This is a genomic window from Bradyrhizobium sp. 930_D9_N1_4, assembly GCF_052076015.1.
Taxonomy (GTDB): Bacteria; Pseudomonadota; Alphaproteobacteria; order Rhizobiales; family Xanthobacteraceae; genus Bradyrhizobium.
Genome location: NZ_CP197236.1, coordinates 5274656 through 5389998 on the forward strand (window position 1 = coordinate 5274656; position 115343 = coordinate 5389998).

At 64.5% G+C, this 115343-nt stretch carries 100 protein-coding genes and 2 pseudogenes (2 of these 102 running past the window's edge); 39 read left to right on the forward strand and 63 right to left on the reverse strand.

Annotated elements, in window-relative coordinates; genetic code table 11:
• The 3 genes in view from AB7532_RS25125 to AB7532_RS25135 are tightly spaced (at most 42 nt apart) and all read left to right on the forward strand, a layout consistent with a single transcriptional unit that may run on beyond the window.
• Positions 1–52, forward strand: the end of a protein-coding gene (locus AB7532_RS25125; RefSeq protein WP_441237374.1) for a UDP-glucuronic acid decarboxylase family protein. Its footprint begins 911 nt before the window's first position; the window shows 52 of its 963 coding nt (coding positions 912–963); its start codon lies beyond the left edge, outside the window; the stop codon is at positions 50–52.
• A 42-nt stretch (positions 53–94) separates the two neighbouring features.
• Positions 95–1399 carry a hypothetical protein gene (locus AB7532_RS25130; protein ID WP_441237375.1) on the forward strand — a complete coding sequence of 435 codons (1305 nt, stop codon included), beginning with the start codon at positions 95–97 and terminating at the stop codon, positions 1397–1399.
• Positions 1400–1403: 4 nt separating this feature from the next.
• Positions 1404–2582, forward strand: coding sequence for a glycosyltransferase family protein (locus AB7532_RS25135; protein ID WP_441237376.1), 1179 nt, complete (start codon positions 1404–1406; stop codon positions 2580–2582).
• Between the two features lie 63 nt (positions 2583–2645).
• Here AB7532_RS25135 and AB7532_RS25140 read toward each other — a convergent pair whose 3' ends face one another.
• Positions 2646–3575, reverse strand: a complete 930-nt coding sequence (locus AB7532_RS25140; RefSeq protein ID WP_441237377.1) for a LysR family transcriptional regulator — start codon at positions 3573–3575, stop codon at positions 2646–2648.
• 99 nt (positions 3576–3674) lie between these two features.
• Here AB7532_RS25140 and AB7532_RS25145 point away from each other — a divergent pair.
• The 6 genes and pseudogenes from AB7532_RS25145 to AB7532_RS25170 form a co-directional block, all read left to right on the forward strand.
• A pseudogene (locus AB7532_RS25145) lies at positions 3675–4622 on the forward strand (alpha/beta fold hydrolase); the annotation flags it as partial.
• Between the two features lie 505 nt (positions 4623–5127).
• Positions 5128–5643 (forward strand): alpha/beta fold hydrolase, encoded by a 516-nt coding sequence (locus AB7532_RS25150; RefSeq protein ID WP_441237378.1) that lies wholly within the window; start codon positions 5128–5130, stop codon positions 5641–5643.
• A 240-nt stretch (positions 5644–5883) separates the two neighbouring features.
• Positions 5884–6330 carry a hypothetical protein gene (locus AB7532_RS25155; RefSeq protein ID WP_441237379.1) on the forward strand — a complete coding sequence of 149 codons (447 nt, stop codon included), beginning with the start codon at positions 5884–5886 and terminating at the stop codon, positions 6328–6330.
• A complete protein-coding gene (locus AB7532_RS25160) occupies positions 6327–7448 on the forward strand; it encodes a DegT/DnrJ/EryC1/StrS family aminotransferase (RefSeq protein WP_441237380.1) in 1122 nt (373 codons plus the stop codon). The genes AB7532_RS25155 and AB7532_RS25160 overlap by 4 nt, the downstream gene beginning before the upstream one ends.
• Positions 7445–8212 carry a class I SAM-dependent DNA methyltransferase gene (locus AB7532_RS25165; RefSeq protein WP_441237381.1) on the forward strand — a complete coding sequence of 256 codons (768 nt, stop codon included), beginning with the start codon at positions 7445–7447 and terminating at the stop codon, positions 8210–8212. The genes AB7532_RS25160 and AB7532_RS25165 overlap by 4 nt, the downstream gene beginning before the upstream one ends.
• Positions 8209–9417 (forward strand): glycosyltransferase, encoded by a 1209-nt coding sequence (locus AB7532_RS25170; RefSeq protein WP_441237382.1) that lies wholly within the window; start codon positions 8209–8211, stop codon positions 9415–9417. Before AB7532_RS25165 ends, AB7532_RS25170 begins: the two co-directional genes overlap by 4 nt.
• Before the next feature lie 6 nt (positions 9418–9423).
• Here the strand turns inward: AB7532_RS25170 and AB7532_RS25175 are convergent, their stop codons facing one another.
• Positions 9424–11004: a lipopolysaccharide biosynthesis protein gene (locus tag AB7532_RS25175; protein ID WP_441237383.1), complete on the reverse strand. Its 1581-nt coding sequence runs from the start codon at positions 11002–11004 to the stop codon at positions 9424–9426.
• A gap of 135 nt (positions 11005–11139) precedes the next feature.
• On the opposite strand from AB7532_RS25175, the gene rffA reads away from it, so the two are divergent.
• On the forward strand, positions 11140–12282 hold the full coding sequence (rffA, locus tag AB7532_RS25180; protein WP_441237384.1) for a dTDP-4-amino-4,6-dideoxygalactose transaminase: 1143 nt from the start codon (positions 11140–11142) through the stop codon (positions 12280–12282).
• A gap of 2 nt (positions 12283–12284) precedes the next feature.
• On the opposite strand, the gene AB7532_RS25185 is transcribed toward rffA, so the two are convergent.
• On the reverse strand, positions 12285–12995 hold the full coding sequence (locus AB7532_RS25185) for a hypothetical protein (RefSeq protein ID WP_441237385.1): 711 nt from the start codon (positions 12993–12995) through the stop codon (positions 12285–12287).
• Positions 12996–13301: 306 nt separating this feature from the next.
• Between AB7532_RS25185 and AB7532_RS25190 the strand changes: the two genes are divergently transcribed.
• The 3 genes from AB7532_RS25190 to AB7532_RS25200 all read left to right on the forward strand — a co-directional run bounded on the left by AB7532_RS25190 (position 13302) and on the right by AB7532_RS25200 (position 17578).
• A complete protein-coding gene (locus AB7532_RS25190) occupies positions 13302–16907 on the forward strand; it encodes an autotransporter domain-containing protein (protein WP_441237386.1) in 3606 nt (1201 codons plus the stop codon).
• 67 nt (positions 16908–16974) lie between these two features.
• Positions 16975–17265, forward strand: coding sequence for a type II toxin-antitoxin system RelE/ParE family toxin (locus tag AB7532_RS25195; RefSeq protein WP_441237387.1), 291 nt, complete (start codon positions 16975–16977; stop codon positions 17263–17265).
• Positions 17237–17578 (forward strand): addiction module antidote protein, encoded by a 342-nt coding sequence (locus tag AB7532_RS25200; RefSeq protein WP_441237388.1) that lies wholly within the window; start codon positions 17237–17239, stop codon positions 17576–17578. Before AB7532_RS25195 ends, AB7532_RS25200 begins: the two co-directional genes overlap by 29 nt.
• 10 nt (positions 17579–17588) lie before the next feature.
• Here the strand turns inward: AB7532_RS25200 and gspM are convergent, their stop codons facing one another.
• The 9 genes from gspM to AB7532_RS25245 are packed head-to-tail and all read right to left on the reverse strand — an operon-like array spanning position 17589 to position 25059.
• Positions 17589–18170, reverse strand: a complete 582-nt coding sequence (gspM, locus tag AB7532_RS25205; RefSeq protein ID WP_441237389.1) for a type II secretion system protein GspM — start codon at positions 18168–18170, stop codon at positions 17589–17591.
• The gene (locus AB7532_RS25210) at positions 18167–19216 is read right to left on the reverse strand and encodes a PilN domain-containing protein (protein WP_441237390.1); all 1050 of its coding nucleotides are present in this window, start codon (positions 19214–19216) and stop codon (positions 18167–18169) included. The genes gspM and AB7532_RS25210 overlap by 4 nt, the downstream gene beginning before the upstream one ends.
• Before the next feature lies 1 nt (position 19217).
• Positions 19218–20132 carry a general secretion pathway protein GspK gene (locus AB7532_RS25215; RefSeq protein WP_441237391.1) on the reverse strand — a complete coding sequence of 305 codons (915 nt, stop codon included), beginning with the start codon at positions 20130–20132 and terminating at the stop codon, positions 19218–19220.
• Positions 20129–20848, reverse strand: a complete 720-nt coding sequence (locus AB7532_RS25220; RefSeq protein ID WP_441237392.1) for a hypothetical protein — start codon at positions 20846–20848, stop codon at positions 20129–20131. The genes AB7532_RS25215 and AB7532_RS25220 overlap by 4 nt, the downstream gene beginning before the upstream one ends.
• Entirely contained in the window at positions 20845–21240 is a 396-nt protein-coding gene (locus tag AB7532_RS25225; protein ID WP_441237393.1) for a type IV pilus modification PilV family protein, read from the reverse strand. The genes AB7532_RS25220 and AB7532_RS25225 overlap by 4 nt, the downstream gene beginning before the upstream one ends.
• Entirely contained in the window at positions 21218–21712 is a 495-nt protein-coding gene (locus AB7532_RS25230; RefSeq protein WP_441237394.1) for a pilus assembly FimT family protein, read from the reverse strand. Before AB7532_RS25230 ends, AB7532_RS25225 begins: the two co-directional genes overlap by 23 nt.
• Positions 21675–22130: a type II secretion system major pseudopilin GspG gene (gene gspG / locus AB7532_RS25235; RefSeq protein ID WP_441237395.1), complete on the reverse strand. Its 456-nt coding sequence runs from the start codon at positions 22128–22130 to the stop codon at positions 21675–21677. The genes AB7532_RS25230 and gspG overlap by 38 nt, the downstream gene beginning before the upstream one ends.
• 25 nt (positions 22131–22155) lie before the next feature.
• The gene (locus tag AB7532_RS25240; protein ID WP_441237396.1) at positions 22156–23367 is read right to left on the reverse strand and encodes a type II secretion system F family protein; all 1212 of its coding nucleotides are present in this window, start codon (positions 23365–23367) and stop codon (positions 22156–22158) included.
• Positions 23368–23370: 3 nt separating this feature from the next.
• Positions 23371–25059, reverse strand: coding sequence for a GspE/PulE family protein (locus AB7532_RS25245; protein WP_441237397.1), 1689 nt, complete (start codon positions 25057–25059; stop codon positions 23371–23373).
• Positions 25060–25194: 135 nt separating this feature from the next.
• Here AB7532_RS25245 and gspD point away from each other — a divergent pair, with 135 nt between their 5' ends.
• Together gspD and AB7532_RS25255 are read left to right on the forward strand one after the other, a co-directional pair.
• A complete protein-coding gene (gspD, locus tag AB7532_RS25250) occupies positions 25195–27570 on the forward strand; it encodes a type II secretion system secretin GspD (protein WP_441237398.1) in 2376 nt (791 codons plus the stop codon).
• Between the two features lie 19 nt (positions 27571–27589).
• Positions 27590–28171, forward strand: a complete 582-nt coding sequence (locus tag AB7532_RS25255) for a prepilin peptidase (protein ID WP_441237399.1) — start codon at positions 27590–27592, stop codon at positions 28169–28171.
• 112 nt (positions 28172–28283) lie between these two features.
• Here the strand turns inward: AB7532_RS25255 and AB7532_RS25260 are convergent, their stop codons facing one another.
• From AB7532_RS25260 to AB7532_RS25270, 3 genes are all read right to left on the reverse strand, one after another.
• Positions 28284–30419, reverse strand: a complete 2136-nt coding sequence (locus tag AB7532_RS25260; protein WP_441237400.1) for a beta strand repeat-containing protein — start codon at positions 30417–30419, stop codon at positions 28284–28286.
• A 302-nt stretch (positions 30420–30721) separates the two neighbouring features.
• Positions 30722–32782, reverse strand: coding sequence for a LamG-like jellyroll fold domain-containing protein (locus tag AB7532_RS25265; RefSeq protein WP_441237401.1), 2061 nt, complete (start codon positions 32780–32782; stop codon positions 30722–30724).
• A 388-nt stretch (positions 32783–33170) separates the two neighbouring features.
• Complete coding sequence (locus AB7532_RS25270; protein ID WP_441237402.1) at positions 33171–33710, reverse strand: tetratricopeptide repeat protein; 540 nt, start codon at positions 33708–33710, stop codon at positions 33171–33173.
• A gap of 203 nt (positions 33711–33913) precedes the next feature.
• Here AB7532_RS25270 and AB7532_RS25275 point away from each other — a divergent pair, with 203 nt between their 5' ends.
• Positions 33914–34603: a WbqC family protein gene (locus AB7532_RS25275; protein WP_441237403.1), complete on the forward strand. Its 690-nt coding sequence runs from the start codon at positions 33914–33916 to the stop codon at positions 34601–34603.
• Between the two features lie 71 nt (positions 34604–34674).
• Here the strand turns inward: AB7532_RS25275 and AB7532_RS25280 are convergent, their stop codons facing one another.
• Positions 34675–35595, reverse strand: coding sequence for a right-handed parallel beta-helix repeat-containing protein (locus tag AB7532_RS25280; RefSeq protein WP_441237404.1), 921 nt, complete (start codon positions 35593–35595; stop codon positions 34675–34677).
• 516 nt (positions 35596–36111) lie between these two features.
• Positions 36112–38469, reverse strand: a complete 2358-nt coding sequence (locus AB7532_RS25285; protein ID WP_441237405.1) for an FG-GAP-like repeat-containing protein — start codon at positions 38467–38469, stop codon at positions 36112–36114.
• Positions 38470–38744: 275 nt separating this feature from the next.
• Here AB7532_RS25285 and AB7532_RS25290 point away from each other — a divergent pair, with 275 nt between their 5' ends.
• Positions 38745–38957: a hypothetical protein gene (locus AB7532_RS25290; RefSeq protein ID WP_441237406.1), complete on the forward strand. Its 213-nt coding sequence runs from the start codon at positions 38745–38747 to the stop codon at positions 38955–38957.
• Between the two features lie 6 nt (positions 38958–38963).
• Here AB7532_RS25290 and AB7532_RS25295 read toward each other — a convergent pair whose 3' ends face one another.
• A complete protein-coding gene (locus AB7532_RS25295) occupies positions 38964–39818 on the reverse strand; it encodes a class I SAM-dependent methyltransferase (RefSeq protein WP_441237407.1) in 855 nt (284 codons plus the stop codon).
• A gap of 241 nt (positions 39819–40059) precedes the next feature.
• Here AB7532_RS25295 and AB7532_RS25300 point away from each other — a divergent pair, with 241 nt between their 5' ends.
• The gene (locus AB7532_RS25300; protein WP_441237408.1) at positions 40060–41022 is read left to right on the forward strand and encodes a methyltransferase domain-containing protein; all 963 of its coding nucleotides are present in this window, start codon (positions 40060–40062) and stop codon (positions 41020–41022) included.
• Between the two features lie 21 nt (positions 41023–41043).
• Positions 41044–41709, forward strand: coding sequence for an acetyltransferase (locus AB7532_RS25305; protein ID WP_441237409.1), 666 nt, complete (start codon positions 41044–41046; stop codon positions 41707–41709).
• On the opposite strand, the gene AB7532_RS25310 is transcribed toward AB7532_RS25305, so the two are convergent.
• Both AB7532_RS25310 and AB7532_RS25315 read right to left on the reverse strand, forming a co-directional pair.
• Entirely contained in the window at positions 41706–42611 is a 906-nt protein-coding gene (locus AB7532_RS25310; RefSeq protein ID WP_441237410.1) for a hypothetical protein, read from the reverse strand. The genes AB7532_RS25305 and AB7532_RS25310 overlap by 4 nt on opposite strands.
• A 19-nt stretch (positions 42612–42630) precedes the next feature.
• Entirely contained in the window at positions 42631–43623 is a 993-nt protein-coding gene (locus AB7532_RS25315) for a glycosyltransferase family 2 protein (protein WP_441237411.1), read from the reverse strand.
• Positions 43624–43844: 221 nt separating this feature from the next.
• Between AB7532_RS25315 and AB7532_RS25320 the strand changes: the two genes are divergently transcribed.
• On the forward strand, positions 43845–45038 hold the full coding sequence (locus tag AB7532_RS25320) for a CaiB/BaiF CoA transferase family protein (RefSeq protein WP_441237412.1): 1194 nt from the start codon (positions 43845–43847) through the stop codon (positions 45036–45038).
• Positions 45039–45112: 74 nt separating this feature from the next.
• Here AB7532_RS25320 and AB7532_RS25325 read toward each other — a convergent pair whose 3' ends face one another.
• From AB7532_RS25325 to AB7532_RS25370, 10 genes are all read right to left on the reverse strand, one after another.
• Positions 45113–46003, reverse strand: coding sequence for an outer membrane protein (locus AB7532_RS25325; RefSeq protein WP_441237413.1), 891 nt, complete (start codon positions 46001–46003; stop codon positions 45113–45115).
• A 243-nt stretch (positions 46004–46246) separates the two neighbouring features.
• Positions 46247–47128, reverse strand: a complete 882-nt coding sequence (locus AB7532_RS25330; protein WP_441237414.1) for an outer membrane protein — start codon at positions 47126–47128, stop codon at positions 46247–46249.
• Positions 47129–47287: 159 nt separating this feature from the next.
• Positions 47288–48805: a tripartite tricarboxylate transporter permease gene (locus AB7532_RS25335; protein ID WP_441237415.1), complete on the reverse strand. Its 1518-nt coding sequence runs from the start codon at positions 48803–48805 to the stop codon at positions 47288–47290.
• 11 nt (positions 48806–48816) lie between these two features.
• Positions 48817–49359: a tripartite tricarboxylate transporter TctB family protein gene (locus AB7532_RS25340; protein WP_441237416.1), complete on the reverse strand. Its 543-nt coding sequence runs from the start codon at positions 49357–49359 to the stop codon at positions 48817–48819.
• Between the two features lie 164 nt (positions 49360–49523).
• Positions 49524–50498: a Bug family tripartite tricarboxylate transporter substrate binding protein gene (locus tag AB7532_RS25345; protein WP_441237417.1), complete on the reverse strand. Its 975-nt coding sequence runs from the start codon at positions 50496–50498 to the stop codon at positions 49524–49526.
• Positions 50499–50720: 222 nt separating this feature from the next.
• Positions 50721–54635, reverse strand: a complete 3915-nt coding sequence (locus AB7532_RS25350; RefSeq protein ID WP_441237418.1) for a beta strand repeat-containing protein — start codon at positions 54633–54635, stop codon at positions 50721–50723.
• 597 nt (positions 54636–55232) lie between these two features.
• On the reverse strand, positions 55233–56030 hold the full coding sequence (locus tag AB7532_RS25355; protein ID WP_441237419.1) for an enoyl-CoA hydratase/isomerase family protein: 798 nt from the start codon (positions 56028–56030) through the stop codon (positions 55233–55235).
• 46 nt (positions 56031–56076) lie between these two features.
• Positions 56077–57276: a pyridoxal-phosphate-dependent aminotransferase family protein gene (locus AB7532_RS25360; RefSeq protein WP_441237420.1), complete on the reverse strand. Its 1200-nt coding sequence runs from the start codon at positions 57274–57276 to the stop codon at positions 56077–56079.
• Between the two features lie 114 nt (positions 57277–57390).
• Positions 57391–58674, reverse strand: a complete 1284-nt coding sequence (locus AB7532_RS25365) for an MFS transporter (protein WP_441237421.1) — start codon at positions 58672–58674, stop codon at positions 57391–57393.
• Positions 58675–58728: 54 nt separating this feature from the next.
• Entirely contained in the window at positions 58729–59931 is a 1203-nt protein-coding gene (locus AB7532_RS25370) for a pyridoxal-phosphate-dependent aminotransferase family protein (RefSeq protein WP_441237422.1), read from the reverse strand.
• 132 nt (positions 59932–60063) lie between these two features.
• On the opposite strand from AB7532_RS25370, the gene AB7532_RS25375 reads away from it, so the two are divergent.
• From AB7532_RS25375 to AB7532_RS25385, 3 genes are all read left to right on the forward strand, one after another.
• On the forward strand, positions 60064–60813 hold the full coding sequence (locus AB7532_RS25375) for a GntR family transcriptional regulator (protein WP_441237423.1): 750 nt from the start codon (positions 60064–60066) through the stop codon (positions 60811–60813).
• A 103-nt stretch (positions 60814–60916) separates the two neighbouring features.
• Positions 60917–63895 carry an FAD-binding and (Fe-S)-binding domain-containing protein gene (locus AB7532_RS25380; RefSeq protein ID WP_441237424.1) on the forward strand — a complete coding sequence of 993 codons (2979 nt, stop codon included), beginning with the start codon at positions 60917–60919 and terminating at the stop codon, positions 63893–63895.
• Entirely contained in the window at positions 63888–64316 is a 429-nt protein-coding gene (locus AB7532_RS25385) for a GlcG/HbpS family heme-binding protein (protein WP_441237425.1), read from the forward strand. The genes AB7532_RS25380 and AB7532_RS25385 overlap by 8 nt, the downstream gene beginning before the upstream one ends.
• 132 nt (positions 64317–64448) lie before the next feature.
• Here AB7532_RS25385 and AB7532_RS25390 read toward each other — a convergent pair whose 3' ends face one another.
• Positions 64449–65231, reverse strand: a complete 783-nt coding sequence (locus AB7532_RS25390; protein ID WP_441237426.1) for an enoyl-CoA hydratase/isomerase family protein — start codon at positions 65229–65231, stop codon at positions 64449–64451.
• A 125-nt stretch (positions 65232–65356) separates the two neighbouring features.
• On the reverse strand, positions 65357–67447 hold the full coding sequence (locus tag AB7532_RS25395) for a molybdopterin-dependent oxidoreductase (protein WP_441237427.1): 2091 nt from the start codon (positions 67445–67447) through the stop codon (positions 65357–65359).
• Positions 67448–67681: 234 nt separating this feature from the next.
• Between AB7532_RS25395 and AB7532_RS25400 the strand changes: the two genes are divergently transcribed.
• From AB7532_RS25400 to AB7532_RS25415, 4 genes are read left to right on the forward strand one after another with little or no spacing between them, the layout of a single operon-like run.
• The gene (locus AB7532_RS25400) at positions 67682–68653 is read left to right on the forward strand and encodes a tripartite tricarboxylate transporter substrate binding protein (RefSeq protein WP_441237428.1); all 972 of its coding nucleotides are present in this window, start codon (positions 67682–67684) and stop codon (positions 68651–68653) included.
• 14 nt (positions 68654–68667) lie between these two features.
• Complete coding sequence (locus AB7532_RS25405; protein WP_441237429.1) at positions 68668–69138, forward strand: (2Fe-2S)-binding protein; 471 nt, start codon at positions 68668–68670, stop codon at positions 69136–69138.
• Positions 69135–71261, forward strand: coding sequence for a molybdopterin cofactor-binding domain-containing protein (locus AB7532_RS25410; RefSeq protein ID WP_441237430.1), 2127 nt, complete (start codon positions 69135–69137; stop codon positions 71259–71261). Before AB7532_RS25405 ends, AB7532_RS25410 begins: the two co-directional genes overlap by 4 nt.
• Positions 71258–71956, forward strand: a complete 699-nt coding sequence (locus tag AB7532_RS25415; protein ID WP_441237431.1) for a molybdate ABC transporter substrate-binding protein — start codon at positions 71258–71260, stop codon at positions 71954–71956. Before AB7532_RS25410 ends, AB7532_RS25415 begins: the two co-directional genes overlap by 4 nt.
• Positions 71957–71971: 15 nt before the next feature.
• Here the strand turns inward: AB7532_RS25415 and AB7532_RS25420 are convergent, their stop codons facing one another.
• The 4 genes from AB7532_RS25420 to AB7532_RS25435 form a co-directional block, all read right to left on the reverse strand.
• Positions 71972–72778: an SDR family NAD(P)-dependent oxidoreductase gene (locus AB7532_RS25420; RefSeq protein ID WP_441237432.1), complete on the reverse strand. Its 807-nt coding sequence runs from the start codon at positions 72776–72778 to the stop codon at positions 71972–71974.
• 24 nt (positions 72779–72802) lie between these two features.
• Complete coding sequence (locus AB7532_RS25425) at positions 72803–74095, reverse strand: TRAP transporter large permease (RefSeq protein WP_441237433.1); 1293 nt, start codon at positions 74093–74095, stop codon at positions 72803–72805.
• The gene (locus tag AB7532_RS25430) at positions 74086–74634 is read right to left on the reverse strand and encodes a TRAP transporter small permease (RefSeq protein WP_441237434.1); all 549 of its coding nucleotides are present in this window, start codon (positions 74632–74634) and stop codon (positions 74086–74088) included. The genes AB7532_RS25425 and AB7532_RS25430 overlap by 10 nt, the downstream gene beginning before the upstream one ends.
• A gap of 75 nt (positions 74635–74709) precedes the next feature.
• Positions 74710–75681: a TRAP transporter substrate-binding protein gene (locus tag AB7532_RS25435; RefSeq protein ID WP_441237435.1), complete on the reverse strand. Its 972-nt coding sequence runs from the start codon at positions 75679–75681 to the stop codon at positions 74710–74712.
• Between the two features lie 587 nt (positions 75682–76268).
• Here AB7532_RS25435 and AB7532_RS25440 point away from each other — a divergent pair.
• Positions 76269–77045: a cyclase family protein gene (locus tag AB7532_RS25440; protein WP_441237436.1), complete on the forward strand. Its 777-nt coding sequence runs from the start codon at positions 76269–76271 to the stop codon at positions 77043–77045.
• Positions 77046–77055: 10 nt separating this feature from the next.
• On the opposite strand, the gene AB7532_RS25445 is transcribed toward AB7532_RS25440, so the two are convergent.
• From AB7532_RS25445 to AB7532_RS25475, 7 genes are all read right to left on the reverse strand, one after another.
• Positions 77056–77781 carry a Crp/Fnr family transcriptional regulator gene (locus AB7532_RS25445; RefSeq protein ID WP_441237437.1) on the reverse strand — a complete coding sequence of 242 codons (726 nt, stop codon included), beginning with the start codon at positions 77779–77781 and terminating at the stop codon, positions 77056–77058.
• A 280-nt stretch (positions 77782–78061) separates the two neighbouring features.
• Positions 78062–78775 carry a helix-turn-helix domain-containing protein gene (locus tag AB7532_RS25450; RefSeq protein ID WP_441237438.1) on the reverse strand — a complete coding sequence of 238 codons (714 nt, stop codon included), beginning with the start codon at positions 78773–78775 and terminating at the stop codon, positions 78062–78064.
• Positions 78776–78903: 128 nt separating this feature from the next.
• Positions 78904–80007 carry an ABC-type transport auxiliary lipoprotein family protein gene (locus tag AB7532_RS25455; RefSeq protein ID WP_441237439.1) on the reverse strand — a complete coding sequence of 368 codons (1104 nt, stop codon included), beginning with the start codon at positions 80005–80007 and terminating at the stop codon, positions 78904–78906.
• 3 nt (positions 80008–80010) lie between these two features.
• Positions 80011–80778 carry an ABC transporter ATP-binding protein gene (locus AB7532_RS25460; RefSeq protein ID WP_441237440.1) on the reverse strand — a complete coding sequence of 256 codons (768 nt, stop codon included), beginning with the start codon at positions 80776–80778 and terminating at the stop codon, positions 80011–80013.
• Between the two features lie 2 nt (positions 80779–80780).
• Positions 80781–81917 carry an ABC transporter permease gene (locus AB7532_RS25465; protein WP_441237441.1) on the reverse strand — a complete coding sequence of 379 codons (1137 nt, stop codon included), beginning with the start codon at positions 81915–81917 and terminating at the stop codon, positions 80781–80783.
• 206 nt (positions 81918–82123) lie between these two features.
• The gene (locus AB7532_RS25470; RefSeq protein ID WP_441237442.1) at positions 82124–84817 is read right to left on the reverse strand and encodes a bifunctional acetate--CoA ligase family protein/GNAT family N-acetyltransferase; all 2694 of its coding nucleotides are present in this window, start codon (positions 84815–84817) and stop codon (positions 82124–82126) included.
• A gap of 70 nt (positions 84818–84887) precedes the next feature.
• Complete coding sequence (locus AB7532_RS25475; protein ID WP_441237443.1) at positions 84888–85727, reverse strand: universal stress protein; 840 nt, start codon at positions 85725–85727, stop codon at positions 84888–84890.
• A 183-nt stretch (positions 85728–85910) separates the two neighbouring features.
• Between AB7532_RS25475 and AB7532_RS25480 the strand changes: the two are divergent.
• The 3 genes and pseudogenes from AB7532_RS25480 to AB7532_RS25490 form a co-directional block, all read left to right on the forward strand.
• Positions 85911–87421 (forward strand): annotated as a pseudogene (locus AB7532_RS25480) (AAA family ATPase); the annotation flags it as partial.
• 38 nt (positions 87422–87459) lie between these two features.
• Positions 87460–88428: a CHAD domain-containing protein gene (locus tag AB7532_RS25485; protein ID WP_441237444.1), complete on the forward strand. Its 969-nt coding sequence runs from the start codon at positions 87460–87462 to the stop codon at positions 88426–88428.
• Positions 88429–88524: 96 nt separating this feature from the next.
• Positions 88525–89253 carry a CBS domain-containing protein gene (locus AB7532_RS25490; protein WP_441237445.1) on the forward strand — a complete coding sequence of 243 codons (729 nt, stop codon included), beginning with the start codon at positions 88525–88527 and terminating at the stop codon, positions 89251–89253.
• Positions 89254–89260: 7 nt separating this feature from the next.
• Here AB7532_RS25490 and AB7532_RS25495 read toward each other — a convergent pair whose 3' ends face one another.
• The 3 genes from AB7532_RS25495 to AB7532_RS25505 all read right to left on the reverse strand — a co-directional run bounded on the left by AB7532_RS25495 (position 89261) and on the right by AB7532_RS25505 (position 92073).
• Positions 89261–89719, reverse strand: coding sequence for a RidA family protein (locus AB7532_RS25495; RefSeq protein ID WP_441237446.1), 459 nt, complete (start codon positions 89717–89719; stop codon positions 89261–89263).
• 10 nt (positions 89720–89729) lie between these two features.
• The gene (locus tag AB7532_RS25500) at positions 89730–91430 is read right to left on the reverse strand and encodes a benzoate-CoA ligase family protein (protein WP_441237447.1); all 1701 of its coding nucleotides are present in this window, start codon (positions 91428–91430) and stop codon (positions 89730–89732) included.
• Between the two features lie 151 nt (positions 91431–91581).
• Complete coding sequence (locus AB7532_RS25505; protein WP_441237448.1) at positions 91582–92073, reverse strand: MarR family winged helix-turn-helix transcriptional regulator; 492 nt, start codon at positions 92071–92073, stop codon at positions 91582–91584.
• A gap of 276 nt (positions 92074–92349) precedes the next feature.
• On the opposite strand from AB7532_RS25505, the gene AB7532_RS25510 reads away from it, so the two are divergent.
• Both AB7532_RS25510 and AB7532_RS25515 read left to right on the forward strand, forming a co-directional pair.
• Complete coding sequence (locus AB7532_RS25510) at positions 92350–93525, forward strand: ABC transporter substrate-binding protein (RefSeq protein ID WP_441237449.1); 1176 nt, start codon at positions 92350–92352, stop codon at positions 93523–93525.
• A 29-nt stretch (positions 93526–93554) separates the two neighbouring features.
• Complete coding sequence (locus tag AB7532_RS25515; RefSeq protein WP_441237450.1) at positions 93555–94010, forward strand: cupin domain-containing protein; 456 nt, start codon at positions 93555–93557, stop codon at positions 94008–94010.
• 7 nt (positions 94011–94017) lie between these two features.
• Here the strand turns inward: AB7532_RS25515 and AB7532_RS25520 are convergent, their stop codons facing one another.
• The 3 genes from AB7532_RS25520 to AB7532_RS25530 all read right to left on the reverse strand — a co-directional run bounded on the left by AB7532_RS25520 (position 94018) and on the right by AB7532_RS25530 (position 97044).
• A complete protein-coding gene (locus AB7532_RS25520; protein WP_441237451.1) occupies positions 94018–95268 on the reverse strand; it encodes a flavin-dependent oxidoreductase in 1251 nt (416 codons plus the stop codon).
• Between the two features lie 143 nt (positions 95269–95411).
• The gene (locus AB7532_RS25525; RefSeq protein ID WP_441237452.1) at positions 95412–96248 is read right to left on the reverse strand and encodes an enoyl-CoA hydratase family protein; all 837 of its coding nucleotides are present in this window, start codon (positions 96246–96248) and stop codon (positions 95412–95414) included.
• 34 nt (positions 96249–96282) lie between these two features.
• Positions 96283–97044, reverse strand: a complete 762-nt coding sequence (locus tag AB7532_RS25530) for an SDR family NAD(P)-dependent oxidoreductase (protein WP_441237453.1) — start codon at positions 97042–97044, stop codon at positions 96283–96285.
• 197 nt (positions 97045–97241) lie between these two features.
• Between AB7532_RS25530 and AB7532_RS25535 the strand changes: the two genes are divergently transcribed.
• From AB7532_RS25535 to AB7532_RS25555, 5 genes are read left to right on the forward strand one after another with little or no spacing between them, the layout of a single operon-like run.
• On the forward strand, positions 97242–98060 hold the full coding sequence (locus AB7532_RS25535) for an alpha/beta fold hydrolase (protein WP_441237454.1): 819 nt from the start codon (positions 97242–97244) through the stop codon (positions 98058–98060).
• A gap of 7 nt (positions 98061–98067) precedes the next feature.
• Complete coding sequence (locus AB7532_RS25540; protein WP_441237455.1) at positions 98068–99357, forward strand: acyl-CoA dehydrogenase family protein; 1290 nt, start codon at positions 98068–98070, stop codon at positions 99355–99357.
• A gap of 2 nt (positions 99358–99359) precedes the next feature.
• Complete coding sequence (locus AB7532_RS25545; protein ID WP_441237456.1) at positions 99360–100886, forward strand: class I adenylate-forming enzyme family protein; 1527 nt, start codon at positions 99360–99362, stop codon at positions 100884–100886.
• On the forward strand, positions 100883–101971 hold the full coding sequence (locus tag AB7532_RS25550; protein ID WP_441237457.1) for an NAD/NADP octopine/nopaline dehydrogenase family protein: 1089 nt from the start codon (positions 100883–100885) through the stop codon (positions 101969–101971). Before AB7532_RS25545 ends, AB7532_RS25550 begins: the two co-directional genes overlap by 4 nt.
• A gap of 3 nt (positions 101972–101974) precedes the next feature.
• Entirely contained in the window at positions 101975–102967 is a 993-nt protein-coding gene (locus AB7532_RS25555; RefSeq protein ID WP_441237458.1) for a 3-hydroxybutyryl-CoA dehydrogenase, read from the forward strand.
• Here AB7532_RS25555 and AB7532_RS25560 read toward each other — a convergent pair.
• The 6 genes from AB7532_RS25560 to AB7532_RS25585 all read right to left on the reverse strand — a co-directional run bounded on the left by AB7532_RS25560 (position 102964) and on the right by AB7532_RS25585 (position 109302).
• Positions 102964–104010, reverse strand: a complete 1047-nt coding sequence (locus AB7532_RS25560; protein WP_441237459.1) for a peptidase M29 — start codon at positions 104008–104010, stop codon at positions 102964–102966. The two genes, AB7532_RS25555 and AB7532_RS25560, sit on opposite strands and share 4 nt — an antisense overlap.
• 37 nt (positions 104011–104047) lie before the next feature.
• On the reverse strand, positions 104048–104815 hold the full coding sequence (locus tag AB7532_RS25565) for an ABC transporter permease (RefSeq protein ID WP_441237460.1): 768 nt from the start codon (positions 104813–104815) through the stop codon (positions 104048–104050).
• Entirely contained in the window at positions 104812–105597 is a 786-nt protein-coding gene (locus tag AB7532_RS25570) for an ABC transporter permease (RefSeq protein ID WP_441237461.1), read from the reverse strand. The genes AB7532_RS25565 and AB7532_RS25570 overlap by 4 nt, the downstream gene beginning before the upstream one ends.
• Positions 105594–106439: an ABC transporter ATP-binding protein gene (locus tag AB7532_RS25575; protein WP_441237462.1), complete on the reverse strand. Its 846-nt coding sequence runs from the start codon at positions 106437–106439 to the stop codon at positions 105594–105596. The genes AB7532_RS25570 and AB7532_RS25575 overlap by 4 nt, the downstream gene beginning before the upstream one ends.
• Before the next feature lie 106 nt (positions 106440–106545).
• On the reverse strand, positions 106546–108240 hold the full coding sequence (gene ilvD, locus AB7532_RS25580; RefSeq protein WP_441237463.1) for a dihydroxy-acid dehydratase: 1695 nt from the start codon (positions 108238–108240) through the stop codon (positions 106546–106548).
• A 78-nt stretch (positions 108241–108318) separates the two neighbouring features.
• Positions 108319–109302 (reverse strand): ABC transporter substrate-binding protein, encoded by a 984-nt coding sequence (locus AB7532_RS25585; RefSeq protein WP_441237464.1) that lies wholly within the window; start codon positions 109300–109302, stop codon positions 108319–108321.
• A gap of 167 nt (positions 109303–109469) precedes the next feature.
• On the opposite strand from AB7532_RS25585, the gene AB7532_RS25590 reads away from it, so the two are divergent.
• Positions 109470–110378: an NAD(P)-dependent oxidoreductase gene (locus AB7532_RS25590; protein ID WP_441237465.1), complete on the forward strand. Its 909-nt coding sequence runs from the start codon at positions 109470–109472 to the stop codon at positions 110376–110378.
• A 30-nt stretch (positions 110379–110408) separates the two neighbouring features.
• Here AB7532_RS25590 and AB7532_RS25595 read toward each other — a convergent pair whose 3' ends face one another.
• The 8 genes from AB7532_RS25595 to AB7532_RS25630 form a co-directional block, all read right to left on the reverse strand.
• Positions 110409–110966 carry a flavin reductase family protein gene (locus tag AB7532_RS25595; protein ID WP_441237466.1) on the reverse strand — a complete coding sequence of 186 codons (558 nt, stop codon included), beginning with the start codon at positions 110964–110966 and terminating at the stop codon, positions 110409–110411.
• A gap of 9 nt (positions 110967–110975) precedes the next feature.
• Positions 110976–112205, reverse strand: coding sequence for an acyl-CoA dehydrogenase family protein (locus AB7532_RS25600; RefSeq protein WP_441237467.1), 1230 nt, complete (start codon positions 112203–112205; stop codon positions 110976–110978).
• A gap of 82 nt (positions 112206–112287) precedes the next feature.
• Positions 112288–113556, reverse strand: coding sequence for a CaiB/BaiF CoA transferase family protein (locus tag AB7532_RS25605; RefSeq protein WP_441237468.1), 1269 nt, complete (start codon positions 113554–113556; stop codon positions 112288–112290).
• Between the two features lie 237 nt (positions 113557–113793).
• Positions 113794–114222 carry a GNAT family N-acetyltransferase gene (locus AB7532_RS25610; RefSeq protein WP_441237469.1) on the reverse strand — a complete coding sequence of 143 codons (429 nt, stop codon included), beginning with the start codon at positions 114220–114222 and terminating at the stop codon, positions 113794–113796.
• Positions 114223–114286: 64 nt separating this feature from the next.
• Entirely contained in the window at positions 114287–114586 is a 300-nt protein-coding gene (locus AB7532_RS25615; RefSeq protein ID WP_441237470.1) for a hypothetical protein, read from the reverse strand.
• A complete protein-coding gene (locus tag AB7532_RS25620; protein WP_441237471.1) occupies positions 114583–114966 on the reverse strand; it encodes a hypothetical protein in 384 nt (127 codons plus the stop codon). The genes AB7532_RS25615 and AB7532_RS25620 overlap by 4 nt, the downstream gene beginning before the upstream one ends.
• Entirely contained in the window at positions 114957–115208 is a 252-nt protein-coding gene (locus AB7532_RS25625) for a hypothetical protein (RefSeq protein ID WP_441237472.1), read from the reverse strand. Before AB7532_RS25625 ends, AB7532_RS25620 begins: the two co-directional genes overlap by 10 nt.
• Positions 115208–115343, reverse strand: partial view of a hypothetical protein gene (locus tag AB7532_RS25630; RefSeq protein WP_441237473.1) — the 3' portion only. The gene runs 14 nt beyond the window's last position; the window shows 136 of its 150 coding nt (coding positions 15–150); its start codon lies beyond the right edge, outside the window — the gene reads right to left on this strand; it ends in the stop codon at positions 115208–115210. Before AB7532_RS25630 ends, AB7532_RS25625 begins: the two co-directional genes overlap by 1 nt.

The following is a 115343-nucleotide window of genomic DNA, read 5'->3' on the forward strand; positions in this document are numbered from 1 at the left end:
CGGCCTGAAGGAGACCATCGCCTATTTCAAGCACTCGCTCGAAATCGCCTGATCCCGCTCGCACCCCACCTCGTCCGCAGCGAACCTCACTGCCATGAGCGAACCGTCCGGCATCATCCAGCATCTGCGATCGCGGCTGGATTCGAAGGCTGCGCTGACGGTCCTGCTGCTGCTGCACAGCGCCGTCACCTGCCTGTCGCTGATCAAGGTCGCGACCTTCCAGTCCTACATCCACTTCAGCGGCGAGCGCCTCTGGATCGCGGTCGCGGTCGCGATCGCATTCTCCGCCGTCTCGCTGCTGTTTGCCGCCGCCCGCTTCAGCTTCGGCTATTTCGCCGGCTTCTATTTCTACACGATGATCCTCGGCTTCCTGTGGATCGACGTGTTCTCCGACTACAGCTACGAGCGGTTGCTCGCAGGGGTCTCGGCAGGCTTGTCGCTGGTGCTCTTTCTGATGCCCATGCTGTTCGTGCGAGCGCCGTTCCGGCAGCTGGTCGTGCTGTCGAACGCCCGTTTCGAGCACCTGCTCACCGCCATCCTGGTGATCTCCATCGCCACCATCGCCGTCGCCTCAACCTACAATTTCCGCCTGGTCGCGATCGCTGACATCTACGAGTACCGCGACGCGCTCGAATTTCCGGGCGCGATCAGGTATCTCACGGGCTGGGTCTCCAGCACGCTGCTGCCATTCGCCTTCGCCTGCTACTGGCTGCTCGGCCATCCCAAGCGCGCCGGCCTGGTGCTGGTCCTGCTGCTGTTTTTCTACCCGATCACGCTGACGAAGTTCGCGTTCTTCACGCCGGCCTGGCTGGTCGCGCTCGCCGTGCTGTCGCGACTTCTGGAGGCGAGGACCTCGGTCATCGTATCGATCTTCGTTCCGATGCTGCTCGGCCTCGTCGTGATCGTCCTCACCGGCGGCACCCTCACCAGCGTCCCCGGCAGATATTTCGACATCGTCAACATCCGGATGATGGCGACGGCATCGAGCGCGCTCGACATCTACAACCATTTCTTCGCCAGCCACCCCGTGACCTGGTTCTGCCAGATCTCCGTCCTCAAGCCACTGACGCACTGCCCCTACCAGGAGCCGCTGGCGGTGGTGATGCAGAGCACCTACGGCTTCGGCAATCTGAATGCGTCGCTGTTTGCGACCGAAGGGGTCGCCTCCGTCGGTCTTTATCTCGCGCCCCTGTCCGCGCTCGCTTGCGGCCTCGTGCTCGCGCTCGGCAATCGCGCCTCCGCGGGACTTCCGCCCCGCTTCGTCCTGATGTCAGCCGGCGTGCTGCCGCACGTTCTGCTCAACGTGCCGCTCTCGGTCGCCATGCTCACCCATGGCACCGTGCTGCTGTTCCTGCTCTGGTCCATGACGCCCCGCAACCTGTTCGAACCAAAGCCGTGACGCCGTGCGCATCCTGATCCTCAACGCCGACTATCCGCGCTTCCTCTCCTGGCTCTACCGCCGACATCCGGGCCTGGAGAACGAGCCCTACGCAGCGCAGATGGCGGCGCGGAATGCCAGCCTGTTCGGCGTCGCCGATTTCTACTCGCGCAATTTCGCACGGCTCGGACACGTCGCCGCCGACATCCATGTCAACAATCCCTGGATGCGGGCGGCCTGGGCGCGCGAGCATGGCCTTGCCGTCGCCGAGCCATCGCCGCCGGGCGCGCCCGCCGCACGCGACGCCGTTCCCGGCTGGCTGAAACGCGCGGTCGCGCCGTTCAAGCCGGTGCTGCGGCCACTCGCACGCAAGGTCGGACTCAGTCCGCGGCTCGATGCGGAGGCCGAAAAGATCCTGCTGGCGCAGATCGAGGACTTCAAACCCGATCTCGTGCTCAACCAGGATCTGTTTCACGTCGACACGCGCCTGGCACACCGGATCAAGCAGATCGGCCGCCCGATCCTGATCGGCCAGGTCGGCATCTCGCCGTCGCGCGGCGAGGACTGGTCGGTCTACGATCTCATGATCTCGCAGATGGCCGCAGTGGTTGATTTCTTCCGCCAGCACAAGGCGCGCGCGGAAGTGGTCCATCTTGCCTTCGAGCCCGGGATCCTCGACGTTCTGCCTCCGGCGCCATCGCAAAATTTCGACGTGACCTTCGTCGGCGCGGTGTCGGCCGATCACCAGCTTCGCGTCGCGCAGCTCGAGGCGGTGGCGCGGCGCCATGACCTCAAACTGTTCGGCAGCGGCCTGCAATCGCTTCCCGCCTCGTCGCCGCTGCACCGCTGCTATCAGGGCGAAGTGTGGGGCGCGGAGATGTACCAGGCGCTGCGCGCCTCGCGCATCACCCTCAACTCGCACATTGACATGGCCGGCCGCGAGGCCGGCAATGCGCGCCTGTTCGAGGCGACCGGTGTCGGTGCGTTCCTGCTCACCGACTTCAAGGACAATCTGCACACGCTGTTCGAGCCCGGGCGCGAGGTCGCGGCGTGGCGCACGGTCGAGGACTGCCTCGCGCAGATCGACCGCTATCTCGCCGACGAGCCCGCCCGCGCGGCAATCGCAGCGGCGGGCCAGGCGCGCACGCTCGCGACCCACACTTTCGGGGAACGGGTGGAGGCGATCCTGCGGCTGGCAAACTGAGACAAAGCCTTGTGGCTTTCGCCTGGATTGACCGCACATCGCTCCCGAAACACCGACCAGGTCTCATCGCACCCTTGGAGAGGTCTTTCGGGCACTGTCATCCATGCGTTCCACCAGATAGTCGACGAAGACCCGCACGCGCGCCGGCATGTTGGCACCGCCGATGAAGACCGCGTGGAAGACCTCTTTGTCTCCGGGATTGAAGGATTCCAGCAGCGGGACCAGCCGCCCTTCGGCGATCGCGTCGCCGAGACCGAAATTGCCGACGCGCGCGATGCCGATGCCATCGAGCGCCAGCTGGCCTAAGGTCTCGCCGCTGTTGGCTTCGATCGCGCCGCGCACCTTCAACGCATAGTCGGTGCCGTCCCGGCGGAACGGCCATACCGGCTCCGCGCGGCGGAAACTGAAGTTGAGGCAATTGTGATTGTGCAGGTCTTCCGGCCTCTCGGGTACGCCCCAGCGCGCCAGATAGGACGGCGAGGCGACGATGGTGCGGCCGTTCTCGCTGAGACGACGCGCCGTGAGCGCGCTGTCGGCCAGAGGGCCGCCGCGAACCGCCACGTCCGCCTGTCCGGCCGCGACGTCGACGATCCCGTCGCTCAGATTGACGTCGACGATGATGTTGGGAAAGCGCCGCACGAACTCACCGAGCAGCGGGACGATGCAGAAGCGTCCGTGCGAGACGGCAGCGCTGACCCGGATGCGGCCGCGCGGTGACGCCTGGTCGGCGATTGCCTCCTCGGCTTCGTCGAGATCGGCGAGAATGCGGCGGCCGGCGCTGAGATAGGCTTGCCCCTCGGAGGTGAGCGTGAGCGCGCGCGTGCTCCGCAACAGCAGGCGCGCGCCGAGCCGCGCCTCGATCCGGTCCAGCGTCCGGCTCACCGCCGACGGCGTCAGCGAAAGCCTGCGGCCTGCAGCCGAAAAGCTGCCCCCGTCGGCAACGGCACAGAACACTTCGAGCTCCCGGGCACGGTCCATGCTGCCGATGGTCATCTTTGCTCCATACGCAAAAATCCTTAGCGCACATACCAGCTAAACAGGCGCTCCGTCTCTCTCTATCTTTGAATTACGTTCAACAGAGGAGACCAACGCATGTCCACTTCCACCGCCTTTCGCCGGCTCGCGCTCGCGGGTGCGACCCTTACCGCCCTGGCGATCCCCGCTGCAGCGGCCGAGCTGCCTTGGGACCTCCCGAACACGTTCCGAACCGAGCAGGTCGCGACCAATGGCACCACGCTTCACGTCCGGGTCGGCGGGACCGGACCGGCCGTCGTGCTGTTGCACGGTTATGGCGACACCGGCGACATGTGGTCGCCGCTCGCCGCCAATCTGGCGCGCAACCACACCGTGATCATCCCCGATCTGCGCGGCATGGGCCTATCCGCCCGTGCCGAGGTCGGCTTCGAGAAGGCCAATCAGGCGGAAGACATCGCCGGCGTGATGGACGCGCTGCATGTGCCCCGCGCCGACGTCGTGGCGCACGACATCGGCAACATGGTCGCCTATGCGCTGGCGAGCCGGCATACCGACCGGGTGACGAGACTGGTGCTGATGGATGCGCCGGTGCCGGGCGTCGGGCCGTGGGACGAAGTTTTGAAGAATCCCCTGCTCTGGCACTTCCGGTTCGGCGGACCGGACATGGAGCGCTTGGTCGCCGGCCGCGAGCGCATCTATCTCGATCGGTTCTGGAATGAATTCTCCGCCAACCCGGCCAACTTTCCGGAGGCCACCCGCGCCCATTATGCTCAGATTTACGCCGCGCCGGGGCGGATGCATGCGGGCTTCCGCCAGTTCGCCGCCTTCGACCAGGACGCGATCGACAACCGCGCCTGGCTCGCGGCGCACGCCAAGCTCCCCATGCCGGTGCTGGCAATCGGCGGCGCCGCCTCGTTCGGCCCGGTGATGGCTGTCGTCGCGCGGGCCGCCGCCATCGACGTCCAGGAGCGCGTCATCCCGGGCGCAGGCCATTGGCTCATGGAAGAGCAGCCCGCAGCCACCACGGCAGCGATCGACGCGTTTCTCAACGGACGATCTGCCGCTGCGAAGGACGGCCATCTGGGCCAGACCGCCTTGTCGCTCGAACAGGCCGAAGCGATGCCGCAGTCCGGCGCAGGGGCCGGCACATCCGGGCTCGATGGAATCCGCACCGTGCTGCTCTACGGCGACCCGGCCAAGTCCGGACCGTACATGCTCGAAATCCACGTGCCGCCGAACACCACGATCGCGGCCCACACCCATCGCGACGATCGGTTCGCCACGGTGATCTCCGGCACTTGGTATTTTGGCTACGGCGAAAAAGCGGCCGATGCGCCGGTCAAGCCGCTGACCGCAGGTGGCCTTTACACCGAGCCCGGCGGCGCCCCGCATTTTGCCTTCACACGGGCCGAACCCGCCGTCGTCCGCCTGACGGGTATCGGCCCGAGCGACACGCACTACGTCGCCACAACCGGAACTCATTGACCTTCGCGGTCGAGGCAGACCCACAATGACAATCCCGACGCTGGACGAGATCGTCGACCGAGCCAACGCATCGCATCGATCGCCGGTGATCTTCATCCACGGCCTTTGGCAAAGGCCGAGCGTTTGGGAACGGTGGGTCGAAATGTTCGAAGCAACGGGTTACGCGGCGCTCGCGCCCGCGTGGCCTGCGGAAGCCGGCGGCGCCGCCGCGCCCGAGACGATCGCGCAACTGGTGGCGCATTTCACCGACATTGCCGGAGCGCTCGACCGTCGCCCCGGCATCGTCGGCCACGCTTTCGGCGGACTGATCGCGCAGGTCCTCGCCAACCATGGGCTCGCGGCCGCGACCGTCGCGATCGATCCGGCGCCCCCGCCGGGGGCACCGGCACCAGACGGCCGGTTCGACCATGCCGACGTCGGCCGCAATCTCCGGGCGAAAGCTCGCGTCGATACGCAGACCGTGCCGCGCGGACCGTTGCTCATGATCTCAGGAGAGCGCGGCCATTTGCTGACGATCGACAAAGACTGGCATGAGACGGCACGAACGACCCTGACATTCCTGTCACGGTCGTTGCCATCGCAGGATTTGTCGGCCCGCTAGACGATCCAGGCCGAGCGCGTGCTTGGATAAAAATCAATCTTAGGCCGATGGCCGAAAAAGTGCTGGATGTGACCGTGCGCGGCGTCGAGCAGTGTCACATCGCCGCTCGCCCGCCGTCACCCGGATCATGGCGCCCGCGGCCTGCTCATCCCGCCCTTGACGGTCCCGGCCAAAATGGCCAAAGTGCGCGGCGGGACCGCTATCTCACTCTAATTGCAGCACTTTTTGTCGAGGCTTACGATGGAACACGTCGAACATGTTCGATTCGGCGACCAGCTCTATGCGATCATCGTGCGCGCCTCGTTTCGCGAGCCGGGCATCCATTTCTTTTCGACGCCGGAACTGTCGCAGCAGCTCGCCTATATGAGCCACCCCAAGGGCAAGAGCATCGAGCCGCATCGCCACAACAAGGTGACGCGCGAGGTGCACTACACCCAGGAAGTCCTGCTGATCCAGAAGGGCAAGCTCCAGGTCGACTTCTACACGATCGAGGAAAAATATCTCGAAAGCCGCGTGCTCGGCGCCGGCGACCTCATCCTGCTCTGCAGCGGCGCCCACGGCTTCCACGTGCTCGAGCCGCTCGAGATGTTCGAGGTCAAGCAGGGTCCCTATTCCGGCGAGGCCGACAAGACCCGCTTCGCCGAAGTCGCGCCGTCCGAAATCCGGATCAAGGGCCCAAATCCGTGAGCACGCCATTCATTCCCGTCAACACGCCGCTGCTCGACGGCAACGAGGCCGACTATCTCGCCGAATGCGTCCGCACCGGATGGATCTCCTCGGAGGGTCCGTTCATCAAGCGCTTCGAGCAGGCGATGGCCGAGGCTGCGGGACGACGCCACGGCGTTGCCGTGACCAACGGTTCGGTCGCGCTCGACATCGCCGTTCACGCGCTAGGGCTTGAGCAAGGCTCCGAGGTCATCATCCCGACCTTCACGATCATCAGTTGCGCCGCCGCGATCGTGCGGGCCGGCCTCGTCCCGATCGGGGTCGACTGCGACGCCGCGACCTGGAACATGACGCCCGAGGGCGTCGAAGCCGCGATCACGCCGCGCACGCGCGCGATCATGCTGGTTCACATCTACGGCCTGCCAGTCGATCTCGACCCGATCATGGCGCTGGCGCGCAAGCACGATCTGAAGGTGATCGAGGACGCCGCCGAGATGCACGGCCAGACTTATCGCGGCAGGCCTTGCGGCGGCTTCGGCGATGTCTCGACCTTCAGCTTCTATCCCAACAAGCACGTCACGACCGGTGAAGGCGGCATGATCCTGACCGACGACGACGCGCTCGCCGATCGCCTGCAAGGCTATCGCAATCTCTGCTTCCAACCGCAACAGCGTTTCGTCCACGAGGAGCTTGGCTGGAACGCGCGCATGACCAACCTTCAGGCCGCGCTCGGCGTCGCCCAGGTCGAGCGCCTGCCGCGCACCGTCGCGCTCAAACGCCGGATCGGCCGGCTCTATGACGGGCATCTCGGCGGCCTCAACAGCATCCGCCGTCCGGTCGCCCGCACCTCCTATGCCGACAACATCTACTGGGTCTACGGCATCGTGCTGACCGACGACGTACCGTTCGACGCCAAGGAGGCGATGCGCCGCCTGGCTGAGAAGGGTATCGGCACGCGGCCGTTCTTCTGGTGCATGCACGAGCAGCCGGTGCTGCGCCGGATGGGCCTGATGCGTGACGAAAGCCACCCGAACGCGGAATACATCGCACGCCGCGGTTTTTATCTTCCGAGCGGGCTTGCCTTGACCGACGACGAAATCGCTCGCTCAGCCCAGGCGCTGAAGGAGATTTTGGCGTGACCGTGTTCGCCGAATACGCGCCCTGGTACGATCTCCTCTACCAGGACAAGGATTACGGCACGGAGACGGCGTTCGTCGAAGCCCGCCTGCGCGACCACGGCGTGTCCTCAGGCAGGCTGCTCGATCTCGGCTGCGGCACCGGCCTGCACGCACTCGCCTTTGCGCACCAGGGCTGGAACGTTGCCGGCATCGATCTCAGCCATGAGATGATCGCAAGCGCCAAGGCCCGCGCCGAAAAGGCCGGCCTGTCGATCCCCTTCCGGCAGGGCAATGCCTGCGAGACCGGGCCCGAATGCGATTTCGATGCGGTGGTGTCGCTGTTTCATGTCGCGAGCTACCAGACCAGCCGCGATACGCTGGCGGCGATGTTTCGCACCGCCTGTGCTGCGCTGAAGCCGGGCGGCATTTTCTTCTTCGACTATTGGTACGGCGGCGCCGTGCTGGCGCAGGGCGTCGAGACTCGCGTCAAGGTGATCGAGAAGACGCCGCTGCGGCTCACCCGCATCGCGCAGTCCGACCATGACGAGCAGGCCGCGACCGTCACCGTGAACTACACGCTGTTCTGCGAGGACACCGACCGCGCCACCATCCGTCGCGTCGATGAAGCGCACCACATGCGCTACTGGTTTCCGTTCGAGATCGACGCAGCGCTCGCGGAGAGCGGCTTTCAGCCCGCGTCTCATGCCGCATGGCTGACGCAGGACGCACCGAGCTCGAAGAGCTGGGCCGCCTATGCGGTCGCCAGAAAGAGCGGCACGCCGTGAGACCGCTGCGGCTCGCCGTGATGCTGGAACAGGCACTCGAGGTCGGGGGCGGCTTCCAGCAGCCGCTCAACGATCTGCTCTGGCTGCGCGACTGGGCCGCCAAATCCGGCAACGAGATCGTGGTCTACTCGCCCTATCCGAAGACACTGGAGATTCTGAAGGAGTTCGGCGTCGCAGGCCGCCTGCGCAAGTTCGGCTTGCTCGACTATCTCTTCCTGTTCCTGAAATATTGCGGCCCATTCGATCTCATCCAGATCGCACTCAGGCTGAAATCGCCGTTCGAGCGTGCACTGATCCGCGACGGCATCGACGTCGTGCACTTCACCTCGACCTCGAAGCGGCACCTGCTACTCTACGAGTTGCCCTTCATCATCACGATCTTCGACGGCTGCCATCGCGACGCACCGGAATTTCCGGAGGTCCGCACCTTCGGCGAGTTCGAGCGCCGCGAGATCCTGTTCGGTCTTGCCAGCACCAAGGCCGCGGTGGTGATCGTCAACGCGCCTGAGCTGACCGACGATCTCTGCCGGCGCTACGCCATGGAACGCGATCGCGCGGTCTGCATTCCGTTCTCGCCCTCCGCCTATGTCAGTCAGTCCGCGCCCGCCGCCGTCGACGACGCGGCCGTGCTGGCAAAATACCGGCTCGAACCCGGCTATCTCTTTTATCCGGCGCAGTTCTGGCCGCACAAGAACCACATGACGCTGCTCGCAGCCCTCGCAAACCTGCGCGAGCGGGGTATCACCGAACGACTGGTGCTGTGCGGTTCGGATCGCGGCGGCCGCGACAAGATCAACGCGGCGGTCCGCGCTTACGGATTGTCGGACCAGATCTCCATCATCGGCTTCGTCGAGTCGGCCGAACTCGGCGCGCTCTATCGCGGCGCCGCGGCGCTCGTCATGCCGAGCTATTTTGGCCCGACCAATCTGCCGCCGATGGAAGCCTGGGCGACCGGCACGCCCGTGATCTATCCCGAGGCCTTCAAGGCCCAGGCCGGCGATGCCGCAATCCTGTTCGACTACGACGATCCGCGCTCGCTGGCGGACGCCATCGTCACGCTCCGCACCGACGGCACGCGCGAGCGGCTGCGCGCCGCCGGCCATGTCCGGCTCGCGCAATTTGCCGAGGAGACCAGGGCCGGCCACGCGCAGTTCGCGCGGCATCTGGAACGGCTGAAGCACCGGCTGGCGCTGACGCCGCGGTGACTTGCCCTAAGCCGGGATCAGCGCCCGCAAACGCTCGCGCAGTGCCGCATTCAGCAGCGGACTTGCGAGCACACCGACCGCAGCCAGCCAGATCGCGCATTCGACGATGAAGTGCACCAGCCCGCTGCCCGGCACGAGCGCGATGATCGCCTGCCCGATCAGCCAGCCCGACGCCACGATGCCGGTGCCCATGACCATCAGGAACGCAATATGCCTTCCCGGGTGATTCAGCGTCTGCCGCATCACCATCAGCGCGAGCAGACCGAACTGGACCAGCATGTCGCTCGCGACCACGGCGAGTGCTGCGCCCAGCGGTCCGAGCCGCGGGATCAGAACGAAGGACAGCACGAGGAAAACGACGAGCTGAAGTCCCTTGGTGCGGATCAGGAGGTCGCCGCGGTTGCTGTGATTGGCAAAGCCGAGCGCCAGCAGCGACGGCGCGACCACCGCGGAGCCAAGCAGCAGCGTCACCGTAAGCGGCGCGTCATAGGGGATGCTGTCATGGGTCCACAGCGCAAAGAAGTCCGGCCAGAACGGCAGCAGGCCGGCGACGATGAGGCAGGCGAGACCGGTGACGAACACCGAGCCATGGGCATAGAGCCGGCGCAGCCGCTCCTTGTCGCCGATCGCATGATCATGGCCGAGTTCGGCGGCGATCGGCAGCGTGACCTGGAGGCAGAGACCGCGCACAAGGCTCGCGATCACGCGCGTCAGGCCCCATTGCGCCACAGCGACGCGGTTCGTGACCAGCGCCGAGACCAGCAGCACCGGGACGTTGACCAGCGCGAGCTCGGTGAAATTGGCGACCGCAAACGGCAGCGCGCGGCCGAACTGACCGATGCTCCAGCGCAGCGAAGGCATTGCGGGCGACCGCCCGCCGGCGCGGCGCAGGAACGGAAACAGCCGCGGCGCGTCAAAGGCGGCGAGGAAGATCGTGAACAGCAGTTGCATCGACACGAAGGCGATCGCAACCGAAAACAGACTGCCGAACGTCGCCAGCGCCGCAAGCTGCGCGACCTGCCCGAGCAGCAGCGTGCCGTTTTGCAGCCACACCGTCCGGCCGTAATGGCCGCGCACGCGATAGAGGCCGGAGGCGAGATTGGCGGGCAAGGTCAGGAGCATGCCCAACGTCATCACCAGCATCGCGGCATCGAAGGTCGGCGCCGCGTGAAAGCCGAGCACCGTTGACGGCGGCGCCAGGTAGATCGCCACGCACAGCAGGACACCCAGCACCGTGACGACGGCAAGATAGATCCGCAGCATGGCCGCATAGAAATTCGCCGTGCGCCCGTCGCAATCGGCGCAGGCCTTGAACGCGAGGAACCGGTTGATCGCGCGCAGCTGCAATCCGGCATCCGCCACGACGACGAGACTGCCGGCCGCATAGATCGCGAGCCACGCCGCAAGCAGATCGCCGGTCCAGACATGCAGGAAGGCGGGGATGAGAAGCAGTTGCTGGGTCAGCCCCAGCACCATCTGGACCAGGTTCGCCGACCAGCCCTGAAGCAGCCGACGGCCGCGGCCGGCGCCACCGGGACCGCCCGAACTGCCGGCCTTGCCGGGCGCGTCAATTTGCGTGTCGGACAAGCCGCATCCTTCCCGGCAAGCGATCGGCCCGGCGCGCGCAAGCGCCAGTTGATTCCCGCAATGAAAGCCGCCAATTTGGCACGATCGGATTGGGGCGTTGAAGGCGCGTCTTAAGGCGGTTACACAGCTTAGGCAATGGCATCCGAATTCATCCCCTTCAACCGGCCCTACGTTACGGGCAAGGAGCAGGCCAACATCGAGCAGGCTCTGAAGAGCCATCATTTGTCCGGCGACGGCGTCTTCACCCGGCGCTGCCATCAATGGCTCGAACAGCGCACCGGCTGCGCCAGGGCACTGCTCACGCACTCCTGCACGTCAGCGCTCGACCTTGCTGCGATCCTGCTCGACCTCAAGAGCGGTGACGAGGTCATCATGCCCTCGTTCACTTTCGTCTCGACGGCGAATGCCTTCGTGCTGCGCGGCGCGATACCTGTTTTCGTCGACATCCGCGAGGACACGCTCAACCTCGACGAACGCGAGATCGAGGCCGCCATCACCTCGCGCACCCGCGCCATCGCGCCGGTGCATTATGCCGGCGTCGCCTGCGAGATGGACCCGATCGCGGCGATCGCCAAGCGCCACGCCTTGCGCATCGTCGAGGATGCGGCGCAGGGCGTCATGGCGAGCTACAAGGGCACGCCGCTCGGCGCCATCGGCGATCTCGGCGCCTTCAGCTTCCACGAGACCAAGAACATCATGTCGGGCGAAGGCGGCGCGTTGCTGGTCAACGATCCCACGCTTGCCCAGCGCGCAGAGATCGTCCGCGAGAAAGGCACCGATCGCGGCCGCTTCTTCCGCGGCGAGGTCGACAAATACACATGGCAGGACGTCGGATCGTCGCTGCTCCCCAGCGATCTGACCGCGGCCTTCCTGTGGGCCCAGCTCGAGGACGCCGGGCGCATCACGAGCGAGCGGCTCGCGATCTGGGACCGGTATCACACGATGCTGGCCCCGCTCGAGCAGCGCGGCCTGCTGCGTCGTCCAGTCGTGCCCGGCCATTGCGCGCACAACGGCCATCTCTATTACGTGCTGCTGCCGCCGGAGACGGATCGCAACATCGTGCTCGGCAAGCTGCGGGAAGCAGAGATCCAGGCGGTGTTCCACTACGTCCCGCTGCATTCCGCGCCGGCCGGGATGCGGTTCGGACGCAGGCATGGCGATCTCGCGCGCACCACCGATCTGTCTGAACGCCTGATCCGGCTGCCGTTCTGGATTGGCCTGCAAGAGACGCAGCAGCAACGGGTGTGCGAAACGCTCGGCGCGATCCTTGGACCCTAAGCTTACAGCCCGTCCGATTCGCCGTTCTTCGGCGTCGAGCGCGGCACGAAAGGCGCGAACGACGTGTCGGTCGTGGTCGGCATGGTCAGCTTGCCGCCGGCATCGGGCGGACCGGCCGCAACTGCCGGTGCGCCGGCAGGCGGAGCGGAGGGCGTTCCGTCCGGCCGCTGGAGTGCCAGGACCTCGCTGCGATCACCCTGCTTGAGCGTCACCTCGCGCGGCTGAACCTCGGTCAGCGACCAGCCGCCGAGCGATTCGCCCTGGCGCATACGCACGATCTTCTGATCGTTGCGGTTCACGAAGATCGCGATGGCCTCGCCCTCACCTACCACGGCCCCGACCAGCAAGAGCGGCGGCGGCGCCTCGACCGGCTTGGGCGGGGCCGGCGCGTTCACCTCTTCGACCGGCGACGCTGCAACCGCGCGCGGCGGCGGCCGGCGCATCGCCGAGAAGATCGGGCGCTCCTGGGTCACGGTCAGCGCCGAGAGCGGCACCGACCACAGCGGATTTCCGCGGGGGACCGGCTTGCTCGCAGCCTGCGCCGGCCGCGCGATCGGCCGCATGGCGCCGACATCGACGCTTTCGGCGGGACTGCCAACGGCATCGTCGGGCAAGATATCCATGCGCGAGGAGGTCGTCGCCGCCGGGGTTTCGGCAATGCCCATCACCGCACACAGCACGGCCAATCCAGTCGCTCTCAGCCAGCCCGACATCAAACTTCCCTTGCGGCCGCCAGCATGCGGCAAGCCTGCCGCGCCAAACTAATTCCGATAGGCTCGACCATCAACCCGCGTCGAAAAGCGCAGGGTCGATCCTGCACATGTTGCAACGCATGAAAATGTTGCCCAACGGCCACGATCGTTGAAATTGCACGCGGAACAGGCAGGAACCCCACGCAAATAGACGTACGTTCATTGCGGCGCGCTGTAACGCCATGTGACTATGGCGCGGGCGTACGGCTTTGACGCACGCACGGGTTGCAGCTTGTCATCATTTCCTTTTCCAATTTGAGAACACCGATGGCCGGACCGACAATGGCGCGTGAGAGGATCGGAAACGGGCTGGGGTCCCTCCTCCGTCACTCGCTGGCAACCTTGCTGGCCACCACCGCGCTCGGCGTCGTCGCCGCCCATGCCGTTGACGGCACCTGGACCGGCGCCACGTCCACCGAATGGACGGACGGCACGAACTGGACCTCGACCCCCGACGTGCCCGACGGCACCGCCAGCTTCACCAACACCGGCCCGGCCACGGTCGACAGCAACGGCCTCGTCAACATCGGCGCCGTGGTCTTCGCGGCCGCGCCCAACGCGCAGGCCTATACCGTCAACACCAACGACATCTTCGTGGTGAACGGCGCCGGCATCTCGAACAATTCGACCAACGTGCAGACGTTCAACGTCAGCTCCAGCATGGTGTTCTCGAATGCGAGCAGCGCCAGCGCCGGCAGCAACGTCGTGACGTACAACGTCAGCGGCGGCGGGATGAGCTTCAACGACACCTCGACCGCGGGCTCGGCCGCCATCACCAACAACGGCGTCGTCGAGTTCAACGGCAGCAGCAACGCGGGCACGGCGCAGATCACCAACAACGTCGTGTTGAATTTCAACGACACGAGCTCGGCGAGCGGGTCCACCATCACCAACGCCGCGACCGGCTTCGTGGCCTTCACCGCGTCGTCCACCGCGGGCACCTCGACGATCTCCAACAGCGGCTCGCTGAGCTTCGTCAACTCCTCCACCGCCGGCAGCGCCACCATCACCACCGAGCTGTTCGCCACCACGACCTTCACCGGCACGTCGACCGGCGGCAATGCACGCTTCATCACCAATCTCAGCGGCACGGTCGACATTTCCGGCCTGACCAGCGCCGGGATGACGTCCGGCTCGATCGAGGGCTCTGGCGACTACGTGCTCGGCGCCAAGACGCTGACCACCGGCAGCAACAACCTCTCGACCCAGGTCGACGGCGTGATCTCCGGAGCCGGCGGCGGACTGACCAAGGTCGGCATCGGCACCCTGACGCTCACGGGCGGCAACAACTACACCGGCGCGACGACCGTCTCGGGCGGAACGCTGGCGCTGGCGAATTTCGGCATCATCTCGGGCTCCAGCCTCGTCACGGTAAACGCGACGCTCGACATTTCCGCGATCCTGCCCTCTTTTGCCGCCATCACGACGCTCGCCGGCAGTTCGAGCGGCATCGTGAATCTCGGCACCAAGGGGCTGTTCGTCACCAACGGCTCGACCGAATTCGCGGGCGTGATCCAGGGCACCGGCGGGCTGGAAGTCGGCGGCGGCGTCCAGACGCTCTCGGGCGCGAACACCTACAGCAACGTCACGCAGATCGACACCGGCGCCACGTTGGCGCTGAAGGGAAGCGGCTCGATCGCGAATTCACTCTACGTCGCGTTCTCCGGTGCGGGCGCGACGCTTGATATTTCCCAAACCACATCCGGCGCGTCGGTGACGCAGCTGTTCTCGTTCGGCACCAATGGCGTCGTGGCGCTGGGATCGAAGACGCTGACGCTCACGGCGGGCAGCGGTACCGCGTTCGGCGGCGTGATCCAGGACGGCGGCATCGGCGGCGGTACCGGGGGCAACCTCGCGATCGCCAGCGGAGCATTGCAGCAGCTCTATGGCACCAACACCTATACCGGCACGACGACTATCGCGAGCGGCGGCGAGCTCGACCTCGTCAATTTCGGCGGCAGCGACGGCAGCATCGCGACCTCGAGCAATGTCATCGCCAACGGCATCTTCGACATCCAGAACCTGAGCACCGGCACCTCGATCAAATCGCTGGCCGGCTCCGGCGCTGTCAATCTCGGCGCCAACACGCTGACGATCACCAACGGCATCGGCAATTTCTCGGGCGTGATCGACGATGCCGGCTTCGGCGGCGGCCTGACGGTGGCCGGCGGCACGCAGACGCTGTCCGGCGCCAACACCTATACCGGCGCCACCACCGTGAGCGGTGGCACGCTGGTGGTCGACGGCTCGATCGTCAGCGCCTCCACCGTCAACACCGGCGGCACGCTCGCCGGCTCCGGCACGGTCGGCAGCGTCGCGGTCGCCGGCGGCACGCTGGCGCCGGGCAGCGCGGCGAGCCAGTTCGGCCCGCTGACCATCAACGGGCCGCTCAGCTTCACCGCGGCCTCGACCTATCTGGTGCAGGTCTCCGCGACCAATGCCAGCCTCGCGAACGTCACCGGCATAGCCACGCTCGGCAACGCGACGGTGAGCGCGATGTTCGCCTCGGGCACGCTCAAGAAGCAGTACACAATCCTGTCGGCGACCGGCGGCTTCGGCGGCACCAGCTTCAACGCAGCCGTCGCCTCCAACATGCCGACGGTCAACGCGACACTGAGCTACGATCTCACCAACGTCTTCCTCAACGTCAACGTCAACTTCGCGCAGGCCGGCGGCCTCAACCTCAACCAGCAGAACGTCGCCAACACGCTGACCAATTTCTTCAACACCACCGGCAGCATTCCCGCCGCCTTCGCCGCGCTGTCGCCGGCGGGGCTGACCACCGCCTCGGGTGAGCTCGGCACCGGCATCATCCAGTCCGCGATCAACGCCGACGGCCAGTTCCTCAATCTGATGCTCGACCCGACCGTGATCGGCCGCTCGGGCGGTTTCGCCAAAGCCGGCAGCGTCGCGCAATTCGCCGACAGCGACGACATGACCGCCTACGCGAAAATGCGCCCCGCCAATGCGCGCGAGCGCGAGGCCTATGCGATGGCGACCAAGGCGCCGCTGCTGTCCTCGCAACCGAGCAGCCGCTGGAGCGTCTGGGCCGCCGGCTATGGCGGCTCGGCCCAAGTCGGCGGCAGTACGCCGGTCGGCTCGCAGGATTTGACTGCGCGGGTCTGGGGCGGCGCGGCAGGTGCCGACTACAGGATCTCGGTGGACACGCTGGTCGGCTTCTCGCTCGGCGGCGGCGGCCTGAACTACTCGCTCGCCAACGCAATGGGCTCGGGCTCCGCCGACCTGTTCCAGGCCGGTGTCTATGGCCGGCACAATTTCGGACCGGCCTACATCGCAGCCGCGCTGGCCTATGGCTGGCACGACGTCACCACCAACCGCACCGTGGCGCTCGCCGGCGCCGATCAGCTCCAGGGCCGCTTCAAGGCCGACACCTTCTCGGCCCGCTTCGAGGGCGGCAATCGCTTCACGACGCCGCTGGTCGGCATCACGCCTTACGCAGCCGCGCAGGTGACCAACTTCAACCTGCCGAACTATTCCGAAGTCAGCCTCAACGGCGGCGGCCTGTTCGCGCTGAACTACGCCTCGCAGTCGCTGACCGACACCCGCTCCGAACTCGGCCTGCGCACCGACAAATCCTACGCGATGCAGAACGGCGTGCTGACGCTGCGCGGCCGCGCCGCCTGGGCGCACGATTACAATCCGAGCCGCGCCGTCACCGCACTGTTCCAGACCCTGCCCGGCACCAGCTTCGTCGTGAACGGCGCCAAGGTCGATGCCGACTCCGCACTTCTCAGCGCCAGCGCCGAGATGAAATGGCTGAGCGGCTTCTCCGTCGCCGGCACATTCGACGGCGAGTTCTCCGGCAACGTCACCAGCTATTCCGGCAAGGGCGTGTTCAAATACAGCTGGTGAGCGCCGCTGCTTTCTCCCGACAAAACGATGCTTCTTGGTGTCCTTGACTGTATCCTATAGGATACTTATGTTTGAGGTTCAGAAGACTGACGAATTCGATCAATGGCTGGCTGTGCTCAGAGACCAACGAGCGGTCGCTAAGATTGCTTCTCGCATTGAGCGACTCGCTATGGGCAACACCGGCGATGTGAAGGCTGTGGGCGCGGGAGTCAGCGAACTGCGCGTCGACTATGGGCCGGGTTATCGCGTGTACTACAAGCAAGTCGGCAACAGGATCGTGGTGATCCTTTGCGGCGGAGACAAGTCGACCCAGGATCGGGACATCAAACATGCCAAAGCGATCGCAGCCCAGCTCTGAGCAGAGCGCGAAGGTAAAGGTAACTAAGTTCGATGCCGCGGACTATCTGAAGACACCGACGGCGATTGCCGCTTATCTCACTGAAGCCTTCGAGACAAATGACCACGTTTATATCTGTAACGCGCTCGACACCGCTGCTCGCGCGAAGGGGATGGGTGACATCTCGAAGGCGACCGGCCTCTCTCGAGAGAGCCTCTACAAAACGTTCAAAGAGACCGCAAAACCTGAATTCGAGACCGTCCGCAAGGTAATGAACTCGCTTGGCGTCAAATTGGTGGCCGAACCCATCGATGATCGGCAGAAGGTGGCCTGATTGCGCCGCCCTATTTCCCCGCCTGCCACTGGCCGGAGACGCCCAGGATCACCCTGACGCGGCCCGTGGCGGCCTCGTTCAGCGCGGTCGCCTGCGGCACCTGCACGTCGAGCTGGTCGACGAACAGGAACGGCATCCCGGCTTCGAGATCGTAGAGCACCCTCTGGAGCGCGGGCTGCTCCAGCTCGCAGCTCATGACGAGGCCGACGAAGCCGTCCTTGGTCTGCGCGCCCGATACGTCGACCTGGGAGGACTGCACCGAGCCGCCGACATTGCCGACGGCGGCCGCGACCCGCTGCAACAGATTGGCGCCCGCGACCGTCACCGTCGGTCCTTCCAGGAACGGCGTGCCGGGATGCTCGGCCGACAGTGCCGCAGCATTCTTGGCGCCGCCCTTGCGGCCGCGCAGCTGGTCGAGCAGGTCGGAGGTCTGTGCCAGCGCCTGCCGGTGCGCGATGACGTCGGCAATCGAGAGGCCCGCCATCAGCAACAGCCCGCCGGTCACCGCGACATAGAGCGTGACCGCGATCAGCGGCGAAGCGGCGAGCGCCCGCGAAACCGCATTGCCGCCTCCAAGGCCGACGCCGCTCATGGCGCGTTCCTCGGCTCGACCTGCGCCTCGATGTGGAAGCGCTCGCCGGGATCGGAGGAGCTCCGCGTCGTCGGTGCGTAGAACGTCGCGCGGGTAAAGTGCTGCGACTGTTCGATCAGAGGGATCAGCGAGGGCGCATCGCGCGTGATGCCGCCGATCTGGATCTTGTTGCCGGACAGATGCAGCTCGGTGACATAGGTATGATCGGGCAATATCCGACTGAGCGATTCCAGCACGATCACGCTGGCCGCGGTCTCGTATTTGCGGCGCTCGAGCAGCGCGAGCGGCGAGCGCTCGCCGCCGTCGCTGCCGCGCAGCGCGGCACGGCGCTGGGTGATCTGGCGGTCGAGCTCGCTCTCTTGCGTGCTGAGACTGTCGGCGAGATAGCCGGCCGCGACCGATCCGATCACCGCGGCGACCGCGACGAGGGCCAGCACCGCTTGCAAGGTCCGGCTTAGCCGTGCGGGATCAATCGCCCCGCGCGACTTCTGCTCGAACACCTTGATGTGCCCGCCCTCGGGCGCATCGGTCGCGATCGCGATCGCCGCCGGATGGAAGGCGGACAACGCCTCGACATAGCCCATTGCCAGCCTGCGCGGGGCCGCCGCGATCTGCGTCGTGATGCTCTCGCGGCCCTGCGTCGACGGCCGGCTGCAACCGAACACGGCCTCGCTCGCGCTCCACGGCGTCAGACGGTCGATCTGCGCCCGCACGATGCCGTCGAGGAAATCCGCCGCGCGGGCCGGCAGCTCCAGCGGGCGAAACAGGAAGCGCTGCGGCCGCAGCACGATCTCGACGCGGCTGCCACGGACGATCTGCGCAAGATTGGGGCTGGCGAACCTGCCGTCCTCGAATCCGATCTCCTCCGGGATATTCTCGGACTTGTTCACCGCCTTGGCAGTCTCCAGCGTGAACGCGCCGGTCTCGTTCTCGACCAGCCGCACCACGCGCGGCGACACCACCCGCTCCAGGGTGGCCACGATCGAGCCGGCTACGGTGCCGGTCCAGGCATCGAGAATGGCGCGAAGGGAACTGAGAGAACTCATCTCACAGAGGCTTTCCGGCGGAGCCGTCAAAGGCGTTGTGCCACGACAATACACGATAGGGCTCATCGCCGCTGTCGAGAAGCAGGATGACGATCTCGGCCGAGCTCTGCCGGTGCGACGGCGCCTCGACGGCGACGGTGAGCCGGTAGGCTTTCGAGCCCTCGACCGTCGCATTGGTGCCCCCGGCAAGGCTGATCAGGGAGCGCGGGTCGATGTTGGGATCGGCGCGGTCGCGCAGAACCTGTTGCAGCTTCTGCGGCGTCATGTCCGGCAGCGCTGCCACCACCTGCGGCGCGGCGTCGAGCACATTCACCGTTCGCATGTTGCTGAACACCGTGACGAACGGCAGCACGCGCTCGACGATGGCGGGCGGTATGCCGCGCACCAGCCAAAGTTCGTCGCTGTGCGGAAACGGCGCATGGCGCGGCAGATAGGATGCGCCGAGCGTGCGGTAGTAGGAATCCTCCGGATTGTCCTGGCCGGGCTCCGTCGACGAGCGCCAGGCGAGAATCCGGTCGGCATAGACGGACGCATTGTCCGTGGAGACGCCGAGCGTCGTCATCAGGCCCGCGAGGATCGCCTTTGGCGCCATGTTGAGATCGACACGCGCAGCCTCCGAGCGGAACGTGAGGCTCACCCGGCCGGCTCCGACGCGAGCGTTGAAGGTGCCGCTGGTCGGACGCGTGGCTTCAGGTTGCGCCGTCAGCCGGTAGGCCGCAAGCTCAAGGCCGGCGTTCACCAGCGCATCGGCCTGCAACCGGTCGGCGTTGACGGCGACCGTGACAGCGGTGTTGGTGACATAGCTCAGATAGATCAGCGCAAGCGCGGCCAGCGCCGCCAGCATCCACAGCACCACGACGACGATGAAGCCGCGACCGTCGCGAAGCGCGCCGATGGGAGACCTCGCACCGCTCACAGCTGCTGCTCCTCTTTCTCCGCCTGCTGCGGCCGGCCGCGCGCGGCGACGCAGGTTGCCGGATTCTTGGCGCGCGCGCACTCGGCCGGTGCATTGATATGCGGGACCGCCGCGGCAGAGACCGCCAGCACCTGACCGCTGGCGCCGTCGCGCACGGTGATGCGGATGCGGTCCGGCAGTTGCGGCTGGCCGCGCCAGATCGGCTGCCACTGACCGTCACGTCCGGCATAGGCAAAGCTCACCCGGAACGGCGCACGGATCAGCACGACCTGGTCGACGAAGCGAATCTGCCCGTCGGTCGGCATCGGCTGGAACGGCGCGCGCTCGCGCACCAGCGCCAGCCCCTGGGCATCGGCCTTCTCGATCAGGCGGATGAATTCGAGGCCCGGACGCGCGCTCGGGCCGAGTGCCGTGCGCAGGAAGGTCACCGACAATTCGGCGCCGTCGAACAGCGGCGCTTTGGCATCGCCATTGACCGTCATCTGCTCGGCAACAGACAAGTCGGCGACGATGCGATCGAGGCCGGTGGCGAGACGCTCGGCGCGCTGCACGCGGGCGATGCCGCGATTCCAGTTCGGCAGCCATTGCGCCGTCACGGTCGCCAGCGCCGCCAGGATGACCGTCATCAGCAGCGTCGCGAGCAGCACTTCGAGCAGCGTGAAGCCGGCCTCATCGGCGAGCGCGCGGCGCAGGCGCTTCGTTGCCAGGCGCTTCATTGCGCCCCCCTCGGCACCAGCTTCACGGTCGTGACCTGAAGCGCAGCACCCTCGGCGCGCTGGAGGCGCAGATTGACGGCCATCGGCACGAAGCGATCGGTGGCAGGATTGCCGCCCGCCACGCTCATCGGTGTGACATCGACCCGCCAGCGGCTGCCGGCGAGCTCGCCGCTCTGCCGGCCGGGTTTCAGCAATCCACGCGCCGGCAATTCTGCAAGCAACCGCTCGGCCGTGCCTGAGAGCGCCAGACGCTGGTCGATCGAGCGCGTGCCTTTCGCCGTGGTGGCGATCACCGAGCCGATCGTGCCGAGCACGACCGCGATGATCGCGAGCGCGACCAGCGCCTCGATCAACGTGAAGCCGGCGGCGTCAGAGCAGCTTCTGCGGGACAATCTCGACGCCTCCGGTCAACCAGTTGACGCGCACCTCGTAGCCCATGCCGGGCCGCGCCAGCGCGATCGTCCCGCCGCACGACATGCCCGACGGAAAGAAATCGATCGATCGCCCGGTCGCGCGATCGGCGCAGCGCGAGGCCAGCGTCGCCTGCACGACGACGTCGCCCGGCAGGCGGATGGTCCGCCCGCTCACGCCCGAGCGGATCGCGCGCGCTTCCGCATCCACCTGCGTTACCACCCTCACCTGCCGGCGCAGAGCCGCATTGCGGTCGGCCTTCAGCAGCGCCGCGGTCTCGACCGCGTAGCTCTCCAGCCTGGCGCGCGTCGTCGAGCGCGGGATCGCCGGCAGGATGATCGCCGCGAGCAGGCCGATGATGGCGAGCACGCACAGGATCTCGATCAGCGCAAAACCGCGCGCCTCACGGAGACCTTCAGCGCGCGTTGCTGACGATGTCGGCTGCCGTTCCACTGCCGCCTTCCTGACCGTCCGATCCGAGCGAGATGATGTCATAGGGCGCGCTCGCACCCGGCGAGCGATAGACATAGACGTGGCCCCAGGGATCGTTCGGCACCACGCCACCACGCAAATAGGGCCCGTTCCAACCGGCCTGGTTGTTGGTGCGGGTCAGTCCCGTGAGGCCTTCATTCGAGGTCGGATAGCGGCCAACGTCGAGATAATAGAGATCGAGCGCGCTGGAAAAGCTCTCGATCTGGATCTTCGCCGCCTTCGCCTTGGACTCGCTGAGATAGTTCAGCACCCGCGGGCCGACCAGCGCCATGATCATCCCGATGATGGTGATGACGACCAGCATCTCGACCAGGGTGAAGCCGGCCTCCCCTCGCCGCGCGCACCGCCGGCCGCGCCTTAACGATGGACGTTTGGTCACTTCAAACCCCTTCTCATGATCCTGCCTAACCGACAATCTGGCTCACCGACATCAGCGCCGTCATCACCGATGTGATGAGACCGCCGACGACGAGCGAAATCGCAATGATCGCTGCCGGTCCCGCAATGCCGACCGCGCGGTCGAGCGTGCGCTGCAGCTTGGCCTCGTAGAATTCGGCGACGCGCCCCGAGAGCATCGGCAATTGCCCGGTCTCGTCACCGAGCCGGAGCATGCGCACCGCCATCGGCGGCAGCGCCTCGGTCTCGGCCAGCGCATCGGACAGTTTCGACCCATGCCGAACACGATCGGCGGCATCGCTCCAGACCGCGGACGGGCCGGTCGTCGCCATCATGTCGACGAGGATGCGCAGCGTTGTCGTGAGATTGACACCACTGCCGAGCAGCAGGCCGAGATTGCGGCAGAACAGCGCCGTGCGATACGCGCTCATGACGTTGCGGATTGCCGGCAGCCGCGTGGTCGCGTTGGTGATGCCGCGGCGGACGCGCTCCTGCCGCATCAGCAGCCACCCCGCTGCGATCGTCGCCGCTAGTCCCGCCAGCACCGCGTCGGAATTGCCGCGCAGGACAGTGGAGATATTGAGGAAGATTCCGACGACCGGATCGACCTTGGCGCCGAAATCCTGCAACACGCTGGCGAACTGCGGCAGCACGAAAGTGAGGAAGAACAACAGCACGCAACCGGCCGCGCCGAGCACGAACAGCGGATAGCGGATCGCATCCGACAACCGGCGCCGCAAAGCTTCGCTGCGCGTGCGTTCGCCGGCCAGCACCTCCAGCACCTGATCCAGCGAGCCCGAGGCCTCGCCGACCCGCACCAGCGCGATATACATCGGCGGAAACTGCCCCTCGTGCCGCGCCAGCGCTTCGGCAAAGCTCTCGCCCGAGACGACTCGCGAGCGGATGTCGGCGACGACCGGGCGCAGCCGGCCGAAATCCGGGTCCGCCGCGAGCAGCTCAAGGCCGTCGTTGATGCGGGCGCCGGCGCGCAACAGCAGCGCGAGATCGCGGGTGAAGATGGTGACGTCTTCGGGCTTCGGCCTGTTGAACAGGCCGAGCACGCTGCCCGACGCGCCGCCCTCTTCGGGCGTGACGTTGTCGACCAGCACGAGGCCAAGCCGCTCGATCCGCTGCGCGACCTCGCCCGGCCCGGGCGCAGCAATGGCGCCGGAGACCAGTTCGCCGTTGGCATTGAGCGCGCGGTAGCGATAGTTCGGCATGCGTTAGCGCACCGTCGTGACGCGGAAGACTTCGGGCACCGTGGTCAGCCCGGCGCGGCATTTGGCGACCGCATCCTCCAGCATCGTCGTCATGCCGCCCTGCATCGCGGCGGCATCGATCGAGTGGGAGTCGGTCTGCGGGCCGATCAGCGTGCGCACCTCGTCGGACATTTCCAGGATCTCGAACACGCCGTTGCGCCCGCGATAGCCGGTGCCGCCGCAGCGTTCGCAGCCGCCGGCCTCATGCACGACCTCGCCGCATTTGAAGCCGATCACCGCAAAGCGTGGATCCTTGGCGAGATCGGCCTCGGTCAGCGCGTGCGGCACCTTGCAGCGGTCGCAGAGCATGCGCACCAGCCGCTGCGCGACCACCGCGCGCAGCGTGGACTTGAGCAGAAAGCCCTCGATGCCGAGATCGATCAGGCGCGGCACCGCGGCCGCCGCCGTCTCGGTGTGCAGCGTCGTCAGCACGAGATGGCCCGTCAACGCGGCATGGATCGCGATATGCGCGGTCTCGGCGTCGCGGACCTCGCCGACCATGATCACGTCGGGGTCCTGGCGCACGAAGGCGCGCATGGCGGTGGCAAAGGTCAACCCGATCGACGGCTTGACCTGGGACTGGTTGATGCCGGGGATTTCGTATTCGACGGGATCCTCGATGGTGAGGATTTTTCGCGTCGGTTCGTTGAGGATCGACAGCATGGTGGCAAGAGTCGTGGTCTTGCCGCTGCCGGTCGGCCCGGTGACGACGATCATGCCGTGCGGCATTGCGAGCAGCCGCGTCATCACGCTCTCGTCGCGCGTGAGAAGACCGAGCTTGCCCATCTCCAGCAGGCCGCGGTCGCGCGGCAGCAGACGGATGACGGCACTCTCGCCATGCTGCGTCGGCATGGTCGCGACGCGAACGTCGAGCTCGCTGCGCCCGACGCGCACGCGCGCGGCGCCGTCCTGCGGCAGGCGCCGTTCGGCGATGTTGAGGCTGGCGAGAATCTTGATGCGCGAGATTAGCGCCTGCGGCGGGATGCCGTGCGGCGAGGGCAGCGCACGCAACAGGCCATCGACGCGCATGCGCACGGTGAGCCCGGCGCGGAACGGCTCGACGTGAATGTCACTGGCGCGCAGATCCACGGCACGCTCGAGCAGATCGTTGAGCGCGCGCACCACCGGCGCACCGCTGGCGAGATCGCGCAGGCTCTCGATATCGTCGTCGGATTGCTGCGCGATGCTGCGCACGCCGTCCTCGGCCTTCGCATCGGCCGCATCCGTGCGCTGGTCGAGCACCGTGGTGATGTCCTCGAACGAGGCCACGACGACCTCGACACTCTCGCCGAACACGATCTCGGCGGCGCGAACCGATGCGGTGTCGGAGGGATCGGCGACCGCCAGCCGATAGCCGCCGTTGGGCGCGCGGAACGGGAAGATGGTGGATTCACGCAGGAAGCGGCGGGAAAAGCCGTCGAGGCACGGCGTGGTCGCGAGCAGTTGCGGCAGGCCGAGCCGCGCGAGGCCAAAATAGTCGGACACCTCGTCCGCGAATTCGGCGGCCGACAGATCGGTCGCTTCCCACAATTCGAGCAGCGGGCGGGTCAGCGCGGGATTGGCCGAGTTGTCCACATGGGCGCGCGCCCGCGGGGGCAAAGAAAATTTTTCGAGGAGATGCTGCCGGAAGCTCTCTGCGGAAAGGTCTCGCATCGCACTCACAGCTTGCCTTGTTACCTGAAAGCAACAGCCTCCGCGGTGAACGAAGGTCCTTTACCCTTGACTTATTTGTTAGCAAAAACATAATCGTGGCGCAAATTATTGCGCGTCCGGACCGAGGGGGATCGGATGCAATTTCCAGTCACATCCAGCGTTGGTAGGCGTATTTTGTTTGAAGTGGTCCAGCCGCTTTTGCGCCTTCGCTCAGCGTTGCCTGGAACGCTCGTTCTGTTGTCTTCCGCCTTCCTGCTCGCCGCCTGCATCGTCACGGCCGACCAGTCGATCGAGGCGGACCCCAAGGATCCCCGCGCGCAAGACATCGCCGACAAGATCCGCTCCCTCGATCTCCAGCCACGGCAACCTGGGGACACCGGCTCAGGCGGCATTGCCCAGGCCAAATCGTCGAAGCCGGCGATCTATCTCAGCGATGGTGCAACGCCGCAAGGCGGCGCGCTGCCCGAACGCGACGATTCCGGCGGCAGCGGCTACGACCTCAATTTCGAGAACGCCCCGGTCGCGACCGTCGCAAAGGTCATCCTTGGTGACGTATTAAACGTGGGCTACACGATCGACCCGCGCGTTCAAGGAACTATCACATTGGCCTCGGTGCGGCCGGTGCCCAAGGCGGACGCGGTTTACGTGCTCGAAAACGCGCTGCGCATGTCGGGTGTCGCTTTGGTCCGCGACCGTACCGGCTATCGCCTGCTGCCGGCGCCGGAAGCCGGTCCAGGCGGCGTCGACCGCTCCCTGAATGCAGCGGCCGGCCAGGGCATCACGGTGGTGCCGCTGCGCTATGTCTCGGCCCAGAACATCTTCAAACTGCTCGATGCCTTCGGCGTAAAGGCCTCGACCGTGCGGCCCGACAGCGCCCGCAACACGCTGCTCGTCAGCGGCAGCGGATCCGATCGCGCCACCGCGGTCGACACCATTCTGTCATTCGACGCCGACTGGATGCGCGGACAATCCGTCGGCATCTTCCCGATCCGCAACTCAACACCCGAGCCCGTGATCAGCGAGATCGAGAAGATCATGGATTCGGGCGAAGGCGGCATGAGCCAGAGCATGATCAAGTTCCAGCCGATCTCGCGGCAGAACTCGATCCTCGTGGTGAGCCAGAAGCCGGAATATCTCAAGCGCGCGCAGACCTGGATCGCGCGGCTCGATCGCTCCGACACCGAGGGCGTGAACCTGAAATCCTATCCGCTGCGCTACGGCAATTCCAAGGTGATCGTAGCGATGCTGAACGACATGCTGCTCAGCCAGAGCGCGACCAGCAGCTCGACATTCGACAGCGCTTCGAGCCAGGTCGCGCCGGGCGCCGGGGTTTCGACCTCCTCGTCCGGCGGTCCGGTGGCAGCGCTCAGCGGGTTGCCGACGGCCGCTGCCGGCGCCGCAACCCCGGTCTCCGGACCCGCCGGGTCGGCGCTCGGCGCCCGCCCTGCTCCGGCCAATTCGGCAACGCCTGCGCAGGACAATAGCGGCCTGTCGAGCAGCGGGGCGAAACCCGGCCTCAACGGCATTCTCCAGAACGTACGGATCACCGCCGACGTCACCAACAACGCCGTCCTCGTCTACGCCAACCAGGAGGCGCAGCGCATCGTCGAGCAGACCGTCCGGCAGATCGACCGGCCGCAGCGCCAGATCGCGATCGAGGCAACGATCGCCGAGGTGACGCTGAACGACCAGCTGAACTACGGCGTGCAGTTCTTCCTCGCCAGCAAGCAGGGCTCGATCTCCAACACCACCTCCGGCGTCAGCAATTCCAGCACGATCGGCAGCAACATCGAGGGGACGAGCAACGCCGTCAACGCCGCGGCGGGGGCACTGCTCGGCCGCGCGCTGCCGGGCTTCAATTTCCTGATCGGCGCCGAGAACTCGCCGCGTGTCGTGCTCGACGCGCTGCACGGCGTCACCAACGTGAAGGTGCTCTCGAACCCGTCACTGGTCGTGCTGGACAACCAGCCGGCGACCTTGCAGGTCGGCGATCAGGTGCCGTTCTCGACGGGCACCGCGACCGTGCTGACCGCCAACAACACCGTGGTCAACACTATCGACTACAAGAACACCGGCATCATCCTGCGCGTGCTGCCGCGCGCCAATGCCAACGGCAATGTCGTGCTCGACATCGAGCAGGAGATCTCGAACATCGCCGCCGGCAGCGCCAATTCGCTGACTCCGACGATCTCGCAGCGCCGGGTCAAGAGCTCGATCGCCGTGACGAGCGGCCAGACCGTGCTGCTCGCCGGCCTGATCAGCGAGACCGAGAACCGGCAACGCCAGGGCTTGCCGATCCTGGATTCCATTCCCGGCGTGGGCGATGCCTTCTCGCACCAGACCAACGCGCGCAGCCGCACCGAGCTGATCCTGTTCATCCGCCCGACCGTGATCAAGGACGGTGTCGATGCGCATGTCATCGCCGAGGAGATGCGCAGCAAGATGAACAGCCGCCTGGTCGGCACCAGCAATCCCGTCGTCACCGTGAACCCGCCCAAGGCGGCGCGCTAGTCTTGTGACGGACGAGGTGGTGAATGAGGGAACGGGCCCCGCGCTCGCGCTCAGCATCGCCCTGCTGCTCGGCGTCTTCGCCAGCCTCGCCATCGCGCCGGGCACCGAAGGCCTGTACGGCGCGTTTCTCGCCGCCCTCATGCTCGCGATCGCGGCAAACGATGCCCGCGAGTACCTGATCCCGAACGAGCTGACGGCCGCTGCCTTCGCGCTCGCCTTGTTCCGCGCCGCCGCGTTCGTGCCCGATGTCGGCATCGAGGCCCTGCTCTGGCCGCTGGCCCGTGCGGCGGCCGTGGCCGTCCCGCTGCTGCTGCTGATGGCATTCTACCGGCGCTGGCGCGGGCGCGACGGGCTGGGGCTGGGCGACGTCAAGCTCGGGGCAGTCTGCGGGGCCTGGCTCGATCTGGCGGCCGTGGTCGCGGTGATCGAGCTTGCGGCGCTGGCCGCGATCGCCGCCTATCTCGCCAGTGCCGCTCTGCGAAGGGAGCGGCTGCGCGGCACGGCCTTCCTGCCGTTCGGCCTGTTCCTGGCGCCGGCGATCTGGGTCGGCTGGCTCGGCGAAACCTGGTACGTGAACTGGCTTGGCGGCTGGCCAGGCTAGGTCAGGCATCCATAATGAACAGCGGAAAATCAAAAGGGGCGTGCCAATGAGGCGCGCCCCTTTGATCTGCTTTCGTTTGCCCGAGCGGATCCGCCTTGGCTTCGCCCTCGGCTTACGCCGCGTGCGAGATGGAGAGCTGGGCCTGGGGCTGATCCACCGGATTGGTGATGATCGAACCGCCATTGCCATCCGCGGCGAGCGCGAAGTCGGCCGCGCTGTATTGGCCGAGCAGTTGCAGCGCGGCGGTGTGAACGCCGTCGGTGACCGTCAGCGTGCCGCCGGTGTTACCGGCGTTTGCCGCATAGGCGAGCGAGGTGTTGCCGCCGAAGGCGATGTCGCCGAGGTCGAGCTGTGCGCCATCCTGCCAGCCGGAGATCGTCCCGCTGAAGGCCGACGACTGGTCGAGTACCAGCCTCGCCGAGGCGCCACCGAAGGTGACGTCGGTCAGCGTGCCGCCGGTGTGGATGTATTCCAGACCACCCGCACCGATGGTGGTGCCGCTGGCGCTGCCGCCGGCACCGACATACTGCGCACCCGCAACGATCGTGGTGTTGCTGGCCGTGCCCCAGACATACTGAGCACCGCCGTTGATTGTCGTGCCGATGGCGTTGCCCCAATCGACCTGCACGCCGCCGGCGTTCAGGGTCGTGCCGATGACCGTTCCGCCCGCATAGACCTGCTGCTGCGCGCCGTCGCCGATGACGTAGTCGGTCGCCGTGCCGTAGATGTATTGATGGCTGCCGGCGCCGAAGGTGCGGCCGCTGGCGGTGCCGTACACGTAGTTCGAGACACCGGTGTTGCCGGCGACGTCGGTGACGACGAGATCGACCGCGGTGTTGAACTGCTCCCAGGACAGCGCGGCGTTCCAGGCGCCGTTGCTGCCGACGGTCACCGTCGTGCTCCAGCTGGCGTTTTGCGACGTGCCGTCGCGCAACGTGAGGGTCTGGCCGGCGGCGTCGGCGTCGACCGAACCGGACAGCCCGGCAACCCAGGGGCTTGTCGCATCCACGGCCGACAACACCGGCACCGGCTTGACGGTATCGACCGAGAAGACCTGCGCCTTGACGTCGGTGCCGTTGGCATCCTGCCAGGTGACGACGAAGCGGCCGTCGGCATAGGCGGCGATCGAGGGATGCAGCTGGTTGGACGTCGTGCTGGTGTTGACCAGCAATTCAGCGCCGACCTTGCGACCATCCGCCGTGAACACCTGCAGCTTGATGCTGCTGCCGCTGGCGTCTCCGCCGGTGCCGCTCCAGTCCTGCCAGGCGACGGCGAAATCGCCGTTGCTGAGCGCAGTTACCGCGGGCGTGAACTGCGAGTTGGCCGTCGTGGTGTTGACGAGGAAGTCGCCGCCGACCTTGCTGCCGTCGGCCGCATAGATCTGCGCCTTGATGCTGCTGCCGCTGGTGTCGCCGCCGGTCTGGCTGAAATCGTACCAGGTTACGACGAAGCCACCATTGGGCAGCGCCGAGACGGTCGGCTTGAGCTGGTCGGAGCTGGTCGCGGTGTTGACCAGGAATTCGCCACCGACCTTGCTGCCGTCGGCGGCAAAGACCTGAGCCTTGACCCTGGTCGCATCGTCATCGCCGAGCGTTCCGCTGAGATCTTCCCAGGTCACGACGAACCCGCCATTGGCGAGCCCGGTGATAACAGCGTTGTCCTGGCTGCCGCCGGTCTCGGTATTGACGAGGAATTCCGAGCCGACCTTGCTGCCGTCGGCCGCGAACAGCTGCGCCTTGATGCTGGTGCCGTCGTCGTCGCCGCCCTCGCCGCTGTCGTCGGTCCAGGTGATGGCGAAGCCGCCATTGGCAAGACCCGTGACGGTGGGTGCGAACTGCGAATAGGACGTCGAGCTGTTGACGAGGGTTTCCGATCCGACCGGCGTGCCGTTGGCCGAAAACACCTGTGCCTTGATGCTGGTACCCTCGCTGTCGCCCAGCGTCTGGCTGTTGTCGAACCAGGTGACGACGAAACCGCCATTGGAAAGGCCGGTGATCACGGGCGCGATCTGGTCGTCATTGGTCTCGGTGTTGACGCGGAACTCCGAACCGATCTTGCTGCCGTCGGCGGCATAGATCTGCGCCTTGATGGCGGTGCCGCTGGCATCGCCCAGCGCGCCGCTGGTGTCATCCCAGGTGACCACGAAGCCGCCATTGGCGAGCCCGGTGACGACAGGCGCCTCCTGGCTGCCGGAGGTGTTGGTGGGGACGGAGAATTCGGAGCCGAGTTTTACAACGGGAGCAGCCATAGTTCTGGATCGCTTTCATTCAAACTGTGCCGACAGCGGATGTCGTCCGCCGGTTGACGGCAATAAGTTGCGAGAGCGCCCGTATTGCATCGCAATATATCACATATTTGATGATATGTTATGTATTGTGTGAATGACGCGGCGCCGGTGTGGATTGCAGTAGTCTGCGTGCAGGCATTGCGCAGCACCGCCCGAACGGGGCGCGATCGCTGTCGCAGCGAATGCAGCAGAAGATCGTGGAGCTCGTCGCAACGAGCTCCACTTTGTCTTCGTCGATGATCGCGCCATCAGGCGCGATCAGATCAGCTCCGGCGCGCGGTCAGCCACTGGTCGGGACCGATCGGACGGTAGACCATGCGGATCTCTCCGACCGCACCGAAGAAGCCGTCGGCCAGGACGCCGTTCCACCAGCCGGCCCCGAGGATCCAGGGCTGAGGCGTGCTCTGCGAGCGCATGCCGATCGCCGCATTGCCGACGTTGCGCAGCACCGGCGCGCCGTCGATGTACAGCGTGGTGGTGAGGGTCGCCGGATCGTTGACGATCGCGACATGATACCAGCTGTCGCGGATGATCTCGCCCGACCAGTTGGTCTGTGCGTAGTGCGAAACGGACGCCGGCACCGCTTCCCACTGCACTTCGCGCAGGTTCGAGATGGCGAACAGAACGCTCGACGCCTCCGGATCGCCGCCCTGATAGCCGCCGGGAACGTTGCCACGGTTGCCCACGCGACCAAGGATATTGCCCCATTTGTGCAGGTTTGCAGTCCAGCCGGCCGGGATCTTCACAAAGGCCTCGACCGTGTAGCCGTTCCAGAAACTGCGGCCGTTGAGCGAGGCGGCGGACGAAGTCAGGAAGGCGTTGAGGCGACCGACCGTGTTGTCGGTGTTGAGGAACACCACGCTGCCCGCGGCGGAGGACAGACGGTGCTTGTCCGTGGTCCACACCACGTCGCCAAGCTGGGCGGATGCGACGAGCGCCGCACGCATCAGATTGTTGCCGCCGGCGACGTCAGGCAGGATCCCCCCGATCGGGACGCTCTGACCGTTGACAACCGTGGAGGGCACGCGCCAGTGCGCCACGGTATCGGCGACGTGCGGATAGTCCTCGGTATCCGCGGGCAGCGCGACTTCCGGTGTCGGCGGATCGACGTAGCCGGCGAGCAGGTCGGTGCGCACGGTCGGAATGATCGCCGGCCCGGTCAGCGCCTTGCTCGGACTAAAGCGCGTGAAGCGGGCGAATCGGTTCTTGAAATTGATCGGAATCGAGAAGCTGTTGTTCGACGCCGTCAGTTCGGCGTGATCGAACTGGTTGAGCGTGTTCTTCGGCTTCTGCACCACCCAGGGCGAAAACGACATCACGTCGATCTTGTTGTTGGTGAAGTCGACTTCGTAAAGCCGCATCATGGCGTTGCCGCCCTGATAGTCCATCTGATAGTCGACCACCATCTGGTGGACCGGATTGCCGAAATTATTGGTCTTCGAAAGATACGACGCGCCATGGTAATGGCCGTTCAGCGTCATGAAGATCTGATCCTTGTCACGGATCAGCGTCTCCCACAGCATCTTGCCGTAGTCGGTCTCGAGCGGCGTCAGGCCGTCGCTGTCGATGTTGAGCAGTTGGTGGTTGGACAAAATGACCGGCAGCGTCGGGTTGCGATCGATCACGTCGCGTGCCCAGGCGATGGCGCCGTCCGAAATGCGCCAGGACAGCGAGAGCACCATGAACTTCACGCCGTTCGCCTGGAAGATGTGGTATTCGTGGAAGCCGCTGCTGTCGCGCTCGCGGAACGTCGACTGCTGCGCCGCGCGGCTCGACGGGAACCACTTCAAATAAGGCTCGGCGTTGAGGCTGCGCTGGGCGTCGGTACCCGAATTCTGATCCCAGGGATTATGGTAGTCGTTGTCGGTGACGACGTCGTGGTTGCCGGCAAGGATCGAATAGGGGACCTTGGCATCTTCCAGCTTCCTCATCGCGGCGTCGGCGATGATCCACTGGTTCGGCTTGTTCTGCTGATCGACCACGTCGCCCAGATGGATGACGAAGCGGATGCCGTATTTCGCGGCGTTGTCGGCGATCCACTGTGTCTGCGCGTCGTATGGCGTCGAGCCATAGGCCTTCTGAAACTGCTGGCTCTCGTCGGTCGTCGCGTAACGCGAATAGAACTGCGTGTCGGGCAGCACCGCAATCGAGAAGCTGGTCAATGACGGAGGGCTGGTCTGCGCCTTTGCCGCGCCCGCGCCGAGCGCCAGCACGGAAAGGCTGGCGGCGCCCTGAAGGACCGCGCGGCGATCGATCAACTGGCGCATGGAAGTGTTGCCGCCGGAACGATCGTTTCCAGCGCGGTCGATATCGTCATTGCTCATCGAAGAAGTCCAATCCTACTCGGTCGGAGTTGCGAAGTAGGCGGGTCTCTAGCGACCGCAATTAACATTCAGATTAAGGAAATGTATCATTCATTATGTTATCAAGCGGTCGCGCGCGTCCTGCCGGGGAGTCACGCCGCGTGGCGGCTGACCGATCCGGATCGACTTTTCGGCAGAGAAAGACAGCCTGTGATCGTCCCGCGGAGCGCGGCAACCGCACCGCGCATTCCCTCGGTCGAGGCGCGATGGACCAAGACACGGCGATATCTCCACAAATCGCCATTCCGGCGCAGGCGCGGGCTCGAGCGCCCGCGGTCATCGCCTACTGTGCATGGGGTTGTTTTCGACTTTTTTGTTCAGCGGTCGCGGAGGGCGAGACGCCGGAAGGTCAGTGCTCGCGGCTCGGCGCCCATTCCAGGGCCCGCAGGCGGGCCTGGGCGATCTCTCCGCGGGTCATCTTGGTGGTGACGGCATCGCGGACCCGGACCCTCGCCTCGCGCACCGGCGGCGGCGCTGCGGCCGTCGACAGATTGAGCCATTTGGAGGCCTCGACGATGTCCCGCGGCACGCCCTGGCCGCGGTCGTAGAGCAGGCCCAGCGAATATTGGGCGCGGCTGTCGCCCTGCTCCGCCGCCCGGCGGTACCACATCGCCGCCTCCGTGTAGTTCAGCGGCACGCCGCGGCCGGTCTCGAACAGGAAGCCGAGATAGGTCTGCGCCGGCGCATTGCCGCGCTCGGCGAGCGGAATGAAGATACGCGAGGCCGTCGCATAGTCCTGGCGCTGATAGGCGGAGAGGCCCTGGCGGAACGACTGGGCCTGCATCGGCATCGCGGTCAGGAGCAGAAGCACGGCGACGGCCCCCAGGGCCCGTCGCGACAGTCCGGCATGGCGCCGGCGCTCAGGATCATATCCGCCGAAAAACGTCATGCCGTTCCTTCCCTCATGCCGCGAGACTAGTCCGGCGAAGCGAGGGAATCCAGAGCACCGCCGACCTGGCCGCACCCGGCGATTTGAGGCTTTGGGTGCAGGTCCGGTCCGACTATAAGGCGAGCGAGGCTCTCCTCGAAATAACTCCCGGCCACCGCGATCGATGCGCGGGAGCGGCCGTTACGGGCACAGGATCGCACGTTTTGCGGATTTGCATCATCCAGTCCTGCTACATCCCCTGGAAGGGCTTTTTCGATCTGATCCGGCGTTGCGACGAATACGTCCTCTTCGACCGCGCCCAGTACGTGAAGAGGCATTGGCACAATCGCAACCTGATCAAGACGGCGAACGGTCCGACCTGGCTGACCATCCCCGTCGTGGTCAAGGGCCGCTTCGAGCAGCCGATCGACGAGGTCGAGATCGCAAATCCCTGGGCCGAGAAGCACTGGCGCGCGATCGAGCTCGCCTATCGCCGCGCCGCGTTCTTCGACGATGTCGCGCCGATGGTAAGGGGCTGGTACGAACAGGCCGAGCGCGAGACGCGGCTGACCGACATCAACGCCATCTTCCTGCACGGCATTGCCGGCCTGCTCGGGATCACGACGCGGATGACGCGGGACACCGCCTATCCGGCGCAGGGCGCCAAGACCGAGCGGCTGCTCGCCATCGCCCGCGCCGCGGGCGCCGATCGCTATCTCAGCGGCCCCTCGGCACGCGCCTATTTCGACGAAGACCTGTTCCGCAGCGCCGGCGTGACGACGGAGTGGATGAGCTACACCGGCTATCCCGAATACACCCAGCTGCACGGCGATTTCGTGCATCAAGTGACGGCGCTCGACCTGCTGTTCAACACCGGACCGCAGGCGGCACGCTATCTCGACCGGTCAGCCTGATGCCTGCGGCATGAGAAAGGCCCCGGACGAGCAATCGTCCGGGGCCTTCGTTGCTTGCCGTTACGAGACTGCTAGTGCAGCGCAGTCGGCGTCGTCACGCCGTTGGTGTTGTTTCCGTCGATCTGGTTCGTCGAATAGGACGACACCGTGCCCGACACGCCGGTGGTGTTGCCCTGGATCGCAGACGAGCCGACCCGGATGTTGGTGGTTCCGCCGGCATTCTGGATACCGGTGCCGTTGTTGGAGGCGGTCGCGCGCATCACCATCACTTCCGCGGTTCCGGACCCGGCGACGCCGATAATGCCGGCAAGCGTGCTGTTGGTCGATGTGCTGTCGTCGATGTTGAGCCTGACGCTGCCGCCGCTCGCATCGCCGGCAATACCGAAGGTGTTGCGATCCGCAACCACGCGGTTGATCACGCCCTTGCTGGTGCCGCCAGCCGCCGGCGCAATGCGAATCCCGGCGCCGGTCGCGCCGTTACCGTTGCTGAACACCGTCGTGCGGGTGATTTCGAAGCCGGTCGTGCCGCCGGCCTCGATCAGGATGCCGTTGCCCGTGAAGCGCCGGATGACGCAATCCTCGACATGCAGGAAGCCGCCCGCCAGGAAGCGGATTCCGTTGAGACCCGTTCCCAGGCCTTCAATATCGAGCCCCTTGAGGAAGAGGTAATCGGTCGCGGCGCCGTTGAAGATGATGGCGTTGGTGCCGGACACCAGCACGCCGGCCGATCCCGCCTCGCAGGAGATCGTCATCGACTTGGTGACGGTCACCCCGCCGTAGCCGCCCGGATCCAGGCAGTTGATCTCGCCGGCGGCCGCGGTCTTGGAGATCGCACCTGCGAAGGTCTTGCATGGTGCGGTGCGGCTACAGGGGTTGGCGTCATCACCGACACCTGACACCCAGGTTCGGGTCGCTTGTGCGTTGGCTGGTGCCGACGCGAGGAGTGGAACGAACAGTCCGACGGCCAAAGCCACCAAGGCAATGCGACGCATGGGATATCTCCTTTAAAGCATTGATGTTTGCTTGGTAATTCAGAATTTCCGCGAGCCGATACTCGTAGCTCGGGAAGGCATGGGACAATGGAAGCGTTTTCGAAACTGACAGGCCCCCTGTCAAATTAGCGCAATTCTCGTCTTGTCGCCGGCTTATTGTTATTTCGCAAGTTCTATCTCGGATCGCTGAAAGCTTTGCGACATGCCGTCGTGGAGATCGAATGATTCATCCACAATGATCTGACGCTAGCCCACCGCACGTCGGAACCTGCTTGGATTGGTCTTTGCAACCACAGGGAGGTTCAAGTCGCGCGAGGCTTTTTTCCGCCGCGTCTCGATCGCGGAGAGATGCGACGAATTTCGTCAGTCATCACAGGCCCTCGCGTCCATTGAAATCGATCGCGTTATTCGCGAATGTTCACTTGTAGACGGAGGTTCGACATCGCCGCGTCGGCGCGGCCTGTGACAAGGTATCGCACATGCCTCACGTTCGACCTGCAATGCGATCCCGATGCGTCAGGTGACGAGATGCCAGCCGCCGGCGGCGTCCGTCGTGCCGATCTGCTGGTTGACTGCGACCTGGGTGCCGTTCATCTGCCACACCGTCAGCGCGTGGGTGCTCGCGTTCTCGAACAGGATGTCGGACTTATGGTCGCCGTTGATGTCCTGCAAACCCGCATAGACGTCGCCTGAAGCAGCGATTCCGACCTGAGGGCCGTCGGTGATCTGCGTCCCGTTGAGCTGCCAGACGGCCACGCCGCGGGTCGCGCTGTTGAGAAAGAGCAGGTCGGATTTGCCGTCGCCGTTGAAATCGCCGACGTCGGTAAACTGCCAGCCACCGGCCGCGTTGATCGTGCCGATCTGCGGGCCTGCGGTGATCTGGCTGCCGTTCATCAACCAGACCGCGGCACCGTGGGTGGTGTCGTTGATGAAGAACAGGTCGGTCTTGCCGTCGCCGTTGAAGTCGCCGGTCGCCTCGAAATGCCAGCCGCCCGCCGCGTTGATCGTGCCGATTGTGGTCGCAGACGAAACCTGCGTGCCGTTCATCTGCCACATCTGGACGTCGTGGGTCGTGTCGTTGATAAGCAGCAGGTCGGTCTTGCTGTCGCCATTGAAGTCACCAGTGGAGGCAAAATGAAAGCCTGATGGCGCGACGCCGACTTGCGGGCCGGTAACGATCTGCGTGCCGTTCAACTGCCACTCCGCGATCCCGTTGGTGGTCGCGTTGACGAACAGGAGATCGGTCTTGCCATCGCCGTTGAAATCGCCGACGTCGGCGAACTGCCATCCGCCTGCGGCGTAGATGGCGCCGATGACGGCAGGCGCGGTGCCCTGCGATCCGTTCATAAGCATCGCCGACAGCTCGTGCGTCGGGTCGTTCAGGAACAACAGGTCAGACTTGCCGTCGCCGTTGAAGTCGCCTTTCGCGGCAAAATGGGAGCCGGTTGACGAGGTGCCGACCTGGGCGCTGTCGAGCACTGCGGCGCCGTTCATGTCCCAGACGGTGACGCCATGCGTGGTGTCATTGAGGAACAGCAGATCAGTCTTGCCATCGCCGTTGAAATCCGGCTCGCGGGTTGCAGTGTGGCTGGCGGCAAAAGCAGCGGCCAGCGCGGCGTTGGTCACCGTGCCGTCCGCGAACTGGAAATACTCCACACCGGAGATCGTGTCGGTGCCGTCGGGGGCGCCCGAACGCTGGTCGGCGACTGTGAAGGTCTGCGTGGCCGAATTATAGACGATGACGTAGTTGGCTGCGTTGCCCGAATACACCGCCGTATCGTTGCCGATACCACCGATGATGGTGTCATTGCCGCCGCCGCCGGTCAGCGTATCGTCGCCGGAGCCGCCGGTCAGCACGTTGGCAATGGCGTTGCCCAGGATGGTGTCGTTGCCGGAGCCACCGATGGCGTTGTCGATGTAGGACCGCACGTCGCCGTTATAGAGATAGGCGTTGTAAACGTTGCCCGAGGCGTAATGGCCGTTGCCGAGATTGGCCAGTTGCACGGTGGAGAACACCGACGAGGCGCCGGGATTAAGATTGATGCTCAGGCTCGTCGTGTAGTTCGACAGATCGTAGGTGTCGACGCCACCGCCGTCCCAGACGGTCTCGTAGATGCGGTTGGCCGAGCCGCCGACACCGCCGCCCGGCGCGAGCTGCGCCACGCCGTTGATGAACTCCTGCCCCGTCGTCGGGCTCCAAGTGTAAACCGTGTTGCTGTTCTGGGTCGTGAAATCCGCGCCGTACAGGGTCTGGAGCGCGAGAATGTCGTTGGCCATGTAGGTCTGCGGATACCCGTAGGCCTCATTGGTGTAGCCGGTCGACGCCGAAGCACCGACATAGCTGCGATAGCTCATGACGGTGTATTCGCTGTCGTCATGCGCGCTCGGCACCGCGACGTTGGCGACGCCGCCGGTCTCCTGGCTGTGCTTGAGGCCGAAGGCGTGACCAAGCTCGTGCAGTGCGGTCGTGAAATAGTAATTGCCGAGTTGCGCCAGCGAGTAATTGTACTTGGTGCCGAACCAGACGTCGCCGCCGGCCGCATAGTTGCCGGGATAGTAGGCGTACGAGGTCGGATTGGCCGACGGCGACTGCGCGATCATGACGTCGGCGCTGCCGGTCCCGTTGTACTGGATGGTCGCGTTGGTGTAGCTGAGGATCAGTCCGATCGCATAGTTGATCGCCGACTGCATCGCGCTCGGCGCGGAGGCGAAGCCCGACGTTGTCGGCTCGCTGCTGCCTCCGCTATAGGGGTTGGTGTAGTCGCTCGAGGCATCGGGAAAGCTGTAGCTGATCGTGCCGGACCATTTGACGCCCGCCAGCAGGCCGTCGATATCAGCATTGTTGGTGGCACTGACGGTAACAGTGGTGGCCAAGGGTCTCTCCGAAAGCAGCGCGTCCATGCGATTCGGCGCGCAGGCAAGCGATTCTAGCTTGAGATTGATACGTTTGGTTTAATTTGGGCAAAGGCTGCCTGCGGCTTGCGTAACGAGCCGTTAAACATCAAATTCCGTATTCGCACGGGAATGCGGCAACGATTCTGACCGGGCGGCACGATGGATTTGCGAAGAAAACCATGAAAATAGCCCGACGGTCAGCCGTCATGCTTGGCGCCCTGCTGGCCCTCGCCAGCTCTGGAGGATTGCCTGTGATGGACGGCAAAGCCAAAGCGGCCGAAAGCGGCAAAGCGGCCCGTTCACCGTCGGTTCCGCCCGCCCGCGATCCGTCCGCCGCGGTTGCCGAGGAGTACGAGGCCGCCCGCCGCAAGGACACGGCGGACGCCTACGAGCTCTTCATTGCGCGCCACGGCGACGATCCGCTCGCCGAGAAGGCGCGCGCCGACCTCAGGCGTCTGTCGCGCTGAGCAGCGTCAGACCGCCCGGGCAACGACGACGCGGCTGCCGCCGGCCGGCCAGGCCAGGCCGGCAAGCGTCATCCGGACCTCGAGGCGCAGAATGGCCGTGAGCAGGCCGTTGATGCGTTGATCCAGCATGAACTCGTGATTGACGCTCTCGCTGCTCTGCTTGCCACGGCCAAGCGCGCGGCTCGCGACCATCAGCGGCAGGAGCAGAGCGGTGAAGGACGACGAGAATAGCACCTCGAAGCCGTTCCGGCGCAGCTTCCGCTCCAGCTCGCCGCGGTCATAACGCCGCTCGTGATGCGCGACCTCGTCGCTGCGACTCCACAGCCAGCGGTGCTGCGGCACGGCGATGATGGCGCCGCCCCCCATCGCAGTCGCGCCGCGCATGGCCCGGAGCACCGCCTCGTCATCGGCGATGTGCTCGATCACGTCGAATGCGCCGGTGAGATCGAATAGCCCCGTGGCCGGGATATTCCGCGCGTCCATCTGCACGAGCTCGACGGTATCAGGCAGGCGCTTGCGCGCATGGGCGAGGCCGGACGGGTGCAACTCTGAGCCCGCGAGCCGATCCCAGTCGCGCGCATTCGCGATAGCGCGCAGCACGAAACCCGTGCCGCAGCCTACCTCCAGGAAGCGCCGCGCCTGCGGGAAATATTTGCTGGCGAGCCTGACGATCAGTTCGTTGCGCGCCACGAACCAGAAATGCCCGGGCTCAAGCGCGGCGAGTTCGTCAAAGGCCTTGGGATCAAAGCCGCTGATCGTATCGGCCAGTTCGGGTGCAAAACTCGCAATCCCCTCCCGCTGCGCGATCGCGTGCGCGCAGGCGGGGCAGCGTGCGCCGAGCGGCCAGATCGGCTGGTCCACGGCAACGGCCGCGATCGCGCCGCAGGCCAGGCATCGACGGCCGGAGATTGCGTCCGTCATGTCATTGAATTCTGGAAATCGACGGCCCGTCTCGGCCGCAAGCGCGGTGATCCTGCATGAGCGTGACTATAAACAGCGCACCCTGCCCTGACCAGATCGGCGGACCACCGGCGCGTCGCACGTGACACGCTGGGGCCCAGACTGTAGAAACCGGAAGACCTGACCCAAACCGGAATGCCGCGTGCTCGATTTCGTTAGCCCGGAAAACCACCAACCCCTGACCTCTGCCGCGGACGGCTCGGCGCTCGTCCGGGCCGACGGCGTGCGCTATCCCATCCACGACGGCATCCCCGATTTCGTTCCCGCAACCGGCAGCGAGGAACCGCCGCACGGCAACCAGGATTTCTACCGCACCCGGGCGCACGAATACGATCTCGGCAACAGCGTCATGTTCAAGATGCTGCTCGCCGAGGAGGAGCCGGTCCGCGAGGATTTCGCCGCAAGCCTGATGCTGCGGCCCGGCGCGCGCGTGCTGGAGATCGGCTGCGGGACCTGCCGCGACACCGTTCACCTGCTGCGCAGGGACGCAACCGTCTACGCCGGCGACCTCTCCTACGAGATGCTCGCGATCGGCAAGCAGCGGCTGCAGGATTCCGGGGCCGATTTCAGCCGCATCCGCCTGTTCCGCGGCGATGCGATGCGGCTGCCGTTCCCGGACGGATTCTTCGACGCGGCCTTTCATTTCGGCGGCCTCAATCTGTTTCCCGACATCGCCGGTGCACTCAGGGAGATGGCGCGGGTGGTGAAGCCGGGCGGCCGTGTCGTCGCCGGCGACGAGAGCGTCGGCCCGTGGCTTGCGGAGACCGAATTCGCAAAGATCCTGAAGAATTCGAATCCCCTGTTCGCGCATGTCGCGCCGCTCGACAAAATCCCGGTCAACGCGCGCGACGTCAGTTGCCGCTGGGTGCTGAACGGCTCGTTCTACCTGATCTCGTTCGAGGTCGGCGCAGGTGAGCCGCAGCTGGACCTCGACGTCGAATTTCCCGGATGGCGCGGCGGCTCCCACCGGACCCGCTATTTCGGCCGGCTCGAAGGCGTTTCGCCGCAATTGCGCGAGACGATCGTCAAGCAGGCGGCCGCCGAGGGGCTGTCGATCGTGGCGTGGCTGGAGAAGGCGTTGCGCAAGGCGACCGAAACCGGTTAGCGTTTGTCCGGGAGCACAAGCGTGAAGCAGCAGATCGTCATATTCGGCAACGGCGAGATCGCCGAGCTTGCGGACTTCTACTTCGCGCAGGATTCCGCGTGCGAGGTCGCTGGCTTCACCGTCGACCAGGCCTATTGCAATGCGGACAGCTTTCGCGGCCGGCCGCTGGTGCCCTTCGAGCAGGTGGCAGAAAGGTTCCCGCCGGAGCGCTTCGGCCTCTTCGTCTCGATCGGCTACAACAAGGTCAACGCGCTGCGGCTCGCCAAGGTCGAGGCCGCCAGGGCGATGGGCTACCGGCTGGTGTCCTATCTCAGCAGCCGCGCCACCGTGTTCGACGGATTCGAGCTGAAGGACAATTGCTTCATCCTCGAAGACAACACCATCCAGCCTTTCGCGCGGGTCGGCGCCAATGTCACGCTGTGGAGCGGCAACCATATCGGCCACCATTCCACCATCGAGGACGACGTCTTCATCGCCTCGCACGCGGTGATTTCCGGCGGCGTCGTAATCGGTCAGGGCAGCTTCGTCGGCGTCAACGTCACCATCCGCGATCGCGTCAGGATCGGCCGGCAATGCGTGCTCGGCGCGGGCGCACTCGTGCTCGAAGACCAGCCGGATTTTGCGGTCGTCGCCCCGCGCGGCACGGAGCGGTCGGGCGTGCCGAGCACGCGGCTGCGCAAGATCTAGCGCAGCACCGCGAGGCCGAAGCCGGACTTGCCGTACTCATTGCCGTTGTAGAGCATGAAGCGCGTGCCCTTGTGGTCGAACACATAGGGATAGCAGAGGCTAACGCTGTCCCATCCGCTGTCGGAGACCGCGAGGCCGACCTCCGAATCCTTGCGGGTCCATCGGATGCCGTCGTCGGACTCGGCATAGCCGATCCGGTAATGCGCGCCGCGATGGCTGAACCACATCCGGTAGCCGCCGGCGTCCTTGATCACCGAGGGCCGCGCGATGGCGTATTCGCCCGGATAGGAGAAGTCGATCGCGACGGTGCCGTCGCGGCGCCAGGTCAGGCCGTCGTCCGACTCGGCATATTTGAGATGATAGCGGTGCACCGGACGCGGCTCGGCCTGCTCCCAGCCGACGCATGACAGGTACCAGCAGCGGAACAGCGCGTCTTCGCGCAGGATGCAGGCGGCGCCGACGAAATGCGGCTCGGTCAGACTGCGATCGAGCACCGGTCCTCGGTAACGCTCGACGACGCGGCCGTCCTTGACCACCGCCAGCCCGAGCGCGTTGCGGAACGGAACGGTGACGCCGAGATTCCAGCCCGCGTAGTAGAAATATTTGCCGCGCGCGCCCGCATCCGCGATCCAGGACAGCATTGCGCCGCTGTCGTCGAAGCCGCCGAGCTCGCCGGGCTCCAGCAGCGGCTGGCTGTTCAGCTCGAGCAGCTCTTGCGGGCGGTTGAGATCAACCGCCACGCTGAAGGTCGAGGAACGGTTCTGCGCGTCGCGCGCGCTGAAATAGATCCGGTAGACGTCGCCGGTGACGAGCTCCGCGGTCGGCAGCGTCGCATGGCTGAGCATCCGCGGATCATGCCCGTCGGGCCGAAAGATGAAGCCGATTTTTTCCCAGGTTTGCATCGAATAAGCCAGTCCAACCCTACGAGCGGCCGCTCGCCGCATGGCCATCGGCACGCGGATCGCGCGCGGCCACATGAATCAGTTTGGCGGCGGCGTCGGCGCGGTAGACCTGCCGGATCACGGTATAGGGACGCCGCTTGGTCTCGATCAGGATATCGGCGACGTAGATGCCGATGATGCCGAGAATGAGGATCGTCAGGCCGCCGAAAAACCAGATCGAGACGATCAGCGAGGCGAAGCCGCTGACGCCGATGCCGGAGGTGAAATAGCGGGCCACGATGTAGAGGATCGCGAGGAGCGACATCATGAAGATCGCGATGCCGCCATACATCACGTAATACAGCAATCGCGACGAGGTGGTGGTGAGGTGCTTGACCGCCATCTCCAGCCGCATGCGGAACGAATAGGTCGTCGGCGAGGTCGACAACTTTGTGACCTGAAGCGCCGCCTGGCGGAATCCGGCGAGCTGAAACAGGTTTCCGATCAGGAACTCGCGCTCCACATGTGCGAGCAGCGCGCGGACATAGGCCCGCGTCATCAGCCGCGCCACCAGCACATTGCGCGGCAGCGACTGGTCGCTGAGCGCATCGACCAGCGCGAAGAACAGCTCGCCCGTGACGCGCTCGAACAGGCGGCCGCGGCGAATCTCCTGAACGCCGTACACCACGTCGCAATCGCCCTGTGCCAGCCGCTCGTGAAACCGCGTCAGAAGTTCCGGCTCCTCCTCCAGATCGCTGTCGACGAGGAAGACGAGGTCGCCGCTCGCCTGTGCGAGGCCGGTCATCAGCGCCTTGTGGTGGCCGAAATTGCGCGAGAGGTCGATCACCACGACCCGCGGGTCCGCCTCGTGCAGCGCCACGGCGCGCGCAAGGCTGTCGTCGGGCGAGCCGTCGTTCACCATCACCAGCTCGATATCGCGCGTGATCGGCTCGGCCGCCGCGATCGCGCGGCGATAAAACGCGTCGATGGTCGCCGCCGAGCGATAGAGGGTGGTGACGATGGACAATTTCACCGGAACATCCCTTGAAGCCACGGAGCGTTGCGGGATTTGCCGCACTCGCCTCGCCTGCGCAAGGGGAATCTAGGCGTGGGATCGCGGCTGAATCAAGCGTCGAAACCGGGCATCGCGATCGGGCATCAGGATAGGACATGGCTGGCTGCGCCGGCCGACACTTTGCCGCATGATGTTTCGGCCCTATGGTGGCGCCGCAATCTGTCCCGGAGCCTTTCACGATGCCTTTTCCGCATGCCTCGGAAGCCCTGTCGCGCTTCACCGTGCTCGATCTGACCCGCGTCCGGTCCGGGCCCACTTGCGTGCGCCAGCTCGCGGATTGGGGCGCCAATGTCGTCAAGATCGACGCGCTGACCGAGGATGCCGGCGGCGAGCAGCCGGGCGGGCCGCGGCGCGGCTCCGACTTCCAGAATTTGCACCGCAACAAGCGGGCGATGACGCTGAACCTGAAGGACGAGCGCGGGCTCGCGGTGTTCAAGCGCCTCGCCGCCAAGGCCGACGTCGTGGTCGAGAACTTCCGCCCCGACGTGAAGAAGAAGCTCGGTATCGATTACGAAAGCCTGCGCGAGATCAACCCGGGCATCGTCTATGGCAGCATTTCCGGCTTTGGCCAGGACGGGCCCTATCACAAGCGGCCGGGCTTCGATCAGATCGCGCAGGGCATGGGCGGGCTGATGTCGATCACGGGCGCGCCGGGCGAAGGCCCGATGCGGGTTGGCATTCCCGTCGCCGACCTCACCGCCGGCCTGTTCTGCGCCATGGGCATCCTCACCGCGCTGCTCGAGCGCGAGGTCTCGGGCAAGGGCCAGTGGGTACAGACCTCGCTGCTCCAGGCCCAGATCTTCATGCTCGACTTCCAGGCCGCGCGCTGGCTGATGGAGAAGGATGTCGCCAAGCAGGCCGGCAACAACCACCCGACCAGCATTCCGACCGGCGTGTTCAAGACCTCGGACGGCTACATCAACATCGCCACCACGGGCGGACGGATCTGGGAGCGTTGCGCGCAGACGATCGGCGCGCCCGAGCTGTACAGCCATCCCGATTATGCAACGGCCCCCAGCCGCTCCAAGAACCGCGACGCGCTCAACGCCGAGATCGAGAAGCGCACGGTGACGAAGTCGACCGAGACCTGGGTCAAGGAGTTCAATGACGCCGGCGTGCCGTGCGGACCGATCTACGCCATCGACCAGATGTTCGACGACGCGCAGGTCAGGCATCTCGGCATCGCGCAGGACGTGCCCAACGACGAGGACCGCCACATCCGCCTGGTCGGCCAGCCCGTGACGCTGTCGCGCACGCCGAGCAGGATGGTGGCGCGGCCGCCGGAATTCGGCGAGCAGACCGGCGAGGTTCTGGAGGAGTTCGGCTTCGATGCCGACGAGATTGCGAAGCTTCGCGACGCCAAGGTGGTGTGAACGCCTCACGTCGCCAAACAAAAAAGCCCGGCGCTCGCGCCGGGCTTTTTTGATCTGCGGAGCTGTGTCGCGGCTCAGGTGCCGCTGAAGCGATAGTTCACGCCGAAGCGCAGAATGTTGTCGGTCAGGTGCGTGCGATAGCCGACCACCAGCGGCGCGCCGCTGAGAGCGATCACAGGCGTCGGGAGCGCGCCCGAGACGGTGCCGAGATCGACATAGAGATATTCGAGTCTCGCGCTCCAATTGTCGGCGAAGGCGCCTTCAATGCCGGCGCCTGCGCTCCAGCCGACCTTCGTCGTACTGCTGCTGAAGGTCGCAGAGACCGGCGTAAACGTGCCGCCGTCGGCGCCCGGGAAGCCGCCGACATTGATCGCATTCACGCTGCCTGAGGTCGAGACGCGGCCATAGGCGAGACCACCGGTACCATAGACCAGCACGCGCGGCGTCACGGCAACACCGAGCCGGCCGCGGACGGTGCCGAACCAGTCGAGCTTCTGGGTGAGATTGAGCGTCACGGGCAGCGCGGGATCAAAGGTGTTGTCGCCGCGATGACCCGGCGTGCAGATGCCGTCCTGCACACCGTCGGGCGCGCCCGCGCACAGGCCTGCGAAACGGCCCTTCTGGCCGCTGCCCTGGAAGTCGGCCTCGAAGCCGGCCACGAACATGTCGCGCTGCCAGTTGTAGCCGATCTGTCCGCCGCCGGTGACGCCGTCGAGATTGAACGTGCCGGCGCTCGAGCTCAGCAGTGCGCCGCCGCCGCTGTCGATGAAATCCGCGGTCGTGGCCGAGCGGCCCCAGCCGTAGCCGATGTTGAGGCCGGCGTAGAAGCCGCTCCAATTGTAGGTGGGATCGACGATCACCGGCGGCGCCTTGGTGTAGATGCGCGGCACCGCCAGATCGGCGGCGAAGGCACCTGGCGCGAGCAGCATTCCGATCGCGGCCGCAACCAGCAAAGTTCGTGTCATCAGTTCTTCCCTCGAGAAACGGCATTGCTCGCCTGCTCGCAAGGCGCAGGCGATTCAGTGCGGTGACACTAGGGAAGAGTTTTTGGCTTCGCGTCCTGCGTTCGAACGTCGGCCGTTCGAACGACACAGGCGCCCGCGCGCGCGAACCATGCGCGCGCGATGCGGACGATCGAGAATTGCGCTCAAGAACGACAAAGCCCGGCGCGAGGCCGGGCTTTGCTTCTTGTTGACGCCTTTGTTGATTCAGTACTTCGCGACCACCGGGCCAGCGAATTGATAGTTGATACCGACGCGCAGGATGTGGTCCGTGAAGCGCGACGAGACGTTGGCGCTGATCGGCAAAGTCGGCGACAAGGTGAACGGACCAGACGAGAAGCGGCCGAGATCCATGTACAGGTACTCGAGCTTGGCGCTCCAGTTTTGGGTGATCTTGCCTTCGACACCCGCGCCTGCGGTCCAGCCGACGCGTGTCGTGGAGTTCGAGGCGATCGACGAGATCGGACCGAAGGGCGCGACAATGCTGAAGCTCGACATGGTGCCGGTGGTCTTGATCTCACCGAAGGCCACACCGCCGGTGCCGTAGAACAGCACCTTCGGGGTCGCCAGGATGCCGATGCGGCCACGAACCGTGCCGAACCACTGGAGATGCTGGTCGACCGTCAAAGTCGTGCCGGCCAGACCGCCGGGCGGAAGGAATGTAAAGCCGGGAAGACAGGGTCCGGCGACCGGCGCGGCGGCAGTGCCGACGCAGCTATATCCGGCGCGGCCCTTCTCATCCGACCATTGCAGATCGCCCTCGATGCCGTACACCCAGTTGGCGCTCTGCCAGTTGTAGCCGGCCTGCCCGCCCGCGATGGCGCCGTTCATGTCGAACGAGGCGTTGGTGATGGAGCCGGCCGGAGGCGCGATCGGCGCGCCGGTTGCCGAGTTGAAGAAGGAGACGTCGCTGCGCGAACGGCCCCAGCTATAACCGCCATTGCCGCCGACATAGAAGCCGGTCCAGCTCCAGACCGGATCGACCATGACAGGTGCCTTGACGTAGGGGCGCGGGGCCATATCGGCCGCCAGAGCGCCAGTCGCGAACAACGACATCGCCGCCGCCATCCCAATCACGATCCGCTTCATGGAGAACCCCCTCTGCACGATTTTGTGATCAAAACATACGCCGGGGGGCGCTCAGGGGCTGTGCCGGGTCAGCAACAACCGGTAACAATCGTGGCGTGTGCCTTGCGGACTACGGCGACATCATCCCTTTAGATCATTGATTCAACGAATTATTCGGGTTTAACGCGATGTCGCCTTAGTCCCCTGTGTCAATCCGACGCGGGCGAGCAGGTAGTCGATCAGCGGCCAGAACAGCAGCACAATAGCCAGGGTTGTGATCGAGCCGACCAGCCCGTTCGACCAGAACACCCCGAGCTTGCCGCCGGAGCCGATCATCGACAGGCGGAAGGCATCCTCGGCGCGGTTGCCGAGCACGAGCGCCAGCGTGAACGGCGCCAGCGGAATGCCGATCTTCTTGAAGACGTAGCCGACGACGCCGAAGCCCAGCATCAGCCAGATGTCGAACATCGCATTCTGGATCGCGTACGCGCCGATCGCGCAGGACACCACGATCATCGGCGCCACCGCGGCGAACGGCACGCGCAGGATCGAGGCGAAGATCGGCACCGTCGTCAGCACCAGCACGAGGCCGACGACGTTGCCGAGATACATCGAGGCGATCAGGCCCCAGACGAAGTCCTTGTGCTCGACGAACAGCAGCGGACCCGGATTGAGCCCCCACACCATCAACCCGCCGAGCAGGATCGCCGCCGTGCCGGAGCCGGGAATGCCGAGCGCCAGCATCGGCAGCAGTGCCGCCGTGCCGGAGGCATGCGCGGCCGTCTCAGGCGCGAACACGCCCTCGATGCGGCCCTTGCCGAAACTCTCGGGTTCCTTCGAAAAGCGCTTGGCGAGATTGTAGCCCATGAAGGAGGCCGCAATCGCGCCGCCCGGCGTGATGCCGAGCCAGCAGCCGATGAAGGAGGAGCGCAGCAGCGTCATCCAGTATTTCGGCAGATCCTTCCAGACGCCGAGCACGACGCGGAGCGAAATGCTGGCGGCGTGCCCGCGCAGCGCCAGCCGCTCCTCCATCGTCAGCAGGATCTCGCTGATGCCGAACAGGCCGATGACGGCGACCAGGAAGTTGATGCCGCGCAACAGCTCGGCCGAGCCGAAGGTCATGCGCAGATTGCCGGATACGGTATCCATGCCGACGCCCGCGAGCAGCAGCCCCAGCGACATCGAGATGACTGTCTTGTGCTTGGCCTCGCGGCCGAGGCCGACGAAGGAGCAGAAGGTCAAGAGATAGACCGCGAAGAACTCCGGCGGGCCGAACTTCAGCGCAAAGGACGAGATCATCGGCGCGAGGAAGGTGATCAGCAGCACCGCGACCAGCGAGCCGATGAAGGAGGAGGTGAACGCTGCAGTCAGCGCCTCCGCCGCCCTGCCCTGCTGCGCCATCGGATAGCCGTCGAAGGTGGTCGCGACCGACCAGGCTTCGCCCGGGATGTTGAACAGGATCGAGGTGATCGCGCCGCCGAACAGCGCACCCCAATAGATGCAGGACAGCATCACGATCGCCGAGGTCGGGTCCATCGTGAAGGTCAGCGGCAGCAGGATCGCAACGCCGTTGGGGCCACCGAGCCCGGGCAGCACGCCGACGAAGATGCCGAGCACCAGCCCGATCATCATCAGCACGAGCGTCTTCCACGTCAGCAGGACGGCGAAGCCGTGAAGCAAGAGACCGAGAGCTTCCATCGCAGGTCCGCCTAGCGGCCGAAGGCCGCTTCGAGCGGCCCCTTCGGCATGATGACGTCGAAGGCGACGTCGAAGGTGACGAACATGATCGCCGTGAACAGGAAGGCAGTGAGCAGCGACTTCCACAGCGCGATCTTGCCGACCAGGCGCATGAAGCCCGAGATCAGGAGGAAGCTCGCGACGTAGAGGCCAAGGAACTGCATCACCAGGCAGAACAGCAGCGTCGGCACGAACACGGCCATGACGCGACGGGCCTGCGCACGGGTGACGAAGGTCTCGGCCGCCTTGCGGTGTGCGACCAGCGCAACGACCAGGCCGTAGAGGCTGCCGCCGCCGAGAATGATGGAGAGATAGAACGGGAAATAACCGGGCTCGGGCCCGGTCGAATCCCAGGAGGCACCGGTGCGCCAATTGTCGTAGCCGAGCGTTGCCGCCAGCGCGAGCAGGAGGAGACAGACGACAATCTCGATCGTGCCGGAGGAGACGACGGAGGGCGAGTCGTCTTCAGGCGCGGTCGGATCGTCGACGACGATTTCAAGATCGGTTTGGGACATGCTTTGTCAGGGACGGAGTGCTGTCAATCCTCCCTCGCCCCACTTGCGGGGAGAGGGTTGGTGTGAGGGGGAGTCTCCGCAGGGACGGCGAGCATTGGACTCGCGGAGAGAGCCCCTCACCCCAACCCTCTCCCCGTAAGAACGGGGCGAGGGAGTAGAGCATCCTACTTCGCGACGAATCCGGCTTCCGTCATCAGCGCCTTGTTGGTGGCGTCGTCCTCCTCGAGGAATTGCACCATGTCCTTGCCCGTGAGGAAGATCGGCTTCAACGCCTGCTTTTCCATGTAGTCCTTGTATTCCGTGGTCTGCGTCACCTTGTGAAACAGATCGACATAGAACGCCTGCTGCTCCGGCGTGACCTTGCCGGGCAGGAACATCGCGCGCAGCATCAGGTACTGGACGTCGACCCCCTCCTCCTTGCAGGTCGGGATGTCGGCCCAGGACTGGGTGTCCGTCACCTTGCTGGTGTAGGAGATGCGCTCCTTGTCGAACACGCAGAGCGGGCGCACCTGGCCGGCGCGCCAGACTTCGAGATTTTCGCTCGGGTTGTTGACGTTGGATTCGGTGTGATTGCCGACCAGCTGGGTCGCGGCCTCGCCGCCGGACTTGTAGGGCAGATAGGAGAATTTCGCGCCGGTCTTCTGCTCGAGGAAGACAGTCAGCACGTGATCCTCGCGCTTGGAGCCGGTGCCGCCCATCTTGAACGGCGCGCTCGCCGCCTTCGCGGCCGCGACGAATTCCTTCACCGTCTTGGGACCGGCGCTGTTGTCCCACAACACGAACTGGTCGAGCGCGATCACCGAGACCGGGGTGAGCTCACGCCAGTTGAACGGGATCTTGGCCGACAGCGGCAGCATGTAGATCAGCGAATAGGCGATCAGCACCTTGTTCGGATCGCCCTCGCTGGACTTCATGTACATCAGCGCTTCCGCGCCCGACGCGCCGCCCTTGAGCGAGACGACGATCGGCTGCTTCATCAGATTGTTCTTCTGGATCGCAGCCTGCATCATCCGCGCCATCTGGTCGGAGGCGCCGCCCGCGCCGGCCGCAACCACGATTTCGACCGGTTTGGCCGGTTCCCAGCCGGCAAAGGCCGGCGTCACGCAAAATGCTGCCGCCAGGGTGATCGCGGCCTTCATTCCATGTCCCACGCGCATCTTCCCTATATTCTTGTTCGGATTGGCAATTCGCGAAGTCGAGCGGACCGCATTGTGCGGGCGAATGCCGCCCAGTTCAAGCCGGCCGGCGCCGCCCCGCTTATGACTTTGGAATGAGACCGATTGCAAGCACGACCTGCCCGCAAAAAAGCGCGGGCCCCTTGCGGGACCCGCGCCATTTCGAAAAAGCAATGCGCCGGCTGACTAGACCAGCAGGATGTCATGCGGGTTGATCACCGCCCCGGCCTGGACCACGACGACCGCGACTGACGAGCCTTGGGTGCCGTCCGCGCTGAAATAGAGCGTCTGGTTGCCCGTATCGAAGTGGAATTCGGCCGCGCCCGAGAAGGTATTGTCGGCCGAGGTCTCGAAGATCGACGTCACGTCCATGCCGGACACCAGGCCGCCGCCAAAACTGCTGGCGGAGATGGCGATGCGGTCATGCTCGGTGGTGTTGTTGAAGTCCATGATCTGGCCCGGTGCGGTCGGCGGCTGGAGGAACGCGAACACATCGTTGCCGCTGCCGCCGGTCATGACATGGCCGGAAGCCGTCCCGATCAGGACATCATTGCCGCCTCCGCCATTCAACGCCTCGGTCCCGTTGGTGGCGACGATGATGTCGTCGCCACTGGTCCCGTTCAGCACCGAGGCGCTGGCGGCGTTGTTGATCACGGTCGCGGTTGCGGTGTTGGAAGATGTGGTCATCCCGTCGGAGGCGGTGTAGTCGAACGAGCCGCCGGCCGTTGCATCATCGGTGAAGAAGGCAAAGCCGAAGGCGGCCCCGGCGCTGCCGCCGGAGCTCGACGTGACCGCGCCGAGCGAGTGGCCATCCGCCGTGTCGGGGTCGGTGTCGTTCAGTGCCAAGGCCCAGGCGGCAATGGCGACCGAGCCGCCGGCACCGGCGTCGGTCACCACCGTCTCGCCCACCGCAGTCGGCGCATCGTTGGTGCCGTCGATCGTGACGGTGACGTCCTGAATGACCGTGCCGCCGTGACCGTCGTCGACCGTCACGAAATAATCCTGGGTCAGGGTCTGGCCCTGCGCCAGGAACTGGATGTCGGAATTGTTCACCGTGAAATGCCAGCCGACCGAACCCGCCCCGCCGGATTCGCTGACCGGATCGAGCGAGAACGTGCCGACATAGTTGCTGTCTGCGGGCACGAAGCTGACCGTGTGCGTATCGGCCGTCTCGGCATCGGAGAACGAGAACGAGCCCGAAGTTGACTCGGTCGCCGGCCCCGTCGCCGGACTGACGTTCACGGAGTCGAGGATCATGCCGTTCGTGAAGTTGTTGTACGTGAATTGCAGCGTCGAGGTGGACAGCAGGGGATCGCCGGTCACGTCGAACGCGTAATGATGAATGCCCGGCGTGACGCCGGTCGACATCAGCGTGACGCCATCCCAGATCACGGAGAACGGCGTGCTGGCCTGTTCGGGATCGCCGACCAGGTCGAAGCTGAGGAAATAGTGCTGGCCGGGCGTGGTCGCGATCACCTGGGACAGCGTCTCGTCGAAGTCGGTCGGAGCAAGCTGCACCGAATAATGGCCGAAGCTGCCGCCGAACTCATATTGCTGGACGTGTATGTGCGTCCCGGAAGTCGACCAGCCGGAAAGGTTTCCGCTCTCGAAATCGCCGTTGACGATCGAGGCGGGACCAGCATCCTCGGTGACCGATCCGCTGGCATTGGCCGCCGTGATGATGGGATAGTCGTTGGCGCCCGCGACGTTGAAGGTCAACGTCGTCGTCGCCTGATGGCCCTGGCCGTCGTCAACGGTGAAGTTGAAGATATCGCTGACATTGTCGCCGGCCTGGAGCGGATCGACCGAAGCGTCGGCGTAATAAGCATAGCTGCCGTCCGAATTGAGCAGCAGTGAGCCGTGGGCGCCGGCGACCATCATGCCGACATTCGCGGCGCTGCCATTCACCTCCGAAACGATGCGCGGCGTCGACAGGTCGATTGGATGGCTCACGTCGGAGATCGCGCCACTGGCAAGCACGTTGCCGGCATCGGGCACTGCGGTGTCGGACGTCTCCACCGTGACCGGGGTAATCAGCAGCGGATCCGAGGCGCCGTTGATCGTGACCGTCACCGTCTGGGTCGAGGTCGTGCTGCCGTCAGCGACGACGACGTCATATTGCACCGTGAGCGTCTCGCCGGGGCTGAGGAAGTCCAGATCGCCGTCCCTGATCGAGAAGGTCCAGTCGATGCTGCCGACGCCCGTTCCGGTCGAATCGTGCAGGGCGGTGGTGAGCGCGCTCTGGAGGTCCGCCAGCGTATCCGACGGCACGAAATTCGGATCGAACGACCACACCGCGGAGTTCAGCACGACGCTGACGGAGTGAACGTCCGACAGGTCGACGTCGTCGAAGCTCAGCGATCCCGTCGGCAGCGGGCTCGTCGTGTCCATCGCGCTCGATCCCGTCACGCCGGCTTGCTCCGACAGCGACGCCGAACCCGGTCCGCCGGTCATCGCCACCGCGTCATTGGCACCGGTGATGACGACGGAGACGGTCTGCGTCGCGTTGGTCGAGCCGTCGGCGACCTTGACGTTGTAGTTCACCGTCAGCGTTTCGTTGGCGGCGAGGTAGTCGAGGTCCTTGTCAGGAATCGCAAAATTCCAGTCGATGCTGCCGGTGCCCGTGCCTGTGGAATCGTGCAGCACCGTCGTCACAGCATTGGCGAGATCGGCCTGCGTCGCGGCGGACGGCGTCGGTCCGGAACTCGAAGCCAGCGTGACCGTCACAGTGTGCGTGTCGCTGGTGTCTGGGTCGGTGAAGGCGAGCGTGCCGGCCGGGGTCGTCGGCGTTGTATCGGGTACCGATGAACCCGTGGTGGCGTCCTGCTCGGCGACCGTCGAGGACTCCGGACCGCTCGTGATCACGACCGGATGATTGGTGCCCAGGATGGTGATGGTGACGTCCTGCGTGGTGGAGCCGCCGTGACCGTCGTCGACCGCAACGTGATAGACGAGCTTGAGCGTCTCGCCGCCATTGAGGAAATTGGTCGACGCGTTCGCCAGCGCGAAATTCCAGTCGACCTCGCCGATCAGATGGCCGGTCGAATCCTGGAGCGATGTACCGAACGCAGCGAGCAATTGCGCGTTCGTCAACGGGATCGCACCGCCGCCCGAGCGGGTCGCCGTGACCGTCGTCGAGACGGTATGAGCGTCGGCAAGGTCGATATCGGTGAAGAGCAGGCTGTCGTTGGCGTGGAGGTTGCCGGAGGAGTCCAGGTTCTGATCCTCGACAAGCGCGGCCGATTCCGGGCACGACAGGTAGATCGGCTTGTCGTTGGTGCCGACCACCGTCACCATGACGGTCTGGGTCGAGATTCCGCCGGCATGGTCGTCGAGCTGTACTGTGTAGGTGATGTCGAGATGCTGACCCGCCGCGAGATAGTCGAAGGCCAGATCGGGCGCGGCGAAGGTGGTGTTGATGGTGCCGGTCGAGGATCCCGACGTCTTGATGACGTTGTCGACGTGGTAGAACGACATCAGTTCGGCCTGGCCCCACGGACCCGGCAGCAGGCCCGCGGTGGCTCCGGCGGCGGACACGCCGATCACGGTCGCGGTGTGCCCGGTGTTGGCGAGGTCGTCGTCGGTGAAGTTGAGCGCGACGTGAACCGTGTCGGGCGTGAGCGACAGCGTCTGGTTGGTCTGCTCGGTGACGGTCGCGGCCGTCGTCATGTTGATGACCGGCTTGTCGTCGGTGCCGGTGACCGTGATCTTGACGGTCTGGATGGCGTAGCCGCCGTGGTTGTCGGAGACCTTGACGTCATAGGTCAGGACCAGCGTCTGGTTCTTGGCGAGGAAATCGAAATCCTGGTCCTGGTCGCTGAAGCTCCATTTGAGCTGGCCGTTGCCGTTTGAATCGCTCAGGATCTGCGAGTGCATCGCGGCCTGGAAATGCGCGAGCGACGCCGCAGGGACCACCGTTCCGCCGGAGACCACCGCGGAATGCAGCGTCGCGGTCGTCGTATGGCTGTCGGTCTTGTCGCTGTCCTTGAAACTCATCGTTCCCGACAGCGTGCGCAGCGTGGTCGAATCGTTGAGGTTGGCGAATTCGGTGAAGCTGCCCGTGGCGGATGACGAGGTGAAAACCGGCGTGTGATTGGTCATGGAAAAATCCCTGCCTGCGTTGCCATGAAGGCGCCGCCGCATGAGGACGCGGCGACGTGACTAATCGGTCTGAGAAATCAGACGAGACTCAAACGGTCTTGAAGCAAAGGCCTAGAATTGGGGGCGTTGGCTTAAGGGTTTTGGTTCAGGAGCTCTGGCTTGTTCGCGAGGTCGTGCCTGGCGTCGGGATGGTCAGCAGCAATGAAATTCTGGCGCGGCTCGCGTCGTGAAAAACTACGTCGCTACTTCTACAGTTCAATTTCAGTTCAATGACATCAGGTTGCGGCACGGCCCTGGAGAACACTTCACGCAAATTCACATCACTCAATTCGACTGCACTCAAAATCACTTGCCGGCCTGTCGGCTCAAAAAATGCGAGACGGCATCATGCAACCCTCGCGATCTTATGCCTGAGCTCGCGGCCCCGTCAACGTAAACGCGCAGGCGTGCATAGCCGCAATCGCGGTTCCGGAGGCCGGAACCGTTTGAGAAATTTGTGACAATCGAGATGGCAACGAACGGCTGACGATTGACGTCAGCAATCGCTTCCGCCTTTTGCGCCGTATCCGAAGCGGCGCAAAAGGCAAAGGATCCGCGCTACTTGCCCTTCCAGTTCGGCGTGCGCTTGTTGAGGAAGGCGTCCATTCCCTCGCGGAAATCCTCGCTCATATAGGCCTTGAGGATCAGGTCCTCGCCCTGTTCGCGCGACAGCGTGGGACGAATGCGGCGGACGGCTTCCTTGATCGTCTCCAACGTCAGCGGGGCATGGCTGGCGACGAGCCTTGCGGTTTCGTCCGCGCGGCGCTGCAGCGTCTCGACGTCGGGCACGATTTCGTTGAGCAGGCCGAGCGACAGCGCTTCCTGCGCTTCGACGAGCCGTGCCTTGAATATCATATCCTTGGTGCGGGCCGGACCGACCAGCGCGACGATGCGGCTGACGTTGGACATCGACAGGCAGTTGCCGAGCGTCCGCGCGATCGGGAAACCCATCCGCGTCGTCTCAGTCCCGATGCGGAGGTCGCAGCAGGCCGCAATGCCGGCGCCGCCGCCGGTGCAGGCGCCCGCGATCGCGGCGATCACGGGCACGCGGCACAGTTCGAGCGTGCCGAGCACTCGGTCGATGCGCGCCTCATAGTCGAGCGCATCCTGCGGCGTCTTGAAGGCGCGGAATTGCGAGATGTCGGTGCCGGAGGCGAATGCCTTGTCGCCGGCGCCGGTGAGGATCAGCGCCTTGATCGAGCGGTCGGCGTTGATCTCCTGGCAGATCTCCGCCATGCGATCATACATGGCGAAGGTCATGGCGTTGCGCGCCTGCGGGCGGTTAAAGGTGATCCGCGCGATGCCGTCCGTGACGGAGTAGAGCAGATCTTCGTTGGTCGTCGTCGGTGCGTTCATCGCGCGCTCACTTCACTTTTCTAGAGTAGTTCAGGCCACCTGAGCCTTAAGCCACCTGGGCCTTGGTCATCGGCACCGCGTCGCGTCCCTTCAGGACGTCCATGGCCGCCAGCACGCCGCCGCTCCGGTGCGGGATCTTTGCGAGATCCAGGCCCATCTCGACGCCGGCGAGCGTGCCCATCAGCATCAGATCGTTGAAATGACCGATATGGCCGATGCGGAACACCTTGCCCTTGACCTTGTTCAGGCCGGTGCCGAGCGACATGTCGAAGTTTTCCAGCACCACCTTGCGGAAGGCATCGGCGTCGTGTCCGTCGGGCACGCGCACGCCGGTCAGCGCCGGCGAATGCGCGGCGGGATCGATGCACTGCGTCTCGAGGCCCCAGACCTTGGCCGCGGCACGCGTCGCCGCGCTGTGGCGCTTGTGGCGGGTCCAGACGTTCTCCAGCCCCTCCTCTTCAAGCATCTTGACCGCTTCGCGCAGGCCGTAGAGCAGATTGGTCGCGGGCGTGTAGGGGAAGGTGCCGAGCTTGTTGAAGCTGATGACCTCCTGCCAGTCCCAATAAGAGCGCATGCCGGGATTGGCCTTCGCAACGCTGAGCGCCTTTTCCGAGACGGCGTTGAAGCTGAGGCCCGGCGGCAGCATCAGCCCCTTCTGGGAGCCGGCGACCGAGACGTCGACGCCCCAGGCGTCATGCTCGTACTCCATCGAGCCGAGGCCGGAGATGGTGTCGACCATCAGCAGCGCCGGATGCTTGACGCGGTCGAGCAGCTTTCGCACGTCGAGCGGCGACGTCACGCAGCCGGTCGAGGTCTCGTTGTGGACGACGCAGACCGCCTTGATCGCGTGCTGCTTGTCGGCGCTCAGGCGCTTCTCCATCTCGGCCAGGTCGGCGCCATGGCGCCAGTCGCTCGGGATGAAGTCGACGTCGATCTTGAATTTTTCGGCGATGCCGCGCCACAGCACGGCGAACTGGCCGGTCTCGCACATCAGCACCTTGTCGCCGGGCGCGAACACGTTGACCATCGCCGCTTCCCAGGCGCCGGTGCCGGACGAGGGGAAGATGATCACGGGCTGTTTGGTGCGGAACACACGCTGCATCGAGGCCAGGACCGCGAAACCGAGCTCGGCGAACTCCGGACCGCGATGGTCCAGCGTCGGCATGTCCATCGCCCGCAGCACCCGGTCGGGCACATTGGTCGGTCCTGGAATCTGTAGGAAATGCCTTCCAGTATGCACGGTCATCGGCGTCCTTCCCGGTCTAGCCTTGATTTTGATGGCCGCCGAATAGCACCATTTGACCGGCTTGTCCCCTCTCCTAAAGGCGCTTCCCATGCAAAGGCGGCAGCCCTCGTGCTCCTACTCCGCGGGCACGACCTGGCCCGAAGGGAGGCCCCCCTCCACCTCCGTGAACGGGCGCTCGGGATGCATCAGGAAAGCGGACAGGCCGCCGACCAGCAACAGCCCCATCGACATCAGGAACGGCAGGTACCAGTTGCCGGTGGCGTCGATCACGAAGCCGGCAACGAGCGGCGACACGATCGCCGCGAAGGCCGAGCCGGTGTTCATGAGTCCCGAGGCGGTGCCTGAGTATTTCGGGGCGATGTCCATGGGGATCGACCACATCGGGCCGATCACGAGCTCGGCGCAGAAGAAGCCGGCCGACAGGCACAACGCGACGATGGTGATGTCGTGGACGAACAGGATCGGGAACAGCGAGAGCAGCGCGCCCGTAAATCCCGCAACGGTGACGCTCAGCCGTGCCAGGCGGACATTGCCGGTGCGGTCGAGGATCTTGTCCGACAGCACGCCGCCGACGCTGTCGCCGACCACGCCGGCGAAGAAGACGCCGGAGGCGAACAGGGCCGAGTTCTTGATGTCGAGACCGTAGTTGTTCTTGAAGAACAGCGGCAGCCAGTTCAGGTACAGCCACAGGCACCAGCCGTAGCAGAAATAGGTCAGCGTCACCGGCCACATGCGCCGGAGCAACGGTCCCCAGGGCACGCTGGGCCGCTCGCCGGTCGGGCGCGTCGGCAGTGTCGCAAGCTCGGCTTCGGTGATCGAAGCATGCTCCTTCGGCTCGTTACGGAAATACCAGACCCAGATCACGCCCCAGATGAGGCTGACGAAGCCGAGCACCACGAATGCGCCGCGCCAGGTCAGCCACAGGATCAGCAGCGCGACCATCGGCGGTGTCACGGCATTGCCGAGGCGGGCGAAGGAATGCGTGAGTCCTTGCGCGAAGCCGCGGCGGTTCGCCGGCGTCCAGTATTGCATCGCGCGCGTTGCGGTCGGGAACGTCGCGCCCTCGCCGAAGCCGAGCGCAAAGCGCGCGACGAACAGCGCCGCGAGGCCGTTGACGAAGCCCGTCGAGATGGTCGCAGCCGCCCAGATCATGCCGCACCAGAACAGCGTCTTGCGCGGTCCGAAGCGATCGCCGACCCAGCCGCCGATCACCTGGAACAAGAGATAGGGATAGGCGAAGGCGGAGAAGACGAGACCGAGCTGGGTGTTGGACAGACCGAGCTCCTTCTGGATCTCGCTCGCGGCGGTACCGATGTTCACCCGGTCGACATAGGTGATGAAATACATCGCGCAGAGCATCGCCAGCACGACATGCGTGGCCTTGAACCTGACACCCATCTCCACCCTCCCCGATTGCTTTTTATGATTGGCCTTGCGCGTGCCCTGCGCGATCTAGGTGCCGACCACTTTCAGATGCGGCGACGCATTGCCCTGCGGGCGCTGCTCCAGCAGCTTCATCGCGGCATCGACGCCGCCGGCACGATACGGAACGCCGGCGACCGACAGCCCCATCTCCACGCCGGTGAGCGCGCCCAGCAGCGTCAGCGCGTTGCATTCGCCGAGATGGCCGATGCGGAAGACCTTTCCGGCGACCTTCGAGAGCCCGGAGCCGAGCGACATGTTGTAGTTCTCGAGCACGACTTTCCGGAATTGATCGGCATCATGGCCCGGCGGCATCAACACTGCGGTCAGCACGGGAGAGAACTCGGCCGGCTCCTGGCAAAGGATCTCGAGGCCCCAATGATTGACGGCGGCACGCGTTGCGGCAGCCAGCCGCTGATGCCGCGCGAAGACGTTGTCGAGCCCCTCTTCGAGCAGCATCGCGATGGCCTCGCGCAGGCCGTAGAGCAGATTGGTCGCCGGCGTGTATGGGAAGAAGCCGTTGGCGTTGGGCTTGAGCATCTCTTCCCAGTCGAAATAGGAGCGCGGCATCCTGTTGGTCTTCGCGGCAGCCAGCGCCTTCTCCGAGATCGCGTTGAAGCCGAGGCCGGGCGGCAGCATGAAGCCCTTCTGCGAGCAGCTGACGCTGACATCGACCCTCCACTCGTCGTGGCGGTAGTCGACCGAGCCGAGCGAGGAGATGGTGTCGACCATCAGCAGAGCCGGATGCGAAGCGCGGTCGATCGCGGCGCGGATCTCGGCGATGCGGCTGGTGGCGCCGGTCGAGGTCTCGTTATGCACGACCATCACGGCCTTGATCGCGCGCGCCTTGTCCTCGGTGAGCCTCGCCTCGATCGCGGCCGGGTCGGCGCCGCGGCGCCAGTCGCCGGGGACGAAATCGACCTCGATGCCGAAGCGCCCGGCCATCTGGCGCCACAGGGTGGCGAAGTGGCCGGTCTCGACCATCAGCACCTTGTCGCCCGGCGACAGCGTGTTGACGATCGCGGCTTCCCAGGCGCCGGTCCCCGACGAGGGGAAGATGATGACCGGACCCTTGGTCTGGAAAATCTTCTGGCTGCCTTCGAGCACGGCCCGGCCGAGCTCGCCGAACTCCGCGCTGCGGTGGTCGATCACGGGCATGTTCATGGCGCGCAGCACGCGCTCGGGGACCGGGCTCGGGCCCGGAATTTGAAGGAAATGGCGTCCCTGATGCATGAAAACCTCCTGGCGGCGGGTTCTGGCCGACTCTGGAGATAATTTTGCATTCATTTTTTGTATATTCAATCAGAATTTGGTATTCGATTGTGGGCGTCGACGCGACCAATCGGGCAAACTATTGTGCTGCAAATGAAATCCACGATTCCCGATACCGGGGTTCCCATTGCCCCGCCCGCCGCGAATGGCGGCGATCACCAGGAAAACCGTCACGAGGCCTCGCTTCACGGCGAGATCCTGCTGCGGCTGCGCGACTATGTGGTCGAGGGCAACATTCCCGACGGCGCGCGCGTGCCCGAACGACAGCTCTGCGAGATGCTCGGCATCTCGCGCACGCCGTTGCGCGAGGCCTTGAAAGTACTCGCCGCCGAGGGCCTGATCGAGCTGCTGCCCAACCGCGGCGCGCGGGTCCGCCAGCTCAGCCAGCGCGACCTTGAAGAACTGTTCGACGTGATGGCGGGACTGGAGAGCCTTGCGGGGCGCCTTGCCTGCGAGGCTATTACGGACGAGGAAATCACCGCAATCGAGCAAATGCATTACGAGATGTATGGTCACTATCTGCATCGCGACATGCATGGTTACTTCCAGACCAACCAGCGCATCCACGAGAGCATCGTCGCGGCCGCGCGCAACGAGACGCTGAAGACCGCCTATGCCAACTTCGCAGGCAGGATCCGCCGCGTCCGCTACTCGGCCAATTTCGCCCGCAAGCGGCAGCGCTGGGCGGAAGCGATGCGCGAGCACGAAGCCATCCTCGATGCCCTGCGCCGTCGCGCCGCCAGCGAGCTCAGCGACATCCTGTTCCAGCACCTGCGCAATAAGCGGGCCGCAGCCATCGAGCACCTGACCGAGCCTCAAGACCCGGCGCCGACCGCGCCTTGACAGCGCCCGGTTTGCTCATTTTGAATTCATAATATAATCGGTCGTGGATAATAATGAATAACTCAGTGAAGCTGAGCCTCGCTGGGTCAGTCCGGGATCAGGGATGACAAACGCCTCCTCGCTCGAACGGCGCCTGCGCGCGGACATGACCGGCGACGTCCTGTTCGACGGCTTCAGCCGGGGCCGCTACGCCACCGACGCCTCGTTCTACCAGATCATGCCATCAGGCGTGGTCGTGCCCAGGACCATGGACGAGGCCCTGCGGGCGCTGGCGATGGCCCGCGACGAGGGCGTGAAGGTCACCCCGCGCGGCGGCGGCACCTCGCAATGCGGCCAGACCGTCAATGACGGGCTCGTCGTCGATCTCTCGAAGCACCTCAACAAGGTCCTGTCGCTCGACGTCGAGGGCCGCACCTGCGTGGTCGAGCCCGGCATCGTGCTCGACGACCTCAACCGCCAGCTCAAGAAACACGGCCTGTGGTTTCCGGTCGACGTCTCCACGGCCTCGCGGGCCACCATCGGCGGCATGGCCGGCAACAATTCCTGCGGCGGCCGCTCGCTTCGCTACGGCACCATGCGCGACAACACGCTGTCGATGGAGGCCTCGCTGGCCGACGGCACGCTGGGCCGTTACGGCGAGGTCTCGCGCGATCTCTCCGATCTCGATGCGAACGAGAGCGCGCGCGCCCTGTTCCGCGACATGCTGGATCTCGGCGCCCGTGAGGCCGACGAGATCGCGGCGCGCTTTCCAAAGGTGCAGCGCCGGGTCGGCGGCTACAATCTCGATGCGCTGACGCCGCGCAATGCGCGCAACAACATGGCGCATCTGCTCGTCGGCTCCGAAGGCACGCTCGCCTTCACCACCAAAGTCGAGTTGAAACTGTGGCCGGTGATCCGCAACAAGGCGCTCGGCATCTGCCATTTCGGCAGCTTCTACGAGGCAATGGATGCGGCCCAGCATCTCGTCAAGTTGAAGCCGATCGCGGTCGAGCTGGTGGATCGCACCATGCTCGCGCTCGGCCGCGACATCGCGATGTTCAAGCCCATCATCAACGCTGCGATCAAAGGCGATCCGGATGCCGTGCTGGTGGTCGAGTTCGCCAAGGAAGACCAGGCGGATAATTTCGTGCGCTTGAAGCAGCTCGGCGAGCTGATGGGTGATCTCGGCTTCGGCTGGAGCAACGAGACGCGCAAATGGGGCGGCGTGGTGGAGATCACCGAGCCCGCGCTCCAGAGCGGCATCGCCGATTTCCGCGCCGCCGGCCTCAATGTCATGATGTCGATGAAGCAGGAGGGTAAGCCGGTCTCCTTCGTCGAGGACTGCGCCGTGCCGCTGCCGCATCTCGCGGACTACACTGCGCGGCTGGGCGAGGTGTTTGCCAAGCACGGCACCAGCGGCACGATGTATGCGCACGCCTCCGAGGGCTGCTTGCACGTCCGCCCCGTGCTGAATTTGAAGCTGGAGAAGGACGTCAAGGCGATGCGCGCCATCGCCGAGGAAGCCTTCGCGCTGGTGCGCGAATACAAGGGCTCGCATTCCGGCGAGCATGGCGACGGCCTGGTGCGCTCGGAATTTCACGAGACCATGTTTGGCGAGCGCCTCGTCGCGGACTTCAGGGAGGTGAAGCACCGCTTCGATCCCGACGGCACGCTCAACCCCGGCAAGATCGTCGATGCGCCCAAAATGGACGACCGCTCGCTGTTCCGCTTCAAGCCCGATTATCGCGTCGGCGAGTTGAAGACAAAGCTCGACTGGTCGGCTTATCCCGGCGCCGGCGGCGGTTTCCAGGGCGCGGTCGAGATGTGCAACAACAACGGCGCGTGCCGCAAGCTCGAGGGCGGCGTGATGTGCCCGTCCTATCGCGCCACGCGCAACGAAAAGGATGTCACACGCGGGCGCGCCAACAGCTTGCGGCTCGCGATCTCCGGCCAGCTCGGCCCCGATGCGCTGTCCTCCGACGAGATGATGGAGACGCTCAAGCTCTGCGTCTCCTGCAAAGCCTGCCGCCATGAATGCCCGACCGGCGTCGACATGGCCAAGATGAAGATCGAGGTGCTGGCCGCGCGCGCGGCCTCGCACGGCCTGACGCTGCGCGATCGCCTGGTCGGCTACCTCCCGCGCTATGCCGGCCTTGCCGCGCGCTTCGCACCGATCGCCAATTTGCGCAACGGCAGCCCGTTGCTGCGGAAGCTGTTCGAGCGTTTGGCCGGCATCAGCGCCCGGCGCGCCCTGCCCGCCTTCCGCAGCGACGTGTTTGTGCCGCCGACGGACAGCGTCGGTCCGGAGACCGGCCGCGAAGTCGTTCTCTTCGCCGACACCTTCAATCGCATCTATGAGCGCGAAAATCTCGAGGCCGCGCTGCGCGTGCTCGCGGCAGGTGGCTATCGCGTGCATCTGCCGAAGCCCGCGAGCGGCAGCCGGCCGCTGTGCTGCGGCCGCACCTTCCTCTCAGCCGGCCTCGTCGATGAAGCCAAGACCGAGCTCGACCGTCTCGTCGCCGCTTTCGCACCCTTCGCCGCGCGCGGCGTGCCGATCGTCGGCCTCGAGCCGAGCTGTCTGCTGACGCTGCGCGACGAGCTCGCCTCGCTGCGCAAGGACAACGACGCCAAGGCTGTCGGTGCCCATGCGCTGACCTTCGAGGAGTTTCTGGTGCGCGAAGCCGAGGCCGGCCGGCTGCAACTGCCGTTGGGTCATGTGGCCGACAAGGCCGTCGTCCACGGCCATTGCCATCAAAAGTCCTTCGGCGCGTTCAAGCCGGTCGAGCAGGTGCTGCGTTTGGTCCCAGGCCTCAAGGTCGAGACCATCGAATCGAGCTGCTGCGGCATGGCCGGCGCCTTCGGCTACGGCGCTGACACATACGATGCCTCCATCGAAATGGCCGAGCTGTCGCTGCTTCCGGCCGTGCGGCGCGCGGACCAGAACACGCTCGTCGTCGCCGACGGCACCTCCTGCCGGCACCAGATTTACGACGGCACCCAGCGCGAGGCGCTTCACGTCGCGCGCGTGCTGGCGATGAGCCTCGACCGCTCCCAGACCCGATCCACAACCACTCCCACGACAAAGGAAACCAGCCATGGCTGACCTCACGCTCGACACCGCCCGCAAGATTCTCGACGCCGCCTTGGCAAAGGCCGGCGAACTCAAGCTGAAGCCACTGGTCGTCACCATCCTGGACGCGCGCGGCGTGCTCAAGATCGCAGCTGCCCAGGACGGCACCAGCCTGATGCGCGCCGAGATTGCGCACGGCAAGGCCTATGGCGCACTCGCCCTCGGCATGGGCTCGCGGGCCCTATTCCAGCGCGCGCAGGAGCAGGCCTATTTCATCGACGCCGTGAATACGATTGCCAAAGGTGCGCTGGTGCCGGTCCCCGGCGGCGTGCTGATCATGGACGGCACGACCTTGCTCGGCGCCGTCGGCATCTCCGGCGACACCTCCGACAACGACGAGGCCAGCGCGGTGGCGGGTATTCAGGCGGCGGGGCTGAAAGCCAACGCGGGCTGAGATGCCGTAGGGTGGGTTAGCGCTGCGGACGCGCAAAGCGCGGCCTGCAGGGCGTAACCCACCTCATCTTGTCTCGGCGGAAACAGACAGCGGTGGGTTACGCTGACGCTAACCCACCCTACGCACTTACCCTCACCGCCCGGTCCACACCGGCTTCCTCTTCTCGCCGAACGCCTTCAGCCCCTCCTTCGCATCCTCGGTCATCGCGAGCAGCGCGATCTGGCTTTCGGTGTAGGCAATGCTCTCATCGAACGACATCGAGGCGATGGCGCGCATGGCGTATTTGCCACGGCGGATCGCGGTCGGGGATTTGTCGACGATGCGGCCGATCAGCCAGTCGACCTTGGCATCGAGCTCAGCCGTGGGCACGATGTAGTTGAGCAGGCCCGCAGCTTGCGCGGCCTTCGCATCGAACGGCTCCCCGGTCAACGCCCATTCGTTGACCAGGCGCGGCGGCGCGATGCTCTGCAACAAGCTCAGCACCTGCATCGGAAACACCCCGACCTTCACCTCCGGCAGGCCGAAGATGACGTGATCGGCAGCAACCGCCGTGTCGGTCATGCACAACAGTCCCATGCCGCCGGCCATGCAGACGCCGCCGACGCGTGCAATTGCCGGCTTCGTGGCGTTCTGCGACAGGCGCAACAGATCGGCGTAGTCGACATTCGGCCTGGAATGATCCATCGCGAACGCCGCGCCGGAATTCTGCAAATCGGCACCGGCGCAAAACGCCTTGTCGCCCGCCCCCGTCAGCACGATGACGCGGACGTCCTTGTCGTCATGCGCGTCACGATAGCCTTTGGTGATGCCGGCGATGACGTCGCCGTTCAACGCGTTGCGTTTCTCTGGCCGGTTGATGGTGATCCAGAACGCCTGCCCGCGCTTCTCAGTGATGACGGCTGTGGTGTCGCTCATGGCCTTGCTTGCTCCCGTTTTGCAGCCATTTGCGGCAGCTCGGGCACGGCGTGCAAGGGCAATCTGCGGCGAGGCTCAGCTTTAGCGCCTCGACACAAATCAGCGAGGCGATCGAAGCAGAGCGGTCAGGCCGAGGCCGCTTTCCTGATCCAGACCTTGTTGTCGTGGAACGCGGCGCCACCGATCGGCGCGATCGTATCGGCTCCCGTCAGCATGTTGATGCCGCGGCCGCCGATATGGTTCTTGTTCGGATGCACGGATTCCGCGATCAGCACGCCGCGCCGCACGCCGTCGAACAGCGTGGCAATCAGCGAGGTCTCGCCGCGGGTGTTGCCGAGCGTCACGGCGTCACCGTCGGCGATGTCGAGCGCGGCTGCGTCCAACGGATGAATCATCACGCTCGCCTTGCCCTCGCGTGCCTGCGAGGACGGCGTCTCGTTGAAGGTGGTGTTGAGGAAGCTGCGCGACGGGCTGGTCGCGAGCCGGAACGGATGGACCTGATCGGCATGCTCGATCACCGCCCAATGGTCCGGCAGCGATGGCATCTTGTCGAAATCGCCCATGGTCCGGCCGAATGGCGGATGCGCCCAATCGGCTTTAAAATGGAATTTTTTGTCGGCATGTGCAAAGCCGTCGAGATAATGCGAGGTGCGGAAGTCCGGTTGCAGATCGCGCCAGATATCGGCTTCGAGGCCGGCGATGTCGCCATGACTGCTGAGCTTCAGCGTCGCGTCGATCAATTCGCGCGGTGACATGTCAAATCCCTGATGCTTCGCACCGAGCCGCGGCGCCAGCGCCTGCATCACCTCGTGGTTGGAGCGGCATTCGCCGGGCGGGTCGATCAGCTTGGGCCCAACTGAGATGTGCTGATGGCCGCCGCCGTAATAGAGATCGTCATGCTCCATGAACATGGTCGCGGGCAGTACGATGTCGGCCATCAGCGCCGTCTCGGTCATGAACTGCTCGTGCACCGCGACGAACAGATCCTCACGCGCAAAGCCCTGGCGGACCAGCGCCTGCTCGGGCGCCACCGTCATCGGGTTGGTATTCTGGATCAGCATCGCCTTGACCGGACCCCTGCCGAGCAGGGCCTCGGAATCGCCGGTGAGGATGCGGCCGATCTGCGACTGGTCGAGCGCGCGCGTGTTTGGGTCGATCGCGTCGTGGCCTTCGATGATGGATTCGTTGAAGTGCCACAGCGCGTAGTTGTTGAAGAAGGCGCCGCCGCCCTCATATTGCCAGGCGCCGGTTACCGCAGGAATGCAGTTCGCGGCATGCATCTGCGTCGCGCCGTTGCGCGAGCGGGTGAAGCCGTAGCCAAGCCGGAAGAAGGTCCGCTTGGTCTCGCCGACCGCCTTCGCGAAGGCCTCGATCTCCGACACCGGCACGCCGCAGATGGCAGAGGCCCATTCCGGCGTGCGCGTCTTCAGATGTGCCTCGAGCTCGGCGGTGAAGTCGGTGTATTTGTCCATATAGGTGCGGTCGGCATAGCCGTCGCGGAACAGCACATGCATGACGCCGCAGGCAAACGCGCCGTCGGTGCCGGGCCGCAGGATGATCTTGATGTCAGCCTGCTTCATGGTGTCGTTGTCGTAGATGTCCACGGCCGCGATCCTGGCTCCGCGCTCCTTGCGGGCTCGTGCGGCGTGCGTCATCACGTTGACCTGGGTGTTGACGGGATTGGTGCCCCAGATCACCACGAGGTCGGAGAGCGCCATCTCGCGCGGATCGGCGCCGGCGATCTTGCCGGTGCCGATCGCAAAGCCGATGCGCCCGACATTGGCGCAGATGGTCTGGTAGAAGCGCGAATATTTCTTCACATGCGTGAGGCGATTGAGGCCATCCCGCATCACCAGCCCCATCGTGCCGGCATAGTAATAGGGCCAGATCGATTCCGCGCCGAACTCACGCTCGGCCTGGTTGAAGCGATGCCCGATCTCATCGAGCGCCTCGTCCCAGGTGATCCGCGCGAACTGGCCGGAGCCCTTGGGTCCGGTGCGGCGCATCGGAAATGTCACCCTCTCAGGATGATGGATGCGCTCGGCGTAACGGGCGACCTTGGCGCAGACGACGCCGGCCGTATAGGTCTGCTTCTTCGAACCGCGAACGCGCCCGATGCTGCGGCCTTCGACGACCTCGATGTCGAGGGCGCAGGCCGACGGACAATCGTGCGGACAGGTCGAGTGGCGGATTTCGATCTTGGCGTGCTGGTTCATGCCAAATTCGTAACACCAAAATACCTGCCAGCCGAGGGCATTTATCCGGCAACGCCCATGCGATTTGCTCAATTCGCGCGCGGCGACGGTTCCTGCCGCGGCTGCGAAGACGGCGCGCCACACCGGAATTCGCCCGTTATTCCCGACATGATCGGCATCGTGAGGCGTCGACAGTCCGCATCCCCTGCCGCTACAGTGCCGGCCAACAAGAATGACATCAGGGAGGTAGGCGTGATGGCCCGACGAATTATGCTGGCAGTGGCCGCCGGCCTGCTCGGCGCATGCGCCGCAACCCCCTCGTTGGCACAGGATTACCCCAACCACGCGGTCCGGATCGTGGTCCCCTTCGGTGCCGGCGGCCCGGCCGATGTCGCGGCCCGGCTGATCGGCAACGTGTTCCAGGAGAGCTTTGGCCAGCCTTTCGTGATCGAGAACCGCACCGGCGCCGGCGGCGTCATCGGCACGGTCGAGGCGGCGAAATCGCCGGCCGACGGCTACACGCTGCTGATGATGTCCAACACCCAGACCGCGAACGAATCGCTGCTGACGCCGGACAAGCGCAAGTACGAGTTGATGCGCGACCTCGTGCCGATTGCGCCGGTGAACTATTCCGATCTCGTCATCGTGGTGAACCCGCAAGTCCCGGCAAAATCGTTGCAGGAGTTCATCGCACTCGCCAAGGCGCAGCCGGGCAAACTGAACTACGCTTCCTCCGGCCAGGGCACGCCCTATCACATGGCGGGCGAGCTGTTCAAAGCCATGGCGGGCATCGACATCGTCCACGTCCCCTACCGCAACAGCGGCGAAGCGCGGAGCGGCGTGATCGGCGGGCAGGTGCAGATGATGATCGACGCCGTGCCGGCGATGGCGCCGAACATCGGCGAGAACCAAGTCCGCGCGCTGGCGACCACCGGCAAGCAGCGCTCCGCGGTGCTGCAGAACGTTCCGACGGCCGGCGAAGCCGGTATAGCCGGCTATGAGGCGACAATCTGGCTCGGGCTGATGGCGCCGGCCGGCACGCCGAAACCCGTCATCGACAAGCTCAACGCCGCCGTGAACGCGATGGTGAAGCGGCCCGACATCATCAAGCTCTGGACTGAGCAGGGTGCCGTGCCCATGTCGATGACGCCCGCCGAATTCGACACATTCCTGCGCGGCGACATCGAAAAATGGGCCGATGTCGTCAAGAAATTCGACAAGTCCTGAGGGCCGCAAACCGAATGGCCGTCATTCAATTCCAGCTCAACGGCACGTCGACGGCCGTTGATGTCGCCCCGGATCAGACGCTGCTCGACGTGCTGCGCGGCCGGCTCGGCGTCACCGGTTCGCATTTCGGCTGCGGCGCCGGTGAATGCGGCGCCTGTCACGTCATGGTCGGCGGCCGCGCCATGGCCTCCTGCGACATGCCGATGTGGTCGGTCGCGGACCAGGACGTCGTCACGGTCGAAGGCCTCGGGACAGTGGAGCATCCGCATCCGCTGCAACGCGCCTTCATCGCCGAACAGGCGATGCAATGCGGCTACTGCGTCTCGGGAATCCTGATCAGCGCGGCGGCGCTGCTGAAGCGCAACCCGTCGCCGACGGAAGCGGAGGTGAAAGCGGCGCTGGATCGCAACCTGTGCCGCTGCGGATCGCATAACCGCATCGTCCGCGCTGTGCTGCGGGCGGCCTCGGAGATGGCCAGCCGATGACGTCCCCTGCTCCGAAACTCCCGGTCAGTCTGGTCGCCAATCCAAGATTGTCGTCCTGGGTCAAATTCACCGGCGAAGGCCGTGTGACGATCTCGCCTGGCAAGGTCGAGATCGGCCAGGGCATCGTCACGGCGCTGGCCCAGATCGCGGCGGACGAGCTTGATGTGGATATTGGCCGCGTCGAAATGATCCGCGCCTCGACGGCGATCAGCCCGAACGAGGGCGTTACATCGGGCAGCCTTTCGGTGCAGCAGTCCGGCCGCGCGCTACGCCATGTCTGCGCCGACGTTCGCCAAGGCTTCCTCAACGCAGCCTCGGAACGTCTCGGCGTCGACGCTTCGCTGCTCGCTATCGAGGACGGCACGATCTCGGGCCCGGGCAACGTCAGGACCAGCTATTGGGAACTCGCCGGCGAGGTCTCGCTCGACCACGACGTCAGCACGGGCGCCGTGGCCAAGCCAGCAGCGACACGCGCCCTCGCCGGACGTTCGGTCCAGCGCGTCGATATTCCCGACAAGGTGTTCGCACGGCCGCGCTTCATCCACGACCTTGCGCTGCCCGACCTCTTGCACGGGCGTGTGCTGCGGCCGGACATCCCGGGTGCCAAATTGATCGCACTCGACGAGACGGCTGCGCGAGCCGCCTCCGGCCTCGTCGCCATCGTCCGCGACGGCGACTTTGCCGGCGTTGTCGCCGACAGCGAGGCCGCTGCAGAAGCCGCGCTGAAAGCCTTGCGCAAGGGCGCGACATGGTCTGCCGGCGAACCACTGCCCGATGAGGATGAACTCGCCGGATTTTTGAAGAGCCAACCCGTCGAAACGACTGTCATCGACACGAGAACCGCAGCAACGACGAAAAAGGCTGCACGCAGTTGCCGCCGGCAATACATCCGCCCCTACATCGCACATGCCTCCATCGCGCCATCCTGCGCCTTGGCGCGATGGGACGGCGATCGCGTTCACGTCTGGACGCACAGCCAGGGCGTTTATTTGCTGCGCGCCGATCTCGCGATCGTGCTCAAGCTGCCGGCAGAAAACATCGTCGTCGAACACATGGAGGGCGCCGGCTGCTACGGGCATAACGCCGCCGACGACGTCGCGCTCGATGCCGTGCTGCTGGCGAAGGCCGCTCGCGGCCAGCCGGTGCGGGTGCAATGGTCGCGTCACGACGAGATGTTCCACGCGCCGTTCGGCGCGGCGATGGCCGTCGAGATCGAGGCCGATCTCGACGCGGATAACGAGATCGTCGGCTGGCGCCATGCGATCTGGAGCAACGGCCACGCGGCGCGGCCGGGGCGCGCGGCCCAGCCGGCGCTGCTTGCGGCAACCGAGATCGCAAATCCCTACCCTCGCATGATCTCGACGAACCCGCCCGCCGCGAATGGCGGCGGTGGCGACCGCAACTCCGTTCCGCTCTATGACCTCCCGGCCTGGACCATCACAAGCCATCGGCTGCTGACGATGCCAGTGCGCACCTCGGCGCTGCGGACCCTGGGCGCGCAAGGCAATGTGTTCGCCATCGAATCCCTGCTCGACGAGATCGCCACACTGCGCGGCGAAGACCCGATCGCATTCCGTTTGCGGCACTTGAGCGATGAACGCGCGAAGGACGTCATTCGTGCCGCCGCACGACGCGCGCAATGGAAGCCACCGAAGCGGGCCGGCATCGGTCACGGCGTCGGCTTCGCTCGCTACAAGGGCACCGGAGCCTACTGCGCCGCGATTGCAGAGATCGAAGGCACAGATGATATCCGCGTCAGGCGATTGACGCTGGCGGTCGATGTCGGCGAGATCATCAATCCGGACGGCATCATCAACCAGATCGAGGGCGGCGCGATCCAGGCCACGAGCTGGGCGCTGAAGGAACGCGTCCGCTTCGACCGGACACGCATCACATCGACGTCATGGGCGGATTATCCGATCCTGACATTCAGCGAGGTGCCGCGGGTAGATGTCGAAATCATCCAGCGGCCGGAGATCGAGCCGGTCGGCGCAGGCGAGGCCGCACACGGCCCCGTGACGGCGGCGATCGCCAATGCAGTCCATGATTGCCTCGGCGTACGCGTGCGCGACCTGCCGATTACCCGCGACAAGATCATCGCAGCCATGGAGCTCGCATCGTGACGACAGTGACCATTTTGAGCGGCGGTGCAGCGCAAGGCCTGGTGCGCGGGCTCGCCGATGCCTTCAAGGCGCAAACCGGATTCGGCATCGATGGCGAATTCGGTGCGGTCGGTGTGATGGCCGACAAGCTGCGTGCGGGCGCGCCGGCCGATCTCGTCATCCTGACGCAGACCCTGCTTGCAAAGCTTTCCGAGAAGCAACTCGTCGTCCCCGCCTCGATCGCGGATGTCGGCCGGGTCGAGACCGCGCTGGCGGTCCGCAATCGCGATCCCAGGGTGACGGTGAAGACCGAAGCCGATTTGCGCGAGGTGCTGCGGTCCGCCAGCGCGATCTACGTCCCGGATGTGAAGGCCTCGACTGCTGGACAACATTTCGCAAAGGTACTGGATCAACTCGGCATCGCCTATGAGGTCACCTCGCGCCTCAAGATCTTTCCAAACGGCGCGACCGCAATGCGCGAGCTTGCGGCGTCCACCGCCACGAATCCCATCGGCTGCACCCAGGCGACCGAGATCATCGCAACCGAGGGCATCGCGCTGTCAGGGTCGCTGCCGCCCGGATGCGAGCTCGTGACGATGTACACGGCCGGCGTGACCGCGCGGGCCGCGCATCCGAATGAGGCGGCCGCGCTGGTCGCGCTGCTGACTGGCGCAGACCAAAGGGAGCTGCGCCAGCGCGTGGGTTTTGCCGGCTAGGCGCGGCTGGCCGACCTATTTGTGCAGCTGGGTGAGACCGGTCGGCGGCCCGTCGACGGCCGTCCAGCCGCCATCGACGAACAGCGTGCTGCCGCTGACATAGCTTGCGGCGTCCGAGGCGAGATAGGCCACCGCGGTCGCAACCTCGTCGGCACTGCTCCAGCGGTTGAACACGGTGTGGCCGGCATAGAGGTTGTAGATGTCCGGCCGCTGCTTGAACGGGCCGGTCAACGCGGTCTCGGCGATGCTCGGCGCGATCGCGTTGACGCGTACGCCCGCGTGGCCAACCTCGGAGGCAAAACCCTTCACGAGGAGGCCGATCGCCGCCTTGGTCGAACCGTAGACGCCGAGGCCCGGCTCGATGGTCACCGCGCGCACCGAGGAGCAGGCGATGATGCTGCCGCCCTTCTGTTCGACCATGATCCGGCCGAAGGCCTGGAAGAACCAGACCGTGCCCTTGACGTTGAGGTTCAGGACGCGGTCGAGATCCTCCTCGGTGTAGTCGAGGATGGTCTTGCGGATGTTGAGGCCGGGCGTCGTCACGGCGATGTCCAGCCGCGCGAATTTCTGCATCACGAACTTGGCCAGCGCGTTGACGTCCGCAGCGCTCGCAGCATCGCAAGCGGCAGCTTCCGCCCAGCCGCCCTTGTCGCGAATGCCGGCGGCGGCGGCCTCCGCTGCGTCAAGCGCGCGATCGGCGCAGACGACCCGGGCCCCTAACCCGGCCAGCGCCTCGGCCGACGATTTGCCGATGCCCGAAGCGGCGCCGAGCACCACGGCCGTCTTGCCGGTGAGATCGAAGAGCTTGCGATAGTCAGTCACGAACGGATTCTCCCTGTGTTGCTGCTATCCCTTGTAGCCCATCAACAGGCGGGGCAGCCACAGCGAGAATGCGGGGACGTAGGTCACGAACATCAGAGCTGCGATCAGCGCGGCATAGAACGGCAGGATGGTGCGCATCACCGCGCCCACCGAGATGCCGCCGATGGCGCAGCCGACGAACTGCGTGGTTCCAACCGGCGGGGTATTCAGCCCCAGCGCACAGTTGATCAGCATCAGCATGCCGAACTGCACCGGATCCATACCCGCCTTCATCGCGATCGGCAGGAAGATCGGCGTGCAGATCAGGATCGTCGCCGCCATGTCCATGAACGTGCCGAGCACGAACAGGATGATGTTGATCAGCAGGAAGATCACCCAGGGTTGCGACGAGACCTTGCTCATGACGTCGCCGGCGAAGTCGGCAACCTCGTAGAGTCCCATCAGATACTGGAACATGGTGGAGACGCCGATCAGCAGCAGCACCACGCCCGTCGTCTTCACCGCCTTCGCCGCAGCCCGCAGGAAGTTCGGCAAGGTCATGGTGCGGTAGATGAAGAACGTCAGCAGGATCGTGTAGGTGACCGCGACGGCTGCGGATTCAGTTGCGGTGAAGACCCCGGACAGGATGCCAGCCAGGATGATGCCGACGATCAGAAGGCCCGGCAAAGCGGCCGCGAACGAACGGAACACCTCGGCCCAGCCGGGAAACTTGCCGGCCGGATAGCCGCGCTTCACCGCGACCGCGTAAGCTGCGGCCAGCATGCACACCATCAACACCAGCGCCGGCAGGAGGCCCGCGGCGATCAGCGCACCGATCGAGACCTTGCCGCCGGCGGCAAGCGCATAGATGATCATGTTGTGGCTGGTCGGCATCAGCGCCCCGACCAGCGAAGCGTGGGTGGTGACGTTGACGGCGTAGTCGGTGTCAAACCCTTCCTTCTTCATCATCGGGATCATCACCGCGCCCATGGCCGACACGTCTGCGACCGGCGAGCCGGACACGCCGCCGAACAGCGTGCAGGCCACCACGTTCGACATGCCGAGCCCGCCGCGGATGTGTCCGACGAGGTTCTTCGCAAGCTGCACGATCTTGTCGGCGACGCCGCCATGCAGCATCAGCTCACCGCTGAAGACAAAGAAGGGGATCGCGAGGAACGAAAAGATGTTCATCCCCGACATCATTTGCTGGAAGATGACGGCGACCGGCAGGCCTTCGTAGAGGATCGTGCAGATCGCCGAGAGGCCGATCGCGAAGGCGACGGGGACGCCAAGGACCAGAAAGCCGAAGAACGTGGCGCCGAGGATGATCAGTTCCATGAGGGGACGACCTCTTCGCCGCGCAGGAGAGCAATGATGTGTTCGATTGAGAAAGAGACAATCAGGGCGCCGGAGGCGATCAGCGGCACGTAGCGGATGACCTCGGGCAGGCCGAGATTGGGGATATGCACGGTCCCGACCGACGCGCCGAGGATCCAGCCGTTGTAGACCATCGCAACGCCGAAAATCGCCACCAGAACGTGGATCACGAGTTCGATCTTCTCGCGCAAGTGATCAGGCAGCATGACCAGCAGACTGTCCATGCCGATATGCCCGGCATCGCGCACGCCGACGGCGGCACCGATCAGCGTGACATAGAGAATCAGGACCAGCGCAAGGTTCTCCGTCCAGGTCGGACTGGAGTTGAGCACGTAACGCCCGAACACCTGGTAGAACACGATGGTGACGATGACGAGCAGGCCGGTCACCGACAGATACATGCCCAGGCGAGCGACGACGGCATTAGTCCGCGACAGCAGGTTGGTCGACGGACGTCCGGCAATCTCCTGCTCGTGGCTTGCGACATGTGGGTCTGTCATCCAGGTCTCCTTGGCCGTCTCCTTGCGGGGGTCCGGTGCCGCCTCGCTGCGACGCCGGGCCCGACGCTTATGGTCTTACTTCGTGTCCTGGATACGCTTGACGAGGCCCTTCAGCTTCTCGTCACCGGCGAACTTGTCGTAGACCGGCTTCATCGCGTTGACGAACTCCGCCTTGTTGGCGATCGTGACGACCTGAACGCCGGCCGCCTCGACGGTCTTGCGGGAGGCCTGCTCGCGCTCGTCCCAGAGCTTGCGCATGACAGGCACGGATTCCTTGGCAGCCTTGCGGACCATCGCCTGATCTTCCTTGCTCAGCGTGTCCCAGACCTTCTTGGACATCACGAGAACTTCGGGCGCCAGCGAGTGCTCGGTGACGTTGTAGAACTTGGCCGCCTCGAAGTGACGCGAGGACTCATAGGAGGGCCAGTTGTTCTCGGCAGCGTCCACGAGGCCGGTCTTGAGCGCGGTGTAGACCTCGCCATACGGCATCGGCGTCGGGTTGGCGCCGAGGCTCTGGATCATGCCGACCCACAGGTCGGATTGCTGGACGCGGATCTTGAGGCCCTTGAGGTCGGCGAGCGACTTGACCGGGGCCTTCACGGTGTAGATGGACCGGGCGCCGCTGTCGTAATAGGCAAGGCCGACCAGACCTGCGGGCTCCATGGCTGCCAGGATCTCGTCGCCGATCGGGCCGTCAAGGACCGTGCGCATGTGCTGGGTGTCGCGGAACACGAAGGGCAGGCACAGCGCGATGGTCTCGGGCACGAAATTGTTCAGCGGCGATGCGTTGATCCGCATCATGTCGAGCGCGCCGATCTTCAGCTGCTCGATCGTGTCCTTCTCGGAGCCGAGCGCGCCGTTGGGAAACACCTTCACGCCGAGCTTGCCGCCGCTCGCCGTCGCGAGCTGCTTGCCCATGAACTTGACGGCCTCGACGGTCGGATAATCAGCTGGGTGGATGTCGGCGGAGCGGAAATCGCGTGCGGTCGCGAAGGGCGCAGAGACCGCCAGCGTAGCAGCTGCGATGATACCGATCAGTGTCTTCATCTGGGTTTCCTCCTGAGTTGATTATGTCGTCGTTGGGCAGGTGCTGCCGGTCGCCTTGGGTCGCTCCACTTCAGCTGTGAAGTCAAGCGTCACAACCGCGCCACCTTGGTAGGATTGCGCGACGGAGTCGAGTGGGTTTGGCTGGCTGATGACGGCGCGCAGATCGATGCGGCGCCAGAGCGGCGTGGGCCGCTCCGGGTAATCCCGCCTCGCAGTCGGCCGCTGCCGGATGCGAGGTTACGATGCGCGTCGTATCCATGGACGTTCCTCTGGTGTTGTGCTTGACCGCTATTGGTTGCGGCTTTCAGGTTCGCGTAAGATGGTCACCCCATCCCGGTACGATGCGCGCTGCATCAGCGCGATGTCGCCCATGTCGTCCCTAGGGCGGGCGGCATTCTGTGTCCAAGCCAAATCCGGCATTGATCAATGCTGGAGTTGCATCGATCAATCAAGCGGGGGCTCAAGGCGGCCATCGCCGTTCATTTCCGACTTACCGAAATATGCCGCACGGGCGCGTGACTTGACGTCGTCTGCGCAGCCCCCTCAAGATGCGCTGAAATAGAATGCGCCACCTCGAGGGAATGCCCATGCCGCGGAAGCTGATCGATATTTCCGTGCCGCTCCGAAACGACGTGACAGCCGATCCGCCGGGCAATCACCCGACGATCCAGTATATCGATCACCAGCAGGGCCTGCCGCGCATGCTGCAATTTTTCGACGGCCTCAAGGCGCAGGACTTGCCGGACGGCCAGGGCTGGGCCGTCGAACAGGTCTCGCTGTCGACCCACAACGGCACGCATCTGGACGCACCCTGGCACTTCCACCCGACCATGAACCGCGGCGAGCGGTCATGGACGATCGACGAGGTGCCGCTGGAATGGTGCCTTCAACCCGGCGTGAAGCTCGACTTCCGGCATCTGCCGGACGGCTACGTGGTGGCGGCCTCCGATGTCGAGACGGAGCTGAAGCGGATCGGGCACACGCTGTCGCCGCTGGAGATCGTCGTCGTCAACACCAGCGCCGGCGCCAAATTCGGCCAGACCGACTACGTCAACTCCGGTTGCGGCATGGGCTACGAGGCCACTATGTATCTGCTCGAGCGCGGCGTGCGGCTGACCGGCACCGACGGCTGGAGCTGGGACGCGCCGTTCGTGTACACCGCGAAGAAATATGCTGAAACGAAAAATGCCGGCCTGATCTGGGAAGGCCACAAGGCGGGACGCCACATCGGCTATTGCCATCTCGAGAAATTGCACAATCTCGACAAGCTGCCTTCGACCGGATTTACGGTCTCATGCTTCCCGGTGAAGATCGAACGTGCGTCCGCGGGCTGGACGCGCGCGGTCGCCATCATCGACGATTAACAGCGAGACTTCACTCGCCGAGGCCGCTCTCGGCGAGCTCGCGCAGCGCATCGGTATCAAGCACGACGATGGCGCCGTGCTCGAGGCGAACCCAGCTGCGTCCGGCCCAGGCGCGCAATTGCTTGTTGATGCTCTCGCGCGTCATGCCCACCATCTCGCTGATCTCCTGCTGCGTGATGGCGAGCGTGCCGCTGCCGGAGTCGAGCTTGCGCTCTTCGGTGAGACCGAGCAGTGCGCTTGCGAGCCGGCCGGGCAGATTTTGCAGGATCACCTGCTCGACCTGCTGGCTGGTCCAGCGCAGGCGCGCGCAGAGCAACTCGATGAACTTCATCGCCAGCGCCGGCTGGCTCTTCACGAACGGCAGGAAGTCCCGGCGGTCGATGATGTAGAGCTCGCAATTGGTGTTGGCCGTCGCATCGGCCGAGCGCGGCGCACCGTCGAGCACCGCGATCTCGCCAAAGATTTCTCCCGGACCGATCAAGTTGAGAATGGCGTTCCGGCCGTCGGGCGACGAAGAGGAGATTTTTACTGTTCCCGTGATCACCGCAAACAGATTGTTGCCGGGATCGCCCTTGGCGGCGATCGTCGCACCGCGCTTCACCGTGGTATGCTTGGCATAGCGGCAGAGCTGGTCGAGCGCGTCCGGCTCTAGGTCCGCAAAGATCGGGTGCTTGCGCAGCACCGATAATTTGTTGCCCGCAGCTTGTCGGGGGTCGCCGGTCTTGTCCTGAGGCACGCCGCTGGGCTCCTAAGACTGCGAGGCACTGAAGTTCCTGCGTAGTCAACGTTAGCAGGCTTTTCAACCGGAAAGCATGCGCATGGTTTGAAGCAAATGCGGCGAAAATGGCCGGGGTCAGGCAGGAGGCCGGCATCCGAAGGATGCGCCATTGCGCCCCAGTCGATGCAGAGTTGCAGCGATCGCACACCGCATTGTGTTGAGGCGCTGCTGAACAATGGCGAGCCGGCCGTGGAAGCTCCGCAGAAAGGCCGCTGGGGCGCTCCCTCGGGATCAGGCGTCAGGCCGCGGCCAGGGCCTCGACCCTGGCCGGATCGAGCAGACTGACGCCGCCGTGAATGATCTCGATCACCCCGTGGCGCTCCAGCTTGGTGAAGGTGCGGCTGACCGTTTCGATGGTCAGCCCCAGATAGTCGGCGATGTCCTGGCGGCTCATCGGCAGCGGAACCGTATCCGACGCTCCCCTCAGCGAGACCAGACGCTCGCGCCAGCCGAGCAGAAAGGTCGCGACCTTCTCGTCCGCCGAGCGGCGGCCGAGCAGGACCATATGGTCGCGGGCCTGGCTGAGCTCGCGAATCGCCAGCTCATTGATCCGCCTGAGCAGATGCGGCCGGTCCTCGATGAAGCGGCCGAAGGGCACTTTTGCGAACTGGCACACGATGACGCCGCCGATTGCATCGGCCGAGAAATTGTGCCGGCCGGAAATATTCATCCCCAGGAAATCTCCCGGCAACGCGAATCCCACGATCTGCCGCCGTCCGTCTGGCAGCAGCTTGTAGAGCCGCATAACGCCGTCGAGAAGATTGTAGAACGACGTCGTGATGTCCTCCTCGGAGAACACGGTCGCGCCCCCATCAAGGTGGACGCGGCGCGCAAGATGCTCGAATTCCCTGAGTTCGGCCGGGTCCAGCGACGAGCACATTGCGAAGCTCCGGACCGCACAGTCGCTACAGAAATGCCCGTTCGGCTCGATCGTCACCACGGAAGCCTTCATCCACCGCTCCAAGCGCCGGCCGCCTCCTCATCAGGCCGAGTCCACCGCGCCGGCTGCATTTTACTGCACTGCGCCAAAGCCGATTGACCCAGATCAATTTTGGCGGAGATGGCCGCCTTGTTCTGCCGTCACACCGCCTGCACCGTCCAGCCGATCAGCTCCTTCGCAAGGCGGGCGAAGGCTGCGTCGAACGCCGCGACAGCCGCGGCCGGTTCGATCTTGTCGAGTTTCTCGCTGGCCTCAATGATGCGCGAAGCAACCACCTTGCCGTTCTTGTCGACGATCCGCGCCGACAGCCCGATCTCGACCCGCGTCTCGCCCTCGGTGGTGATCCGGAAGCGCCTGACGTCGATCAGGAGCTGGTAGTCGGCCTGCCCGAGGTCGGCCGAGCGCAAGGGCGCGTGGGCAATGTCATAGTTCTCAAAACTGTCGATCAGCCGCGCCTGCAACAGCTTTGGAATGCTGTCGGCCCAGAGGAATTCGGCAAAACCCGGATTGTCGCCAACGGGCGAAAACAGCATGCGCTGGGTCTGGAGCATCGCAACCGCAGTCGGCTCAGGAATCGCGAGCGACGCGGAGAGGGTCTTGCCGGCGGGACCGAGATTCTGCGGTGTGCGCAGGTCGTAAGTGATCTTTTGCGCCGGCGTCCCGCCGCCGGTCATCTTCTCAAGACCCGCCAGGATGCCGTCGATCTTGCCGGTATTGCGCGCCAGACCGTCGGAGAACGTCTTCAGATTGGCGATGGTGTCCTTCAGCGGCCCGGAATTGTCCTCCAGCACGGTGTCGACGCGCCGCAGCGCGTCGCGCGCGGCCTGCGTCATGCTCTGGCCTGCGCCGGCCTCGGCGATCAGGGTCAGAACCTCACCGGACTTGGCAACGATCATGCCACCCTCCAGCGTCACCACCGGCACGCCGGTCAGCCCCTGGAAATCGAGCCCGACGCGGGTGTCGGTGCGCACCGGCGTCGTCGCGGCCACCGAGATCGTCGCATTGACGAAGCGCGGATTGTCCGGCGCGAGCCCAAGCTGGGTAACTTCACCGACCCGGATCCCGTTGAACAGCACGCCGGCCCCGACCAAAAGACCCGGCACCGGTCCCTGAAACTGCACGTGGTAATTCGTACGTGGCCCGACGCCGCCGGTGTTGTTCAACCAATAGACGAAGCCGAAGACCGCGATGATCGCGGCCAGCACGAAACTGCCGATCAGCACGTAGGGAGCGCGGGTTTCCATGTCTCATCTCATCTCGTGTCGCAGCATCTGCGAGCGCTTGCCGTGGAAGTAGGCGCGCACCCAGGGATGCTCGGATTGCAGCAGTTCGCGCATCGGGCCGATCGCGACGATCTTGCCGTCGGCGAGCGCGGCTACGCGGTCACAGACCGTGGTGAGGCTCGCCAGATCATGGGTCACCATGAACACCGTGAGGCCCAGAGTCTTTTGCAGCGTCCCGATCAGCGCGTCGAAATCGCCGGCAGCGATCGGATCCAGGCCGGAGGTCGGCTCGTCCAGGAACAGGATCGGCGGGTCGAGCGCGAGCGCGCGGGCGAGCGCCACGCGCTTGGTCATGCCGCCGGAAAGCTCTGACGGATATTTGTCAGCGTCCTGTGCCCGCAGCCCCACCATTTCGAGCTTGGCAATCGCGATCTCGTCCATCAGCTCCTGCGAGAGCACCAGATTTTCTCTCAGCGGAAACTGGACGTTCTGGCGGACCGTCAGCGAGGAGAACAGCGCGCCCTGCTGGAACAGGATGCCCCATGTCGTGGCCGCGCCTTCCTTGCGGCCGTCGACCGGATGTCCCATGACTTCGATGCTGCCGTCCTGGCGCGGGATGAGGCCGATGATGGTCCGCATCAACACCGACTTGCCGCCGCCGGACGCGCCGACCAGTCCGAGGATTTCGCCCCGGCGGACATCGAGCGACAGATGATCGAGCACGGTCTGGTGGCCGAAGCCGACCACGAGGTCGCGGACGCGGATCGCGAACTCCTCCTGCAATTGCTCCATCGTCACATTCCGATCGAGGCGAAGAAGATCGCGAACAGACCATCGAGCACGATCACCAGGAAGATCGACTTCACCACCGACGTCGTGGTCTGCCGTCCGAGCGACTCGGCGCTGCCTTTGACACGCAAGCCCTCGCTGCAGGCAACGATCCCGATCACCAGCGCCATGAACGGCGCCTTCAGGATGCCGACCTCGAAATGGGTAACGGAAATGGCCTCGTGCAGTCGCGCGATGTAGATCGCCGGCGACATGCCGCCATAGAATTGCGCGACCAGGCCGCCACCATAGAGCGCGGCAATCGATCCGATGAAGGCGAGGATCGGCAGCGCAATGACCAGCGCCGCAACGCGCGGCAGGATCAGGACGTGGACGGGGTCGAGCCCCATGGTCGAGAGCGCGTCGATCTCCTCGCGCATCTTCATCGAGCCGAGCTCGGCGGTGTACGCGCTGCCCGAGCGTCCGGCGACCATGATGGCGACGATCAGAACACCCAGCTCGCGCAGCACGAGGATGCCGACCATGTCGACCGTGTAGGATTCGGCACCAAACCTGCGGAAATGAAAAAACCCCTGCTGGGCGATGATGGCGCCGATCAGGAAGGTGATCAGCACGACGATGGGAATGGCCTGCCAGCCGATGCGGTAGAGCTGATAGACCAGCGAGGTCAGCCGCAGCGACCGTGGCCGGCGCAATACGCCGATCACGGCCACGAACAACGCGCCCAGCATTTGCAGAAAGGTCGCGATGTCCTCGCGCGCACCGACCGTGGACTTGCCGAGATCGCCGAGCCTGAGCAGAACCGGGTTTGGCGCGGGCACAGGAGCCGGCGTGTGGCGGTTGACCTGACGCACCTCGTCCATCAGGCCGCTGAAATGATCGGCGACACCAACGAACTCCGTCGATCTGCCTGACGATGCGGCCCGGCGCGACAGCTTCTCCAGCACCCAGGCACCTAACGTATCGAGCGCGCTGACCCCCGACATGTCGAGCGTCACGGTTCTGGATCGATCGACGTCGGCCCCGACCGAACGGGACAGCATTTCGAGCGCCGACACATTGGCGGCGGTCCACGGCCCTTCCGGGCGCAATTTCAGCAGATCGCCTGAGGGCGTCGCCAGCAGCAGCGGTTCGGAGTTCACGCTTTCCACCTCATCGGGACGATTCATCCCCATTCAGCCGGGATTTCTAGGCCAGCATGTGGCGGCCGGTTTGACCTGTCTCAAAACCGGGACAGCGCCCGGCGGCTTGACGCAAATCAAGCGTAGCCGCGCCGACGAGTCCCAAGAGCTTGAGAACGACCAAGGCGGCAGCAACTTCGTTCGAAGCACACGCGTCGGCGGTGCGCTCAGAGCTTGAGCCTGACGTCGCAGATGTCAGGCTCGGTCGGGTCCGGCTTCACATCAAAACCAAGCTGACGGCACATCTCGAGCATCACGGTGTTCTCCTGGAGAACATCGCCCGAGATGGTCTTCAGCCCTTCCGAGCGCGCATAGTCGATGATCAACTGCATCAGGGTCCATCCCAGCCCCCTGCCCTTGAGGTCCGATCGCAGCAGGATGGCATACTCACCGCTCTCGTAGACAGAGTCCGAATGGAGCCTGACAACGCCGACCATCTCGTTGGTGACCTCGTCGAACGCGATGAAGGCCATCGCACGGGCATAGTCGAGCTGGGTCAGGCGTGCGATGAACTCGTGGGTGAACTCCTTCATCGGCGCAAAAAAGCGCAGGCGGAGATCGTGCTGCGTAACATGGCGCAGGAATTCGTGGATGGTCGGCTCGTCCTCGGGGCGCAGGGGCCGCACGAAAATGCGCCAATCGTCCTTGAGGGCCAGGCGGCGCTCCCATTGCGAGGGATAGGCGCGAACCGCGAAATTGGCGGGACCGGAGCCGGCGAACTTTCGCTGCGGCGGGCCGACCGCAACACGGGCATCGACCGCGGTCACGCCGGTCTCATCCGCGAGCAACGGGTTGATGTCGAATTCGCGGATCTCGGGAATATCCGCCGCCATCTGGGCGAGCTTGACCAACACCATCGCGACGGCGTCCGGCTTCACCGCCGGCACGTCCCGATACGCCTTCAGCAACCGTGACACGCGGGTGCGATCAATCAGGTCGCTGGCAAGCTGCAGGTCGAGCGGCGGCAGCGCCAGCGCCTTGTCATTGATGATCTCCACCGCCGTGCCGCCGCGACCAAAGACGACGACGGTGCCGAAGGTCGGATCGTCTGCGAGACCCAGGATCAGCTCGCGCGCCTTCGCCTTGACGACCATCGCCTGCACGATGACACCCTCGATGCGCGCTTCGGGGCGGAGCTTCCTCGCCCGGGCGAGAATATCGGTGGCAGCCGCGCGCACGGCCTCCGGCGTGGTCAGGTTGAGCACGACGCCGCCGACGTCCGACTTGTGCGTGATATCGCGCGACATGATCTTCAGCACGACGGTCGCGCCCTGCGCGAGCAGCTCGCTCGCATAGGCGACCGCCTGCTCGACATCGGTTGCCGCTTGGGTCGGCACCATGGCAATGTCGTAGGCCCCAAGCAGATGCTTGATCTCGACAGGTTCGAGCCATTTGCGACCGTCCGCGATCGCATTGGTGACAATCTGCCGGGCGGCGCGGGCGTCGGGCACGAACGTATCCGGCATCGCCGGCGGGACCTGGCTCAGCTCCTCCACCACTTCGCGATGCCTGACGAGATGCATGAAGCCGCGCACCGCATCGCCTTCGGTCGGGTAGTTTGGAATCCCGGCGCCGGATAGTGCCTGAATGACGCTCTGGTCGGCTCCGACCCAGGCGGCCAGCACAGGTTTTGCCCAACGGCCCAGCTCCTTGCGATATTGTCCGACGCGATCCGTTACGGCTGCCGCGATCTCGGCAGCAGGAGCGGTCGCCGTCTGCACATTGAGAACCAGCACGGCGTCGTTATCGGGATCGGCGAGCAGCACCTCCAGCGCCGCCGCGTAGCGGGCCGCGTCGGCGTCGCCGACGATGTCGACAGGGTTTGCGCCGGACCAGGTCGGCGGCAACACATCGTCAAGCTTGTTGCGCGTCTCTGCCGAGATGGTCGCGGGAATTCCGTCGAGCTCGACCAGCCGGTCCACGGCCAGGACGCCGATGCCGCCGCCATTGGTCAAAATGGCCAAGCGCTTTCCGGCCGGGGATTCGACGCGGCCGAGGGTCTCGGCGCAGTCGAACAGCTCGCGCAAATCAGACACGCGCAAAACGCCCGCACGTCGGAATGCCGCGTCATAGACCGCGTCGGCGCCGGCAAGCGCACCGGTGTGCGTGGCGGCGGCCTTCGCGCCCTGTGCCATGCGGCCGGACTTCACCACCACGACCGGCTTCACGCGCGCCGCGGCCCGCGCCGCCGACATGAACTTGCGCGCGTCCTTGATGGCTTCGATATAGAGCAGAATCGCGCGGGTCTTGTGATCCATCGCAAAATGATCGAGCAGGTCGGCGATATCGACGTCGATCTGATCGCCGATCGTGACGATGCCGGAGAAGCCGACGCCGCGCTGGGCGGCCCAATCCACCATGCCGGCCGCGATTGCGCCCGATTGCGAGATCAGCGCGAGATTGCCCGCACCCGGCATGTGCGCGGCAAAACTGGCATTGAGGCTGACGCTGGGCATCATGATGCCGAGGCAGTTCGGACCAATCAGCCGCATGCCGTATTTGCGGGCCGCGGCGATGGCTTCCTCTTGCAGCGATCCCGCCCCGTGACCAAGCCCGGCCGAAACGATCAGCGCACCCGCCGAGCCGCGACGCCCGGCCTGATCGATGATCCCGGGAACCTCTCGTGCCGGTGCCGTGATGACGACGAGTTCGGGAACGAAAGGCAGCTTGTCCAGGCTCTTCACCGCGGCGATGCCGCCGATCTCGGCATGACGCGGATTGACGAGGCCGAACTGCCCCTTGAATTCGGCCTTGCGGATATTCTCCAGCACCGCACGCCCGACCGAGGCCGGACGTGCGCTGGCCCCGACAAGCGCGACCGACCGCGGCGATAGCAAATTCTTCAGACGATAGGTGGACATGACAACAAATGCGCCCGGTCGGTTCCGGGTTCCGATGGTTGGAGATCAAGCCGGACAACTGACGACGCGCCTAGTGGGAGATCATAACCCAACACGGTGGCTCGCCAATGACGGTCTTTGTCACACCGCCCCAGACGATCTCGTTCAGGCGCGAATGATGGTAGGCGCCCATCACGATCGCGTCGATGGCATGGGACGTCGCCCAGCTGCCGAGCACCTTGCCGATCGAGCTCCCGTTACCCTTCACAGCCTCGAACGAAGCGTAGATCCCGTGCTCCCTGAGGTGATGGACGAGACTCATGCCCGATTGCGTGATCGCGTCGGTCTTCTCGTCCGCCACCGTGACCACCTGGACGGATGCCGCGGCCTGAAGAACGGGCATCGCATCGCCAACCGCCCGTGCTGCACGGGCAGAGTGATCCCAGGCAATCATGACGTTCTCGAATACCGGACGCGGTTCACCCACGTGCTGTTCCGGGCAAAGCAGCAGCGGCCGGCCGGATTCGAACAGGAGCGTTTCGATGATGTGCTCGGTACGGCTGTCATGCGATTTGACGGGGAACAGGGTGATATCAGTAAAGCGCGCATGCTCGGCCAGGATCGACGCGATCTGATCCGCCGGCGCTTTGCCCGATCGGCTTTGAGCACGAATGTTGGCGCGAGACGCCGCACGGGTGAAAGCGTTCAGGAGTTGCTGCATGTCGCCCGGCTCACGCGCACCGCTGGTCTCCGCGGAATCCGGATCGCCCCGAAGAATAACCTTCGGCCGTACGAAAACATCGTCCTCCAGCGCGAGTGCCGTGATCCTGGCGCCGAGATCGGCCGCGACCGTCACGCATTTCTCGATCGCGGCAAGCGCAGGCTCGCGCGGCGGGCCGACAAGCGGCAGAAACACGTCCTTGATGGGCATCGGGATTCTCCTTACCAGTCAAGATAAGCCGCCTTTTGTCGAGGCGTTTGATCCTCCTCAAGGCCGGGAACAGCGCGCGTCCAGCCGGCGACAGGGCTTTGACCGATGTCAAGGACTGGCCGCGATCCGGTTCTAAGGGTTAGCCTGCGCCTCAATGCTGATGCACTGGACATGCCCGCAGAGATGACGAACGATTCCATGCCCCAGGAACGGGTTTTCCAAGCACTCGGCGCGCGTCCCGGCGTGAAGCGGATCGACACCCACGCAGCTTCAGTATTTCTCGACGAAACGCGCGCGCTGAAGGTCAAGCGCGCCGTCAAATTTCCATTCCTCGACTACTCGACCCTCGAAAAGCGCAGGGCCGCCTGCGAGGAGGAGATCAGGATCAACCATCCGCTCGCGCCGCAAATCTATCACCGCGTCGCGGCGATCACCGAGGAGCCGGACGGATCGATGGCGATCGACGGTCGCGGCCGGCCGGTCGAGTATGCGATCGAGATGGCACGCTTCGACGAAAGCCAGACGCTCGACCATCTGGCGAAGGCCGGCCCGCTGGACGAGGAGCTGGCCGCAGCCGTCGCGGATGCAATTGTAGCATCGCATGCAAAAGCGGCCGTCGCGGACGGCGCTGCGTGGGTGACGTCCATTCCTGCGCTGATCGATGGCAATCGCAACGGCCTGCGCAGCGGTGGCCACTTCGAAGCGACAGAGATCGAGCGGCTTGGCGAAGCGTCACAACAAGCATTCCTGCGTGTCCGCGCCGCGCTTGAGGAACGTGGTCGCCTCGGCTTCGTGCGCCGCTGTCATGGCGATCTGCACCTTGCCAATATCGTGCTGATCGACCGGCAGCCGGTTCTGTTCGACGCCATCGAATTCGATGCGCGGATGGCGACCGTGGACGTGCTCTACGATCTCGCGTTTACGCTGATGGACCTGCTACGCTACGACCAGGCGAATGCGGCCAACATCGTCCTGAACCGGTATCTGATCATGGCGCCGGTCGAGACCCCTGACGTGCTGGCGGCATTACCGCTGTTCATGTCTCTTCGCGCAGCGATCCGTGCGCAGGTCGCCCTGGCACGGTTGAAACGGCCGGATGCCGACGGCCCCGGGATTAGCGATGAGGCGCGCCGTTATTTCGATCTCGCGCGCACGTTGATCCATCCGCCCGGTCCTCGCCTGATCGCGGTGGGCGGACTATCAGGCACCGGAAAATCCGTGGCTGCCCGTGCGCTGGCTTCCGACGTGCCGCCGCTGCCAGGCGCAGTCGTGCTCCGCAGCGACGTCATTCGCAAGCAGTTGTTTCAGGTGGACACACCGAGCGGCTACCGCCTTCCACCTACCGGCCCGAGGTCACGACCGAGGTCTACGACGTGCTGATGCAGCGCGCCCGGCAGGTGCTAGCGCAGGGCCATTCCGTGATCGTCGACGCCGTCTTTGCGCGTGAGTCCGAACGGGACCAGCTCACGGCTCTGGCCCGCGAATGCAACGTGCCGCTGAGCGGGTTATTCCTCATCGCCGATCTCACCACCCGGCAGGCGCGAATCGACGACCGTCAGGGCGATGCGTCCGATGCAACGCAAGAGGTTGCCGCGCAGCAAGAGCGCTATAATATCGGCCACGTCGGTTGGGCGACCATCGACGCATCCGGAACGCAAGCGCAGACGCTCCAGAACTGCCGGGACGCGATCGCTGGGGGGCAACTAGGGCAATCTGATTGGCGCGGGCGAAGATGGCGCGACCTACCACGAACTCGACCGCGAGCGCCGGACTCGCGGCGCGGCGTAATGCCCTGCCCGGCCGTCTTAGCCCCGGCATGGCCTGCGATACCGCGTTCCGCATCATCGCCCGCCGTCATCTCGGTGCCGTCCTTGCACAGCATGAAGGCACCTGCCGCGGCGATCCGGAGGCTCTGCATCAGATCCGGATCGCGCTGACGCATCTGCGCACCGCCATCCGCTTCTTCTCGCAGATGGTCGATGACGGACTGCGGCCGCAGGTCTGGACCGAGCTGAAATGGCTGAACAGCCAGCTCGGCATGGTCAGGGACCTCGACGTCGCGATCGACCGGGTCATCGCCGAGAGCGGCGGCGAGCTGGACGTGATCGCCGAGCTTCAGCACTGGGACGAGAAGCGCGCCGAGAGCCATCGTCTGCTGGCGCGCGCGTTGCAATCCGCACGGTATCGCCGCCTGGTCGAGCATACCTCGGCCTGGATCGAGAGCGGCCCCTGGTCGACCCGGCGCAACAAGGAGGCTGCCAGGCTGCGCCGCTGCTCGCTCGCCGACCACGCGACGGCGCAGCTCGCGGAATGGGAAACGACGCTGCTCAAGAAGGCCCGAAAACTTCGGAAGCTCGATGTCGGGAAGCGGCACAAGTTGCGGCTTCTCAACAAGCGGCTGACCTATTCGGTCGAGTCACTCGAAGACCTGTTCGCCAACGATTCGTTGATCGAGCAGAGGTCGATCCTCAAGCAATTGCGCAAGGCGCAAAAGTCCCTCGGACGGTTGAACGACGATGCGCGAGGGCAGACGCTGGCGGCATCGTTGAATGAGGCCGTCCCCGAGGCGGGCATTCGCTTCCTCGATCGCAAGCGGGAAAAGAAGTTGCTCCGAACCGCCACAAAAGCCTACCGGAAGCTGGACAAGGCCAAGCGGTTCCGCTCCTCCGACCTCGCGCCGAATGCGGAGCCCGAGGATTAGGTGCGTACCTGCCCTGCTTGACCTGGGTCAAATGGCCTTCCTGCCGGTGACCTAAGCTCCACACCTCAATATCAGTGTGAACTTGCGGAGCTCCCCATGCGCGCCCACCAGATCATGACCCGCTCGGTCATCTCGGTCACCCCCGACACCAGCATCGTCGAAACCGCGAACATCATGTTGAAGCGGCATGTCAGCGGCCTCACTGTGGTCGACGATGCCGGCAAGCTGGTCGGCGTGGTCTCCGAAGGCGACTTCATCCGCCGCAGCGAGATCGGCACCGGGCGCAAGCGCGGGCGGTGGCTGAGGTTCATACTCGGGCCCGGCAAGTCCGCCAGCGACTTCGTGCACGAGCATGGCCGCAAGGTCTCGGAAGTGATGACCGCTTCGGTCGTGACCATCACCGAGGACACGGCGCTTGCCGAGATCGTCGATCTCATGGAACGGAACAATGTGAAGCGCCTGCCGGTGGTGCGTGGCGACAAGGTCGTCGGCATCGTGTCGCGCGCCAATCTGCTACAGGCCGTGGCAGGCCTCGCCCGAGAGGTGCCGGACCCGACGGCCGACGACGATCACATTCGCAGTCGCATCATCGACACCATGGAGAAGAACGAGTGGTGCCCGTTCGGACTGAACGTCATCGTTCGCGACGGCATCGCTCATCTCAGCGGCGTCATCACCGAGGAGCGTGTGCGGCAGGCCGCAATGGTCGCGGCGGAGAACGTCGCGGGCGTGAAGAAGGTGCACGACCATCTGTGCTGGGTCGACACCATGACCGGTGTCTATCTCAACTCGCCCGAGGACGACAATCTTTCCAAGGCGAGCTGAGAGCTGTTCAGCGCGGAATGACGGCGGTGGCCTCGATCTCGACGCGCGCCGCCTTCTCGACGAGCCGGACGACCTGGACCAGCGCCATCGCAGGATAATGCGCGCCGAAGATGGTGCGGTAGATCCTGCCGAGCTCCTTCAGATTCGCCAGATACTCGTCCATGTCGACGACGTACCAGGTCAGGCGCACCAGATGCTCGGGCCGCGCGCCGGCCTCCGTGAGGATTTCGGCGATGTTGCTGAGAGTCTGGCGTACCTGCGCGACAAAACCGTCCGCGAGACGCTCCTCGACATCCCAGCCGATCACGCCGCCGGTGACGACGATGCGTCCCTCCGCGGCGATGCCATTGGCATAGCCCTTCGGCATCGGCCAGCCCGAGGGCTGAAGCACCTGCGCTTTCGGGCGGGTGTCATCCTCGTCGGCTGTCGGCAACACCGCGAGCTGCGGGCTTTTCGGCGTCGTCACGGACAATTCTCTATCCTTCTCTCATTCCGCGAACGCCCGAGGGCGTCGCTGCAGCCTGCGCCAGTTGCCGCAGGGCAAAGCGTTTCAATTTGCCGGTCTCGGTCTTCGGCAGTTGCGCCACGAACTCGATTGCGCGCGGATATTTGTAAGGCGCGATCTCGCGTTTGACATGTTCCTGCAACGCGGCTGCGAGCTGAGCGTCCGGCGTCACGCCGGGAGCAACGATGACATAGGCCTTCACGATCATCCCGCGCGCCTCGTCCGGCGCACCGACGACGCCGCACTCGGCGACATCAGGATGGGTCAACAGAGCAGCCTCCACATCCGTACCAGCGATATTGTATCCCGCTGACACGATCATGTCGTCGGAGCGCGACTGGTACCAGAAATAACCGTCGCTATCCATCAGATAGGTGTCGCCGGTTATGTTCCAGCCGTTCTGCACATATTTGCGCTGCCGCTCGTCGGCGAGATAGCGGCAGCCGGTCGGGCCGCGCACCGCGAGATAGCCCATCGTGCCGGCCGGTACGTCGTTGCCGGACTCATCAACGATCTTGGCCTCATATCCCGGCACGGGCTTGCCCGTCGCGCCGGGACGGATCTCGTCTTCGGTCGCACTGATGAAGATATGCAGCAGCTCGGTCGAGCCGATACCGTCCATCAGCTTGATGCCCGTCGCTTTGAGCCAAGCGTCGAATGTCGGTTTGGGCAGGGTCTCGCCGGCGGAAACGCATTTGCGCAGCGAGGAGATGTCGCGGCCCGGAAGCTTGCCGATCATCGCCCGGTATGCTGTCGGCGCGGTAAAGCAGACCGTGGTCTTGTACTGCTCGATCGCCGTCAAGATGTCGTCCGGCGTCGTCTTCTCCAGCACCACGAAGGAGGCGCCGATATGCATCGGAAAGAGCACGCCGCCGAAGCCGAAGGTAAAGGCGAGCGGCGCCGAGCCGACGAAGCGATCCCTCTGCCCGGCGCGCAGGATGTTATGCGCATAGCCGTCGCAGACCGCCAGCATATCCCGGTGAAAATGCATCGTACCCTTGGGATCGCCGGTCGTGCCCGACGTGAAGGCAATCAAGCAGATGTCATCGGAGGCGGTATCGACAGCTTCGAACTCAGGGCTCGCATCCGCGATCAGCGCTTCGAGCGAGTCCGTCGCGCCATTGCCCCAATAGACCACGTGCTTGAGACCCGGCGCAGTCAGCCTCGCCTTCTCCATTTCGTCGGAGAGCTTTCCGTCGCAGAGCGCGAGCGTGATCTCCGCCTTCTGGATCGGATAAGACAACTCCCTGGCGCGCAGCAGCGGCATCGTCGCCACGCAAATGCCACCGGCCTTGATCACCGCCAAATATGTCGCGACCATCATCGGATTGTTGGCCGAGCGCAGCAGCACGCGCTCGCCGGTCACGAGACCCAGCTTCCCGACCAGCACGTTGGCGATGCGATTCACGAGCGCTTGAAGTTCGCGATACGTGTAACTGACGACGGGACTGATGACGCAGGGCGCATCGCCATGGCCCTGCTCGACCCAGCGGTCGAGGAAATAGCTGACGCAGTTCAGTCGCGATGGATAGTGCAGCTCCGGCCGCGTGAAGATGAACTCGGGCCAAAGCTCTCGCGGCGGCAGGTGCTGCCGCGCAAACGTATCGACATGGGCCGTCGCGGCGTTGCCGTCATACGAGCCCGTCACTTGTACCTTGGCGGCGTTGGCCATCGCACGTTCCTTTGCGCATGGAAAGCACCCGGCAGCACTAACTCAGGAAAACATTTTAGGCTTAAAGTAATTTGGTGCAATAGCGGATTTTGGGCATCCCATGCATTTTCCTGCGGCAAAGTGGGATCGGCGGGCGCGTTGGCCTGCGGGCCTAGGCCCTGCGGCGCCCGGTCGACTTCTGCGCCGACGCCTTGGTCTTGGCGAGCAGCCGCATCAGTTCGCGCACGTCCTTCGGCGTCAAATCGGCGAAGAGATCGGCGATCCAGGTTTCGTGCTCGGCGGCCATCCTGCGGAACTCGGCGCGCCCGAGTTTTGTGAGACGGATCACCTGGACGCGACGATCAGTCTCCGAGGTACGCCGATCGAGATGCCCTGATTCCACAAGGCGCTCAACGAGGCCGGTGACGTTGCCGTTGGACACCATCATGCGCTTGGAGACATCGGACAGCGTCATGCCGTCGGGCGCCTTGTCGAGCTGCGCCATCAAGTCGAAACGGGGCAGCGTAACGTCGAAGCGCTGCCGCAACCGGCCGCGGACCTCGCCCTCGATCAACGTGGTGCAGGTGAGCAGACGCAACCACAGCCGAAGCTCTTCGGCATGGTCCTCCGGAGTTTCGACGGCCTTGGTCTCGGAATCGAGCATTCGATGCAATCACTCACGGCCGGCATCGGCGCCGGCACGGATTCCCAACGTTTTGAGCTTCAAGTAAATTGAGGTCGGCCGCAAGCCTAAAGCTGCAACAATCGACCGCACGTAAATTTCTTTAGGCTTCAAACAATTGGCGCGCCGCTTGCATGCGCACTGCTCCGCAAGATGGCGACGCCTTGAGCATGCTTGCCGCGGCCGCCGTCATCGGCATAAGCTTGGACTGGAGTACGTGGTTTGCAGCGCAAGCCCGATCGTCACAGGGGATAGATCATGAAGACGCAATTGACCTTCGCCGCAGCCGCCTTGCTGCTCGGCACCGCCATGAGCCCCGCCTTCGCCCAGGAGAAGATCAAGCTGGGTGTGGTCGTGACGTTGTCGGGCCCCGCCGCCGCGCTCGGCCAGCAGGTTCGCGACGGCTTTGCGCTCGGGGTGAAGGATCTCGGCGGCAAGATGGGCGGCCGCGACATCGAGGTGGTCGTTGTCGACGACGAACTGAAGCCGGACGTCGCGGTGACCAAGGTCAAGGGTCTGCTGGAGCGTGACAAGGTCGACTTCGTGGTCGGACCGATCTTCTCCAACATCCTCCAGGCGATCCACCGGCCGGTCACGGAATCAAAGACCTTCCTGATCAGCCCCAATGCAGGCCCCTCGACCTTTGCCGGCAAGGACTGCAACCCGTTCTTCTATGTGACGTCGTATCAGAACGATCAGGTGCACGAGATCCTCGGCAAGGTCGCGCAGGATCGCGGTTACAAGCGCATGTACCTGATGGTGCCGAACTATCAGGCCGGCAAGGATTCGGTGGCGGGCTTCAAGCTCGACTACAAGGGCGAGATCGTCGAAGAATCCTACATGCCGCTCAACACGCTGGACTTCCAGCCGGAGCTGTCCAAGATTTCGTCGCAAAAACCCGATGCTCTCTTCACGTTCATGCCCGGCGGCCTCGGCGTCAATCTCGTCAAGCAATACAAGCAGGCGGGCCTCGCCGACAACATTCCGGTGCTCTCGGCCTTCACGGTCGATGAATCGACGTTGCCGGCGCAGCAGGATGCGGCGGTTGGCATGTTCGGCGGCGCCAACTGGGCGCCCAATCTCGACAATCCCCAGAACAAGAAGTTCGTTGCCGCTTATGAAGCCGCCTATAACGGCGTGCCCGGCACCTACGCCTTTCAGGCCTATGACGCAGCAATGCTGATCGACAGCGCGATCAAGGGCGTGAAGGGTGATCTCTCCAACAAGGATGCCATTGGCGCCGCACTGAAGAAGGCCGACTTCACCTCGCTACGCGGCGCTTTCAAGTTCAATACCAACGGCTATCCGATCCAAGATTTTTATTTGACCAAGGTCGCCAAGCGTCCGGACGGCAAATTCCAGACCGAGATCGTGCAGAAGGTGTTCGAGAATTACGGCGACCGCTATGCCAAGGACTGCAAGGCGGCAAACTAGGCCGGACGTTGCGTTAAGGGAGAACTTCGATGAGCAGCGAAATCACCGGCATCACACGGGCCAATGAGGGGATGCAGGGCATCTCCTGGAACATCCTCGGCCAGACCTATGTGCCGAAGAGCAAAACCGAGCATAGCTTCTCCTGGCACGCGACCTTGCCGCCGGGCACGTTCGTGCCGCCGCACATCCATCCCGACCAGGACGAATACCTCTATATGCTGGAGGGCAAGCTCGACTTCATGCTCGGCAACTCGGAGTCGCAGGCGACCGCGGGCGATCTGGTCCGGCTCGGCATGGGCGTGCCCCACGGCATCTTCAACAAGTCGGAGCAGACCGCAAAGGTGCTGTTCTGGGTGTCGCCGACCAAAAAACTGTTCGACCTGTTCTGGGGCCTTCACAACATGAAGGAACAGAAGCCCGAGGACGTGGTGGCGATGGCCGCCGAGTTCAACATCCACTTCCTGCCGCCGCCTCCCGGCGGCTAGCCGTTATTCAGGCGCGGACCGCCGCCAGTCCCGGGACTGCAGCGAAGCCGGCCTTGGTAGCATAGCCGCGCACGATCGCCTCACGCTGGGAATAGCTCAGCACGTTGTCGACATTGTCGAAGCCATCGGGCGCGAGCTGCTCGACGGCATCGATGACGCCTTCAGGGCCGCCGCGGCGGTTGGAGCGCACGATGTCCGCGGTCATCGGCAATCGCTTCTTCTCATACTCAAGCAGCGCCTGGCGCGGATGCTCGGCGCGTACCAGCGCGTCGGCCAGGCAGCGCGCATCGAGGATGGCCTGCGATGCGCCATTGGAGCCGACCGGATACATGGGATGCGCGGCGTCGCCGAGCAACGTGACGCGCCCGGACGACCAATAGGGCAAGGGATCGCGGTCGCAGGTCGGATATTCGTAGAATTCGGGCGTCGCCGAGATCAGGCTCCTTACGTCGACATAGGGCACCGAGAAGCGCGCAACGTGCGGCATCAGTTCCTCGCGCCGGCCCGGCCGTGACCAGTCCTCCTTGCGCGGCGGCGGCGCATTGCCCTCGCCCACCTTCACCAGCACCGCCCAATTGGTGAGACGGCTGGCCGGGCTCGAGCCCTCGGCGATCGGATAAATCACGACCTTGGCATCGAGCCCGCCGGCCACGATCATCGACTTGCCGGTGAGGAACAACGGCCAGTCGCGCGCTCCGCGCCACAGCATCAGGCCGTTCCAGCACGGCGGTCCCTCATTCGGGAACAGCGTATCGCGGACGCGCGAGTGGATGCCGTCCGCACCGATCAGGATATCGCCGCGCACAGTGTGAATGTGGGCGCCCGCGCGATCGAAGAAGTAAGCGGTGACGCCCCCCTCGTCCTGCGTGAACGCGCCGAGCCGACAGCCGGTGTGAATTGCATCCCGCCCGAGCCGCTCCTCGACCGCGTGATGAATGACACCTTGAAGGCGGCCACGATGAATCGAGAATTGCGGCACATCATGGCCAGCGTCGATGCCGCGGGCTTCGCGCCAGACTTCCTGGCCGTGGCGATTGAGGTAGTAGAGCTGATCGGTACGGATCGCGACGTCGTCGAGCTTCTGGAGCAGACCAAGGCCGGCGAGCTCGCGCATCGCATGAGGCAGCGTGTTGATCCCGACGCCGAGCTCGCGGATGGTGTCCGCCTGCTCGAAAATTTCGCAGTCGAGACCGCGCGCCCGCAGCATCAATGCCGTGGTGAGACCACCGATACCGCCGCCGACCACAATCGCCTTCATCGCCCTTACTCCACTCGAAATACGCCAGGCAATGGGGTTAAATTCGCACGGGCGGTCACTCCGCCGCAAGCGGCTTTGTCGTCTGCACCTTGAACTCGGCCCGTGTCTTGGGCTTAGCCTTAATCGGGCGCAAAGCCATGGCCTCAGTCGCCCCGGAAGACCGGCTTGACCTTGTTGGCGAACGCCTCGAAGGCACGCTCGAAATCAGCCGTGGTCATGCACAGGGCTTGGGCCACGGCTTCGGCCTCGATCGCCTCCTCCACCGACATCGCCCATTCCATGGCCAGCATTCGCTTGGTCATGGTGTTACCGAAAGTCGGTCCTTCCGCGATCTGTTTGCCCAGGAGCTGCGCCTGGGGCAGCACCTGCTCCGGCGTCACGATGCGGCTGAAGAAGCCCCAGCGCTCGCCTTCCTCGGCGGTCATGAACCTTCCGGTGTAGAGCAGCTCGGACGCGCGCGACTGTCCAATGATCCGTGGCAGGATCGCGCAGGCGCCCATGTCGCAGCCGCCAAGGCCCACCTTGTTGAACAAGAACGCCACCTTTGCGCCGCTCGCCGCGAGGCGCATGTCAGATGCCATCGCGATGATCGCGCCGGCTCCGGCGCAGATGCCCTCGACCGCGGCCACGATCGGCTGCGGGCACGCCCGCATCGCCTTGACGAGGTCGCCGGTCATCCGCGTGAAGGCCGTCAATCCCTTGGTGTCCATCTTCACCAGCGGTCCGATGATTTCGAACACGTCGCCGCCGGACGAAAAATTACCGCCGGCACCAGTAACGACGATGGATTTGACCGCGTCGTCGAACGCGCAGGCGCGGAAGAAATCCGTCAGTTCGCGATAGCTCTCGAAGGTCAGCGGGTTCTTTCGTTCGGGGCGGTTAAGCGTCACGGTGGCAACACCGTCGACTACAGCCAGCAGGAAATGTTGCGGGGAATAGTCCGCGAGCGGTATAGTCACGGAATTGGCTGGTCTGCTCATGCGATCTCCTCGGTATGTTTTTTGATTCGCGCCGCTAGATCTCGCCGCCGGCGACTGCAATCGTCTGTCCCGTGATCGCGCCGGCACCCTCGCCGCACAACCAGAGCACGGCATCTGCCACCTCTTGAGGCGAGATGAGCCGCCCCTGCGGATTATGCTTCGCCAGCTCGGCGATGGCCTGCTCGCGGCTCCGGCCGGTCTTTTTCATGATGTTCTCGATGCTGCCGGCCACCAGATCGGTGTCGGTGAAACCCGGACAGACCGCATTCACCGTGACATTGGTTCCGGCCAGCTCGAGCGCAAGCGATCGCACGAGACCGACCACGGCGTGCTTCGCCGCAGTGTACGCGCTGACATAGGCATAGCCCTTGAGCCCTGCTGTCGAAGCAATCGCGACGATGCGTCCGTAGGGGCGATCCTTCATGCCCGGCAGAACGCCGCTGACGGCGTGGACCACGCCCATGAAATTGACATCCATCATGCGCGCGAACAAGGCACTGTCGGATTTCGAGAATGGTGCAGATTCCGCGCCGCCTGCATTGGCAACGAGGATGTCGATCGGCTTTCGCGCGTTCGCTTCCGCGATAGCTGCCTTCAACGACACTTCGTTCGAGACGTCGGCGACGACCGCAAAATGCGCGACGCCTGCGCCAACCGCCGCTTCGAGAACGGAGGCATTTCGACCAAGCACGGTGACCGTCGCGCCGGCCCCGACGAGTGACGCCGCAATCGCGCGGCCGATACCGCGACCGCCACCGGTGACCAGCGCATGTGGCGAATGCGGCAATCCGGACATGCGCTAACTCCCTTGCGTTCTGCTGATCGCCCCTTCGATATATTTTAACCTTCAAATTTTTGCAAACCAAGGGGCCTTTGCATCGTCAACCGCGGCACGCCGAGGACGCGGCCTGAAAATTGCTTTAAGTATAAAATTATCTCTTCCCATCCCTCACAGGCCTGTTAGCATCGCCTGGCCGAGCCAAAGGATGTCGCGTGTCGCAGCCTTCGCCAATGATAACAAAAGACGGACGCTTCGCCTACGAAGCTGCGGGCGATCCGGGCGCCACACCCCTGATTTTCCTGCACGGAATTGGCGGCGCCGCGCGAGCCTGGCGGCAGCAGCTCGCCACCTTCGGCAACCGCTTCCGTACGATCGCATGGGACATGCCGGGCTATGGCGGATCAGCACCGCTAGCCAGCGTCAGCATCGCTGCCCTGGCTGATGCGCTTCAACAATTCATCGAGCAGCTCGGCGCACGTAAACCCATTCTCGTCGGGCATTCCATCGGCGGCATGATCGTCCAGAAATGGCTGGTGCAGTCGCCGAAACTGGCGCGCGCCGTCGTGCTCGCACAGACCAGTCCGGCCTTCGGCAAGGCCGATGGCGACTGGCAAAAATCGTTCATCGCCGCGCGACTTGGGCCGCTCGATCGTGGCGAAACGATGAAATCGCTCGCGCCGTCGCTCGTGACCGAGCTCGTCGGCAGCGATCCAGACCCCGAGGGAATGGAGCGTGCGCGCGAGTGCATGGGAAGCGTGCCCGAGGCGAGCTATCGCGCCATGATGCTTGCTCTCATCGGGTTCGATCAGCGCAGCAGTCTCAAGGATATTTCCGTGCCTACGCTGCTGCTGTCTGGCTCCAAGGACAACAATGCGCCTGCGCCAATGATGGCGAAGACCGCGACCTACATTCCCGCTGCTGAATATGTCGAGCTGGCCGGGGTCGGTCATCTCGCCAATCTCGAACGGCCTGACGCCTTCGACAAGGCTCTCGGCGGCTTCCTCGATTCCGTCGCCGCAAAACACGGGTGATTGCGCCATGACCATGCAAGTCAGCAAGACCATTGGCGCAACCGGCAAGGTCGCGCTGGACGCGCCGATCTTCGATCCCGTCGCATTCCGCCTGAGCGACGAGCAGGCCGGCATCATTGCCCGCGCCCGCGAGATCGGCCAGAGCGTATTCGCCGGCCGCGCCGCGACCTACGATCGCGAGGCGATCTTCCCGACCGAGAATTATCGCGACCTGCACCGCGTCGGCCTGCTCGGCATCGCCGTGCCCAAGAAGCATGGCGGGCTCGGCGCGAATTACCAAACCTACGCCTTGGCGGCCGCCGAGATCGGCCGCTATTGCGGCGCGACCGCGCTCACCTGGAACATGCATGTCTGCTCGACCCTGTGGTCGGGACCCCTCGCCGACGATCTCGACATGGACGCGCAGACCCGCGCGGAGCACGAGCGGCGGCGCGCGGTCCACTACAAGCGAATTGTCGAGGACGGCGCGATCTACTCGCAACCGTTTTCGGAAGGCGGAGCCGCCGCCGCTGGCGGCGTTGCGTTCGGCACCGAAGCAAAACCTGTAAAAGGCGGCTGGATCGTCAACGGCAAGAAGATCTTTGCATCGCTGTCCGGTCACGCCGACTATTACGGCGTGCTCTGCACCGAGATCGAGGAAGGCGAGAAGGCATCGCGCCGCAACACACTTTACCTCGCCATTTCGGCGAAATCGGAAGGCGTCTCGGTGGTCGGCGACTGGGATCCGCTCGGCATGCGCGGGACGGTCTCCCGGACGCTGCTGTTCAAGGACGTGTTCGTGCCGGAGGATTCCGCACTGATGCCGCGCGGCGTCTATTTTCAGGCGGCGATGCGTTGGCCGCACATGTTCCTGACACTGTCGCCGACCTATATGGGCCTTGCGCAAGCCGCCTACGATTTCACCGTGCGCTACCTGCGCGGCGAGGTCCCGGGGATGCCGCCGGTCAAACGCCGGATGTATCCGACCAAGCAGATCGCAGTCGCGCAGATGCAGATCAAGCTCGAGCAGATCAAGGCGATCTGGTTCCAGGCCGTCACCGAAGCCTGTGCGAATCCGAGCAAGGAGCAGGTGCTGCGCGCCTATGCCGCGCAATATTCCGTCATGGAGGGCGCCAATGAGCTCGCGACGCTCGCGATCCGCACCTGCGGCGGCCAGGCCATGCTTCGGTCGCTGCCGCTGGAGCGCATCTATCGCGACAGCCGCTGCGGCTCGCTGATGCTGCCCTGGACCGCCGAACTCTGCCTCGACCGGATCGGTCGCGAGGCGCTGTACGAGACTGGCGAGACGGACGACTGACGGTGGACCTCTGCAGTCTGATCGATCGCAACGCGGCGTTCTCGCCAGACAAGATCGCCATCGCCTTCGAAGGGGAGCGGCTGAGCTATGCGGCCTTTGCCGCTCGCATCGAGCGGACGGCAACGGCATTGAAGCGGGAGCTCGGCGTCGGCCGCGGCGATCGCGTCGCGATCCTCAGCCTGAACCGGCCGGATTATCTGGTTCTACTTTACGCATGTGCGCGGCTCGGCGCGATGCTGGTGCCGTTGAACTGGCGGCTGGCTGCCGCGGAACAGCTCTTCATTCTCACCGATGCCGGTGCCAAGGTGCTGGTGCTCGAACAGGCCTTTGAGGGAGTTCTCCGGGAGCTTGCGCCAGGGACGGCCGTTGTCGGGTTCGACTTCATGCCACCTCGTGGCGCGACATTCGAGGCGCTGCTGGCCAGGAGCGAGGCGAATGGCCGCAATCCGCACGCCGATCTCTCCTGCCCGCTTCTGATTGTCTACACATCAGGAACGACCGGACGACCAAAGGGCGCTGTGCTCCGGCAGGAGGCGCTGTTCTGGAACGGCGTCATGAGCCAGCATATGCACAACATGACGTCCGACGATCATGTGCTGACGGTGCTGCCGTTCTTCCACGTCGGTGGGCTCAATATTCAGACTACGGCTGCGCTGCAGTTGGGCGCGACGGTCACGATCCAGGCCCGCTTCACGCCGGATACCGCGCTCGCAGCGATCGAACGCGAACGGCCGACCCTGACCGTGATGGTGCCCGCGATCATCCAGGCCGTGAGCGAGCATCCCGACTGGGCAACGACTGATCTCTCGTCGCTGAAGGCCATCGCCACTGGGTCGACCATCGCGCCGCCGCATCTGATCGACCGTTTCGTCGCGCGGGGCGTTCCGGTGCTTCAGGTCTATGGCTCGACGGAGACCTGCCCGATCGCAATCTACACGCGCCTGGGCGGCGATCTCTCCCGTGCGGGATCGACCGGACTTGCCGGCCTGTGTTGCGAGGCGAAAGTCATTGACCAGATTGGCAACGAGGTGCCCGCAGGCACGCCCGGCGAGATCGCGGTGCGTGGCCCCAACGTGTTCTTCGAATATTGGGGCAACGACACGGCTACCCGCGACGCGCTGCACGACGGCTGGTATCGCACCGGCGATATCGGCCTGAGCGACGCCGACGGCTATTTCTGGGTGCGCGACCGCAAGAAGAACATGATCATTTCCGGAGGAGAGAACGTCTATCCGGCCGAGGTCGAGCGCGTCCTGCTCGAACATCCCGATGTCAGCGAATGTGCCGTGATCGGCCGGCCGGACCCACGCTGGGATGAGGTGCCGATCGCCTATGTGATCCAGCGATCCGGCTGCCGGCTCGAAGCCGACGAGCTGCGAGCCCATCTTCAGGCGCAGCTCGCGCGCTACAAGGTTCCGCGCGACATCGTCTTCGTCACCGACCTGCCGCGCACCGCGTTGGGCAAGGTCCAGCATTTCCTGCTGAAGCAGCTTGATGCGCAATCGCGCGCGCAAGGAGAAGCATCTTGAAGATTGCGGTTCTGGGTGGGGGAAACGGCTCTTTCGCGGCCGCAGGCGATTTTGCGCTGTCGGGGCATGAGGTCCGGCTCTGGCGCCGCGACGCCGATCAGGTCGCAGCGCATCGTGCCGCCGGCTCGCGCATCCTGGTGAAGGACCACAACGGCCGCCACGACGTCAGGCTCGCGTTGGTCACGACGGACATCGCCGAAGCCGTCGATGGCGCTGCGCTGATCCTGTGCCCTGCCCCCGCCTTCGCGCAGCCGGATATTGCGCGCCTGCTGGCTCCCCATTTGCGGGACGGCCAGGTCGTATTTCTGCCGCCGGCGACATTCGGCTCGATGATCTTCGCCCAGGCAGCAAGAGATGCCGATAACCATGCCGAGGCCAGCTTTGCCGAGACTGGCACACTGCCCTGGCTCACCCGCAAGCACGGGCCATTCGAAGTCGCGATCACCATCCGCGCCAAACGGCTGCCGGTCGGCGTGTTCCCGCTCGATCAGGCGCCGCATGCGCTCGAAGTGATCGGACGCGCTTTTCCCGATGCGATCGAACCCTGCGGGGACGCGCTCTCCGGCGCGCTGATGAACGCCGGGCCCATCATCCACCCGCCGCTAATCGTGATGAACGCGGGGCCGATCGAGCATTTCGAGCGGTGGGATATTCACAAGGAGGGCACACAAGCCGCGATCCGGTGGGTTACCGACGCACTCGACGGCGAACGAATTGCCGTGCGCGAGGCGCTTGGATACGGCGCGCCGCACTTTCCTCTGGCTCACCACTACGCCAGGGAAGGCGAGATCTGGATGTATGGTCGCGGCTCGCATGATCGGCTGACCGACTCCGGCGACTGGCGCGAGCGGATCGTCCTCAGCGAACATCGTTACATGCGGGAAGATCTGCGTCTTGGGCTCTCGCTACTTGTCTCCGTCGCCGACCTGGCGGGCGTGGCGACGCCACTGGCCAAAGCGTTTCTAGCGATTGGCGGTGCAGTCTGCGGGGAGGATTTTGCGCTAGCCGGCCGCACGCTCGATACGCTGGGGCTTGGCGGGCTCGGCAAGGCCGAGTTCCAGACACTTCTTCGCACGGGATTTTAGCCGATGACCAGCCGCGCCAACATTGCCTGTCTCGGCGCCGGCCGCATGGGGCGCGGTATCGCGGTCGCATTCGCCTATGCGGGGCATACGGTCACGATGATCGACATCAAGGCCCGTTCGGCGGAAGACTTTGCCAAACTGGAGGCCGACGCGCTCGGCGAGGTCAGGAAGACCTTTGCGAGCCTCTCGAAGCTGGGAATGCTGGCCGAAGCGGATGTCGATCCGCTCATCGCGCGGGTCTCGGTGGTGCCGGCCAGCCAAAGCGGCACAGCGCTTGCCGACGCCGGAATCGTCTTCGAGGGCGTTCCTGAGGTCGTCGAACTGAAGCGAGAGGTGCTGGGCGCGGCCTCAAAACAAATTGGCCCGGATACGATCATCGCATCGACCACGTCGACCATCCTCGTTGATGATCTCTCCGGCGCGATCGTGAATCCCCGCCGCTTTCTCAATGTGCACTGGCTCAATCCGGCCTACCTGATCCCACTGGTCGAGGTTTCGCCTGGCCAAGCCACCGATGCCGTCATCATCGACGAGGTCAAGGCGCTGCTCGAGGGTATCGGCAAGGTGCCGGTGGTCTGCGCGGCGACGCCGGGGTTTATCGTCCCGCGCATTCAGGCGCTCGCAATGAATGAAGCCGCGCGCATGGTCGAAGAAGGTGTCGCCAGCGCAGAGGAGATCGACAAGGCCATCCGCTACGGTTTCGGCTTCCGCTATGCCGTGCTCGGCCTGCTCGAATTCATCGACTGGGGCGGCGGCGACATTTTGTACTACGCCAGCCGATATCTCGAGGGCGCGCTCGGCAGCGACCGCTATCGCGCGCCGGACGTCATCTCACGCAACATGCATGAAGGCCGGATCGGCCTGCGCACGGGTGCCGGATTCCTGGATTACTCGGGCATGGACGTCGATGCCTATCGCGCGAAGCGGCTCCAGGCCATGGTGGAGCTGCTCCGGCACTTCGACCTGGCCCGGCCGCCCGTGCTCGATCGCAGCTAGCCGAAGACGTCCTGAAGCACACCTTCCCGCACCACCGCGACGCCATCAAGCTCGATGGTCGTTCCCATCATCGGCAAATCGAAGTGACCCGCCGTGTAACGGCCCGCGAATTCGTTGGCGCCGGTCGAAAACAGGAAGTTACCCGGGACAGCGCGAATTTCCGTGCCGTTGGTGTCGCGCTGATCGTACATCGAGAGCGCTTCATAGCGCGCGCCCGGGTTCATGCCGAAGCCGACATGCGAGACTGCATAGGCCTCCCGATCGCCCCAGGCAGCGAGGTAGGCGCGCATCATCGCCGCATCCGTGCCCTCGCCTTCCAGTTCGACGACGTAGTCGTCCTTCAAGGTCATCTTCACCGGCGACGTCAAATAGCGCTTGAAGGTCAGGTTGATGTCGCCGGGCGCCATCACCAGCGTGCCGTTGATCGTCCCGCTCTTGGGAAAGCTGACGACGATGCCGCCCGGCCAGTGCGCCAGCGTGCCGGGCTTGTCGGTCCAGCCCCACACGCCGACCGTGGACGCTCCAACCATGTCCACATCGAGCGCCGTGCCGGCCTTCGAGGTGACCCGCATCCGCTTGGTCCCGCGCAGCATCTTCGCCGCCGCCCGGACGCGCTTCTCGAGCGCGGAATCCGGCACCATCCGCTCCAGCGCCTCGGGATGCTCGTTGGAAATCACCAGGATCCGCGCACCGGCTTTGAGGATCTCGGGCGTCTCCACCGCGTGCATCAAGCCCTCGATGGTGCAATCCACCACGAAGCCTGCCTGCTGGAGCGCGGTGATGACCGGACCAAGCTTCTGGATCGCCTCGCTCGCGCCCGTCGAACGCACCGGAACGATGTTGCGATTGCGCGGCGTCGGCATCACGACATGAAACGGCTTTGCACCCATGCGCAGCAGTGCGAGTTCTGCCAGATGCACATTCAAGGCGCGCGACTGGGTTTCCGAGAGGATGGCGGCAGTATCGCCGGCCTTGACGGCGCAACGCTCAAAGATCTCGCAAAATGCGTCGATCCATTTTGCCTCGATGCGATCAGCCAGCATGGTTCACTCCCGGTCTTCTGGTTTCTTGTTGGTCAGATCACGCCTCGGGGAAGCCCCGTAAGAGGTAGGATCGCACGGCGCCCAACAGGCCGTTCAAGATCAGGCCCAGCAGCGAGATCGTGATCAGAGGCACGAACATGTCGACGGCCTGGAAGGTCCGCGCCGCTGTGACCAGCACATGGCCAAGTCCGTCCGTCGACGTGATCATCTCGGCCAGAAACACCACGATGCAGGAAATGACAAGGCCGATCCGGCAGCCGGTCAGAATCGACGGCATCGCGGCCGGCAGGACGACCTTGAAGAGGATCTCGTAACGCGGCGTTCCCGCCGCCATGGCCGACCAGATCAGCTTCTGCTCGACGGTCGACGCGCCGTAATAGGTGGACAGCAAAATGGGGAAGAGTGCGTCCGCGGCAACCAGCGTGATCTTCGATCCGTGGCCGAATCCGAGCAGCAGCAGGAGTGCCGGATAGAGCGCGACTTTGGGCAATGGCGCCAATACGCGCACGATAGGGCGGACCACGGCATTGATCGCGGGACTGGCGGCAGCGGCGATGCCGATGCTAACACCGAGCACGACCGCAATCGCGAAGCCTGCGAACAGCCGGATCAGGGTCGCCGCGATCTGCTGCTGAAACGTCCAGGTCACAAGCTGCTGGAGCAACCGGCTGAAAACGTATCCCGGCGGCGGCAGCAAGACCGCAGGCGCAAAGCCGAATGACACGAGGCCCTGCCACAGCGCGATCACCATCACGATCGGCGCGAACCCAAGGATGACATGTGATGGGAGCAAGCGCGATGTCATGAGAAGCTCAGCGGCATGTCGAACTGAGGCTCCGACCAACGCACCAGCCACGCGCGAACCCGCTCGAAGATCGCATCGAGGCAGATGCCCATTGCGCCTACGATGATGATCATCGCAAAGACGGTGTCGTATTGGCCCATATCGAGGGCGTTGAACAGGATATTTCCGGCACCGGACTGACGGGCGATCATCTCGCTGGTGATCATCGTGATCAGCGCCAGGACGAGCCCCGTGCGGCACCCGGTGAGAATTTCCGGCAGCGCCGCCGGCAGCACGATCCGCACCAAACGTTGCAGAGGCGAAAGGCCCATAGCAGCGCCTGACCAAAGCATCTTCTCTTCGACCGCCTTGGCGCCTTCAAAACTGTGATAAATCACGGGCAGACTGACGCCAAGAAAGATGACCAGCGTCTTGGTGACATCGCCGACGCCCAGCCACAGCATGATGATCGGCATTAGTGCGGCCTTCGGTACTGGATAGATCACCATCAGGAGCGGATTGAAGAAGGCCGCGACGGCCCGGCTCCGGCCCATCAGCAGACCGAGAGGAATCGAAACCAGCACGGCTATGCCGAACCCGATCGCCATACGACGGAGCGAAGCGAGGATATTGATCAGCGACTCCTTGTCGCCGAGAATATCCGGGATTGCGCGGATCGCCTCGATCGCCGTCGGAAAGCTGTCATTCTTCAGCGCAAGCGAGGCCACCTGCCACACCGTCAGCAACCCAACGCAAGCCATCACCGGAGCAGCACGTCTGATCAGGGCGGACAACGACATCATGAGGCAGATCCGGCTTCGTCGCTCTCGTCGAACATGCGCTCGATGTCGACGACGTATTTCTGGTAGCGCGGGTCGAGCAGCAGCTCGTTGCGGCGGCGCGGCCGCGGCAGGTCAATGTCGATCACCTGCCTGATACGGCCGGGCGATTTCGACATCATCACGACCTTGTCCGAAAGAAAGACGGCCTCGTCGACCGAATGGGTGACGAACAGCACCGTCTTGCGGTCGCGCTCCCAGATGTTCAGGAGATCATTTTGCAGGCGTGTCCTTGTGTGAGCATCCAGCGCGCCGAACGGCTCGTCCATCAGCAGGACTTCGGGATGGTAAGCGAGCGTCCGGGCCAGCGCCACGCGTTGCTTCATGCCGCCGGACAGTTCCTTCGGATAGAAATTCTCATAGCCCTTGAGGCCGACCATCTCGATCAAAGCCCGGCTTTGCGCTTCTGCCTCGGTAGCGCGCACGCCCCGCTGCCGCGGTCCATACATCACGTTGCCGAGCACGGTCTTCCACGGGAACAGTGCAAACTCCTGGAACACCGGCCCGCGATCCGGCCCCGGTCCCGTGATCGCCTGCCCCTTGATCTTGGCCGCGCCGCTGGTCGGGTTGACGAAACCGCCGACAATGTAAAGCAGGGTCGACTTACCGCAACCAGACGGGCCAAGGATGGAGACGAAGGCTCCCTCGTCGATCGTCAACGAGATGTCCGATAATGCCAAATGATCCTTGCGCGCTGAGGTCTGAAAAACCTGCGAGACGCGGTCGATCTCGATGATCGCAGAAGCCGGCTTTTGTGACGTCACCGGTCTCACCCATTCATTCGATCTCGAAGGCACTACCTTCATCACGTCTCTCGTCTCACTCGCGCGAACATTGCTCAACGAACCTGCTGAACGTCCTCCATCAGCGACACGAGCTTAGCAAGAAACCTGCCAGACGGGATACAGCGTGTCATTCGAACCAGGGCCATTCTGCGGGCCCCTCATGTGTGACCGCTCCACCGGGGGCCTGGCCAACCAGCCGCGCATATTTTGCGAGAGCACCTGCACGATGACGCGGCGGCAAGTGCTTCCAGTCACGACGCCGCGCGGCGAGTTCCTGCTCGTCGATTAGCATATCCATCCGCCGGTTTGCAGCATCGATCCGGATCCTGTCTCCATCGCGAACGAGCGCCAGCGGACCGCCTACAAATGCTTCAGGCGACACATAGCCGATACACATACCGCGGGTCGCACCGGAGAACCGGCCATCGGTAATCAGCGCTACTTTCTCACCCATACCTTGGCCGTAGATCAGCGCGGTGACGCCGAGCATCTCACGCATGCCGGGACCGCCGACCGGTCCCTCGTTGCGGATCACGAGAACCTCACCCGCCTTGTAAGTGCGATCGCGAACCGCTTTGACACAGGCCTCCTCGTCTTCGAACACGCGCGCGACGCCCTCGAAGAACTGGCTCTTCAAACCCGCGACCTTGATCACCGCACCGTCCGGGCAGAGATTGCCCTTCAGCACTGCCACGCCACCATCGGGCATGATCGGCGCGCGAGAGGTATAAACGACCTCGCCGTCGGGCGCGTTGGCCGCCCCATATTCCTCGGCAAGCGTGCGGCCCGTAATGGTGATGCAGCTGCCGTCGATGTGGCCGCTCTGGATCAGCTCGCGGATCACGACGGCAGCGCCGCCGATATCATAGACGTCCTTTGCCGTATATTTGCCGCCCGGCCGCAGGTTCCCGATCAGTGGCGTCCTGGCAAAAACCTCGCCGACGTCATCGATCGTGAACGCAATGCCAGCCTCGTTAGCGATTGCCGGCAGATGCAGCGCTGCATTGGTCGAGCCGCCCGTCGCGGCAACGATGGCCGCACCGTTCTCCAGGGATTTCCGCGTCACGATGTCGCGCGGCAGCGGGCCGCCGCGTTCCAGCATCTCCATGATCAGCCGACCGGCGCGCCGCGAGATCTGCGCGCGTTCGGCATAGACACCGGGCACCATCGAGACGTTGGGAATGGTGAGGCCCATCGCCTCCGACACCATCCCCATCGTGTTCGCGGTAAACTGCCCGGCGCAAGCGCCGATGGTCGGCAGACAGGCGCGCTCGATCCGCTCGAGCGTCGCTCCGTCGATCTCGCCGGTCATAAAGCTGCCAACCGCCTCGTAGGAGTCGAGCACCGTCAGCGTTCGCCCGTCCACGCGTCCCGGCAGCGAGCTGCCACCATAGATAAAGATCGACGGTACGTTGCAACGAACCATGCCCATCATCACGCCGGGAAGTGTCTTGTCGCACCCGCCATACCCGATCAGCGCATCATAGGCGAGGCCATGGACGACAGCCTCGATCGAGTCGGCGATCAGCTCACGCGAAAACAGCGAGAACTTCATCCCCTCGTGATTCATGCTGATGCCGTCGGACACCGACACGGTCGAGAACTCGCGCGGTGTGCCGCCGGCCTCCTCGATTCCCGTCTTGGCCGCAGCCACCTGGAAATCATGTGTCATGTTGCAGGGCGTCTGCTCACCCTTCATGCTGACGACGCCCACCATCGGCTTGGCAATAGCAGCGTCGTCGAGACCCATTGCGCGCATGAACGCACGGTGCGGGGCCCGGTCGAGGCCGTCTGTCGTGATCCGTGATCGCAACTTCTTCATAAGTGAATCTTCTTTATGCGACGTCCCGGATGACCAGGGACGCCGCGAACTGCATGTTCGGACAATTTGCGTCGTCGCCTATTCCAGCGGCGCGACGATCGTCGGATGCTTGAACTGCGCGACGTCCAGCTTCGGCAGCATTCCCGTCTCCGCGTAGATGTCCAGCATCTTCTGGATCGCCGGGAAGTTCGGCGCAGCACCTGGATCGCGACCAAAATCATTGTCCTTCAGCAGGTAAGTCTCGAGCACCGGGATAGGCGCCTTCAGTACTTCATTGACGACCTTCAGGGTCTCCTCGCGATTGGCCAGCGCCTTCTTCATGCCCGACGTGATGTCGCGGACGTAGGCTTTGACCAACTCCGGATTCTTGTCGACAAAATCGGCACGGCAGGCTTCCAGGATGTGCACGATGTTCGGCATCGCCTGCGACAGCGAGAATAGCTTGCGAGTCCCGCCCTTCGCCTCCGCGCGCGCGGCGAACGGCTGATTCATATTGACCGCGTCGACACGGCCCTGGCGCAACGCATCTTCGGAGACGGCGAAACCGACCTCGACCAGCTTGATGTCCTTGGCCGGATCGACGCCCGCCTGCTTGAGGAGCAGGTTGAACGGGCCCTGCGTGCCGCCGCCGATCACTGAAATGCCGACCGTCTTGCCCTTGAGATCGGCGATCGTCTTGATCGGCGAGTCATCCATAACTGCCCAGTACACCGAAAATCCGCCGGGTTTCTCGAAGACGTGCTGCGCCACGATGTAGGCCTTGAGATTGCCGCCGACCACACCGTTGGCGAGTGACAGCGGTGCCTGCGTCGCGCAATCCAGAGCGCCGGCTGCCAATGCCTGCGTCATCGGCGCGGTGCCCTGGAATTGGGTCCATTCGATGTTGTAGGTCTTGCCGAGATTGGGAAACTCAGCGGGCCTCTTCATCATCCAGTACTTGGATTCCTCTGCCGGGATCGTCCAGCCGACGCGGATCGTCTGCTGCGACCAAGATGGGCCCGCGCTCGCGCTCACGGCCGCTGCCGCCCCCAAAGCCAGGATCCACTTCGAAACGGTTCGCATTGTGCCCACTCCGCTGCTCCGGCGCCAATCGGCGCCACCCAACCCGACCGCCGCAAATGTTTCATGGTTCAAACAATCAGGCAAGCCATGCAAGCCGTCCTGGTTTCGTCGTGGGTTGCGCCATGTATGGTAAGGGGCGTTTGCGCTGCGACAGAAGGAGGCAACCTATGGCTGATGCGAGCAAGACAAACCCGCAGGGCGTCGAAAGGCTCGGCTATCTCGGCCTCGGGCTGATGGGGACGCCGATGACCCGGCGTCTGCTCCAGGCTGGGTATCAGGTCAGCGTCTGGAATCGGTCTGAAGCCAAGGTCGCTCCGCTCGTCGAGGCCGGCGCCAGGCGCGCGATCACGCCTCGTGACGTGATGGCGAACTCGGACATCGCCTTCATGTGCGTAACGGATGCGGCTGCCGTGGAGGAGGTGATTTTCGGGGCTGATGGTCTTGCAGCGGCTCCCGGCGCAGGCAAGCTCGTCGTCGACTTCTCGTCGATCCATCCTGAGGCCGCCCGCGACCTTGCCGCGCGACTGAAAGCCGCAAACGGCGCAGGCTGGATCGATGCGCCGGTGTCTGGCGGCACCAAGGGCGCTGAGGAAGGCACGCTTGCGATCATGGCCGGCGGCGACGCCACTGACATCGAGCGGGTACGCCCTTATGTGCTGGCCATGGCGCGCAGGTTCACCCACATGGGCCCGACTGGCGCCGGCCAGACCACAAAGCTCTGCAACCAGGTGATCGTCGGATGCGCGATGGCCGTGCTCGCAGAAGCAACGCGCCTTGCGGTGAATGCCGGCATCGACGCCAACCGGTTGCCCGAAGCACTTGCCGGCGGCTTTGCGGATTCAATCCCGCTTCAATTGTTCGTACCGCGGATGGCCCAGGGCATTCACTCGCCGCCACTGGGGCACATCGCCACGATGCTCAAGGATCTCGATACGGTCGCCGATGTTGCGCAAACGACGTCGACGCCCGTGCCAATGGCCTCGCTCGCGGGACAGCTTTTCAGGCTTGCCAAAGCTGCTCGAGGCGCGGACGCGGATGCGCTGGAGATCTACAAGCTTTCAGCGACAACGCGCTGATCAGCCGAGGCGCCCCGAACCACGTTACGGCTATTTCTTGCGTTCGTCGTCGGCCACGAACCTGCCATACGTCCCACGCGCAAACAGCAGTGACTCTCCGGCATTGTAGGCATAGGCCTCAACCGCACCGAGAAAGATCACGTGATCGCCACCATAATAGCGATTGACGGACCGGCATTGAAAATTGGCAACGCTGTCGGCGAGGACCGGTGCGCTGCCGAGGCCCGGCGTCCAGTCGACGCCGGCGAACTTGTCCTCGGACGATTTTGCGAACTTGTTCGCGAGCGCCTGCTGCGAAGTGCCGAGCACATGGACCGTGAAATGGCTGGCGTTCTGAAATACGGGCAGGCTTGATGAATAGATTCCCAGGCTCCAGAGGACCAGCGGCGGATTCAGGGACACCGATGCAAACGAGTTGCAGGTGATGCCGTATGGCTTTCCATCGGCCGCCATAGCGGTGATGATCGTTACGCCTGTTCCGTATGCGCCGAGCGCGTTGCGAAAGTCGCGGGGATCGATCGGCGAGCTGTCGCTCGCGAGCTCGTTGGCTGGATCGGGAGTGGCCGGATGCTTCGGCAGGTCATTCATCGGCCGGCCTCACAGCGTGAGATTCTCGGACGGCAGGCCCAGAGCCACACGCCCATAATTCGTCCCGGCTGCATCGAAGTTGAACGCAAGATGCGAGTTGATCGCGTGCGCGTCGCGGAACTGCCGCTGCAACACGCCCGTCGTGAACAGGCCGCGTGCGCCGCTCGCGGAAAACAGCATCGAGACCGCCTCGGTACACAGATTGACCGAGAAAGCGCCGTCGCGCCGATACCTGGTCTTGCTGGCCATGTTCGGAACATGACCACGCCGCGCCTCGTCCATGGCATTGATGCAGGTCGAACGCATGATCAGGCGCGCGGCATCGATCTTGGCCGAAGCCTCCGCGATCTTGATCTGTGTGCTCTGAAAATCGCTGAGCTTGGCGCGGTTGTAGGTCGATAGGCGATGACGCGCGACCTCCGCGTAGTCGTCGAGGCACGCTTGCGCATTTCCGAGCGCAACCCCCGAAAGGACGTAAGGAAACAGCGAAAATACGGGCAGCGCATACGACGGATTGGGATTGACGTTGCTTCCAGGCGTCGGCCCGCCGGCAAGATCGCCGACGGCAATTGTCATGTGATCAGGTACAAAGGCGTCCCTGACCTCCACGTCGCAGGAACCGGTACCGCGCAGGCCCGCGACATTCCAGGTGTCCAGCACCGTGTAATCGCCTCTCGGCAGCAGAAAGATTCGATACTCGACGCCGTCCGCTTCGTCGTCGGAGTAAACGACGCTTGCAAGCATGTTCCATTCGCAGGACGCAACGCCGGAAGAAAACGGCCAGCTGCCGTGCAACCGGTATCCGCCCTCGATCTTCGTGGCACGTCCGGCAGGGAAAATGAACGAGGACGCTATCAGCGCATCCGGATCGCGGCCCCAGACCATATCCTGCGCCTTCTGCTCGAACATGGCGAGCATCCAGTGGTGGCTTGCCAGATTGGCAAAATTCCACGCCACCGACGCATCCGCCGTTCCAAGCAACTCAGCACAATCGACAAGGGCAACGTAATCAAGCTCCGCACCGCCAATGCGTGCCGGTTGGAGCATCCGGAACAGGCCGGCGTCGTGAAGATCCTTCTCGGTCTCGGACGGAAGGTGCCGAAGCTCCTCTGTGCGTACTGCTCGCTCCCGTAGCCGCGGCACGAGCGCCCGGGCCCTCGCGATCATCGCACCATAGGCGCGTTCGCTGGCTTCCTGCCCTATCGGCTGGCCGATGCTCGGCACTTGACCAGGCGCCATTTGAGTCCCTCGCGTTCATGCATTTATGCGGCGGGAACCTCGCCAAATCAAGCGGATGCGGCACCCGACGGATCGATCAGCTTCAACCCGACGCCAGTGGCTTGCCCGATCCAAACGCGCCCTTTTGGGTGAATTCCGAGATCCGATGCTCATCATATCCCAGCGTATCGCGCAGGACATCCTGGGTATGCTCACCGAGCAAGGGGGCGGCTACGGGATCGATCGCTCCTGTCAGGCTCATATTGATCGGAGGCTCGATGTTGGGGACCCACTCCGCCGTAGGATGCGGAATCTGGTTCAAGCGATGGCGTTCGCGAGCTTCGGGCGCATTGAACCCCTCCTCGACCGTCCGGAGATAGCCAACCGGAATATTGGCGAGCTTCATTTTCGCCATCCAGTTCTCGAGCGTGTCGCTCGCAAAGACTTCCGCGATGGCTGCCCGCAGCAGCTCCTTGTTCTCGGAGCGCGCCTTACGCGACGCGAACTGCGGATCGGTGATCAGATCAGGCCGGTTCAGCACCTCGACCACCAGCCGGCGATAGAGCCGGTCATTGGCGCAGGCCATGTAAAGTGGCCCATCCGAGGCCTCGTATACGCCGACGGTGGGTGACCCGCTCGGTGAATTGCCGAAACGTCCGGGGTTCTCGCCGTTGATCAGGTAGGCCATGCCGTAGAAGCCCGTCATGCCCATAGCGACGTCGAACAAGGCGACTTCGACATGCTGCCCGCGGCCGAGCCGATCCCGCGCCAACAGCGCCAGGAGAATGGCGTTGCAGGCGGACATCCCCGTCGCCATGTCCACGATGGGCGGGCCGGTCCGAACCGCCGGACCATCGGCAAATCCGTTGAGCGACATGAAGCCGCTCTCCGCCTGCGTAATGGGATCGAAGCCGGGCCGTGACGCAAACGGGCCCGTGCGCCCGTAGGCGGAAATCGAGCAATAGACTAGCCGCGGATTGAGTGGCGCGACAGCCTGATAGTCGAGGCCGAATTTCTTCATGACACCGCTGGAAAAATTCTCCACGACCACATCTGCCTTGCGGATCAGGTCCAGCGCGATCTCGCGGGCCTCCGGTACGGCCAGATCGAGCGCGATGCCGCGCTTGTTGCGATTCAGACTAAGATAAGCAGCGCTTTCGCCACCGATGTCAGCGTGCTCGTAGGCGCGCGTGTCGTCGCCGCCGTCCGGATTCTCGATCTTGATGACGTGGGCGCCGAAATCGGCGAGCGTCTGCGTGCAGGCTGGACCCGCCACGACGCGCGTGAAATCGACGACCAGGAGACCGTCGAGCGCGGTAGGCACGCCCGTCGCCCGTGACGGACGTTCCGGCAATTGAGGCTTGGTGGGCATCGACAGCACTCCCTTACATCGGCTTATGGTCGCCGAATTTCCTGCAAGCTCAAACTTAAAGCCCGTCGCCGCCGACTTCGCAAGTGCTTCACCCGCATCGCTTCAATACGCAAAAAGGGCCCGGCAGCCGTCAAGCTGCCGGGCCCTCAGACGTTCCGGTTGCGCGAAGCGCGCGACATCGCTCATTGGCGATTGTCACGGCGTAGAAAGCTCGTTCCACACCGCGGGAAACCCTGCTCAGCGGAGCCACTTTCGCCAATAAAGCGTGTGTGCCCAGGCCCAGGGCGCATCGGGCTCGAAGAGACGATAGCCCGCCATGATGAAGTTGTTCGCAGAGACTGGATTGTCGGTCGTATCAGAGACGATGCTGTCCCATCCGATGCGTCGTCCCCTCGCCTCGACTACCCGCATCAATCTACGCTGAAGGCCGCGTCCCCAATGTCGTTGCAGGACCCCGACCCTGGAAAAGTAGCCGCCATTTCTGACGTGCGTCGATGGAAGAACGCCGGCGAAAGCGACCGCATGATCACCGTGATAGACCAGCCACCACGCCCCCAACTCGAATTGCGGGATGGAAGCCGCATCAAGGAACGTCGACTGATGCAAATCGGACAATGTCTCGGCGATATCATCATCGGATGCATCGACAACGCGGATTTTGTACATCAGACGGCCTGTTCGCGGGGGGATGATATAAGTGCAAGTACAGCGATGCCGCCGCTGAAGGGGCTCACTTGCCGAGCACGACCTTGACGCCCAGCCAGACGGCCCCCATCAGGCCGGTAGCGATCACCGTAATCACGGCCTTGAACGTGTAGCTCTGTGCCTGCTCCACACTCTTTCGCCACCTTCGCAGATGCTGAAAATCGGCCCTCAGCTCTTTCCGGTCGTCATCCTCGATTCCAAAAGAGGCGAGCACCGATGCAACTGCTTTCATTACGATCGCATCGACGCTTTCCTGCTGAAGTCTATGCTGCTCGGCCAGCGTCTCAGCGACGATCGCTCTGATCTCTTCATCTGGCATCTTCACCGCTTGATGATCCTTGCAACATTCTCGAAGCCGCGCTTCGCGAAGTAGAAGGAGACGACGAGATTGGCGGTGATCGCGGCGAATCCTGCCAAGGCGTCCGTGGTACCGAGACCGAGAACCTTGTCCCAGACAAGGAGCTTGGCGAAATAAACCGTAACGCAATAGCCAATCAACTTATCCGGCTCGTACCAATAGCCTAGCTCCGCGGTTCTATAATGCATGACGGCTTTGATCTCTGCCGTCTGCGATGCGATCTCGCCCGCCGCGAGATCTGCAGCGATCTTGCTGTCGACATTCTCAGCTTTCAATTTTGCGCTGTAGGCATCGATCAGCGCTTTGACGACCGGACCGCCGAGGAACGAGATGAGTGTCATCCACATTGATCTTTTCTCCGAAGGGTTCGCAGGCGCGCGATGATCGTCACGACGGAGATCACCAGCATAATGCGCCCCGCTGTCTTGACGTCGCCGAAAGCCGAGCTGATCTGATCTTTGACACCGGGATCGCCCAGCGCGTCGGCCAGGTCGTCAATGATCGAGGCCAGCGCGCCGGCAAGCGCGATGCAGTAGCTCCACGCAATCGTCATGGAGTGCAGACAGGCTGCCTTGAGGCGTGCGAACATCAGGATTTGGCCCGCAGGATCGCGAGTCTTGCCTCGAGCGACTTGATCAGGGCGTCGGTCCCGGTAACGAGCCGGACGACCGGGTCTCGGCAGAACCAGCAGGTCGCAAAGCCCGCAACGAAGATAATGATGTCG

Excerpts from the sequence above, each read along its gene's own strand:
- AB7532_RS25140 (WP_441237377.1), bottom strand. The coding sequence starts at position 3,575 with ATGACCATCGGCAGCATGGACCGTGCCCGGGAGCTCGAAGTGTTCTGT.
- AB7532_RS25270 (WP_441237402.1), bottom strand. The coding sequence starts at position 33,710 with ATGACGTTTTTCGGCGGATATGATCCTGAGCGCCGGCGCCATGCCGGA.
- AB7532_RS25330 (WP_441237414.1), bottom strand. The coding sequence starts at position 47,128 with ATGAAGCGGATCGTGATTGGGATGGCGGCGGCGATGTCGTTGTTCGCG.
- AB7532_RS25355 (WP_441237419.1), bottom strand. The coding sequence starts at position 56,030 with ATGAACGCACCGACGACGACCAACGAAGATCTGCTCTACTCCGTCACG.
- AB7532_RS25220 (WP_441237392.1), bottom strand. The coding sequence starts at position 20,848 with ATGAAGCGCCTGGCAACGAAGCGCCTGCGCCGCGCGCTCGCCGATGAG.
- AB7532_RS25555 (WP_441237458.1), top strand. The coding sequence starts at position 101,975 with ATGACCAGCCGCGCCAACATTGCCTGTCTCGGCGCCGGCCGCATGGGG.
- AB7532_RS25370 (WP_441237422.1), bottom strand. The coding sequence starts at position 59,931 with ATGCATCAGGGACGCCATTTCCTTCAAATTCCGGGCCCGAGCCCGGTC.
- AB7532_RS25610 (WP_441237469.1), bottom strand. The coding sequence starts at position 114,222 with ATGTACAAAATCCGCGTTGTCGATGCATCCGATGATGATATCGCCGAG.
- AB7532_RS25435 (WP_441237435.1), bottom strand. The coding sequence starts at position 75,681 with ATGAAGACACTGATCGGTATCATCGCAGCTGCTACGCTGGCGGTCTCT.
- AB7532_RS25505 (WP_441237448.1), bottom strand. The coding sequence starts at position 92,073 with ATGCTCGATTCCGAGACCAAGGCCGTCGAAACTCCGGAGGACCATGCC.
- AB7532_RS25620 (WP_441237471.1), bottom strand. The coding sequence starts at position 114,966 with ATGTGGATGACACTCATCTCGTTCCTCGGCGGTCCGGTCGTCAAAGCG.
- AB7532_RS25560 (WP_441237459.1), bottom strand. The coding sequence starts at position 104,010 with ATGCTGGCTGATCGCATCGAGGCAAAATGGATCGACGCATTTTGCGAG.
- AB7532_RS25340 (WP_441237416.1), bottom strand. The coding sequence starts at position 49,359 with ATGTCCCAAACCGATCTTGAAATCGTCGTCGACGATCCGACCGCGCCT.
- AB7532_RS25515 (WP_441237450.1), top strand. The coding sequence starts at position 93,555 with ATGAGCAGCGAAATCACCGGCATCACACGGGCCAATGAGGGGATGCAG.
- AB7532_RS25430 (WP_441237434.1), bottom strand. The coding sequence starts at position 74,634 with ATGACAGACCCACATGTCGCAAGCCACGAGCAGGAGATTGCCGGACGT.
- AB7532_RS25500 (WP_441237447.1), bottom strand. The coding sequence starts at position 91,430 with ATGGCCAACGCCGCCAAGGTACAAGTGACGGGCTCGTATGACGGCAAC.
- AB7532_RS25200 (WP_441237388.1), top strand. The coding sequence starts at position 17,237 with ATGCCAAAGCGATCGCAGCCCAGCTCTGAGCAGAGCGCGAAGGTAAAG.
- AB7532_RS25605 (WP_441237468.1), bottom strand. The coding sequence starts at position 113,556 with ATGCCCACCAAGCCTCAATTGCCGGAACGTCCGTCACGGGCGACGGGC.
- AB7532_RS25490 (WP_441237445.1), top strand. The coding sequence starts at position 88,525 with ATGCGCGCCCACCAGATCATGACCCGCTCGGTCATCTCGGTCACCCCC.
- AB7532_RS25350 (WP_441237418.1), bottom strand. The coding sequence starts at position 54,635 with ATGACCAATCACACGCCGGTTTTCACCTCGTCATCCGCCACGGGCAGC.
- AB7532_RS25485 (WP_441237444.1), top strand. The coding sequence starts at position 87,460 with ATGGCGCGACCTACCACGAACTCGACCGCGAGCGCCGGACTCGCGGCG.
- AB7532_RS25320 (WP_441237412.1), top strand. The coding sequence starts at position 43,845 with ATGCCTTTTCCGCATGCCTCGGAAGCCCTGTCGCGCTTCACCGTGCTC.
- AB7532_RS25425 (WP_441237433.1), bottom strand. The coding sequence starts at position 74,095 with ATGGAACTGATCATCCTCGGCGCCACGTTCTTCGGCTTTCTGGTCCTT.
- AB7532_RS25590 (WP_441237465.1), top strand. The coding sequence starts at position 109,470 with ATGGCTGATGCGAGCAAGACAAACCCGCAGGGCGTCGAAAGGCTCGGC.
- AB7532_RS25310 (WP_441237410.1), bottom strand. The coding sequence starts at position 42,611 with ATGCAAACCTGGGAAAAAATCGGCTTCATCTTTCGGCCCGACGGGCAT.
- gspD (WP_441237398.1), top strand. The coding sequence starts at position 25,195 with ATGCAATTTCCAGTCACATCCAGCGTTGGTAGGCGTATTTTGTTTGAA.
- AB7532_RS25520 (WP_441237451.1), bottom strand. The coding sequence starts at position 95,268 with ATGAAGGCGATTGTGGTCGGCGGCGGTATCGGTGGTCTCACCACGGCA.
- AB7532_RS25385 (WP_441237425.1), top strand. The coding sequence starts at position 63,888 with ATGGCTGACCTCACGCTCGACACCGCCCGCAAGATTCTCGACGCCGCC.
- AB7532_RS25510 (WP_441237449.1), top strand. The coding sequence starts at position 92,350 with ATGAAGACGCAATTGACCTTCGCCGCAGCCGCCTTGCTGCTCGGCACC.
- AB7532_RS25155 (WP_441237379.1), top strand. The coding sequence starts at position 5,884 with ATGGAACACGTCGAACATGTTCGATTCGGCGACCAGCTCTATGCGATC.
- AB7532_RS25265 (WP_441237401.1), bottom strand. The coding sequence starts at position 32,782 with ATGAGCAATGACGATATCGACCGCGCTGGAAACGATCGTTCCGGCGGC.
- AB7532_RS25575 (WP_441237462.1), bottom strand. The coding sequence starts at position 106,439 with ATGAAGGTAGTGCCTTCGAGATCGAATGAATGGGTGAGACCGGTGACG.
- AB7532_RS25405 (WP_441237429.1), top strand. The coding sequence starts at position 68,668 with ATGGCCGTCATTCAATTCCAGCTCAACGGCACGTCGACGGCCGTTGAT.
- AB7532_RS25390 (WP_441237426.1), bottom strand. The coding sequence starts at position 65,231 with ATGAGCGACACCACAGCCGTCATCACTGAGAAGCGCGGGCAGGCGTTC.
- AB7532_RS25600 (WP_441237467.1), bottom strand. The coding sequence starts at position 112,205 with ATGGCGCCTGGTCAAGTGCCGAGCATCGGCCAGCCGATAGGGCAGGAA.
- AB7532_RS25410 (WP_441237430.1), top strand. The coding sequence starts at position 69,135 with ATGACGTCCCCTGCTCCGAAACTCCCGGTCAGTCTGGTCGCCAATCCA.
- AB7532_RS25625 (WP_441237472.1), bottom strand. The coding sequence starts at position 115,208 with ATGTTCGCACGCCTCAAGGCAGCCTGTCTGCACTCCATGACGATTGCG.
- AB7532_RS25290 (WP_441237406.1), top strand. The coding sequence starts at position 38,745 with ATGGACGGCAAAGCCAAAGCGGCCGAAAGCGGCAAAGCGGCCCGTTCA.
- gspM (WP_441237389.1), bottom strand. The coding sequence starts at position 18,170 with ATGAGCGGCGTCGGCCTTGGAGGCGGCAATGCGGTTTCGCGGGCGCTC.
- AB7532_RS25345 (WP_441237417.1), bottom strand. The coding sequence starts at position 50,498 with ATGAAGGCCGCGATCACCCTGGCGGCAGCATTTTGCGTGACGCCGGCC.
- AB7532_RS25325 (WP_441237413.1), bottom strand. The coding sequence starts at position 46,003 with ATGACACGAACTTTGCTGGTTGCGGCCGCGATCGGAATGCTGCTCGCG.
- AB7532_RS25335 (WP_441237415.1), bottom strand. The coding sequence starts at position 48,805 with ATGGAAGCTCTCGGTCTCTTGCTTCACGGCTTCGCCGTCCTGCTGACG.
- AB7532_RS25280 (WP_441237404.1), bottom strand. The coding sequence starts at position 35,595 with ATGCGTCGCATTGCCTTGGTGGCTTTGGCCGTCGGACTGTTCGTTCCA.
- AB7532_RS25395 (WP_441237427.1), bottom strand. The coding sequence starts at position 67,447 with ATGAACCAGCACGCCAAGATCGAAATCCGCCACTCGACCTGTCCGCAC.
- rffA (WP_441237384.1), top strand. The coding sequence starts at position 11,140 with ATGGCATCCGAATTCATCCCCTTCAACCGGCCCTACGTTACGGGCAAG.
- AB7532_RS25360 (WP_441237420.1), bottom strand. The coding sequence starts at position 57,276 with ATGACCGTGCATACTGGAAGGCATTTCCTACAGATTCCAGGACCGACC.
- AB7532_RS25450 (WP_441237438.1), bottom strand. The coding sequence starts at position 78,775 with ATGAAGGCTTCCGTGGTGACGATCGAGCCGAACGGGCATTTCTGTAGC.
- AB7532_RS25210 (WP_441237390.1), bottom strand. The coding sequence starts at position 19,216 with ATGAGTTCTCTCAGTTCCCTTCGCGCCATTCTCGATGCCTGGACCGGC.
- AB7532_RS25595 (WP_441237466.1), bottom strand. The coding sequence starts at position 110,966 with ATGAATGACCTGCCGAAGCATCCGGCCACTCCCGATCCAGCCAACGAG.
- AB7532_RS25240 (WP_441237396.1), bottom strand. The coding sequence starts at position 23,367 with ATGCCGAACTATCGCTACCGCGCGCTCAATGCCAACGGCGAACTGGTC.
- AB7532_RS25470 (WP_441237442.1), bottom strand. The coding sequence starts at position 84,817 with ATGTCCACCTATCGTCTGAAGAATTTGCTATCGCCGCGGTCGGTCGCG.
- AB7532_RS25365 (WP_441237421.1), bottom strand. The coding sequence starts at position 58,674 with ATGGGTGTCAGGTTCAAGGCCACGCATGTCGTGCTGGCGATGCTCTGC.
- AB7532_RS25185 (WP_441237385.1), bottom strand. The coding sequence starts at position 12,995 with ATGTCGGGCTGGCTGAGAGCGACTGGATTGGCCGTGCTGTGTGCGGTG.
- AB7532_RS25380 (WP_441237424.1), top strand. The coding sequence starts at position 60,917 with ATGACAAACGCCTCCTCGCTCGAACGGCGCCTGCGCGCGGACATGACC.
- AB7532_RS25460 (WP_441237440.1), bottom strand. The coding sequence starts at position 80,778 with ATGGAGCAATTGCAGGAGGAGTTCGCGATCCGCGTCCGCGACCTCGTG.
- AB7532_RS25540 (WP_441237455.1), top strand. The coding sequence starts at position 98,068 with ATGACCATGCAAGTCAGCAAGACCATTGGCGCAACCGGCAAGGTCGCG.
- AB7532_RS25440 (WP_441237436.1), top strand. The coding sequence starts at position 76,269 with ATGCCGCGGAAGCTGATCGATATTTCCGTGCCGCTCCGAAACGACGTG.
- ilvD (WP_441237463.1), bottom strand. The coding sequence starts at position 108,240 with ATGAAGAAGTTGCGATCACGGATCACGACAGACGGCCTCGACCGGGCC.
- AB7532_RS25455 (WP_441237439.1), bottom strand. The coding sequence starts at position 80,007 with ATGGAAACCCGCGCTCCCTACGTGCTGATCGGCAGTTTCGTGCTGGCC.
- AB7532_RS25475 (WP_441237443.1), bottom strand. The coding sequence starts at position 85,727 with ATGCCCATCAAGGACGTGTTTCTGCCGCTTGTCGGCCCGCCGCGCGAG.
- AB7532_RS25530 (WP_441237453.1), bottom strand. The coding sequence starts at position 97,044 with ATGTCCGGATTGCCGCATTCGCCACATGCGCTGGTCACCGGTGGCGGT.
- AB7532_RS25565 (WP_441237460.1), bottom strand. The coding sequence starts at position 104,815 with ATGACATCGCGCTTGCTCCCATCACATGTCATCCTTGGGTTCGCGCCG.
- AB7532_RS25570 (WP_441237461.1), bottom strand. The coding sequence starts at position 105,597 with ATGATGTCGTTGTCCGCCCTGATCAGACGTGCTGCTCCGGTGATGGCT.
- AB7532_RS25585 (WP_441237464.1), bottom strand. The coding sequence starts at position 109,302 with ATGCGAACCGTTTCGAAGTGGATCCTGGCTTTGGGGGCGGCAGCGGCC.
- AB7532_RS25260 (WP_441237400.1), bottom strand. The coding sequence starts at position 30,419 with ATGGCTGCTCCCGTTGTAAAACTCGGCTCCGAATTCTCCGTCCCCACC.
- AB7532_RS25375 (WP_441237423.1), top strand. The coding sequence starts at position 60,064 with ATGAAATCCACGATTCCCGATACCGGGGTTCCCATTGCCCCGCCCGCC.
- AB7532_RS25245 (WP_441237397.1), bottom strand. The coding sequence starts at position 25,059 with ATGCGAGACCTTTCCGCAGAGAGCTTCCGGCAGCATCTCCTCGAAAAA.
- AB7532_RS25400 (WP_441237428.1), top strand. The coding sequence starts at position 67,682 with ATGGCCCGACGAATTATGCTGGCAGTGGCCGCCGGCCTGCTCGGCGCA.
- AB7532_RS25525 (WP_441237452.1), bottom strand. The coding sequence starts at position 96,248 with ATGAGCAGACCAGCCAATTCCGTGACTATACCGCTCGCGGACTATTCC.
- AB7532_RS25130 (WP_441237375.1), top strand. The coding sequence starts at position 95 with ATGAGCGAACCGTCCGGCATCATCCAGCATCTGCGATCGCGGCTGGAT.
- AB7532_RS25190 (WP_441237386.1), top strand. The coding sequence starts at position 13,302 with ATGGCCGGACCGACAATGGCGCGTGAGAGGATCGGAAACGGGCTGGGG.
- AB7532_RS25195 (WP_441237387.1), top strand. The coding sequence starts at position 16,975 with ATGTTTGAGGTTCAGAAGACTGACGAATTCGATCAATGGCTGGCTGTG.